General features: G+C 73.8%; 101 protein-coding genes, 3 tRNA genes, 4 pseudogenes and 1 riboswitch. Of the genes and pseudogenes, 74 read left to right on the forward strand and 34 right to left on the reverse strand.

Annotation, left to right across the window (positions count from 1 at the left end; all coding sequences use genetic code 11):
- Window positions 1-363 (forward strand): annotated as a pseudogene (locus tag KCH_RS21670) (hypothetical protein); the annotation flags it as partial.
- Window positions 360-1868 (forward strand): N,N-dimethylformamidase beta subunit family domain-containing protein, encoded by a 1509-nt coding sequence (locus tag KCH_RS21675; RefSeq protein ID WP_341865400.1) that lies wholly within the window; start codon window positions 360-362, stop codon window positions 1866-1868. The pseudogene KCH_RS21670 and the gene KCH_RS21675, both read left to right, overlap by 4 nt.
- A gap of 40 nt (window positions 1869-1908) precedes the next feature.
- Here KCH_RS21675 and KCH_RS21680 read toward each other — a convergent pair whose 3' ends face one another.
- The gene (locus KCH_RS21680; RefSeq protein ID WP_035865321.1) at window positions 1909-3597 is read right to left on the reverse strand and encodes a penicillin-binding transpeptidase domain-containing protein; all 1689 of its coding nucleotides are present in this window, start codon (window positions 3595-3597) and stop codon (window positions 1909-1911) included.
- Window positions 3598-3726: 129 nt separating this feature from the next.
- Entirely contained in the window at window positions 3727-5547 is a 1821-nt protein-coding gene (locus KCH_RS21685; RefSeq protein WP_425268797.1) for a dolichyl-phosphate-mannose--protein mannosyltransferase, read from the reverse strand.
- Between the two features lie 105 nt (window positions 5548-5652).
- Between KCH_RS21685 and rsmI the strand changes: the two genes are divergently transcribed.
- From rsmI to KCH_RS21725, 8 genes are all read left to right on the forward strand, one after another.
- Window positions 5653-6498 (forward strand): 16S rRNA (cytidine(1402)-2'-O)-methyltransferase, encoded by an 846-nt coding sequence (rsmI, locus tag KCH_RS21690; protein WP_035865327.1) that lies wholly within the window; start codon window positions 5653-5655, stop codon window positions 6496-6498.
- A gap of 186 nt (window positions 6499-6684) precedes the next feature.
- Window positions 6685-7101, forward strand: coding sequence for a hypothetical protein (locus tag KCH_RS43430; protein ID WP_051653318.1), 417 nt, complete (start codon window positions 6685-6687; stop codon window positions 7099-7101).
- A 77-nt stretch (window positions 7102-7178) separates the two neighbouring features.
- Entirely contained in the window at window positions 7179-8786 is a 1608-nt protein-coding gene (metG, locus tag KCH_RS21700; protein WP_035865329.1) for a methionine--tRNA ligase, read from the forward strand.
- Window positions 8786-9667, forward strand: coding sequence for a TatD family hydrolase (locus KCH_RS21705; RefSeq protein ID WP_035865331.1), 882 nt, complete (start codon window positions 8786-8788; stop codon window positions 9665-9667). The genes metG and KCH_RS21705 overlap by 1 nt, the downstream gene beginning before the upstream one ends.
- A 20-nt stretch (window positions 9668-9687) precedes the next feature.
- A complete protein-coding gene (gene rsmA, locus KCH_RS21710) occupies window positions 9688-10575 on the forward strand; it encodes a 16S rRNA (adenine(1518)-N(6)/adenine(1519)-N(6))-dimethyltransferase RsmA (protein ID WP_035865333.1) in 888 nt (295 codons plus the stop codon).
- Between the two features lie 2 nt (window positions 10576-10577).
- Window positions 10578-11504 carry a 4-(cytidine 5'-diphospho)-2-C-methyl-D-erythritol kinase gene (locus tag KCH_RS21715; RefSeq protein ID WP_035865335.1) on the forward strand — a complete coding sequence of 309 codons (927 nt, stop codon included), beginning with the start codon at window positions 10578-10580 and terminating at the stop codon, window positions 11502-11504.
- A gap of 77 nt (window positions 11505-11581) precedes the next feature.
- On the forward strand, window positions 11582-12568 hold the full coding sequence (locus KCH_RS21720; protein WP_035865336.1) for an aldo/keto reductase: 987 nt from the start codon (window positions 11582-11584) through the stop codon (window positions 12566-12568).
- A 101-nt stretch (window positions 12569-12669) separates the two neighbouring features.
- On the forward strand, window positions 12670-14481 hold the full coding sequence (locus KCH_RS21725) for an ABC-F family ATP-binding cassette domain-containing protein (RefSeq protein WP_035865339.1): 1812 nt from the start codon (window positions 12670-12672) through the stop codon (window positions 14479-14481).
- A 7-nt stretch (window positions 14482-14488) separates the two neighbouring features.
- On the opposite strand, the gene KCH_RS37665 is transcribed toward KCH_RS21725, so the two are convergent.
- Both KCH_RS37665 and KCH_RS42640 read right to left on the reverse strand, forming a co-directional pair.
- Window positions 14489-15376: an FUSC family protein gene (locus tag KCH_RS37665; RefSeq protein ID WP_051653319.1), complete on the reverse strand. Its 888-nt coding sequence runs from the start codon at window positions 15374-15376 to the stop codon at window positions 14489-14491.
- A complete protein-coding gene (locus KCH_RS42640; protein WP_167574095.1) occupies window positions 15313-16296 on the reverse strand; it encodes a hypothetical protein in 984 nt (327 codons plus the stop codon). Before KCH_RS42640 ends, KCH_RS37665 begins: the two co-directional genes overlap by 64 nt.
- Before the next feature lie 280 nt (window positions 16297-16576).
- On the opposite strand from KCH_RS42640, the gene KCH_RS21735 reads away from it, so the two are divergent.
- The 5 genes and pseudogenes from KCH_RS21735 to KCH_RS21755 all read left to right on the forward strand — a co-directional run bounded on the left by KCH_RS21735 (window position 16577) and on the right by KCH_RS21755 (window position 21449).
- Window positions 16577-16649: transfer RNA gene (locus KCH_RS21735), tRNA-Thr, on the forward strand.
- Window positions 16650-16807: 158 nt separating this feature from the next.
- Window positions 16808-17467, forward strand: a complete 660-nt coding sequence (locus KCH_RS21740; protein ID WP_035865341.1) for a LuxR C-terminal-related transcriptional regulator — start codon at window positions 16808-16810, stop codon at window positions 17465-17467.
- Between the two features lie 388 nt (window positions 17468-17855).
- A complete protein-coding gene (gene galE / locus KCH_RS21745; protein WP_035865343.1) occupies window positions 17856-18815 on the forward strand; it encodes a UDP-glucose 4-epimerase GalE in 960 nt (319 codons plus the stop codon).
- A 142-nt stretch (window positions 18816-18957) separates the two neighbouring features.
- Window positions 18958-19850: pseudogene (locus KCH_RS39930) on the forward strand (LuxR C-terminal-related transcriptional regulator).
- Window positions 19851-19883: 33 nt separating this feature from the next.
- Window positions 19884-21449, forward strand: coding sequence for a polysaccharide biosynthesis protein (locus KCH_RS21755; protein ID WP_084223833.1), 1566 nt, complete (start codon window positions 19884-19886; stop codon window positions 21447-21449).
- Window positions 21450-21562: 113 nt separating this feature from the next.
- Here KCH_RS21755 and KCH_RS21760 read toward each other — a convergent pair whose 3' ends face one another.
- Window positions 21563-22060, reverse strand: coding sequence for a MarR family winged helix-turn-helix transcriptional regulator (locus KCH_RS21760; protein ID WP_035865345.1), 498 nt, complete (start codon window positions 22058-22060; stop codon window positions 21563-21565).
- Window positions 22061-22150: 90 nt separating this feature from the next.
- Between KCH_RS21760 and KCH_RS21765 the strand changes: the two genes are divergently transcribed.
- Window positions 22151-22972, forward strand: coding sequence for a methyltransferase domain-containing protein (locus KCH_RS21765; RefSeq protein ID WP_244305393.1), 822 nt, complete (start codon window positions 22151-22153; stop codon window positions 22970-22972).
- 28 nt (window positions 22973-23000) lie between these two features.
- Here the strand turns inward: KCH_RS21765 and KCH_RS21770 are convergent, their stop codons facing one another.
- Genes KCH_RS21770 through KCH_RS21780 form a run of 3 tightly spaced genes read right to left on the reverse strand, consistent with a single transcriptional unit; the run spans window position 23001 to window position 25581 of the window.
- Complete coding sequence (locus KCH_RS21770) at window positions 23001-23852, reverse strand: DMT family transporter (protein WP_035865350.1); 852 nt, start codon at window positions 23850-23852, stop codon at window positions 23001-23003.
- Window positions 23853-23908: 56 nt separating this feature from the next.
- Complete coding sequence (locus KCH_RS21775; protein ID WP_063750173.1) at window positions 23909-24622, reverse strand: TetR/AcrR family transcriptional regulator; 714 nt, start codon at window positions 24620-24622, stop codon at window positions 23909-23911.
- Window positions 24619-25581, reverse strand: coding sequence for an acyl-CoA desaturase (locus tag KCH_RS21780; RefSeq protein ID WP_035865352.1), 963 nt, complete (start codon window positions 25579-25581; stop codon window positions 24619-24621). The genes KCH_RS21775 and KCH_RS21780 overlap by 4 nt, the downstream gene beginning before the upstream one ends.
- 242 nt (window positions 25582-25823) lie before the next feature.
- Between KCH_RS21780 and KCH_RS21785 the strand changes: the two genes are divergently transcribed.
- From KCH_RS21785 to KCH_RS21810, 6 genes are all read left to right on the forward strand, one after another.
- Window positions 25824-25894: transfer RNA gene (locus KCH_RS21785), tRNA-Gln, on the forward strand.
- Window positions 25895-25985: 91 nt separating this feature from the next.
- On the forward strand, window positions 25986-27431 hold the full coding sequence (glmU, locus tag KCH_RS21790; RefSeq protein WP_035865355.1) for a bifunctional UDP-N-acetylglucosamine diphosphorylase/glucosamine-1-phosphate N-acetyltransferase GlmU: 1446 nt from the start codon (window positions 25986-25988) through the stop codon (window positions 27429-27431).
- Between the two features lie 155 nt (window positions 27432-27586).
- The gene (locus KCH_RS21795) at window positions 27587-28567 is read left to right on the forward strand and encodes a ribose-phosphate diphosphokinase (protein WP_035865357.1); all 981 of its coding nucleotides are present in this window, start codon (window positions 27587-27589) and stop codon (window positions 28565-28567) included.
- Between the two features lie 279 nt (window positions 28568-28846).
- Complete coding sequence (locus KCH_RS21800) at window positions 28847-29446, forward strand: 50S ribosomal protein L25/general stress protein Ctc (protein ID WP_035865360.1); 600 nt, start codon at window positions 28847-28849, stop codon at window positions 29444-29446.
- Between the two features lie 118 nt (window positions 29447-29564).
- Window positions 29565-30140 carry an aminoacyl-tRNA hydrolase gene (pth, locus tag KCH_RS21805; RefSeq protein WP_035865364.1) on the forward strand — a complete coding sequence of 192 codons (576 nt, stop codon included), beginning with the start codon at window positions 29565-29567 and terminating at the stop codon, window positions 30138-30140.
- A 207-nt stretch (window positions 30141-30347) separates the two neighbouring features.
- Window positions 30348-30530, forward strand: coding sequence for an LPXTG cell wall anchor domain-containing protein (locus tag KCH_RS21810; protein WP_035865366.1), 183 nt, complete (start codon window positions 30348-30350; stop codon window positions 30528-30530).
- Between the two features lie 74 nt (window positions 30531-30604).
- On the opposite strand, the gene ppc is transcribed toward KCH_RS21810, so the two are convergent.
- Window positions 30605-33388, reverse strand: a complete 2784-nt coding sequence (gene ppc, locus KCH_RS21815) for a phosphoenolpyruvate carboxylase (RefSeq protein ID WP_051653321.1) — start codon at window positions 33386-33388, stop codon at window positions 30605-30607.
- A 190-nt stretch (window positions 33389-33578) separates the two neighbouring features.
- On the opposite strand from ppc, the gene KCH_RS21820 reads away from it, so the two are divergent.
- Window positions 33579-34856, forward strand: a complete 1278-nt coding sequence (locus tag KCH_RS21820) for a sensor histidine kinase (RefSeq protein WP_244305394.1) — start codon at window positions 33579-33581, stop codon at window positions 34854-34856.
- Between the two features lie 43 nt (window positions 34857-34899).
- On the opposite strand, the gene KCH_RS21825 is transcribed toward KCH_RS21820, so the two are convergent.
- Window positions 34900-35361, reverse strand: coding sequence for an SUKH-3 domain-containing protein (locus tag KCH_RS21825; RefSeq protein WP_341865401.1), 462 nt, complete (start codon window positions 35359-35361; stop codon window positions 34900-34902).
- 85 nt (window positions 35362-35446) lie between these two features.
- A complete protein-coding gene (locus tag KCH_RS21830) occupies window positions 35447-35902 on the reverse strand; it encodes a YwqJ-related putative deaminase (RefSeq protein ID WP_084223837.1) in 456 nt (151 codons plus the stop codon).
- Window positions 35903-36177: 275 nt separating this feature from the next.
- Between KCH_RS21830 and KCH_RS21835 the strand changes: the two genes are divergently transcribed.
- The 9 genes from KCH_RS21835 (at window position 36178) to KCH_RS37685 (ending at window position 45798) form a co-directional block, all read left to right on the forward strand.
- Window positions 36178-37338, forward strand: coding sequence for a Gfo/Idh/MocA family protein (locus tag KCH_RS21835; protein WP_244305395.1), 1161 nt, complete (start codon window positions 36178-36180; stop codon window positions 37336-37338).
- On the forward strand, window positions 37335-37520 hold the full coding sequence (locus KCH_RS44755; protein WP_244305396.1) for a KR domain-containing protein: 186 nt from the start codon (window positions 37335-37337) through the stop codon (window positions 37518-37520). The genes KCH_RS21835 and KCH_RS44755 overlap by 4 nt, the downstream gene beginning before the upstream one ends.
- A gap of 5 nt (window positions 37521-37525) precedes the next feature.
- Window positions 37526-38314: an NAD-dependent epimerase/dehydratase family protein gene (locus KCH_RS21840; protein ID WP_244305397.1), complete on the forward strand. Its 789-nt coding sequence runs from the start codon at window positions 37526-37528 to the stop codon at window positions 38312-38314.
- A 73-nt stretch (window positions 38315-38387) separates the two neighbouring features.
- Complete coding sequence (locus KCH_RS21845) at window positions 38388-39554, forward strand: DegT/DnrJ/EryC1/StrS family aminotransferase (protein ID WP_035865373.1); 1167 nt, start codon at window positions 38388-38390, stop codon at window positions 39552-39554.
- A 40-nt stretch (window positions 39555-39594) separates the two neighbouring features.
- Window positions 39595-40701 (forward strand): DegT/DnrJ/EryC1/StrS family aminotransferase, encoded by a 1107-nt coding sequence (locus KCH_RS21850; RefSeq protein ID WP_035865375.1) that lies wholly within the window; start codon window positions 39595-39597, stop codon window positions 40699-40701.
- 120 nt (window positions 40702-40821) lie between these two features.
- Window positions 40822-41823 (forward strand): SMI1/KNR4 family protein, encoded by a 1002-nt coding sequence (locus KCH_RS21855; protein WP_035865376.1) that lies wholly within the window; start codon window positions 40822-40824, stop codon window positions 41821-41823.
- 28 nt (window positions 41824-41851) lie between these two features.
- Window positions 41852-42712 (forward strand): hypothetical protein, encoded by an 861-nt coding sequence (locus KCH_RS44760; RefSeq protein ID WP_051653323.1) that lies wholly within the window; start codon window positions 41852-41854, stop codon window positions 42710-42712.
- 522 nt (window positions 42713-43234) lie between these two features.
- Complete coding sequence (locus KCH_RS44770) at window positions 43235-44206, forward strand: SUKH-4 family immunity protein (RefSeq protein WP_244305398.1); 972 nt, start codon at window positions 43235-43237, stop codon at window positions 44204-44206.
- A gap of 80 nt (window positions 44207-44286) precedes the next feature.
- Window positions 44287-45798: an SPFH domain-containing protein gene (locus KCH_RS37685; RefSeq protein WP_051653325.1), complete on the forward strand. Its 1512-nt coding sequence runs from the start codon at window positions 44287-44289 to the stop codon at window positions 45796-45798.
- 72 nt (window positions 45799-45870) lie between these two features.
- On the opposite strand, the gene KCH_RS21870 is transcribed toward KCH_RS37685, so the two are convergent.
- Together KCH_RS21870 and KCH_RS21875 are read right to left on the reverse strand one after the other, a co-directional pair.
- On the reverse strand, window positions 45871-47091 hold the full coding sequence (locus tag KCH_RS21870; RefSeq protein ID WP_035865378.1) for a Dyp-type peroxidase: 1221 nt from the start codon (window positions 47089-47091) through the stop codon (window positions 45871-45873).
- A gap of 10 nt (window positions 47092-47101) precedes the next feature.
- On the reverse strand, window positions 47102-47680 hold the full coding sequence (locus tag KCH_RS21875) for a copper chaperone PCu(A)C (protein WP_035873158.1): 579 nt from the start codon (window positions 47678-47680) through the stop codon (window positions 47102-47104).
- Between the two features lie 129 nt (window positions 47681-47809).
- Between KCH_RS21875 and KCH_RS21880 the strand changes: the two genes are divergently transcribed.
- On the forward strand, window positions 47810-48325 hold the full coding sequence (locus KCH_RS21880) for a copper resistance CopC family protein (RefSeq protein WP_051653326.1): 516 nt from the start codon (window positions 47810-47812) through the stop codon (window positions 48323-48325).
- A 172-nt stretch (window positions 48326-48497) separates the two neighbouring features.
- Here KCH_RS21880 and KCH_RS21885 read toward each other — a convergent pair whose 3' ends face one another.
- Entirely contained in the window at window positions 48498-49790 is a 1293-nt protein-coding gene (locus tag KCH_RS21885) for a nucleotide sugar dehydrogenase (protein ID WP_035865380.1), read from the reverse strand.
- A gap of 533 nt (window positions 49791-50323) precedes the next feature.
- Here KCH_RS21885 and mfd point away from each other — a divergent pair.
- Window positions 50324-53932, forward strand: a complete 3609-nt coding sequence (gene mfd, locus KCH_RS21890) for a transcription-repair coupling factor (protein WP_035865382.1) — start codon at window positions 50324-50326, stop codon at window positions 53930-53932.
- Window positions 53933-54169: 237 nt separating this feature from the next.
- On the opposite strand, the gene KCH_RS21895 is transcribed toward mfd, so the two are convergent.
- Entirely contained in the window at window positions 54170-54763 is a 594-nt protein-coding gene (locus KCH_RS21895; RefSeq protein WP_035865384.1) for a DUF4352 domain-containing protein, read from the reverse strand.
- Between the two features lie 181 nt (window positions 54764-54944).
- On the opposite strand from KCH_RS21895, the pseudogene KCH_RS42645 reads away from it, so the two are divergent.
- From KCH_RS42645 to KCH_RS21910, 3 genes and pseudogenes are all read left to right on the forward strand, one after another.
- Window positions 54945-57022, forward strand: a pseudogene (locus KCH_RS42645) (N-6 DNA methylase).
- 105 nt (window positions 57023-57127) lie between these two features.
- Window positions 57128-57718: a hypothetical protein gene (locus KCH_RS21905; RefSeq protein WP_035865388.1), complete on the forward strand. Its 591-nt coding sequence runs from the start codon at window positions 57128-57130 to the stop codon at window positions 57716-57718.
- Window positions 57715-59289 carry a serine/threonine-protein kinase gene (locus KCH_RS21910; RefSeq protein ID WP_035865390.1) on the forward strand — a complete coding sequence of 525 codons (1575 nt, stop codon included), beginning with the start codon at window positions 57715-57717 and terminating at the stop codon, window positions 59287-59289. Before KCH_RS21905 ends, KCH_RS21910 begins: the two co-directional genes overlap by 4 nt.
- Window positions 59290-59305: 16 nt before the next feature.
- On the opposite strand, the gene KCH_RS21915 is transcribed toward KCH_RS21910, so the two are convergent.
- Entirely contained in the window at window positions 59306-61105 is a 1800-nt protein-coding gene (locus KCH_RS21915) for a glycosyl hydrolase family 28-related protein (protein ID WP_051653329.1), read from the reverse strand.
- Between the two features lie 203 nt (window positions 61106-61308).
- Here KCH_RS21915 and KCH_RS21920 point away from each other — a divergent pair, with 203 nt between their 5' ends.
- Entirely contained in the window at window positions 61309-61935 is a 627-nt protein-coding gene (locus tag KCH_RS21920) for a SurA N-terminal domain-containing protein (protein ID WP_051653330.1), read from the forward strand.
- A gap of 36 nt (window positions 61936-61971) precedes the next feature.
- Here KCH_RS21920 and KCH_RS21925 read toward each other — a convergent pair whose 3' ends face one another.
- The gene (locus tag KCH_RS21925; RefSeq protein ID WP_035865395.1) at window positions 61972-62160 is read right to left on the reverse strand and encodes a hypothetical protein; all 189 of its coding nucleotides are present in this window, start codon (window positions 62158-62160) and stop codon (window positions 61972-61974) included.
- 161 nt (window positions 62161-62321) lie between these two features.
- On the opposite strand from KCH_RS21925, the gene KCH_RS21930 reads away from it, so the two are divergent.
- The 8 genes from KCH_RS21930 to KCH_RS21965 all read left to right on the forward strand — a co-directional run bounded on the left by KCH_RS21930 (window position 62322) and on the right by KCH_RS21965 (window position 67759).
- Window positions 62322-63347 carry a helix-turn-helix transcriptional regulator gene (locus KCH_RS21930; protein ID WP_051653331.1) on the forward strand — a complete coding sequence of 342 codons (1026 nt, stop codon included), beginning with the start codon at window positions 62322-62324 and terminating at the stop codon, window positions 63345-63347.
- A gap of 181 nt (window positions 63348-63528) precedes the next feature.
- Complete coding sequence (locus tag KCH_RS21935; protein ID WP_035865396.1) at window positions 63529-63942, forward strand: cupin domain-containing protein; 414 nt, start codon at window positions 63529-63531, stop codon at window positions 63940-63942.
- Between the two features lie 94 nt (window positions 63943-64036).
- Complete coding sequence (locus tag KCH_RS21940; protein WP_035865399.1) at window positions 64037-64237, forward strand: hypothetical protein; 201 nt, start codon at window positions 64037-64039, stop codon at window positions 64235-64237.
- Between the two features lie 54 nt (window positions 64238-64291).
- Complete coding sequence (locus KCH_RS21945) at window positions 64292-64492, forward strand: hypothetical protein (RefSeq protein ID WP_035865399.1); 201 nt, start codon at window positions 64292-64294, stop codon at window positions 64490-64492.
- Window positions 64493-64546: 54 nt separating this feature from the next.
- Entirely contained in the window at window positions 64547-64747 is a 201-nt protein-coding gene (locus KCH_RS21950) for a hypothetical protein (RefSeq protein WP_035865399.1), read from the forward strand.
- Window positions 64748-64863: 116 nt separating this feature from the next.
- The gene (locus KCH_RS21955) at window positions 64864-65733 is read left to right on the forward strand and encodes a JmjC domain-containing protein (protein WP_035865402.1); all 870 of its coding nucleotides are present in this window, start codon (window positions 64864-64866) and stop codon (window positions 65731-65733) included.
- Between the two features lie 71 nt (window positions 65734-65804).
- Entirely contained in the window at window positions 65805-66680 is an 876-nt protein-coding gene (locus KCH_RS21960) for a JmjC domain-containing protein (protein WP_051653332.1), read from the forward strand.
- An 80-nt stretch (window positions 66681-66760) separates the two neighbouring features.
- On the forward strand, window positions 66761-67759 hold the full coding sequence (locus tag KCH_RS21965; protein WP_035865404.1) for a nucleoside triphosphate pyrophosphohydrolase: 999 nt from the start codon (window positions 66761-66763) through the stop codon (window positions 67757-67759).
- 7 nt (window positions 67760-67766) lie between these two features.
- Here the strand turns inward: KCH_RS21965 and KCH_RS21970 are convergent, their stop codons facing one another.
- Entirely contained in the window at window positions 67767-68186 is a 420-nt protein-coding gene (locus KCH_RS21970) for an SDR family NAD(P)-dependent oxidoreductase (RefSeq protein WP_157032156.1), read from the reverse strand.
- 155 nt (window positions 68187-68341) lie between these two features.
- Here KCH_RS21970 and KCH_RS21975 point away from each other — a divergent pair, with 155 nt between their 5' ends.
- From KCH_RS21975 to KCH_RS22005, 7 genes are all read left to right on the forward strand, one after another.
- Window positions 68342-69601, forward strand: coding sequence for a cytochrome P450 family protein (locus KCH_RS21975; protein WP_035865407.1), 1260 nt, complete (start codon window positions 68342-68344; stop codon window positions 69599-69601).
- 251 nt (window positions 69602-69852) lie between these two features.
- Window positions 69853-70032: riboswitch (cyclic di-AMP (ydaO/yuaA leader) on the forward strand.
- A 3-nt stretch (window positions 70033-70035) separates the two neighbouring features.
- The gene (locus tag KCH_RS46130) at window positions 70036-70737 is read left to right on the forward strand and encodes a LysM peptidoglycan-binding domain-containing protein (RefSeq protein ID WP_035865410.1); all 702 of its coding nucleotides are present in this window, start codon (window positions 70036-70038) and stop codon (window positions 70735-70737) included.
- A gap of 225 nt (window positions 70738-70962) precedes the next feature.
- A complete protein-coding gene (gene eno / locus KCH_RS21985) occupies window positions 70963-72252 on the forward strand; it encodes a phosphopyruvate hydratase (RefSeq protein WP_035865411.1) in 1290 nt (429 codons plus the stop codon).
- 156 nt (window positions 72253-72408) lie between these two features.
- Window positions 72409-72846, forward strand: coding sequence for an FtsB family cell division protein (locus KCH_RS21990; RefSeq protein ID WP_244305399.1), 438 nt, complete (start codon window positions 72409-72411; stop codon window positions 72844-72846).
- Between the two features lie 59 nt (window positions 72847-72905).
- On the forward strand, window positions 72906-73571 hold the full coding sequence (locus tag KCH_RS21995) for a DUF501 domain-containing protein (RefSeq protein WP_035865416.1): 666 nt from the start codon (window positions 72906-72908) through the stop codon (window positions 73569-73571).
- Window positions 73568-74503 (forward strand): Ppx/GppA phosphatase family protein, encoded by a 936-nt coding sequence (locus KCH_RS22000; protein WP_035865418.1) that lies wholly within the window; start codon window positions 73568-73570, stop codon window positions 74501-74503. Before KCH_RS21995 ends, KCH_RS22000 begins: the two co-directional genes overlap by 4 nt.
- Before the next feature lie 423 nt (window positions 74504-74926).
- Window positions 74927-76291, forward strand: coding sequence for an NAD(P)/FAD-dependent oxidoreductase (locus tag KCH_RS22005; RefSeq protein ID WP_035865421.1), 1365 nt, complete (start codon window positions 74927-74929; stop codon window positions 76289-76291).
- Window positions 76292-76464: 173 nt separating this feature from the next.
- On the opposite strand, the gene KCH_RS22010 is transcribed toward KCH_RS22005, so the two are convergent.
- Window positions 76465-76908, reverse strand: coding sequence for a hypothetical protein (locus tag KCH_RS22010; protein WP_035865423.1), 444 nt, complete (start codon window positions 76906-76908; stop codon window positions 76465-76467).
- 132 nt (window positions 76909-77040) lie between these two features.
- Window positions 77041-77125: transfer RNA gene (locus tag KCH_RS22015), tRNA-Leu, on the reverse strand.
- A 262-nt stretch (window positions 77126-77387) separates the two neighbouring features.
- Here KCH_RS22015 and KCH_RS22020 point away from each other — a divergent pair.
- Together KCH_RS22020 and KCH_RS22025 are read left to right on the forward strand one after the other, a co-directional pair.
- On the forward strand, window positions 77388-78236 hold the full coding sequence (locus tag KCH_RS22020) for an ABC transporter ATP-binding protein (protein ID WP_425268798.1): 849 nt from the start codon (window positions 77388-77390) through the stop codon (window positions 78234-78236).
- Between the two features lie 57 nt (window positions 78237-78293).
- Window positions 78294-80852, forward strand: coding sequence for an ABC transporter permease (locus KCH_RS22025; RefSeq protein WP_035865425.1), 2559 nt, complete (start codon window positions 78294-78296; stop codon window positions 80850-80852).
- A 74-nt stretch (window positions 80853-80926) separates the two neighbouring features.
- On the opposite strand, the gene KCH_RS22030 is transcribed toward KCH_RS22025, so the two are convergent.
- Window positions 80927-81451 carry a peptidylprolyl isomerase gene (locus tag KCH_RS22030; protein WP_035865427.1) on the reverse strand — a complete coding sequence of 175 codons (525 nt, stop codon included), beginning with the start codon at window positions 81449-81451 and terminating at the stop codon, window positions 80927-80929.
- Between the two features lie 172 nt (window positions 81452-81623).
- Here KCH_RS22030 and KCH_RS22035 point away from each other — a divergent pair, with 172 nt between their 5' ends.
- Complete coding sequence (locus tag KCH_RS22035) at window positions 81624-82511, forward strand: Bax inhibitor-1/YccA family protein (RefSeq protein ID WP_035865429.1); 888 nt, start codon at window positions 81624-81626, stop codon at window positions 82509-82511.
- 92 nt (window positions 82512-82603) lie between these two features.
- Window positions 82604-82942 (forward strand): hypothetical protein, encoded by a 339-nt coding sequence (locus KCH_RS22040; RefSeq protein WP_051654008.1) that lies wholly within the window; start codon window positions 82604-82606, stop codon window positions 82940-82942.
- Between the two features lie 93 nt (window positions 82943-83035).
- Here the strand turns inward: KCH_RS22040 and KCH_RS22045 are convergent, their stop codons facing one another.
- From KCH_RS22045 to KCH_RS22055, 3 genes are all read right to left on the reverse strand, one after another.
- Entirely contained in the window at window positions 83036-83959 is a 924-nt protein-coding gene (locus KCH_RS22045) for a hypothetical protein (protein WP_051653334.1), read from the reverse strand.
- A 289-nt stretch (window positions 83960-84248) separates the two neighbouring features.
- Window positions 84249-85469, reverse strand: coding sequence for an acetyl-CoA C-acetyltransferase (locus KCH_RS22050; RefSeq protein WP_035865431.1), 1221 nt, complete (start codon window positions 85467-85469; stop codon window positions 84249-84251).
- Window positions 85470-85526: 57 nt separating this feature from the next.
- Entirely contained in the window at window positions 85527-86633 is a 1107-nt protein-coding gene (locus tag KCH_RS22055) for an SGNH/GDSL hydrolase family protein (protein WP_035865435.1), read from the reverse strand.
- Window positions 86634-86861: 228 nt separating this feature from the next.
- Between KCH_RS22055 and KCH_RS22060 the strand changes: the two genes are divergently transcribed.
- From KCH_RS22060 to KCH_RS22080, 5 genes are all read left to right on the forward strand, one after another.
- On the forward strand, window positions 86862-88262 hold the full coding sequence (locus tag KCH_RS22060) for a cystathionine beta-synthase (protein ID WP_035865437.1): 1401 nt from the start codon (window positions 86862-86864) through the stop codon (window positions 88260-88262).
- Window positions 88263-88681: 419 nt separating this feature from the next.
- Window positions 88682-89008 carry a hypothetical protein gene (locus KCH_RS22065; RefSeq protein ID WP_035865440.1) on the forward strand — a complete coding sequence of 109 codons (327 nt, stop codon included), beginning with the start codon at window positions 88682-88684 and terminating at the stop codon, window positions 89006-89008.
- Window positions 89009-89164: 156 nt separating this feature from the next.
- Window positions 89165-90442: a L,D-transpeptidase gene (locus tag KCH_RS22070; RefSeq protein WP_035865442.1), complete on the forward strand. Its 1278-nt coding sequence runs from the start codon at window positions 89165-89167 to the stop codon at window positions 90440-90442.
- 83 nt (window positions 90443-90525) lie between these two features.
- Complete coding sequence (locus KCH_RS22075; protein WP_035865443.1) at window positions 90526-91890, forward strand: hypothetical protein; 1365 nt, start codon at window positions 90526-90528, stop codon at window positions 91888-91890.
- A 136-nt stretch (window positions 91891-92026) separates the two neighbouring features.
- On the forward strand, window positions 92027-92515 hold the full coding sequence (locus KCH_RS22080; protein WP_035865444.1) for a DUF1203 domain-containing protein: 489 nt from the start codon (window positions 92027-92029) through the stop codon (window positions 92513-92515).
- Between the two features lies 1 nt (window position 92516).
- On the opposite strand, the gene KCH_RS22085 is transcribed toward KCH_RS22080, so the two are convergent.
- From KCH_RS22085 to KCH_RS22095, 4 genes are all read right to left on the reverse strand, one after another.
- Complete coding sequence (locus tag KCH_RS22085) at window positions 92517-92882, reverse strand: cupin domain-containing protein (protein ID WP_035865446.1); 366 nt, start codon at window positions 92880-92882, stop codon at window positions 92517-92519.
- Window positions 92883-92999: 117 nt separating this feature from the next.
- A complete protein-coding gene (locus tag KCH_RS22090) occupies window positions 93000-93794 on the reverse strand; it encodes a hypothetical protein (RefSeq protein WP_051653335.1) in 795 nt (264 codons plus the stop codon).
- Window positions 93686-94117: a hypothetical protein gene (locus KCH_RS37695; RefSeq protein ID WP_051653336.1), complete on the reverse strand. Its 432-nt coding sequence runs from the start codon at window positions 94115-94117 to the stop codon at window positions 93686-93688. The genes KCH_RS22090 and KCH_RS37695 overlap by 109 nt, the downstream gene beginning before the upstream one ends.
- A 31-nt stretch (window positions 94118-94148) precedes the next feature.
- Window positions 94149-95822: a M48 family metallopeptidase gene (locus tag KCH_RS22095; protein ID WP_051653337.1), complete on the reverse strand. Its 1674-nt coding sequence runs from the start codon at window positions 95820-95822 to the stop codon at window positions 94149-94151.
- A gap of 141 nt (window positions 95823-95963) precedes the next feature.
- Here KCH_RS22095 and KCH_RS22100 point away from each other — a divergent pair, with 141 nt between their 5' ends.
- A complete protein-coding gene (locus KCH_RS22100; RefSeq protein ID WP_035865448.1) occupies window positions 95964-97118 on the forward strand; it encodes a cystathionine gamma-synthase in 1155 nt (384 codons plus the stop codon).
- A gap of 57 nt (window positions 97119-97175) precedes the next feature.
- Here the strand turns inward: KCH_RS22100 and KCH_RS22105 are convergent, their stop codons facing one another.
- Window positions 97176-97604 carry a MarR family winged helix-turn-helix transcriptional regulator gene (locus KCH_RS22105; RefSeq protein WP_051653338.1) on the reverse strand — a complete coding sequence of 143 codons (429 nt, stop codon included), beginning with the start codon at window positions 97602-97604 and terminating at the stop codon, window positions 97176-97178.
- 89 nt (window positions 97605-97693) lie between these two features.
- Here KCH_RS22105 and ilvA point away from each other — a divergent pair, with 89 nt between their 5' ends.
- The 3 genes from ilvA to KCH_RS22120 all read left to right on the forward strand — a co-directional run bounded on the left by ilvA (window position 97694) and on the right by KCH_RS22120 (window position 100973).
- Window positions 97694-98905 carry a threonine ammonia-lyase gene (gene ilvA, locus KCH_RS22110; RefSeq protein WP_035865451.1) on the forward strand — a complete coding sequence of 404 codons (1212 nt, stop codon included), beginning with the start codon at window positions 97694-97696 and terminating at the stop codon, window positions 98903-98905.
- Between the two features lie 195 nt (window positions 98906-99100).
- Complete coding sequence (locus KCH_RS22115; protein WP_035865454.1) at window positions 99101-100111, forward strand: daunorubicin resistance protein DrrA family ABC transporter ATP-binding protein; 1011 nt, start codon at window positions 99101-99103, stop codon at window positions 100109-100111.
- Between the two features lies 1 nt (window position 100112).
- Window positions 100113-100973 carry an ABC transporter permease gene (locus KCH_RS22120; protein ID WP_035865456.1) on the forward strand — a complete coding sequence of 287 codons (861 nt, stop codon included), beginning with the start codon at window positions 100113-100115 and terminating at the stop codon, window positions 100971-100973.
- Window positions 100974-101046: 73 nt separating this feature from the next.
- Here the strand turns inward: KCH_RS22120 and greA are convergent, their stop codons facing one another.
- Both greA and KCH_RS22130 read right to left on the reverse strand, forming a co-directional pair.
- Window positions 101047-101544, reverse strand: a complete 498-nt coding sequence (gene greA, locus KCH_RS22125; RefSeq protein ID WP_035865457.1) for a transcription elongation factor GreA — start codon at window positions 101542-101544, stop codon at window positions 101047-101049.
- 280 nt (window positions 101545-101824) lie between these two features.
- Entirely contained in the window at window positions 101825-102346 is a 522-nt protein-coding gene (locus tag KCH_RS22130) for a DUF4307 domain-containing protein (protein ID WP_341865402.1), read from the reverse strand.
- A gap of 62 nt (window positions 102347-102408) precedes the next feature.
- On the opposite strand from KCH_RS22130, the gene mca reads away from it, so the two are divergent.
- The 4 genes from mca to KCH_RS46135 all read left to right on the forward strand — a co-directional run bounded on the left by mca (window position 102409) and on the right by KCH_RS46135 (window position 106566).
- On the forward strand, window positions 102409-103278 hold the full coding sequence (gene mca / locus KCH_RS22135) for a mycothiol conjugate amidase Mca (protein ID WP_035865460.1): 870 nt from the start codon (window positions 102409-102411) through the stop codon (window positions 103276-103278).
- Between the two features lie 54 nt (window positions 103279-103332).
- The gene (locus tag KCH_RS22140; RefSeq protein ID WP_051653339.1) at window positions 103333-103524 is read left to right on the forward strand and encodes a hypothetical protein; all 192 of its coding nucleotides are present in this window, start codon (window positions 103333-103335) and stop codon (window positions 103522-103524) included.
- Window positions 103525-103616: 92 nt separating this feature from the next.
- Window positions 103617-105650 carry a thioredoxin domain-containing protein gene (locus KCH_RS22145; RefSeq protein ID WP_035865464.1) on the forward strand — a complete coding sequence of 678 codons (2034 nt, stop codon included), beginning with the start codon at window positions 103617-103619 and terminating at the stop codon, window positions 105648-105650.
- 67 nt (window positions 105651-105717) lie between these two features.
- On the forward strand, window positions 105718-106566 hold the full coding sequence (locus KCH_RS46135; protein WP_035865466.1) for a GNAT family N-acetyltransferase: 849 nt from the start codon (window positions 105718-105720) through the stop codon (window positions 106564-106566).
- A gap of 200 nt (window positions 106567-106766) precedes the next feature.
- Here KCH_RS46135 and KCH_RS22155 read toward each other — a convergent pair whose 3' ends face one another.
- Complete coding sequence (locus KCH_RS22155; protein ID WP_035865467.1) at window positions 106767-107303, reverse strand: MarR family winged helix-turn-helix transcriptional regulator; 537 nt, start codon at window positions 107301-107303, stop codon at window positions 106767-106769.
- An 81-nt stretch (window positions 107304-107384) separates the two neighbouring features.
- Between KCH_RS22155 and KCH_RS22160 the strand changes: the two genes are divergently transcribed.
- Window positions 107385-108116: a hypothetical protein gene (locus tag KCH_RS22160; protein WP_051653340.1), complete on the forward strand. Its 732-nt coding sequence runs from the start codon at window positions 107385-107387 to the stop codon at window positions 108114-108116.
- A 5-nt stretch (window positions 108117-108121) separates the two neighbouring features.
- The gene (locus KCH_RS22165; RefSeq protein ID WP_035865470.1) at window positions 108122-108886 is read left to right on the forward strand and encodes an SDR family NAD(P)-dependent oxidoreductase; all 765 of its coding nucleotides are present in this window, start codon (window positions 108122-108124) and stop codon (window positions 108884-108886) included.
- A gap of 9 nt (window positions 108887-108895) precedes the next feature.
- Here the strand turns inward: KCH_RS22165 and KCH_RS22170 are convergent, their stop codons facing one another.
- Window positions 108896-109828: a hypothetical protein gene (locus KCH_RS22170; RefSeq protein ID WP_035865473.1), complete on the reverse strand. Its 933-nt coding sequence runs from the start codon at window positions 109826-109828 to the stop codon at window positions 108896-108898.
- 241 nt (window positions 109829-110069) lie between these two features.
- Between KCH_RS22170 and KCH_RS22175 the strand changes: the two are divergent.
- A pseudogene (locus KCH_RS22175) lies at window positions 110070-110715 on the forward strand (papain-like cysteine protease family protein).
- 11 nt (window positions 110716-110726) lie between these two features.
- The gene (locus KCH_RS22180; protein ID WP_051653341.1) at window positions 110727-111506 is read left to right on the forward strand and encodes a hypothetical protein; all 780 of its coding nucleotides are present in this window, start codon (window positions 110727-110729) and stop codon (window positions 111504-111506) included.
- Window positions 111507-111548: 42 nt separating this feature from the next.
- Here the strand turns inward: KCH_RS22180 and KCH_RS22185 are convergent, their stop codons facing one another.
- Window positions 111549-112565, reverse strand: a complete 1017-nt coding sequence (locus KCH_RS22185) for a GlxA family transcriptional regulator (protein WP_084224241.1) — start codon at window positions 112563-112565, stop codon at window positions 111549-111551.
- Window positions 112566-112605: the final 40 nt, after the last annotated feature.

The raw sequence follows: 112605 nt of genomic DNA on the forward strand, positions 1-112605 counted from the left end.
CGCACGCCGGCCGGCAGCCCGCTGCCGGGCACGGTGCTGGCCGGGTTCGGCCCGCTGGGCCGCACGCTGTCGCTGACCCTGCTGTGCGTCGGCGCGCTGGCCGTCGCGCTGTGGCTGCTCGCGCACCCGCCGGCCACCGCCGTCGCCGCCTGCGACCTGCTGGCGGCGGGCCTGACGGTGGCGTTCGCGCTGGCCCCCGCGGGCCGGTTCGGCTACCTGGCGCTGCCCGCGGTGCTGGTGCTGTGGCCGCGGCTGGCGGCCGCGCCCGGACGGCCGGTTCCGGTGCCGCCGCCGAGGCCGACGCACCGTCGACCCGCGGCAGTGCCTATCGTGTCCGGGGACAGCGTACGAACACGGGAGTGACCTTGGGCGCCACCGGACGACGCCGGTTCCTCGGCCTGGCCGCCGGCGCGGCCGCCTCGCTGACCGCCTGCGGCCCGGGCCGCCCCGGCACCGGCAGCGCCGTCGCACCCGCGCCCGGCACCGGCGGGGCCGCCACGCCGAGCCCCGCGCCGTCGGCCACCGCGGCCGAGAACGCCAAGCCCGGCAACGCCGACTGGGCGATCACCAACGCCGGCCCGGCCGCCGCCATCGAGGGCTGGGCGGACCGGACCAGCGTGCTGCCCGGCGAGCAGGTCGGCCTGCACGTCTCCACCACCGCGCCGGGCTTCACCGTCACCGCCTACCGGATGGGCTGGTACGGCGGCGCGCGCGCCCGGCAGGTGTGGAAGTCGGAGCGGGTGCCCGGCAGCAGGCAGCAGCCGTTCACCGTCGAGCAGCCCACCCGCACCGTGATCACCGTCTGGCCGCGCACCACCGCCGTGGACACCACCGGCTGGCCGGCCGGCTGCTACCTGCTGCGGCTGGACGCGGAGGGCGGCGCCGGGCAGCGGTACGTGCCGCTGACGGTGCGTTCGCGCAGCACCGCCGGCACCGTCGTGGTGGTGAACGCGGTCGCCACCTGGCAGGCCTACAACGAGTGGGGCGGCTACAACCTGTACAACGGCCCGACCGGCGGCCTGCCGACCCGCTCGCTGCAGGTCAGCTTCGACCGGCCGTACCAGTACGACGACGGGGCGGGCCTGTTCCTGGTCTACGAGGCGCCGCTGGTCGCGCTCGCCGAGCGGCTCGGCGTCCCGCTGTCGTACGCCACCTGCATCGACGTCGCCGCCGACCCGGAGCTGCTGCACGGCGCGAAGGCAGTGCTGTCGCTCGGCCACGACGAGTACTGGTCGCCCGAGCAGCGCGCGCACATCACCGCGGCCCGCGACGCCGGCACCCACCTGGCCATCCTGGGCGCCAACTGCTGCTTCCGGCGGGTGCGTTACGAGCCGTCGCCGACCGGCCCCGACCGCACCGTGGTGTGCTGGAAGGGCTCCTGGAAGGACGACCCCGGCTACCGGGCCGGGCACCCGGCGACCACCGACTTCCGCTCCCCGCCCGGCGCCGACCCGGAGTCCTCGCTGCTCGGCGTGATCTACGACGGCTACCCGGTGGACGCCCCGTACGTGGTCACCGATCCCGGCCACTGGCTGTTCGCGGGCACCGGCGCGAAGGCCGGCGACAGCTTCCCGCACCTGGTGGGCGTGGAGTACGACCGGGTCAACCCGTCGTACCCGACCCCGCACGGCATCGAGGTGCTCTCGCACTCCCCGGTGGTCTGCGACGGCCGGCACTCGTTCGCCGACACCGCGCTGTACACGGCAGGCAGCGGCGCGCTGGTGTTCGCCACCGGCACCATGCGGTGGGTGGAGTCCCTGGAGGCGACCGGGCCGGCCGGCGGCAGCGCGATCCACGGCATCGACGGCCGGGCGGGCGCGTTCACCCGGCGGGTGACGGAGAACCTGCTGCGCCGCTTCGCCCAGTAGGACGGAGCGGCGGGCGGGGCCCGCCGCTCCCGAGGGGGCGTCAGTGGTTGCCGACCCGCAGCACCTTGGACGCGGCCGGGCCGGCCGCCGCGGAGCCGTGGCCGGCGCCCTGGAACTCGGCGGCGACCGCCAGGTCGCCCGAGTAGGCGGTGAACCAGGAGTTCGCGTCGGTGGTGTTGTCGACCTCGGCGGTGCCGGTCTTCGCGCCGGACCCGGCGGGCAGGGCCGGCGAGACCGCCGCGGCGGTGCCGGACTTCACCGTCTGCACCATCAGCGACTGCAGGCTGGACAGCACCTGCGGGGAGAGCGAGCGGGCCGCCTTCACCTGCTTCATGCCGGGCACCAGGATCGGCTGCCGGAACGTCCCGGACTGCACGGTCGCGGCGATCGACGCCATGCCCAGCGGGTTGGCCCGGACCTTGCCCTGGCCGATGAACTCGCTGGCCGCGCCCGCCATGTTGCCCTCGACCGGGATGTCGGTGTCGAAGTTCGACAGGCCGGTCTGCCAGACCAGGCCGAGCCCGAACACGTCCTTGGCGAGCGAGGGCAGGCTGTTCGCCTTGAGGACGTCCTTGCCCTTCTCGATGAACGAGGTGTTGCAGGAGTTGATGAACGCGTCGGTGAGCGTGTACTCGGGGTGCGCGCCCTTGAAGTCGTTGCCGATGGACTTGCCGGTGACCATGGTGGTCTCCGGGCAGGGCATCGGGGTGCTCGGCGTGACGCCGGCCTCCAGCAGCGCGGCGGCGGTCAGCACCTTCATGGTGGAGCCGGGCGCGGTCGCCCCGGAGAACGCCCGGTTCTGGCCGGTCGAGGGGGAGAAGGCGTAGGCCAGGATGCCGCCGCTGCTGGGCTCGATCGCCACCAGCGAGCCCGGCTTTCCCTGGGCGGAGACCGCGGCCTCGGCGGCCGCCTGCAGGTCCGCGTCCAGGGTCAGCTTCAGGTTCGCGACCGGCTTGGGCTCCTTCAGCGTGAACAGCTTCTCGGCGGCCCCGTTGCCGGACGCCGGGGAGACCACCACGGCACTGCCCGCGTCCTCCGGGCTGCCGCCCTGCGGGGCGGCGGCCTTCAGCTGGTTGAGCAGGCCGGTCAGCGAGGCGTACCCGGCCAGCGGCCTGCCCTTGCGGTCGGTGACGGCGGCCGGCGCGGCGAACACCGGCTTGACGCCGATGGTCTCGTTGGCGTCCAGCTTCGGGTGGATCACGGTGGGCGCCCAGTGCACGGCGGCGGTGCCGTCGCTCATCTTCACCACCCCGAGCACGCCGTCGTAGTTCCACGGGGTGCCGGTCTCGGCGAACTCCAGCGAGGCCTTGAAGCCCTCCAGCACCCCGGTGGGCGCCGGGGCCGCCGTCGACGACGCGGAGGCCGAGGCGCCGGCGGCGGCCGACTTGGAGGCGGCCGGGCTGGGCGCGGTGGTCGGGCCGCCGACCGTGAGGTGGACGGCCGTGGGCTTCACGTTGTCCTGGAACGCCTGCAGCGCGGCCTGCGCCTTGTCCGGGGCGTCGGTCAGCTTGGCGGCGGCGAACAGGTCGCCCTTGGCCCAGGCGTCCAGGAACGCCTTGGCGCCGGACGCGGCCAGCTCCGGGCTGGGAGGCTCGGCGACCACGGTGCGCGGCTTGGCCGCCTCCTTGCTCCCGGAGTCGCCGGAGACCAGGGCGTAGGCGCCGTAGCCGCCGGCCAGGAGCATTGCAGCGGCGACCGAGGCGATGCCGATCTTCGCGCCCTTGTTCACCTGAAGTCCCCCCGTGGGTGTCGTGTCCGCCAGGAACCAGCGGCCACGACACCATAGGCAGATACCATCCGTGCACTCACGACACGCCGCCCGTTTGTGACAGATCCGGTACACGCTCCCCGGTTCGGATCAGATCCAGGTGCTGAGCCACATCCGGCCGTTCCAGTCCGACATCGGGATCGTCTGGCCGGTGAGGATCGGATAGAAGTACAGGAAGTTCCACATGATCGCCGTGACCAGCAGGCCCGCCGCCGTGGTCCCCGCCAGCCGCCGGTCCGCCGAGGCGTCGGCCGGGCCCAGCATCGCGCCGATCATCATCGTCACCGCCAGCACCATGAACGGCACGAAGCACACCGCGTAGAACAGGAAGATCGTCCGCTCCTGGTACATGAACCAGGGCAGGTAGCCGGCCACCACGCCGCTCAGCAGCGCCCCGGCCCGCCAGTCGCGGCGCATCACCCAGCGGTACAGGCAGTACAGCAGCGCCGCGATGCCCGCCCACCACAGCAGCGGGGTGCCGATCGCCAGCACCTCGCGGGCGCAGTCGGCGGTGGTGCAGCCGGCCTGGCCGTTCTTCGGCGACTCGTAGAAGAACGACACCGGGCGGCCCAGGACCAGCCAGCTCCACGGGTTGGACTGGTAGGTGTGCGGGCTGTGCAGGTGGGTGTGGAAGTCCCACATCGTGTAGTGGTAGTGCCACAGGCTGCGCAGCCAGTCCGGCCCGAAGCCGCCCGGGTTCTGCACCGCCCAGTCGCGGAAGTAGCCGCCCTTGCCGGGCTCCGTCGAGGACAGCAGCCAGCCGGTCCAGGTGACCAGGTAGGTGGCCAGCGCGGTCAGGCCGATGCTGAGCCCGGACCAGACGAAGTCCCAGCAGTACCGCAGCGCCCGCGCGCCCTCGCGCAGCGGCTGCCCGTCGGCGGTCCGCATCCGGCCGGCCAGCCGGCGCGCCGAGGAGTCCCAGAACGCGGTGAGCAGCACGAACGCGGCGATCGCCGGGCCGCCGCTCCACTTGGTGCCCATCATCAGGCCGAGGCTGACGCCCGCCGCCAGCCGGTACGGCCGCCAGCCGAGGTGCCACCAGCCGGCGCCCGGCCCGGCGTCCAGCCGCTTCGCGAGCAGCGCCCGGGTGCGGTCCCGGTCGATCAGCAGCAGGCCGAACGCGGCGAGGAACCAGAACATGACGATCAGGTCGAGGATCGCGGTGCGGCTCAGCACGAAGTGCAGGCCGTCGACCGACAGCAGCAGGCCCGCCACGCAGCCCAGCAGGGTGGAGCGGAACAGCCGCCGCCCGATCCGGGCCAGCATCAGCACCGACAGGGTGCCGAGCACCGCCATCATGAACCGCCAGCCGAACGGGTTCATCCCGTACAGCTGCTCGCCCAGCCCGATGATCCACTTGCCGACCGGCGGGTGCACGATGTACGCCGGATCGGTGCGGAACGGGACGCTCGGATCCGCCCCGGTGATCAGGTTGTTGGCGTCGTCGGACCAGTTGGTCTCGTAGCCGGTCCTCCAGAGCGCGTACGCGTCCTTCGCGTAGTACGTCTCGTCGAAGATCAGCGCGTGCGGCCCGCCCAGGTTGACGAAGCGCAGCACGCCGGCGAAGGCCGCGACCGCGACCGGGCCGAGCCAGCCCGACCAGCGGCACAGCCAGGACCAGAGCGCGTCCGGCAGCCGGAGGCCGAGCCGCGACAGCAGCGGCGACGGCGGGACCAGCTCCGGGGTGACGCCCGGGCCGTCCGGCATCGGGGGCACCAGCTGCTCGTCCAGCGGCGTGCGCCGCGGGGCGCGGTAGCCCGCGCCGGACAGCGCCCGGGCCCACCGGGAGGCCGGTTCGGGCTCCGCGCGCGGCCCCGGAACGGCGGCCGGATCGGCCGATTCCAGCACGGTCACGCCGCCCCGCTCGGGGTGGTCCATACCACTGTCCATGTCGCCGTTCACGGGCCACATCGTAGGGGCAATGGCGGAAGTCACAAGGGGTCCCCGCACCGCCCGCGCCGCCCCGTGTCGCGTCCGTCCCGGTGAGGACCCCCGCCGGTAGGGGAGGATGGTCCCGTGACTGGTGTTCTCGTACTGGCAGGTACCCCCATCGGCGACGTCGAGGACGCGCCGCCCCGACTGCGCGCCGAACTCGCCGAGGCGGACGTGATCGCGGCCGAGGACACCCGGCGGCTGCGCCGGCTGACCCAGGCGCTCGGCGTGACGCCGACCGGCCGGGTGGTGTCCTACTTCGAGGGCAACGAGGTCGCCCGCACCCCCGAACTGGTCGCCGCGCTCCAGGGCGGCGCCCGGGTGCTGCTGGTCACCGACGCCGGCATGCCCTCGGTCTCCGACCCCGGCTACCGGCTGGTGGACGCCGCGGTCGCCGCCGGGCTCAAGGTGACCGCCGTGCCCGGCCCGTCCGCCGTCCTCACCGCGCTGGCGCTGTCCGCGCTGCCGGTCGACCGGTTCACCTTCGAGGGCTTCCTGCCCCGCAAGGCCGGCGACCGCTCCCGGCAGCTCGCCCAGATCGCCGCCGAGCCGCGCACCATGGTCTTCTTCGAGGCCCCGCACCGGATCGCCGAGACCCTCGCCGCGATGGCCGACGCCTTCGGCGCCGACCGGCCCGCCGCGGTCTGCCGCGAACTCACCAAGACCTACGAGGAGGTCAGGCGCGGCCCGCTCGCCGAGCTCGCCGCCTGGGCCGCCGACGGCGTCAAGGGCGAGATCACCGTCGTGGTGGCCGGCGCCCCGCCCGCCGCCCCCGAGGAGGTCGGCCCCGCCGAGCTGGCCCGCCTCGTGGCCGTCCGCGAGGAGGCCGGCGAGCGCCGCAAGGAGGCGATCGCCGCGGTCGCCGCCGAGCTGGGCCTGCGCAAGTCGATCGTCTTCGACGCCGTGGTGGCCGCCAAGCACGCCGGCTGACCGGTTGGGTGCCCGTGGCCGGAAACGGTCGTACGTTGGAATGAGCACCCCAGCGGAGGGCCAATTCGGAACCAAGACTTGGCAAGCCGGGCATCGGACGGACCCTCCCGGGCATTCCCTGGGATGGAAAGACCCGCGCCGGGCCGCCAGGTCCGGCGACGGGCTCCGAGCGAAGCGAGGTGGCGCATGAGCGACACGATCGACAGCCCCCTGAACGGCGGAGCACCCACCGGCCTCGGCCTGACCACCCGGGCGCGCATCCCCGTGGAGACGGTCCGCGAGGCCTACTCCTTCGTCTGCCTCAACTGCGGCTACGGCTGGGAGCAGGCGTACGACATCGAGCACCACACCGGCCGCGACGGCCGCACCGTGATCGAGTACAAGGCGAACGGGGTCCGCGTCCCGTCCCCGCTGCGCGAGCTGGTCTGCCCCGGCTGCGGCGGCGAGCGGGTCCGGATCATGCGGGCCGGGCGGGTGGCCGGCGTGGCCGCCAACATCGCCCCCGGCTACGCGCCCACCGCCGAACCGGCCGACCCCGTCCAGCCCGTCACCGCCGCCGCGCGGCGCGGCCGCTGGCCGTTCCGCCTCCGCCGGGCCGGCTGACCGGCCCCGGCGCCCGGCCGGCCCGGACCGCCGCCGCGGCCCGGGGCGGCCCCGCGCTCCGACTAGGATTCCCCGCTATGGCGGCCCTGGCAGAGCACCCCCGTACCGGCGCGTACTACGTCACCACCCCGATCTACTACGTCAACGACCGGCCCCACCTCGGCCACGCGTACACCACCGTCGCCGGCGACGTGCTGACCCGCTGGCACCGCCAGCGCGGCGAGGACGTCTGGTACCTCACCGGCACCGACGAGCACGGCCAGAAGATCCTGCGCACCGCCGAGGCGCACGGCGTCACCCCGCAGGAGTGGTGCGACAAGCTGGTCGAAGAGGCCTGGAAGCCGCTCTGGGAGCACCTGCGGATCGCCAACGACGACTTCATCCGCACCACCGAGGCCCGGCACACCGCGCGGGTCCAGGAGTTCGTCCAGGACCTGCACGACAAGGGCGAGATCTACCGGGGCAGCTACACCGGCCTCTACTGCGTCGGCTGCGAGGAGTACAAGCTCCCCGGCGAACTGCTCCCCGGCGCCACCGAGGACGAGAAGCTCTGCCCGATCCACAAGCGCCCCGTCGAATGGCTGGAGGAGGAGAACTGGTTCTTCCGCCTCTCCTCCTACCGGCCGAAGCTGCTGGAGTTCTACGCCGCCAACCCGGACTTCATCCAGCCCGCCGCCGCCCGCAACGAGGTGCTCCGCTTCGTCGAGCAGGACCTCAAGGACCTGTCGATCTCCCGCTCCACCTTCGACTGGGGCGTCCCGCTGCCCTGGGACGACAAGCACGTGCTGTACGTGTGGGTGGACGCCCTGCAGAACTACATCACCGCCGCCGGCTACGGCGCCGACCCCGAGCGCTTCGCCCGGCTCTGGCCCGCCTCCGTGCACCTGGTCGGCAAGGACATCCTGCGCTTCCATGCCGTCATCTGGCCCGCCATGCTGATGGCCGCCGGACTGCCGCTGCCCCGCCGGGTCGTCGCCAACGGCTGGCTGATGGTCGGCGGCGAGAAGATGTCCAAGTCCAACCTGACCGGCATCGCGCCCACCGACCTCACCGCCCACTTCGGCGTCGACGCGTACCGGTACTACTTCCTGCGGGCCATCCCGTACGGCACCGACGGCTCGTTCTCCTGGGAGGACTTCACCGCCCGCTACACCTCCGAACTCGCCAACGACTTCGGCAACCTGGCCTCCCGGGTCGCCGCGATGATCGGCAAGTACCACGGCGGGGTGCTGCCCGCCGCCACCGCCCACGGCCCCGCCGAACAGGCCGTCGCCGACGCGCTGGCCCGGGCCGCCGCCGAGGCCGACCGGAGGATCGGCGAGGAACTCGACTTCGCCGGCGGCCTCGCCGCGGTCTTCGAGTTCGTCAAGGCGGTCAACGGCTACCTGACCGAACAGCAGCCCTGGAAGACCGCGAAGACCGACACCGACGAGGCCCGGGCCCGGCTCGCCACCGTCCTGTACACCGCCGCCGAAGCCCTCCGGGCCACCGCCGTCCTGCTCAACCCCGTCATGCCCGGCGCCGCCGCGAAACTCTGGGACTCCCTCGGCGCCGAACCCGCCCTCGGCGCGCTCGCCGACCAGCGCCTCGCCGACGTCGCCGACTGGGGACGCCTGCCCGCCGGCGCCGCCGTCACCAAGGGCGACATCCTGTTCCCCCGCCTGGAAGAGAAGAACGCCTCCTGATGGCCGCCAAGAAGAACGACGACCGCTCCACCCCGCCGCCGCTCCCCGAGCCGCTCGCCGTCCCGGTCGCCGACTCGCACACCCACCTCGACATGCAGTCCGGCACCCCCGCCGAAGGGCTGGCCCGCGCCGCGTCCGTCGGCGTCACCACCGTCGTCCAGGTCGGCTGCGACGTCCCCGGTTCGCAGTGGGCCGCGAACCTCGCCGCCGAGTACGAGCAGGTGCACGCCGCCGTCGCCCTGCACCCCAACGAGGCCCCGCGGATCTTCCTCGGCGACCCCGACGGATGGTCCGGGCAGCGGCGCTCCCCCGGCGGGCGGACCGCCCTCGACGAGGCCCTCGCCGAGATCGACCGGCTCGCCGCGCTCCCGCAGGTCCTCGCCGTCGGCGAGACCGGACTCGACTACTTCCGCACCGGCCCCGAAGGCGTCGACCTGCAGAAGGAGTCCTTCCGCCGGCACATCGAGATCGCCAAGCGCCACGGCAAGGCCCTCGTCATCCACGACCGCGAGGCCCACGAGGACGTCATCGCCGTCCTCCTCGAAGAGGGCGCCCCCGAGCGGACGGTCTTCCACTGCTACTCCGGCGACGCCGCCATGGCCAGGACCTGCGCCGAACACGGCTGGTACCTCTCCTTCGCCGGCCCCGTCACCTACAAGGCCAACCACCCCCTCCGCGAGGCCCTCACCGCCACCCCCCTCGACCGCGTCCTGATCGAGACCGACGCCCCCTTCCTCACCCCCCACCCCTACCGCGGCCGCCCCAACGCCCCCTACCTGATCCCGGTCACCCTCCGCGCGATGGCGGCCCACCTGGACCTCGGCGAGGACGAACTCGCCACGGCGATCGCCGCCAACACGGCACGGGCGTTCGGCTACTGATCGGCCCGTATCCTTGGCGGGTGAGCACCACCGAACCCACCTCCGACGGCCACCTGCTGGGGGCTGCCGACATCCGTGCGCTGGCCGAGGCGTTCGGCGTGAAGCCGACCAAGCAGCGCGGGCAGAACTTCGTCATCGACGGGAACACCGTGCGGCGGATCGTGCGGGCGGCGGAGGTGACGGAGCAGGACGCGGTGGTCGAGGTCGGGCCGGGGCTCGGGTCGCTGACGCTGGCGCTGCTGGAGGTGGCGCGGCACGTCACGGCCGTGGAGATCGACCCGCTGCTGGCCCGGCACCTGCCGGACACCGTCAAGGGCCGGATGCCCGGCAAGGCCGAGAACTTCGACCTGGTGCTCAGCGACGCCATGGACGTCACCGAACTGCCCGGCCCCGAGCCGACCGCGCTGGTGGCGAACCTGCCGTACAACGTCGCCGTGCCGGTGCTGCTGCACATGCTGGAGACCTTCCCCAGCATCGAGCGCACCCTGGTGATGGTGCAGAGCGAGGTCGCCGACCGGCTCGCCGCCAAGCCCGGCAACAAGGTGTACGGCGTGCCGTCCGTGAAGGCCAACTGGTACGCGGACGTGAAGCGGGCCGGCGCGATCGGGCGGAACGTCTTCTGGCCCGCGCCGAACGTCGACTCCGGGCTGGTCTCGCTGATCCGCCGCGACCCGCCGTCCACCACCGCCACCCGCCGCGAGGTGTTCGCCGTCGTCGACGCCGCGTTCGCGCAGCGCCGCAAGACCCTGCGGGCCGCGCTCGCGTCCTGGGCCGGCTCGCCCGCCGCCGCCGAGGAGGCCCTGCGGGGCGCCGGCATCGACCACACGCTGCGCGGCGAGATGCTGACCGTGGAACAGTTCGCCGCGATCGCCGAGCACAAGCCGAAGCCGAAGTCCGAGGAACAGTAGAGATGGTCACCGTCCGCGTACCCGCCAAGGTCAACGTCCAGCTCGGCGTCGGCGGGGTCCGCCCCGACGGCTACCACGACCTGGCGAACGTGTTCTTCGCCGTCGCCCTCGGCGACGAGGTCACCGCCACCCCCGGCGAGGGCGTCACCCTGACCTGCACCGGCCCCGACGCGGACGCCGTCCCGCTCGACGACAGCAACCTGGCCGCCCGCGCCGCCCGCCTGCTCGCCGCCCACCACGGCCTGCCCGACCCCGGCGTCCACCTGCACATCGCCAAGGCCATCCCGGTGGCCGGCGGCATGGCCGGCGGCAGCGCGGACGGGGCCGCCGCCCTGCTCGCCTGCGACACGCTGTGGGGCCTCGGCACCCCGCTGGACACCCTGCTCGACCTGGCCGCCGAGCTCGGCTCCGACGTCCCGTTCGCGCTGCTCGGCGGCGTCGCCCTCGGCCGCGGGCGCGGCGAGATCCTGGAGGCGCTGCCCGTCTCCGGGACCTTCCACTGGGTGTTCGCGGTCGCCGACGGGGGGCTCTCGACGCCGGCCGTCTACCGCGAGTGCGACCGGTTGCGCGAGGAGTCCGGTCTCGGGTCCTCCGCTGCCGATGTGCCGGAACCCGATGCCGACCCCGCGCTGCTCGCCGCGCTCGCCGGCGGCGACCCCGTCGCGCTGGCCGCCGCCCTCGGCAACGACCTGCAGGCCGCCGCCGTCTCGCTGCGCCCCTCCCTGGCCGACACCCTGCACGCCGGCACCGAGGCCGGCGCCCTCGCCGCCCTGGTCTCCGGCTCCGGCCCGACCTGCGCCTTCCTGGCCAAGGACGCCGACGCCGCCGCCCACATCGCCGCCGCCCTCCGCGCCTCCGGCACCTGCCGCACCGCGCACGCCACGCACGGCCCGGTCCCCGGCGCGCAGGTGGTTCAGACCTCTGCTTGACCTGGAGCGCGCTCCGGGTTCCAGACTCCTCTCCGTGGCCCGCACCGGGCGGGCCGCGGAAGACGAGGGGAACCCGGATGCGCAAGCGCACCATTGGAACGGACCCGCGGACGCGCCGTGAGGTCAGCGTGCTGAGCCTCGGCGCGATGCTGTTCGGCACGCTCACCGACGAGGCCACCTCGTTCGCCGTGCTGGACCGCTACGTGGAGGCCGGCGGGACGTTCATCGACACCTCCAACAACTACGCGTACTGGCAGGACGACAGCCAGGGCGGGGCGAGCGAGGAGGTGCTCGGGCGCTGGCGGGCGAGCCGGGGGATCACGGACGAGGTGGTCATCGCCACCAAGCTCGGCGCCCGTCCGAAGGCCCCGGGCACCGGGTTCGTCGAGAACGGCGAGGGGCTGTCCGCCGAGGTGATCCGGACCTCGTCCGAGGCGAGCCGGAAGCGGCTGGGCGTCGAGAAGCTGGACCTGCTGTACGCGCACGTCGAGGACACCGAGGTGCCGCTCGGCGAGACGGTGCGGGCGTTCGGCGAGCTGGTGAACGAGGGGACGGTCGGACTGCTCGGCGTCTCCAACCACTGGTCCTGGCGGGTGGAGCGGGCCCGCAACCTGGCCGCGCAGGCCGGACTGCCCGGCTACGAGGTGCTCCAGTACGGCCACACCTACCTGCGCCGCCGCGGCGACCTGCCCGGCCTGCTGTGCAAGGACGGCGACCAGGCCGCCGTCCAGGGCGACCTGATCACGTACCTGAAGGAGAGCCCCGAGCTCACGCTGGTCGCGTACTCGCCGCTGCTCGGCGGCGGCTACGTCCGGGACGACAAGCCGCTCGGGCCGTCCTTCGACCACGCGGGCACCCCGGCGCGGCTGGCGGCGCTCGACGCGGTGGCGAAGGAGACCGGCGCGACCCGCAACCAGGTCGTGCTGGCGTGGCTGCTGGGCGGGGAGCTGCCGGTGATCCCGCTGGTGGGGGCGTCCTCGGTGGCCCAGCTCGACGAGAGCCTGGCGGCGCTGGACCTGGAGCTGACGGCGGAGCAGCGGGCGGTCCTCGACGCCGCCAAGTGACCACCGGGGGCGCGTGGGGGTACCTCCCGCGCCCCGGGGTGGTCGCCCGGCAGCACTAGGCTGGGACTGTTCCACCCCCTTCCTCACAGGAGTGCAGCTTCGTGGCCGTCAACCTCGCCACCATCGAGTCCGTCACCAAGGTGTACGGCACCAGGGCCCTGCTGGACGGGGTGAGCCTCGGCGTCAGCGAGGGCGACCGGATCGGTGTGGTGGGCCGGAACGGGGACGGCAAGACGACGCTGATCCGGATGCTGGCGAAGCTGGAGGAGCCGGACAGCGGGCGGATCACCTGGTCGGGCGGCCTGCAGTTGGCCGTGCTGACGCAGCACGACTCGCTGGACCCGGAGGCGACCATCCGCCACGAGGTGATCGCGGACCGCGCCGACCACGAGTGGCTGGGCGACGCCCGGATCCGGGACATCGTCCAGGGCCTGTTCGGCGGCCTGGACCTGCCGGGGTTCGCGAACGGCCTGGACACCGTGATCGGACCGCTGTCGGGCGGTGAGCGCCGGCGCATCGCGCTGGCGAAGCTGCTGCTCGGCGAGTGGGACCTGATCGTGCTGGACGAGCCCACCAACCACCTGGACGTGGAGGGCATCGCCTGGCTGGCGAAGCACCTGCAGGGCCGCCGCTCCGGACTGGTCTGCGTCACCCACGACCGGTGGTTCCTGGACCAGGTCTGCACCCGGATGTGGGACGTGCAGCGCGGCGAGGTGCGGGAGTACGAGGGCGGCTACTCGGACTACGTGTTCGCCCGCGCCGAGCGCTCCCGGATCGAGGCCACGGAGGAGCAGAAGCGGCAGAACCTGGCCCGCAAGGAGCTGGCGTGGCTGCGCCGCGGCGCCCCGGCCCGGACCTCGAAGCCGCGGTACCGGATCGAGGCGGCGAACGCGCTGATCGCGGACGTGCCGGAGCCGCGCGACAAGTCCGAGCTGATGAAGTTCGCCAACGCGCGCCTGGGCCGGACCGTCTTCGACCTGGAGGACGTGACCGTCAAGGCCGGCGAGAAGCTCCTGCTGGAGGGGCTGACCTGGCAGCTCGGCCCGGGCGACCGGATCGGCCTGCTGGGCGTCAACGGCGCGGGCAAGACCTCGCTGCTGCGGGCGATGCAGGCCGCGTACGCGACCGACGGGGACGTGCAGCCGGCCGGCGGCGTGATCAAGGTCGGCAAGACGGTGCGGCTGGCGTACCTGTCGCAGGAGGTCGCCGAGCTGGACCCGGAGACCCGGGTGCTGCAGGCGGTCGAGCAGGTCCGTGGCCGGGTCGACCTCGGCAAGGGCCGGGAGATGAGCGCCGGCCAGCTGTGCGAGCAGTTCGGCTTCGGCAAGGACAAGCAGTGGACGCCGGTCGGCGACCTGTCCGGCGGCGAGCGCCGCCGCCTGCAGCTGCTCCGGCTGCTGATGGACGAGCCGAACGTGCTGTTCCTCGACGAGCCGACCAACGACCTTGACATCGAGACCCTCAACCAGCTGGAGGACCTGCTCGACGGCTGGCCCGGCTCGATGGTCGTCATCAGCCACGACCGGTTCTTCATCGAGCGGACCACCGACACCGCGTACGCGCTGCTCGGCGACCGCCGGATGCGGATGCTCCCGAACGGCGTCGACGAGTACCTGGAGCGCCGCACCGCGATGGCCGAGGCCGCCGCCGCGACCGCCGCCGCGCAGGTCCCGGCCGCCGCCGAGCCGTCCGGCCTGTCGGGCGGCGACCTGCGGGCCGCCAAGAAGGAGATGCAGAAGCTGGAGCGCCAGATCGCCAAGCTCGACCAGCAGGAGTCCAAGCTGCACGCCCAACTGGCCGAGCACGCCGCCGACTTCTCCAAGGTCGCCGAACTGGACGCCCAGCTGCGCAAGGTCCGCGAGGACAAGGAGGAGCTGGAGATGTCCTGGCTGGAGCTGGCCGAGCAGGTCTGACCGGACGTCAGTCCGCCAGCAGCTGGTCGAGTTCGTCGGCGGCGCGGGCCAGGGCGCTGCGGGTCGGGTCGTGCGGGCCGGTGGGGCGGGGCGCGCGGCCGGACGGGGGGCGGTGGGCGCGGGCGGCTCCGGTGAGGCGGTCGAGGGAGCGCAGGACGCGGTCGATGACCTCCGGCTCGGGTTCCCGGCCGCCGTACCGGAGTTGGGCGGCGTAGGCGGCGACCGCGCCGGACAGCCGCTCCAGGGCGGCGGTGGCGGGCAGCCACTGCTCGGCGAGCCGGTCGGCGGGCGGCGGCTCGGCGAGGCCGAGTTCGACCTGCCGGCGGGCGTCGGCGAGGGCCCGGTACGCGGTGCGGCGCAGCCACACCTCGGCGACGGGCTCGACGCGGACCACCGCGGCCAGGTAGGCGCGGACGGTGGTGGCGGCGGTGACGATGCCGGGCTCGATCCGGTGCGGCGGGCGCTCCGGCCACAGCAGGTAGCCGAAGACCAGCACGATGGCGCTGGCCAGCGTGGTGTCCAGCATCCGCGGCCAGAACTCGGCGGCGCCGCTCTCCCCGCCGAGCTGCACCAGGATCAGCGCGACCGGCGTCATCACGGCGGTGTTCAGCCCGTAGTGCGCGGCCGTCGAGTACGGCAGCAGCGCCACGCACAGCGAGACCACCACGCTCAGCGCCCGGGCGTCGGTGGTCAGGGCCAGCAGGACGGCGGTGACGGCGATCCCGAGCACGGTGCCCAGGGCCCGGCTGACGGCCCGCTGGAACACCGAGCCGAGATCCGGCTTCAGGACGAACGCGACCGTCATCGGCACCCAGTAACTGCGGCTCAGCGTCAGCCCGTTGACGGCCGCCTCGGCGACCGCCACGCACAGCGCGACCCGCAGGCCGTAGCGCACCGAGCCGCGCGACAGCAGCCGGGCCCGCAGCCGCCACGGGTCGGGCGGCGGCGGGCGGCGGTGTCCAGCGGCGCCCAGCGGCCGGAGACGGTGTCGGCGGCGGCCCGCAGCGCGGTGTCGAAGGCCGTCCGGGACGGGGTGTCCGGCTGCCAGCCCGGGTAGTCGGGGGCGGGGCCGCCGGTGATCTGCCGGGCCAGCGCGGCCGGGAACGCCGCGACCTCGGGCGGCACCGGACGCCACGCCCAGAGCAGCCCGGCGGCGGCCTCGGTGGTGCCGAGCGCGGCCTCGTAGGAGCGGCGCAGCCAGCGCAGCCGCTCGGACTCGGGGCGGCCGGGGCGGGACGGCGGCAGCAGGTCCTGCATCTGGTTGAGGCGGCCGGTCAGCACCCGGCGGGCCGCCGCCCCGTCCGGGGTGCCGAGTGCGGCGAGCATGCCGCCGAGCGCCCGGTAGACGTCGGCGAGGGCGACGGTGCGCGGGTCGGTCCGGACGTCGGTGCGGTAGCGCAGGCCGAGCAGCAGGACCAGGGCCGCGCCGCACGGCATCATCGCGGGCGCCGTCCACCACGGGTGCGGCAGCGCCATGCCGCCGCCCAGCGAGGCCGACACCAGCAGCAGCATTCCGGCCGCCGAGCCGCGCGGGCCGGTCGCGGAGAGCGCGCCGCCGACGAAGCCGACCAGGGTCAGCGCCAGGCCGATCTCCAGGCCGCCGGCGCCCCGGTACTGGAGTTCGGCGCCGATCAGCATGCCGGTGGTGGAGGCGGCGAGCGCCAGCGCGATCCGCGGGGCGCGCAGCCGCAGCGGCTCCACCCGGTCGTTCATGGTGGCGTGCATCGCGCCGAGGGCGGCGAACACCCCCAGGTCGAGCCGGCCGAACAGCAGTCCGGCGAGCAGCGGCACGGCCATCCCGACCGCGGCCCGCACGGTCTGCCGCCACGGCACCGGGGGTCGGGCCGGCCGCAGGGCCAGCGCCCACCAGGCGGAACGGTCACCGGAAGCACGACTGCGGCCGGGGGCTGACACGGAATCACGCGCCTTTGCTGCACGAGAGGTTCGCGGCTGCTGGGCGACATTGCACGGCAGATCGGGTCTTCTCGGGCAGTTTAGCCCCCGGACCTGGGCACGACCGATTTCCCATGGGGTCCGCGGAGCATGTAATGTCTTCCTCGTCGCAAGGGGAACCGCGAGGAACCCGGAGCAACAAGCCCCTATAGCTCAGTCGGTAGAGCGTCTCCATGGTAAGGAGAAGGTCTGCGGTTCGATTCCGCATGGGGGCTCAGCAGACGAAGGCCCCGCCACTCGGCGGGGCCTTCGGCGTTCCCGGGGGCCGCCGACTCTCCGCCAATCCCGCACCGGCCCGGTACGTACCCTGGCGGCCCGCGCACGAATGCGCTGTGATGGTGCGTCTGTCGGCCGGACCGGGGGAGGGGGCGGGATGAGCGCACGGCTCGTGGTGGCGGACGACCACCGACTGATGGCCGAGGCGCTGGGCACCGCCCTGCAGCAGCGCGGGCACCGGGTGCTGGGCGTGGGGTCGCCGTGCGGCGCGGTGCTGGACCTGGTGGCCGGGCGCCGGCCGGAGGTCTGCCTGCTCGGGACGGCCGCCGGGCCGGACGACCCGTTCGACGCGCTGCGCCGGCTGCGCCGGGAGCGGCCGGAGATCGCCGTGGTGGTGCTGGGGCCGCTGGGCGCGCCGGGGCGGGTCGCCGCCGCGTTCGCCGCCGGGGCGGCGGGCTACGTGCGCAGCGACGAGCGGATCGACGTGGTGGACCGGGCGATCGCCCGGGTCCGGGCCGGGGAGGCCGCGGTGGCGGTGGACGTGCTGCGCGCCGCGTTCGAGCACCTGCTGTGGCCGGTGGCGGAGCCCGACGACGAGGCGGTGCGGCTGCTGCGGCTGCTGACCCGCCGGGAGGTGCAGGTGCTGTCGCGGATCGCCGACGGCGAGGACACCGCCGCGATCGCCGCGGCGATGCGGATCGCCCCGTCCACGGCCCGGACGCACGTCCAGCGGGTGCTGACCAAGCTCGGCGCGCGGTCCCGCCTGGAGGCCGCCGCACTGGCCGCCCGGACCGGCCTGCTCGACCAACTGGCGTGAGCGGCGCGGCCGTTCAGTGCGCGGCATAGGCGGACGGCGGGACGCCGACGGTGCGGGTGAAGGCTGGCGATGCCCGCGGCGACGGTCGGTGCGCCGGCCGTGACGGACCTGACGGTGCACGGCCGGGACCTGGCCGGGCCGCCGGCCTGCCGTACGAGCCGGCGCCCGAGGCGGTCGCGGCGGTGGGGCCGCTGACCGCGCGGATGGCGCCCGACGGGCGGGCGAGGGGCATGTTCGCGGAGCCGGTCGCCCACGCCGGGGACGACCCGTTCGAGGCGGCGCCGGCGCTCAGCGCCGCGACCCGCGCTGGTCGGCCCGGCCGGGCGGCCGACCCGGGTGGCCTATGCTCCGGAGCGAGGAACACCCGAGTGTTGCGGAGGTCTAGGGCATGAGCAAGTACCTGGTCACGGGCGGAGCCGGCTACGTGGGCAGCGTGGTGGCGGCGCACCTGCTGGAGGCGGGCCACCGGGTGACGGTGCTGGACGACCTGTCGACGGGCTTCGCGGAGGGCGTGCCGGACGGCGCCGAGTTCGTCCGCGGCCGGATCCAGGACGCCGCCGACGTGCTCGACGCGTCCTTCGACGGGGTGCTGCACTTCGCGGCGTCCTCGCAGGTCGGCGAGTCGGTCGCGGACCCGGAGAAGTACTGGCGCAACAACGTCGCCGGTTCGCTCGAACTGGTGTCGGCGATGCGCAAGGCCGGCGTCCGCAAGCTGGTGTTCTCCTCCACCGCGGCGGTGTACGGCGAGCCGGAGGAGGTGCCGATCAAGGAGACCGCGCGCACCTCGCCGACCAACGCCTACGGCGCCACCAAGCTGGCCGTGGACCACCTGATCACCTCCGAGGCGATCGCCCACGGCCTGGCCGCGGTCAGCCTGCGGTACTTCAACGTGGCCGGGGCGTACGGCCGTTACGGCGAGCGGCACGAGCCGGAGTCGCACCTGATCCCGCTGGTGTTCCAGGCGGCGCTCGGGCAGCGCCCGCACATCGCGGTGTTCGGCGAGGACTACCCGACGCCGGACGGCACCTGCATCCGCGACTACATCCACATCGCCGACCTGGCCGCCGCGCACCTGCTCGCGCTGGACGCCGCCAAGCCCGGCGAGCACCTGATCTGCAACCTCGGCAACGGCACCGGCTTCTCGGTGCGCGAGGTGATCGAGTCGGTCAAGCGGGTCACCGGCCGGGAGATCCCGGTGCAGCTGGCCGGCCGCCGGCCCGGCGACCCGGCGGTGCTGGTGGCCGCCGCCGACCGCGCCCGGGAGGCCCTCGGCTGGACGCCGCAGCACTCCGACCTCGACCGGATCGTCGCCGACGCCTGGGAGTTCACCCTCGCCCACCGCGCCTGACCTGCCCCGCTCGGGGCCCGGCTCCGACCCCCGAAGTCCCTGCGTACAGGAACTTCACCAAATCCCCACGCCGTGCGGGCGGCCGCCCGTACGCTGAGTGAGGCACCGGTGGGGGTCGGGCCACGAGCAGGGGGGCAGGACGATGGGGCGGATACGCGTCCTGGTGGTCGACGGCCACCGCATTTTCGCCGAGGCGCTCGCCACGGCACTCGCCGCCGAGCCCGACGTCGACGTCGGGGCGGCCGGCAGTGCCGCCGCGGCCGAACGCGCACTCGACCGGGCGGCCGCCGAACGCCGCCCGTACGACGTGCTGCTGGTCGACGCCGACCTCCCCGCCGTCCCGCCGACGCCCGCCCGCAGCGGCGTCCCGCAGCCCCGCCACGCCCCCGTCGCGGCCCAACCTCGCCCCGCCGTCGGGCAGTTGACGCCGCCGCAGGCCTTCGGGCCGGCAGTCAGGCCGCCCGCCGACGGGCCCGGCCGCCGGGCGACGGCATCGCCCTGGTCGGCCGGGCCTGCCGCACCCACCCGACGCTGCGCGCCGTGGTGCTGGCCGCCGCCGACGACCCGCAGCGGGCCGTCCGCGCCCTCCAGGCCGGCGCCAACGGCTGGGTGGCCAGGGAGAGTTCGCTCGGCGCGCTGATGGCCGTGGTGCGCGGCGTGCTCCGCGACGAGACCCACCTGCCGCCCGCCCTGCTGACCGGTGTGGTCCGCGAACTCACCTCCGCCCGGCGGGACCGCTCGGAGAGCGAACGCCTGGTCGCCGCGCTCACCCCTCGCGAGGAGGAGGTGCTCCGCTGCATGGTCGCCGGCCTGGGCAGACAGGCGGTGGCCGAGCGGCTGTTCCTCTCCCCGCACACCGTCCGCACCCACATGCAGAACGTCCTCGGCAAGTTGGGGGTGCACTCCACCCTCGCGGCGGTCGCGGTCGCCCGACGGGCCGGGATCACCCCCTCGGAACCACCCGGGCCGCCCGCCGTGCCCGCCCCCGTCCCTCCGCCGACCGTCGCCTCGACCGCAGGCCCCGGCGCGGGCTGAACGAGCCCCGCCCTTCCCGCAGGTGTCCACTCCGTGAGTCAGCGAGACCGGAGGTCTGATGTCGCCGAACCGCACTTCCGCACGCCCGCAGGCGGCCCGCGCCCGCATCCCCGAGCAGCGGCCCGACCCGTCCGGGCTGCGCACCCTGGTCGTCGGGCCGGCGCGGCCGGCACGGCGCTGGTCCGCGACCTGGACCGGACCCCGGAGTTCGGGCTCACCCCCGTCGGGGTGCTCGACGACGACCCCGCCAAGGCCGGCCGGGACGTCTCCGGCAGCCCCGTCCTCGGTCCGCTCGCCGAGCTCACCGCGCTCGCCCTGGCGCACCGCGCCCAGGTGGTCGTCCTCGCCATCCCCGGCCTGCCGCACCAGCGGGTCCGGGAACTCGCCACCGCCGCGGCCGCCGCCGGCGCGGCCGTCCGCTACCTGCCGTCCTTCCTGTCCGCGCTGCGCCGCGAGGTGGTCGGCTCCGACCTGCGCACCCTCGACGTCAACCGGCTGATCGGCCGGCACGAGGTGCACGTCGTGTCGCCCGACGTCCGCACCGTGATCGAGGGCCGCCGGGTCCTGGTGACCGGCGCCGGCGGCTCCATCGGCAGCGAACTCTGCCGCCAGGTCCAGGCGTTCGGGCCGGCCGCGCTCTACATGCTCGACCACGACGAGTCCAACCTGCACCGCCTCCAGCTCGACATCTGGGGCGAGGCGCTGCTCACCGACGAGTCCCTGGTCATCGCCGACATCCGGGACCGCCCCCGGATCCAGCAGATCTTCCGCGACCTGCGCCCCGACGTGGTCTTCCACGCCGCCGCGCACAAGCACCTGCCGCTGCTGGAGCGCCACCCCAGCGAGGCCGTCAAGTCCAACGTCCTCGGCACCGACCACCTGGTCGAGGCCGCACTCGCCACCGGCGTCGAACGCTTCGTCCTGATCTCCACCGACAAGGCCGCGGACCCCACCTCCGTCCTCGGCGCGAGCAAGCGCCTCGCCGAGCTGATCGTCCAGGCGAACGCGCGGGACGCCCGCAACCTCGGCACCGGCGTCTTCGCGGCCGTCCGCTTCGGCAACGTGCTCGGCTCGCGCGGCTCGCTGCTCTCCGTGCTGGAGGAACAACTCCGCAGCGGCGGCCCCGTGACGGTCACCCACCCCGACGTCACCCGCTTCTTCATGACCATCGAGGAGGCCGTCGGCCTCGTCCTGGAGGCCGGACGGATGGCCGAGGGCGGCGAGGTCTTCGTCCTCGACATGGGCGAACCGGTGCGGATCGTGGACCTGGTCCACAACTTCGCCGAACAGGTCCAGCTGGACGCGGACGAGGTCGAGATCAAGTACACCGGGCTGCGGGCCGGGGAGAAGCTCAACGAGGCGCTGTTCTCCGACGCGGAGGAACGACTGGCCACGGCGCACCCGCGGATCTACGCGACGGCCGCGGAGAACGCGACCGGCGTCGAGGACCTGGCCGGGGGGCTCACCTCGCTCTACACGGCGGCGACGACGAACGCGGATCCGGTCGTCCGCGACTGCCTGGCGGCGCTGCTCCCCGGCTACAAGAGCGCCCCGGACCGGCCTCCGGCGCTCGCCACGCCCTACCCGGACGGTTTTTAGCCTCTGGGGGCTCGGGGACGGCGAGGCCGGGTCTGCGGGACGGTCGAACCTTGCGATGCGGTCGTGCTGCTTCGGGCGTCTTGAGGTGCCGGGAGACCGGAAACCACCAGCCCCTATTGTCCGGCGCGGTCGAAGGGGATGACCAACTGGCGGAGGAGGGTGGCGAGTTCGGTGCGCTGGGCGGGGGCCAGTTGGGCGAGGATCTCGCGTTCGTGGGCGAGGAGGCCGGCCAGGGCCTGGTCGGCCTTGTCGCGGCCGGCGTCGGTGAGCCGGACCAGGACGCCGCGGCGGTCGTCGGGGTCGGGGAGGCGGACGACCAGGCCCTTTGTGGTGAGGCGGTCGATCCGGTTGGTCATGGTGCCCGAGGTGACCAGGGTCTGGGTGAGGAGCTGGCCGGGGGAGAGCTGGTAGGGGTCGCCCGCCCGGCGCAGTGCGGTGAGGACGTCGAATTCCCAGGGTTCGAGGCCGTGCTCGGCGAAGGCGATCCGGCGGGCGCGGTCCAGGTGGCGGGCGAGGCGGCTCACCCGACTGAGGACCTCAAGGGGTTCCACGTCGAGGTCGGGGCGCTCTCGGCGCCATGCTGCGACCAGGCGGTCGACCTCGTCCTCCATGACGATCAGTGTATCGGGGGTTGTGTCGATGTGAAGTCTCTTGACATCAAGAGATAACAAAGGAACGCTCGGCGTCCGAAAGATATCTTGATGTCGAGATACCTCTGGAGGTCCGCCATGTCCGCCGACTGGGACGCCAAGCAGTACCTGCGCTACGCCGAGGAGCGCATCCGGCCGCTCAACGAACTGCTCGCCCGGGTGCCCGAACTCCCGCCCCGGCCCACCGTGCTGGACCTCGGCTGCGGCCCCGGCAACTCCACCGCCGTGCTCCGCCGGCGCTGGCCGGAGGCCCGGCTGCTCGGCCTGGACACCTCGCCCGCCCTGCTGGAGACCGCCCGCACCACCGGCGAGCCCCGCGCGGAGTACCGGCTGCAGGACGTCACCGCCTACGACCCGGCGCCCGAGCGGCCCGACCTGATCGCCTCCAACGCCGCCCTGCACTGGATGGACACCCCGACCGCCGACCACCTCGCCCTGCTGCCGCGCTGGGCGGCGGCGCTGCGCCCCGGCGGGGTGATCGCGTTCCAGCTGCCCGGCAACTTCGCGGCGCCCAGCCACACGCTGCTCGCCGAACTGCGGCACGGCGCCCGCTGGCGGGAGCGGCTGGGCACCGTCCGCCCGGACGCGTCCTGCCACGCCCCGGCCCGGTACCTGGAGGCGCTGATGGCCGCAGGCTGCACCGCGGACGTCTGGGAGACCACGTACCTGACGGTCCTCCAGGGCCCGGACCCGGTGCTGGAGTGGGTCAAGGGCAGCGCGCTGCGGCCGGTGCTGGAGCGGCTGCCGGACCCGGCCGAGCAGCGGGAGTTCCTGGCGGACTACGGGGCGCTGCTGCGCGAGGCGTACCCGGCGACGGAGCACGGCACGGTGTTCCCGTTCCGGCGGGTCTTCGCGGTGGCCGTCAGGAACTGAGCCGCCGGACGGAGGAACTGATGCGGCGTCACTTGGCGCCCGGCAGGGCGGGGTGGCGGCCGAGCACCACCACGCCGAAGACGATCGCGGCCAGCCCGGCGGCCTGCCAGGCCAGCGCGCCGGGGGTGATCCGGACCCGGTCGCCGAGGAAGCCGACCGCGCAGGCGATGCCGGCCAGCGGCTGGGCGGCGGTGAGCGCGGGCAGGGACATCCGCAGCGGCGCCGCCTCGAACGCGGACTGCACCAGCAGCAGGCCGACCACGCCGATGCCGATCACCGTGTACGGCTGCCAGGAGACGAACGCGGCGGTGACGCCGTCCTCGTCGATCAGGTCGAAGGTGGCGCGGGTCAGGGCGTCCTGCAGCCCGTAGAGCAGGCCGGCGGCCAGTGCCAGCAGGGTGGCCTCCTCGAACAGCGGGAGGTGGCGGGCCACCGAGACCAGCAGCAGGGCGAGGCCGGAGACGGTGCCGAAGACCAGCCAGTGCCGGAGCGGTCCGGCGCCGGGGCCGCCGCCCTGCGGCTGCCCGGCGGCGATGAACGCGGTGACGCCGAGGGCGATCATGGCGACGCCGATCCAGCCGGAGCGGCCCAGCCGGGTGCCGGTGATCCGGCGGGCCAGCAGCATCGCCCAGACCAGGTTGGTGGCCAGCAGCGGTTCGACCAGGGTGACCTCGCCCTGGCTGAGCGCCAGGGCGGACAGCGCCTGACCCGCGATCATGAAGCCGATGCCGAGCAGCCAGTCGGGCATCCGCATCAGGTCGAGCAGCAGCCGCCAGCGCAGCAGGTCGCCGCTGGGGGCGCGCTGGGCGGCGTGCTGCTGCAGGACGAAGCCGAGTCCGAGGCAGCAGGCCGCGCCGAGGGCCAGCAGGAAGACCGCCAACGGGTTCCCCTGTCGTGCGTGTCGGCCCGGTGGCCCCGGTGGCGGGGCCGGGCCGGTCAGTTCTTGCGGTCGCCGACCAGCGTCGGGTGCCGCTCCAGGCCCTCCAGGCCGTGCCAGGCGAGGTTGACCAGGTGGGCGGCGACCTCCGCCTTGGCGGGCTTGCGCACTTCCAGCCACCACTGGCCGGTCAGCGCCACCATGCCGACCAGCATCTGCGAGTACATCGGCGCCAGCCTGGCGTCGAAGCCCCGGGACTTGAACTCCAGGCCGAGGATGTCCTCGACCTGGGTGGCGATGTCGCTGATCAGCGAGGCGAACGAGCCGGTGGACTGGGCCACCGGGGAGTCCCGGACCAGGATCTTGAAGCCGTCGGTGGAGGTGTCGATGTAGTCCATCAACGCGAACGCGGCCTGCTCCAGCAGCTCCCGGGAGTGCCCGCCGGTGAGCGCGCCGGTGACCATGTCCAGCAGGAGCTGCATCTCGCGGTCGACGACCACCGCGTACAGGCCCTCCTTGCCGCCGAAGTGCTCGTAGACGACGGGCTTGGAGACCCCGGCGCGTTCGGCGATCTCCTCCACCGAGGTGCCGTCGTAGCCGCGTTCGGCGAAGACCGACCGGCCGATCTCCAGCAGCTGCTCGCGCCGCTGCTTGCCGGTCATCCGCACCCGGCCGCTCGTCTTGCCCCCGCCGCGCCGCGAAGGCTGCTGATGGCCGCCGCTGTCTCCGTTGGTCCCGTTCACCCCTCCATCATGCTGTAGGCGCTGCCTCATGCGGCGCGGCGGGCGGCGATCCGCTCCGCACCCGGCCAGCGGACGTCGGTGGCCCAGCCCGCCCGCTCGAACCAGCGGATCACCCGCGCCGAGGAGTCGACCTGGCCGCGCAGCACGCCGTGCCGGGCCGAGGTCGGGTCGGCGTGGTGCAGGTTGTGCCAGGACTCGCCGCAGGACAGCACCGCCAGCCACCACACGTTGCCGGACTTGTCCCGGGACCTGAAGGGGCGTGAACCGACCGCGTGACAGATCGAGTTGATCGACCAGGTGACGTGGTGCAGCAGTGCGACCCGGACCAGCGAGCCCCAGAAGAAGGCGGACAGCGCACCCTGCCAGCTCCAGGTGGCCAGGCCGCCGATCAGCGGCGGCAGGCCCAGCGACAGCGTGGTCCACAGCCAGAACAGCCGGGAGATGCGCCTTATGGCCGGGTCGCGGACCAGGTCCGGCGCGTACTTGAGCTGCGGGGTCTGCTCCTCGTCGAACATCCAGCCCATGTGCGCCCACCACAGGCCCTTGAGCAGGGCGGGCAGGGACTCGCCGTAGCGCCACGGGGAGTGCGGGTCGCCGTCCTTGTCGGAGAACCGGTGGTGCTTGCGGTGGTCGGCGACCCAGCGCACCAGCGGGCCCTCGACGGCGAGCGAGCCGAGCACGGCGAGGCCCAGCCGCAGCGCCCGGTTGGCCTTGAACGCGCCGTGGGTGAAGTAGCGGTGGTAGCCGACGGTGATGCCGTGGCAGGTGAGGAAGTACATGCCGACGGCGAGGCCGGCGTCCAGCCAGGACAGCCCCCGGCCCCAGGCCACCGGGACGGCGGCCAGCAGCGCCAGGAACGGCACCGCGATGAACAGGGCGAGGGTGGCCCGTTCCAGGGCGCCCTGTTTCTCGCCGCCCCTGGTGGCGGACAGTCGGGGGATGAGGTCCTCGGCGGCGCTCGGCGGCGCCTGCCCGGCCTGGATGGTCATGGCGCGTCCCGGGGGAGGAGGGTGGTGCCAGCGGATACCTACGATTCCGTAACCTACGGCATCGTAGGTAGCGGACAGGGGCAAGCGGAAGGCCCGTGCGCGGACGTGTCGCGGAGTTCGCCGGCCCGCTTCCCGGCGGACGGCCGCCGTGGGGCGGGGCGCCGTCCGCGTGCTTCGCCGGAAGGTGGTGGAGCTACGGGCCGTCAACCCGTAGGCTGTGCTGGGCGCGGCCACCGCGCTTTTCCGCCGTGGTGTAATGGCAGCACAGGGCCCTTTGGAGGCCTTTGTCTGGGTTCGAATCCTAGCGGCGGAGCCCCTTCCGACCGTTTCGGTCGTTTTCCGCCCACCCCGCCTCGGTATTCTCGGTGCACCCTCACCCCGCATCGACCGAGGAGTCTCCCCGCGTGAGTGCAAACCAGCCCGCAGCCGTGATCGTGCTCGCCGCCGGGGGCGGAACCCGGATGAAGTCCAAGGCCCTGCCGAAGGTGCTGCACGAGATCTGCGGCCGCTCCCTGGTGGGCCACGCGGTGTCCGCCGCCCAGGAACTGACGCCCGGTCAGCTGCTCGTGGTGATCGGCCACCTGCGCGAACTGGTGCAGGCGCACCTGGCCGAGCACTACCCGGCGGCCCGCCCGGTCGTCCAGGCCGAGCAGAACGGCACCGGCCACGCCGTGCGCACCGCGCTCCAGGCGCTGGCCGCCGACGGCGTGGAGCTGGACGGCACCGTGCTGGTCACCACCGGCGACGCCCCGCTGCTCACCGGCGGCACGCTGTCCGCGCTGGCCGCCGCGCACGCCGAGCAGGGCAACGGCGTCACCGTGCTGACCGCGCTGGTCCCGGACGCCACCGGCTACGGCCGGATCCTGCGCGGCGCGGACGGCGCGGTCGCCGCGATCGTCGAGCACAAGGACGCGAGCGCCGAGCAGCTGGAGATCCGCGAGATCAACTCCGGGGTGTTCGCGTTCGACGCCAAGCTGCTGGCGCACGCGCTGTCGCTGGTCGGCACCGACAACGCGCAGGGCGAGGAGTACCTGACCGACACCCTGGAGATCCTGCGCCGCGAGGGCCACCGGGTGGGCGCGGTGGTGGCCGCCGACCACCGCGAGATCGTCGGCATCAACGACCGGGTGCAGCTGGCCGAGGCCCGCCGGCTGCTCAACGACCGGCTGCTGGAGCGCGCCATGCGGGCCGGCGTGACGGTGGTCGACCCGGCCTCCACCTGGCTGGACGTCCAGGTGACCTACGAGCCGGACGCGCTGGTGCACCCCGGCACCCAGCTGTGCGGCGCGACCCACCTCGGCGAGGGCTGCGAGGTCGGCCCGCACAGCACGCTGACCGACACGAAGGTCGGCGCGGGCGCCCGTGTGAGCAACACCACGGCGGACCGCGCCGAGGTCGGCCCGGAGGCGTCGGTCGGCCCGTACGCGTACCTGCGGCCGGGCACCGTGCTGGCCCGGAAGGCGAAGGTCGGCACCTACGTGGAGATCAAGAACTCGGAGCTCGGCGAGGGCGCGAAGGTCCCGCACCTGTCGTACATCGGGGACGCGACGATCGGCGAGGGCACGAATGTGGGTGCGGCGTCGGTCACAGTGAACTACGACGGCGTGAACAAGCACCGGACGGTCATCGGGGCCCACTGCCGCACGGGTTCCGACAACATGTTCATCGCCCCGGTGACGGTGGGTGACGGCGCCTACACGGCCGCCGGATCCGTGATCACCAACGACGTTCCGGCCGGTTCGCTGGGCGTCGCGCGGGCCCAGCAGCGCAACATCGCAGGCTGGGTTGAGCGGAAGCGGCCCGGTTCGGCGTCCGCCCGCGCGGCTGCCGAGGCGGCCGGGACGGAGTAGCCGGAGGGGGCGGCCGGGGATCTTGAGGAGTGGTCCCCGGCCGTCGGCCGCGGTCCGGGGCGCGTAACCTGAAGTACATACGTGCGCCATCGGGCCTGCTGGGCCGTGCCTCGGCGTACTCACCCTGAGTGGCAAATACACGAGGAGACGGTGCAGTGAGCGGGATCACGACCTCCGGCGAGAAGAAGCTGAAACTCTTCTCCGGTCGAGCCCACCCGGAACTTGCCGAGGAGGTCGCCCGCGCGCTGGGCACCGAACTCGTCCCGACCAAGGCCCTGGACTTCGCCAACGGCGAGATCTACGTCCGCTTCCTGGACTCCGCCCGCGGCGCCGACTGCTTCGTGATCCAGAGCCACACGGCTCCGATCAACCAGTGGATCATGGAGCAGCTGATCATGATCGACGCGCTGAAGCGCGCGTCGGCCCGCAGCATCACCGCGATCCTCCCGTTCTACGGCTACGCCCGGCAGGACAAGAAGCACCTCGGCCGCGAGCCCATCTCGGCCCGCCTGATCGCCGACCTGCTGCGCCAGGCCGGTGCCGACCGCCTGATGGCCGTCGACCTGCACACCGCGCAGATCCAGGGCTTCTTCGACGGCCCGGTGGACCACCTGTTCGCGCTGCCGATGCTGGCCGACTACGTGGGCGACCGGGTCGCCGACCGGTCCAAGCTGACCATCGTCTCGCCGGACGCCGGCCGCGTGAAGGTCGCCGACCAGTGGTGCGACCGCCTGGGCGCCCCGCTGGCGATCATCCACAAGCGCCGCGACATGTCGCAGGCCAACACCATCCTCTCCGCCGAGGTGGTCGGTGACGTCCGCGGCCGCACCTGCGTGCTGGTCGACGACATGATCGACACCGCCGGCACCATCTGCGCCGCCGCCGACGCGCTGTTCGACGCCGGCGCCGCCGACGTCATCGTGGCCGCCACCCACGGCGTGCTCTCCGGCCCGGCCGCGGACCGCCTGAAGAACTCCCGGGTCAGCGAGTTCGTGTTCACCAACACGCTGCCCACCCCGGCCCAGCTCCAGCTCGACAAGATCACCACGCTGTCGATCGCCCCGTCGATCGCCGCCGCCGTGCGCGAGGTCTTCGAGGACGGCTCGGTCACCAGCCTGTTCGAGGGCGTGCACTGATCCCGCGCGTCCGGCGGGGGAACTGATCCCTCGTCAGACCCTTGATCGGCCCTCGGTTCCGCCCCGGAACCGGGGGCCGATTTCACGTCCGCGCCACCGCCCGGTTAGGCTGGGGAGACTGCTCGGCGAGGGATGCCCAATTTCTGGTGCTCCGTGATCGACGCGCGAGAACGATGCGCTTTGATCGAACCGCCGAGTGTCCCCCCAAAACGTACTTGAGGGTGTGGCCCGGCGGTTCTGTCGTTCCTGCACCCCTGCGCATTTCCGAGGAGTGCAGTCGTGTCCGAGATCCGCATCGCCGCTGAGTCCCGCACCGAGTTCGGCAAGGGTGCCGCCCGTCGCGCCCGCCGCGCCGGCTTCGTCCCCGGTGTCGTCTACGGCCACGGCCACACCCCGGTTCACCTGAACCTGCCGAGCCACGACCTGATGATGGCCCTGAAGACCCCGAACGCCCTGCTGGTCGTTCCGATCGAGGGCAAGGACGAGTACGTCCTGCCGAAGGCCGTCCAGCGCGAGGCCATCAAGCGCACCATCGAGCACGTCGACCTGCTGCTGGTCAAGCGCGGCGAGAAGGTCACCGTCGAGATCCCGGTCCACACCGAGGGCGAGCTGGCCCCCGGCGGCAACCTGATCGAGAACGTGCTGAACGCCCTCCCGATCGAGGCCGAGGCCACCCACCTGCCCGAGTCGGTCACCGTCTCCGTCGAGGGCCTGGAGGCCGGCGCCTCCATCACCGCCGGCGACATCGCCCTGCCGGCCGGCGTCTCCCTGGCCGTCGAGGCCGACGCCGTCGTCCTCCAGGTCATCGGCGCCCAGGCCCCCGAGGCCACCGAGGAAGAGGCCGCCGAGGGCGCCGACGAGGCTGCCGTCGAGGCCTGATCCTCGCGATCTTCGCAGTACCGCTGCCCCGGCCGCTCCCGCTCTCTTCTGCGGGCGGCCGGGGCAGCGGCGTGTCCGGGATGATGGACGACGCAACGACACCCGCGTGAGGAGCGGCATGAGCGAGTACGACGGCCCCTGGCTGGTGGTGGGCCTCGGCAACCCCGGCGACGGCTACGCCCGCAACCGGCACAACATCGGCTTCATGGTGGTCGACCTGCTGGCCCAGCGGATGGGCGCCAAGTTCAAGGCCCACAAGAGCCGCGCCCAGGTCGCCGAAGGACGCCTCTCCGGCAAGCGCGCGATCCTGGCCAAGCCGATGAGCTTCATGAACCTCTCGGGCGGGCCGGTCACCGCGCTGCGCGACTTCTACAAGGTGCCGGCCTCGGCGATCGTCGCCGTCCACGACGAACTCGACCTCGACTACTCGGCGCTGCGGCTCAAGCTCGGCGGCGGCGACAACGGCCACAACGGCCTGAAGTCCATCACCAAGTCGCTCGGCCCCGACTACCACCGGGTGCGCTGCGGCATCGGCCGCCCGCCCGGCCGGATGGAGGTCGCCGACTTCGTGCTCAAGGACTTCTCGTCCACCGAGCGCAAGGACCTGGACTGGTTCGTGGACCGCTCCGCCGACGCCGTCGAGGCCCTGCTCGCCGACGGCCTCGAACGCGCGCAGCAGAACTACAACTCCTGACCGGCCACGACCACCCTCCGTGCACAACGTTCATGCAACGCTTGCCCCGTGGAAGCTGACTGGGGGTCAGAACCCGCCCCGGATCGGATACCGTCGGACCCGGTGCACAAGGATTGAAATGCCGTCACTGGGGGTATGGGGCGTGATCCGCTCGAAGCGCGTGGGCAAGGTCGTCGGTGGCACCGTGCTGTGCCTGGCCGCCGGGGGATGGGCCGCCTCGCCCGCGCTGGCCGCCGAGCCCGCCGCCTCCGCCGCCCCGAGCCGGCCGCGGCCCAACTCGCCCCGCCCACCGGCTCCGTCGGCTCGGCCGGCGTGTACGCCGTCGGCGGCGGCCTGGTGGTGGTGGCCGGCGGCGCGGCCGCCTGGCTGCGCAAGCGCAAGAAGGCCTGAGCCGCGGAGCAGCAGGAACGGACGAGGTCCGCCCCGCCGACGGCGGAGCGGACCTCGTCGTGCTTCCGGGGCGGTCAGCCGGTGTTGCGCAGGCCCGCCGCGATGCCGTTGACGGTCAGCAGCAGCGCCCGGGCCCGCAGCGGGTCCTCCGGGCGGCCCAGCGCGACCTCCTCGCGCTGGCGGCGCAGCAGCGCCACCTGGAGGTAGGAGATCGGGTCGAGGTAGGCGTCGCGGACGGTGAAGGTCTGCTTCAGGACCTCGTTGTGCTCCAGCAGCTCCGACTCCCCGGTCAGCCGCAGCACCTCACGCATCGTCAGGTCGTGCTCGGCGACGATCTGGTCGAAGACGTGCCGCAGCTCGCCCGGTACCAGCTGCTCGACGTAGTGGCGGGCGATCCGCAGGTCGGTCTTGGCCAGCGTCATCGCGACGTTGGACAGGAAGTTGCGGAAGAAGTGCCAGCTCCCGTACATCTCGTCGAGCACGTCCGACAGGCCCGCCGCGCGGGCCGCCGCCAGGCCGGAGCCGACGCCGTACCAGCCGGGCACGATCTGCCGGGACTGGGTCCAGCCGAACACCCACGGGATGGCCCGCAGGCCGTCCAGGCCGGCGCCGCTGTCGGGGCGGCGGGACGGGCGGGAGCCCAGGTGCAGCGAGGCCAGCTGGTCGACCGGGGTGGACGCGAAGAAGTACTTCGGCAGGTCCTCCTGCTCCACCAGGGCCCGGTACGAGGTGTGCGCGGCCTCCGACACCCGGTCCATCGCGGCGTCCCAGCGGGCCAGCTCCTCCGGGGCCTGGCGCGGCGCGGTGTGCAGCGCGGACGCGGCCAGCGTGGCGGAGAGGGTCAGCTCCAGGTTCTCCCGGGCCAGCGACGGCAGCAGGTACTTGTCGGAGATCACCTCGCCCTGCTCGGTGACCTTGATCTCGCCCTCCAGGGTGCCCCAGGGCTGGGCGAGGATCGCCTCGTGCGAGGGGCCGCCGCCGCGGCCCACCGTGCCGCCCCGGCCGTGGAACAGCCGCAGCCGGATCCCGTACCGGTGCGCGACGTCGCGCAGCCGGCGCTGGGCGCGGTGGATCTCCCACTGCGAGGTGGTGATGCCGCCGAACTTCGACGAGTCCGAGTAGCCGAGCATGACCTCCTGGACGTCCCCGCGCAGCGACACCAGCAGCCGGTACGACGGGTCGGAGAGCATCTCCTCCAGGATCCGGTCGGCCTGCTGGAGCTCGTCGGTGGTCTCCAGCAGCGGCACGATGCCGATCTTGGCGATCCCGGCGTGCAGGTCGATCAGCCCCGCCTCGCGGGCCAGCACCACGGCCGCGAACACGTCGTCCGCGCCCTGGCACATCGAGATGATGTACGACTCGACGATCTCGTCGCCGAACCGCTCGAAGCCCTGCCGGATGGTGCTGAACACGCCCAGCGTCTTCGCGCCCGCCGCGTCCAGCGGGGCCGGGGTCGGGGCCAGCGGGCGGCGCGAGCGCATCTCCTTCGACAGCAGGCGCTGCCGGTACTCGCGCGGCATGTCGGTGTAGCGCCACGCCTCCTCGCCGAGCCGGTCGAACAGCTGGCCCAGCGCGTGGTGGTGCGCCTCGGCGTGCTCGCGGACGTCCATGGTGGCCAGCTGCAGGCCGAACGCCTCGATGGTGCGGATCGCCCGGGCCAGCCGGCCGTCGGCGATCAGGCCGCCGCGGTGCGCGCGCAGCGAGTCCTGGATCAGCCGCAGGTCGGCGAGCAGGTCCCGGGTGCCGACGTAGTCGCGGCCCAGCACGTGCGGGGTGCCGGCGGCCAGCCGGTCCCGGGTGTTCTCCAGCTTGATCCGGATGCAGGTGGCCTTCAGCCGGTACGGCTCCTCGGCGTTCATGCGCTTGTAGCGCGGGCTCAGCTCCGGAAGGTGCGTCAGGTCCGCGTCCAGCGAGGCGAGCAGCTCCTCCGAGGCGCCCGCCAGCCGCACCGAGGTGGACAGCGAGGCCCGCAGGTCGTCGATGGCCGCCAGCGCGTCCTTGATGCCGTACTCGTGCTGGAGGTTGAGCACGTCCCAGGTGACCTGCGGGGTGACGTTCGGGTTGCCGTCGCGGTCGCCGCCGATCCAGGTGCCGAAGGTCAGCGGACGCACCCCCTCCGGCAGGGTCAGGCCGACCCGGGCGAGCTCCTCGTGCAGCTCCTCCAGCACCGCCGGCACCGCCTCGCGGTACAGCTCGTCCAGGTAGTAGACGGCGTTGCGGGCCTCGTCGGTCGGCTCCGGGCGGGCGATCCGCAGCTCGTCGGTCTGCCAGAGCAGGTCGATCACCTCGGCCAGCCGGCGGTCCGCCTGACGGCGCGCCGAGGTCTGCCGGGCGGTGTCCACCTGGCCGGTCGCCGCCTGCTCGCGGTGGATCCGCTCCAGCAGCTCGCCGACCCGGCGCAGCTTGTTCAGCACGCTGCGGCGGGCCGCCTCGGTCGGGTGCGCGGTGAACACCGGGCGCACCGCGAGGTTCGCCAGCGTGTCGGCCAGGTGCTTCGGGTCCGCCTCCTTCAACTGGTCGGCGGTCTGCGCCAGCACCGAGCCCTCACGGGCCCGGCGGGACGCGAACTCCCGGCCGCGGTGCACCTGTTCGGTGACGTTCGCGAGGTGGAAGTAGGTGGAGAACGCGCGCACCAGCTTCGCGGCGGTGTCCAGGTCGATCTCCGCCAGCAACTGCGCCGTCGCCTCGCCGTCGGTACGGCTCAGCAGGCGCACCTGCTCGACCAGGCCCAGCAGTTCCGGGCCCTCCTGACGCACGAGAGTCTCTCCGAGCAGATCACCGAGGCGGCGGATGTCCGCACGCAGCGCGGCGTTGTCCGCCGGGTCGGCGAGCTGGGTCGGGTTGTCCGGAGCGGTCACGGCTGGCTCCCTGTGGTGGTGGGGTGTTCGGCAACGGCTCTGCAGGTACGGACCGCGCTGTCCGACGGGCAACAGCATAGGTGGCACCCGGTGCCAGAACGGAGAGGTGGCCGGATGGCGGACACCGCGGGCGGGCGTGCTGCCGGTGGCGCCCCCTCCGGCGGAGCCCCTCCTGCGTATGGTGTTCCACATGAGTGAGCGGCCGGCGGGGGACGGCATGTGGTGGTGGGCGCGGAGGCGCGGCGCGGCGCTTGACGTGGTGTTGGCGGTGGCCGCGGCGGCGGAGTGCGCGTTCGGGGCGTACGGGCTGTTCAGGGTCCGGTTCGACCTGGGCACCGCGGCCGTGGCGGTCGCGGTGGTGCTCGGGGCGCTGGCCGGCACCACCCTGGTGGTGCGGCGCCGGTGGCCCGCGTTGCCGGTGCTGGTGGCGCTGGTGTTCGTGCCGGGCTTCTTCGGCGTGATCCTGCTGGTGGTGTCGCTGTACACGCTGGCGGCCACCTGGGAGTGGCCGACCCGGCGGGCCCGGGTGATCGGCCTGTCCTCGGTCGCCACGGTGGAGACCTTCGGGATGGTGCTGTTCGCGATGTTCGCGCCGGCCCCGCAGGCCGCACCGCCGCCGGACACCGTGCCGCCGGGCTGGGTGCTGGTGATCGTCTCCGCGTTCGTCGCGGTCGGCATGGCCGTCGCCCCGGTGGTGACCGGCCTGTACGTGGGGGCGCGGCGCCGGCTGGTGGAGTCGCTGCGGGACCGCGCGGAGGGCCTGGAGACCGAGCTGACGCTGCTCGCCGAGCAGGCGCGGGAGCGCGCCTGGCGGGCCCGGGTCGAGGAGCGCACCCGGATCGCCCGGGAGATGCACGACGTGGTCGCCCACCGGGTCAGCCTGATGGTGGTGCACGCGGCGGCGGTGGAGCGGATCGTCCCGAAGGACCCGGCGAAGGCCCAGCAGTCGGCCGCGCTGATCGGCGAGGTCGGCCGGCAGGCGCTGGACGAGCTGCGGGAGATCCTCGGGGTGCTGCGGATGACCGAGCCGCAGGAGCAGGTCGAGGCGCCGGTCGGCGGCCTCGCCGAACTGCCGGAGCTGGTCGAGCAGTCCAGGGCGGCCGGCATGGCGGTCTCGCTGACCGTCAGCGGCGAGCACCGCGGCTACGTGGCGGAGGCCGAGCAGACCGCGTTCCGGGTCGTCCAGGAGGGCCTGACGAACGCCCACAAGCACGCCGGCGGGGCGCAGGTGGCGGTGCTGCTCGCGTACGTGCCGAACGGGGTGCGGGTGTCGGTGGTGAACGACTGCCCGGGCGGCGCGGCGCTGCGGGTGGCGCTGCCCAGCGGCGGCAACGGGCTGGTCGGGATGCGCGAGCGGGTGATGGCGCTCGGCGGGATGTTCCACGCCGGGCCGGAGGACGACGGCGGCTTCCGGGTCGAGGCGGTGCTGCCGTCCCGGCTGCGGCTGGCCGCCGACCCGCTGGTCTGACGAACCGCCAGTATGCGGCGGGCCGTCGCTTCCCGGCGGCCCGTCAGTCCTCGGCGGCGGTGCGCAGCCGGTGCGGGACGAGGCCCAGGACCAGGGTGGCCAGCGCCTGGTCCACGCTGTGGCCGAGGAACCACTCGCCGGTGTGGTCGAGGCTGTAGACCCGGCCCTGCTCGTCGATGGCCAGCAGGGCCTGCCCGAACATCTCCTCGCCGAGCGGGGCGAGCCGGGTGTCCAGGGCGCGGCCCAGGTCGGCGAGGGTGCGCGGGGCGTGCAGGCCGCGGCGCGGGTCGAGCAGGAACGGCGTGCGGGCCAGCGTCCGCCCCGGGCCCGGCACGTCGAAGGCGAGGCCGCCGAACTCGGCCCAGGCCTCGATCGCGGCGGGGAACACCGAGTGCTGCGGGTCCAGCGGGCCGCCGTACGCGACCATCGCGTCGGCCCACTGCTCGGCCTGGCGGATCTCCCACCGTCCCGGGTGCCAGCCGGCCTGCTTGAGGGCGGCGGCCACGTCGGCCGGGAAGCGGGGCTGGGTGCGGACGGTGCTGGCGTTCAGGACGTGCTCCGTGGTTCGGGGACGGGGAACAGGGGTGGTGTCAGCGGCCGGGCGGCCCGACCGCGACGCTGGCCACGTTCAGATGATCCAGCAGCGGACCGCAGGAACGGCACGGCGGCGCGTGCGTGCCGTGCGCGGGATCCCCCTCCTCGCGGATCCGCACCGTCGTCATCCGGGCGCCCTTCAGCGCCTTGCGCGCCTCCTGCACCGTCATCGGCTTGCGCGCGGCCCGCTTCGAGCGCGACGCGTCGACCTGCCCGAGGAACTGCGAGAGCAGCGCCGGCTCCGGGCAGCGGCCGAGGAACCGCTCGCGCTTGTCGACCGGCAGCGCGGCCAGGAACTCGCCGACCAGCGGGTGCAGCATCGGCGCCAGGTCGGACTTCTCCCCGGCCAGCGTGTGCACCTCGCCGCCGCGCAGCATCAACGCCGCCGCCACCGCGGGCAGCAGGCTGTCGCGCTGGTGGCGCAACACGGGCGGCGGGCCCGACCGGTCCATGACTGCTCCTCGACGTTGTGCGGCACACCGGCAGTTCTCCGCTGCCGGGGGTTTGTTGACGGACGGTGAATCCTCACCCCAGAGCATCCAGCCTGCCAAACCGATTCGGCACGCGCCGCGCCGGGGTGCGACACGGGGCGCACTGAGGTGTACGGAGGGCCGAACTCCCGTACCGCACGCCCCTGGTGGCGTTCACCGGTTTTTCCGATTGTGCCTCGACGGGCCCGGCCGGGCCGGTACCGTTCGAGCGACGCGGCGGCAAGGGGGGTCTTGCGATGGGGTCGAACGTCGTGGCGCACGAGGCGCCTGGGGAACACGTGCCCACACCGGGCAGCACCGACCGGCCACCCGACCGGCGCATCGGACTGGCCGTCGTCGGCGCCGGCTACTGGGGCCCGAACCTGGTCCGCAACGCCCAGCAGACCGCCGCCCTGCACCTGCACTGGCTGTGCGACCTGGACGAACAGCGCTCCCGCAAGGTCCTCGGCGAGTACTCCACGGTCCGCGCCACCACCTCCTTCGAGGAGGTGCTCGCCGACCGGCGGGTCCAGGCCGTGGCCATCGCCACCCCCGCCGCCGCCCACCACCGGCTGGCCCGGGCCGCGCTGGAGGCCGGCAAGCACGTGCTGGTCGAGAAGCCCATCACCACCACCGCCGAGGAGGCCGCCGACCTGGTCGCCCTCGCCGAGGAGCGCGGCCTCGTCCTGATGTGCGACCACACCTTCTGCTACACGCCGGTGGTGCGCCGGATCCGCGAACTCGTGCACGGCGGCGAGATCGGCGACATCCAGTTCTTCGACTCCGTCCGGATCAACCTCGGACTCGTCCAGCCCGACGTCGACGTGCTGTGGGACCTCGCCCCGCACGACCTGTCGATCCTCGACTTCGTCCTGCCGCCCGGCGTCGAACCCGTCGGCGTCAGCGCCCAGGCCGCCGACCCGATCGGCGCCGGCCGCGCCTGCGTCGCCTACCTGACGCTGCGGCTGTCGAACGGCGCGCTCGCCCACTGCCACGTCAACTGGCTCTCCCCGACCAAGGTCCGCACCACCCTGATCGGCGGCTCCCGCCGCACCCTGGTCTGGGACGACCTCAACCCGCAGGCCCGGCTCGCCGTCCACGACCGCGGCGTCGACCTCACCCCGCCCGACGAACTCACCGACGCCATCCGGCACCGCGCCCTGATCTCCTACCGGGTCGGCGACATGGTCGCCCCCGCCCTGGTCGAACAGGAGGCGCTGCGCAACGTGATGGCCGAGTTCGCCGCCGCGATCGGCGAGGGCCGCGCCCCGCTCACCGACGGCCGGGCCGGCCTGCGGGTGCTCCGCCTGCTGCACGCCGCGTCCCGCAGCCTCGAACTCGGCGGCGCGACCGTTCCCGTCGGGGACGAACCGAAGGACCGTCAGCCGTTCGCCGAGGAGAGGGCCACCGTCCGATGAACGCCGTTGCGCTGGAAGGCTCCCGCTGCGTGGTCACCGGTGGCGCCGGAACCATCGGCTCCACCGTCGTCGACCAGCTGATCGAGGCCGGCGCCCGCGAGGTCGTGGTGCTCGACAACTTCGTCCGCGGCCGCGCCGAGAACCTGGCCCGCGCCCGCGAGCTCGCCGCCCCGGCCGACTGACCGTGGTGGACGGCGACATCCGCGACCGCGCCCTGCTGCGCGAACTCCTCGCCCCCGGCACCGACGCGCTGTTCCACCTCGCCGCGATCCGGATCACCCAGTGCGCCGCCGAACCCCGGCTCGCCCTGGAGGTCATGGTCGACGGCACCTTCGACGTGGTCGAGGCCGCCGCCGAGACCGGGGTGCGGAAGGTGATCGCCTCCTCCACCGCCTCCGTGTACGGCCTGGCCGACGCGTTCCCCACCCCGGAGAGCCAGCACCCCTACAACAACGACACCCTGTACGGGGCCGCCAAGGTCTTCAACGAGGGCCTGCTGCGCAGCTTCCACGCCATGTACGGCCTCGACTACGTCGCCCTGCGGTACTTCAACGTGTACGGCCCCCGGATGGACGTGCACGGCCGCTACACCGAGGTCTTCATCCGCTGGATGGAACGCATCGCGGCCGGGCAGCCGCCGCTGATCTTCGGCGACGGCGCGCAGACCATGGACTTCGTCTACACCGAGGACATCGCGCGGGCCAACCTGCTGGCCGCCGCCGCCCCCGTCACCGACCGGGTCTACAACATCGCCTCCGGCACCGAGGTCTCACTGCGCGGCCTCGCCGACGCGCTGCTCGACGCCATGGACTCCGGCCTCGACGTCGAACACGGGCCCGCCCGCGACACCGCCGGCGGCGTGGTCCGGCGGCTCGCCGACATCTCGGCCGCCGAACGCGACCTGGGCTGGAAGCCGGAAATCGGGCTGACGGACGGCCTGCGCAGGCTCGTCGCGTGGTGGCGGGAACAGGCCTAGCAGGCACGGGCCGGCAGGCAAGGGCACGGTACGAGCAGGCACGAGCACGGCGCAGCGGAGGAGTACGAACCCGATGTCCACCATTCCCGTCATGATCCCGTGGCTCGGCGAGGAGGAGGCCGAGGCCGCGGCGGAAGCCGTCCGCTCCGGGTGGGTCGCGCAGGGGCCCCGGGTCGCCGCGTTCGAGCGGGCCTTCGCCGAGCACCTGGGCGTGCCGCACGCCGTCGCCGTCTCCTCGTGCACCACCGCCCTGCACCTCGCCCTGCTCGGCGCCGGCGTCGGCCCCGGCGACGAGGTCGTCGTCCCGTCGCTCTCCTTCATCGCCACCGCCAACGCCGTCACCTACGTCGGCGCGACCCCCGTCTTCGCGGACGTCGACCCGGCCACCGGCAACCTCACCCCCGACACGATCGCGCCGCTGCTCACCGACCGCACCCGGGCGGTGATCGCCGTCGACCAGGGCGGCGTCCCCGTCGACCTGGACGCCGTCCGGGAGCTGGCCGCACCGCGCGGCATCGCCGTGGTCGAGGACGCCGCGTGCGCCGCCGGCTCTGCCTACCGGGGCCGCCCGGCCGGCGCCGGGGCGGACATCGCCGCGTTCTCCTTCCACCCGCGCAAGCTGCTCACCACCGGCGAGGGCGGCATGGTCACCTGCCAGGACGGCGAACTCGCCGCCCGGCTGCGGCGGTTGCGGGAACACGGGATGAGCGTCTCGGCCGCCGACCGGCACGCGGGCGCCGGCGGGGCCGCCGTGCTGGAGACCTACGACGAGATCGGCTTCAACCACCGGATGACCGACGTCCAGGCGGCGATCGGGCTGGTGCAGCTCGGGAAGCTCCCGGCGATGGTCGCCCGGCGGCGCGAACTCGCGGCGCGGTACCGGGAGTTGCTGGGGGAGGAGCTGGCCGGGCGGCTGGTCGCCGAACCGGCGTACGGCACGTCCAACTTCCAGTCGCTGTGGCTGCTGCTGCCGGAGGACGCCCCGGAGCGGGGCGAGGTGCTCGGCTCCCTGGCGGCGGACGGCGTCTCGGCGCGGCGCGGAATCATGGCGGCGCACCTGGAGGCCCCGTACAAGGGGGCGGTGCGGGTGCCGCTGCCGGCGACGGAGCTGATCACCTCGCGGACGGTGATCCTTCCGCTGTTCCACTCGCTGACGGAGGAGCAGCAGGAGCGGGTGGCGGGGGCGTTGAAGAGCGCACTGACGCCCAAGGCGCGCTCCCGTGCACCTCACTCCCTCTGACGCGATCCTTCCGGCCCATTCCTCAGGAGGCGAGACCGACGTGAGCGACATCCCCCTGGTCGACCTGCAAGCCGCGCATGCCGAGGTCGCCGACGAGGTCCGCGCGGGCTTCGAGGCGGTGCTGGCGGGCGGGGCCTACATCAAGGGCCCCGAAGTCGGGGCGTTCGAGCGGGAGTTCGCGGCGTTCTGCGGGGTCGGGCATGCCGTCGGGACGGCGAACGGGACCGATGCGCTGGAACTGGCGCTGCGGGCGCTGGACCTGGCGCCGGGAGGCCGGGTGGTGCTGCCCGCGAACACCTTCGTGGCGACGGCCGAGGCGGTGGTGCGGGCGGGGCTGACGCCCGTCCTGGTGGACGTGGACGAGGAGCACCTGCTGATCGACGTCGAGCGGGCGGCCGAGGAGATCGGCCGCGCCGTCGCGGTGGTGCCGGTGCACCTGAACGGCCAACTCGCGCCGATGGAACGGGTGCTGGAGGCCGCGGGCGGGGTGCCGGTGGTGGAGGACGGGGCGCAGTCGCAGGGCGCGGCGCGGCACGGCCGCCCGTCCGGGAGCTGGGGGCGGATCTCGGCGACCAGCTTCTACCCGGGGAAGAACCTGGGCGCGTACGGCGACGCCGGCGCGGTGGTGACGGACGACGCCGAACTCGCCGCTGCGGTACGGCTGATCGGCGACCACGGCTCGGCCCGGAAGTACCTGCACGAGCGGTTCGGGTTCAACTCGCGGATGGACACCCTGCAGGCGGTGGTGCTGCGCAGCAAGCTGCGGCGGCTGCCGGCCTGGAACGAGTCCCGGCGGGCCGCCGCCGAGCGGTACGACAAGCTGCTGGGCGGGCTGGAGGGAGTGACCCTGCCGCGGACGGCGCCGGGGAACGAGCACGTGTGGCACCTGTACGCGGTGCGGGTGGAGCGCGACCGGGACGGGGTGCTCGCGGAGCTGCAGCAGGCCGGGATCGGGGCGGGCGTGCACTACCCGGTGCCGGTGCACCTGCAGCCGGCGTTCCGTCAGCTCGGCCATGCGGAAGGCGCTTTCCCGGTGACCGAGCGGGCCGCCGGGCAACTGCTCACGCTGCCGCTGTTCCCGCAGCTCACCGAGGGGCAGCAGGTGCGGGTGGCGGAGACCCTGGCCGCCGCGGTGCGCCGCCGCTGACGTGCGGTCGGCACCCGGCCGGGCGGCGTCCGGCCGGGTACCCCCGTGACCCTGAACGCGATCGGTCGTTGCCCTACGCTGGTCCCCGAGGATTTCGGCTTCTGCTGTGGGGGACCCCAGATGACGACAGGTCGGCCCGGCACCGCCGCCGTGCCCAACGCGGCGTACGCGGGCCAGGTGGTGCAGTTCCCGGACCCGGTCCGGGCCGAACGGCACCCCCGGGGCGTGCGCGTCGACGAGCACGGGTACCCGGACTTCTCCCCGTACGCCGTCGCCGCCGCCGAGGTCGCCGACCCGCCGGAGGGCTTCGGCGTGGACGAACTGCGGCTCACCGACTACGTGTCGGCGAACGCCGCGCTCTACACCCAGGGCCACGAACTCTGGGCCGACCTGGACACCGCGGTCGCCACCCCGTCCGGCTGGACCTGGCACCACGTGGTCGGGCGCGCCCCGGCGGGCTGGCGGCGGATGGAGCTGATCCCGGTCGAGGTGAAGGCCCTGCTGCGGCACCACGGCGGCCTGGCGATCTCCACCGCCGACCACGGCCGGCGCGGCACCCGCCCGCTGCAGGAGCGCCGCCCCGTGCACTTCCCGCTGGCGAAGGACGGCGGCGACCCGCTCGCCGTCACCGAGGACCTGGTGCAGCGCGCCGAACAGCGCCTCGCCCACCCGCTGCCGCCCGCCTACCGGGACTTCCTGAAGCTGGCCGGCGGCCGCGCCCCGGCCGGCGCCGCGCTGGACGTCGACCTCGGCCTGCTGGTCGACCAGCCGTTCCTCACCCTCAGCGAGGAGTACGGCACCCAGGACCTGGTGTACGCCAACAAGTGCCTGCGCGACCACCTGACCAAGGACTACCTGGCCGTCGCCTACCTCCAGGGCGGCCTGCTCGCCCTCAAGGTCCGCGGCGAGCAGACCGGTTCGGTCTGGTTCCTGCCCTACGACGACGCCCGCGACCAGGGCGCCGACGAGTCCCCGGAGCAGCGGGTGGCCCGGCTGCTGCTGCCCTGCGGCGACAGCTTCGACGCCTTCCTGCTGCGGCTCGCGGGCAGCCCCCCGGAGCTGGAGACCGTCGCCGAACTCATGGTGGACGGCGGCTTCGCGCGCGCCGTCCCGGTGAACTGACCGAACGACAGGGGTGGGACGAGACGTGGTGACCACGTACGCGCAGGCGCAGGAGACCGCCGAGGACTGGATCAACGCGGGCATGCCGCGCTCGCTCCAACGCGAGGTGCGGGTCCGGGAGTTCGACCTCGGCTACGTCTGCTGGGCGGTGGACGGAAGCGAGCACGAGGGCGGCGCGGGCACCTCGCCGCGGCTGGTGATCGCCCGCGACAGCGGCGCCAGCACGCTCTGGCCGCCGCTGCCGGTCAACGAGGTGGTCCGGCAGTTCGAGGAGCTGTACGGCACGCCCGCCGAACCCAACCCGGCCGGGGCCGCCAAGCCGGTCCGCGGCGCCGTCGAGGCCACCTCCTTCCTGCTCAGCCCCCCGCAGTGGCTGCAGGACGCGGGCGCCGCCGCGATGGCCGCCGAGGCCGCGCAGCTGTCCGCGCCCGCCGCACCGCCCGCGCCGCCGGCCGCCGGGCCGGGCGAGGAGGGCCCCAGCTACTTCACCGGGGGCGGCACGCCCGTCCCCGGCACGCCCGTGCCGCCCCGCCGGCCGGCTCCGAGGCCGCGACGGTGCTCGCGGCCGCCCCGCCGTTCCCGGCCGGCGGCCCGTCCACTCCCGTGCCCGGCACGCCCGTTCCGCCGCCTCCGGGACCGGTGCCCGGGATGCCCGCGCGGCACGAGGTCCCGCCGCCGGCCGGCGCGACCCCGCCGTTCCCGATGGGCGGCCCGACCACCCCGGTGCCCGGCACACCCGTTCCGCCGCCGGTCGGCGGAACCCCGCCGTTCCCGGTCGCCGGGGCGGCAACTCCCGTCCCCGGCACGCCGGTTCCCCCGCCGGGCGGCCCCGCGCCGTCGATCGACTACGCGCCGACCATGCTGGCCGGCGACGGCCCGCCCGGGCTGATGGGCCTGCCCGGCGCGCCCGGCACGCCCGGCCACGGCGTGCAGCTCGGCCGGTCCGGCCCGACCGCCCCGCCGCCGCCTCCGCCGAACGAGCTGCTGCCGCCGACCGGCGGCCCCGCGCAGGGCGGGCTCGGCCGCGGCGGCCCCGGCGCCCCGCCGCCGCCCCGCCCGCGGAGCTGCGCGGCGGCGACACGCCCGCCGCGCCGCCGGCCGCCCCGGCGTCCGAGGCCGCCTCGGTCGCCTACCAGGCGACCCAGCTGGCCCCGGCGATCGAGCTGCCCGGCGGCGGCCCCGTGCCGCCCGGGCCCGGCGCGAACCCGCCGTTCCCGCCCGCGCCCGGCCCGCAGCAGGGCGCGCCGTTCCAGGCCCCGCCGCCGTTCCCCGGCCCGCCGCAGGCGCAGCCGCCGTTCCCGGGCGCCCCCGTGCCCCGCCGCCGGGCCCGGCTTCCCGCCCGGCGGCCCGCACCGGCCCCGGCTTCCCGCCGGGCGGTCCGGCGCCGGGCGCGCCGGTGCCGCCGCCGGGCGTGCCGACCATCGGCCCCGGCACCACCGCCGTGGTCAACTACCGGGCGCCGGACGGCTCCGAGCACAACCTGGTGATGATGTCCGAGCCGGGCACCCCGCACCCGGAGTGGAAGGCGCTGCAGGAGCTGCGCCGGCTCGGCGTGCCGCCGGACCAGGTGCTGGAGGTGCACACCGAGCTGGAGCTGTGCGACCTGCCCGGCGGCTACTGCGCCCGGATGGTGAAGGCGTCCTGGCCGAACGCCCGGATCAGCCACACCGCCCCGTACGGCCGGGACACCGCCGCCCGGCAGGCCGGCATGGCGGTGCTGAGCGAGCACGTCGAGCAGCTGCACCAGCTGGTGTCGGCGCCGCAGCGGGCCCGCACCCACCGGGTGCCGCTGCCGCCGCCCGGCTCGGTGCCGCCGCTGCCGCCGATGGTGCCGCAGCAGCTGGCCGCCGAGCTGGGCCAGCTGTTCGGCCCGGGCCTGTTCCGGTTCGAGCAGCGCGCGGTGGCCCGCCAGGGCGTGCCGGACGCGGTCGCGCAGACCCTGATGTGGGTCGGCCTGCCGCGCGAGTTCCCGCCGTTCTTCTGGGCGCAGGCCCAGGAGGGCCGGCCGATCCCGACGCTGGCCGAGCTGGCCGCCGAGCGCGGCCTGCCGCCCGGCCCGGACTTCGGCGGCTACCTGGTGCTCGGCAACGACTACGGCCGGCAGCTGTGCGTCCAGTACGGCACCGCCGCGGTGGTCGCCGTGGACATCGAGAACCCGGCCGAGCCGCCGCGGTTCGTCAACACCGGCGTCCCGGAGTTCGTCCGCTGCCTGGCGGTGCTGGCCCGGATGTGGCACCTTCGGCACGGCCTCACGCCCGAGCAGGCCGGCCGCTGGACCACGGACTTCCAGGCCCAGCTGCTGGCGGCCGACCCGGCCGCCGTGCACACGCCCGAGAGCTGGTGGTCCGTCCTGGTCGAGCAGCTCTGGGACGGGCTGCTGTAGCCCCTTCCGCGCGGCCGGTTCCCCCGGCCGCGCGGTGGCGGCCTGTTTGGTTTGCGTTCGTATCTGCGCAAAATAGGTCAATGGGACGGACCGTCCGCCCCACCCGAACCACGCACCCGGCGGGGCTGCGCAGCCCGCGAGCACGAGGAGAACAGCCGAATGAGCGACGCCGTGTCCCAGTACGGCTTCACCGTCTCCCGGCGCGGCTACGCGCCCGACCAGGTCGAGGGAGCCGTCACCGCGCTCAGCCGCGAACGGGACGAGGCCTGGGAGCGACTCAGCGTGCTCGGCTCCGGGCTGCGCGAGATGGAGAAGCGCCTGGCCGACATCCGGCAGGCCGCCGAGGACGCCCCGACCCCGACTTCGCCGAACTCAGCGAACAGGCCGCCGGCCTGCTGAAGATCGCGCAGAACGAGGCCGAGGCCGTCCTCGCCAAGGCCAAGCGCTCCGGCGAGGACGCCCGGGACGCCGCCCACGAGGCCGGCGAGGCCGCCGCCAGGGCGGCCAAGGAGTACGCCGCCAAGCAGCGCGAGGACGCCGACCGGTTCGCCCGCAGCACCGACGAGCGCAGCCGCGCCGAGGCCGAGCGGATCCGCGCCCAGGCCGACGCCGAGGCCCGCGCCGTCATCCACGCCGCGACCGGCCACGCCGCCCGGATCCGGGTCGCCGCCGCCGACGCCTCCGAGCAGTCCGAGGTCACCCTCGCCGAGCGCCGCCGCAAGGCCGACGAGGAGTTCGCCACCGCCGAGGCCGAGGCCGACGCCGCCGTCGCCAAGATCACCGCCGCCGCCGAGGCCAAGGTCAAGGAGGCCGAGCAGCACCGCGAGGCGATGCTCGCCGAGGCCCGCCGCCTCGACACCCAGGCCCACGCCAAGGCCGAGGCCGAACTCGCCGCCGCCAAGGAGAAGGCCGCCCGGATCAAGCTCGCCAGCGAGCGCGAGCAGGTCGACTTCGGCAAGCGCCTCGACAAGGTCCAGACCCACCTCGACCACATCAAGGGCACCCTGGCCTCCCTCACCGGCGCCGCCGTCGGCGCGATCGAGGAGCCCGAGGAGGACGAGCCCGCCCCCGCGGCGAAGAAGGCCGACCTCAGCAAGCCCCCGGCGGACCGGCCCGCGGCCGCGCCCGCCACGGAGGAGCCGAAGCCCGCCGCCGGGGCTGAGCCCGTCGCGGAGCCGAAGCCCGCTGCCGAGGCCAAGCCCGCCGTGGAGGCCAAGCCCGCCCCCGACCAGCCGACCGCCGTGCTGCGCCCCGTCAAGGACGAGCCGGCCGCCGGGCGGCCCGTCGTCGACCCGCGCCAGCCCTACACGCCGACGGTGGTCGAGACCCCGCCGCCGCCGGTGAAGCCCGCCAGCTTCGCCAAGGACCCGCTGCCGCCCCGGCCCGCGACCCCGCCCGCCCCGCCGGCGAGCGCGCCGTCCGACAGCAGGCCGGCGGCCGAGCCCAAGGCCGAGCCGGCGGCCGAGCCGAAGGCCGGGACCAGGGCCGAGCCGGAGGCGGAGACCCGGATCGTCCCCAAGATCGTCATCGTCGACGACGGCCTGAACCACGACACCCGGCCCGACCGGGGCCGCATCCAGCGCAAGGGCTGACGGGCCGTCAGTGCCCCGGGTCCGCCCCGTCCGGCAGGCAGCAGCCGTCGGACGGGGCGGACCCGTCTCCGGTCACCCGAGCAGGGGCTCGCCGATCCAGCCGCCCGGCGCGCAGCCCGGCGGGACGGCGAACACGGCCGACCCGATCGGGGTGGTCCACTGGTTGAGGTGGTCGGAGGTGGCCAGCGCGCGCTGGACGGGCAGGAACTGCTCGGCGATGTCCCGCTGGAAGGACGCGAAGAGCAGGCCGGTGTCCGGCGTCCCGTCCGCGGCCGGGGCGTCGTCGTAGTTGTACGGGCGGCGGAAGATGCGCTGCCGCGGGTCGGCGACGTGGGCCCGCCGGATGTGGGCGAACTCGGAGATCACCGGCAGGCCGAACGCGTCCCGGGCGTTGAAGTCGGGCGGGTCGTGCTCGGCGGCGCCGGTGAGCGGGGCGCCGGTGCCCAGGGTCCGGCCGACGGAGAACTCCTTCGCCGCGGTGTCGGCGGCGTCCCAGGTCTCCATCTCCATCCGGATGCGCCGCAGGACGAGGGTGGTGCCGCCGCGCAGCCAGTCCGGGCCGGCGTCGGTCCACACCGCCCCGGCGAACACGTCGTCGCCGGGGATCGGATTGGCCGTGCCGTCGAGCTGGCCCATCAGGTTGCGCTGGGTCGTGCCGTCGTCCTCGACGCCCCGTCCGCGCCGGAAGCCGCGCTGGGTCCAGCGCAGCCGGGCGAAGGAGCGGGCGTCCTTGACCAGCATCCGCTGGGCGTGCGCCACGGCGAGCGGGTCGTCCGCGCAGACCTGGATCAGCAGGTCGCCGCCGCACCAGCCGTCCTGGAGCCGGTCGATCGGGAACGGCGGCAGCGGTTCGAGCGAGGCCGGCCGCCGGTCGTCGAGCCCGGCGGCCCGGAACAGGCCCGGACCGAAGCCGAAGGTGACGGTCAACCGGGCCGGCAGCGCGGCGAGTTCGGCCTCGGTGTCGGCGAGTGCGGGCGCGCCGCGGGTGAGCCGGACGGCGTCGTCGGTGAGCAGCCGCATCATCCGGACCAGGGCCGCCCGGTCGGTGCCCGCGGCCAGGTCGAAGCCGAGGAACACGGCGTGCGCCTGGGCGGGCGTGTCGATCCCGGCCTGGTGCGGCCCGTGGAACGGAACCGTCTGCCGGCCGTACCCGGGCGGCTGCGGCCGGACGTCGTCGGGCCGGCGGACGGCGGCGCCGAGACCGGATCCGGCGAGCACCCCGCCGAGGGTCAGTGCGCCACCCGTCAGCAGTCGGCGGCGGCCGACAGCCGGGGTGGTGGGGGTGGTGTCCATGACGGCGGGGTCAGCCCTTCGCCATGCCGGGGGTGTAGTCCTCCTTGCCGCCCGCGAACGCCTTGGCGACCGCGCTGAACCCCACCGTCCGGCCGTCGTCCAGGGTCAGCGTCACGGCCACCTCGTCACCCGGCTTCACCGGCCGGTTCAGGCCCATCAGCATGATGTGATCGGCACCCGGCTTCAGCTCGTGGCCGGCCTTCGCCGGGACGACGAAGCCGCCCGCCTTCGGCCGCATCGCGGGCTTGCCGTCCACGTCCGCGACCTCGTGCAGCTCGGTCTTCGCCGACACGGTGGACGTGCCCGACACCACGGTGAGCGGGGCGCCCGTGGTGTTGACCAGGGTGCCGAAGACGCCCGTCATGCCGGAGTCGGAGGCCTTCACCCACGGGTCCGCGACCGTCACCGGCGCTGCGGCGGCCGGGACGGCCGCGCTCGGGGAGCCGCCGTCCGAGGCCTTGGACGACTCGCCGCCGCCGCAGGCGACCAGGGCGGAGAGGGATATCGCCCCGGCCGTCGCGGCGACGAGGAGCCTGCGGAGACGGGGGAGACGGCGGCCGGGAACGGCGGGGACGGCGGAGATCGGCATGGCGTGCATCGGCTTTCGGTTCGGTTGCGGGTCGCGTCCCGCAGACACCGCAGTGGTCGGACCGGACGGGCGGGAAGTTCCCGGGAGTCCGCCCGGAACCTCCCGGCCGCCGCGGACGACTACTCCCCCGTGAAGCCCCGATCCCCGTCCCGCCCGGCGGCACTGCTGCTCGCCGCCCTGGTCGCCCTGATACCCGCCGCCCCGGCACGGGCGCACGCCCGCCTGCTGGCCTCCGACCCGGTCGCGGACTCCGCGGTGCCCGCCGCGCCGACCGCGATCACGCTGACCTTCGACGGCCCGGTCCAGCCCGGCTTCACCACCGTCACCGTCGCCGGCACCGACGGGACGCCCTACGGCGACGGCGCCCCCACCGCCACCGGCCACCAGGTGCGGCAGAACCTCGGCCGCCTGCCCCGGGGCCGCGTCCAGGTCACCTGGCGCACCGTCGCCGCCGACGGAGCCCCCCTCCAGGGCCGCTTCGCCTTCACCAACGACGACCCGAACGCGCCCGCCCAGCCCCGCCCCGCCCGTCCGCACCCCCGTCCGCACCGCCGGCGGCCCGCCGGGCGGCGGCCGCCGGTCCGGCGGACCGGGTGTGGTGGGCGGCGGCCGGGCTGCTGTCGGTGGCGGCGGCGACCGTCGTGACGGTGCTGACGCGCCGGGGCGGCCGGGGGAGTGCGGGCGGCGGGCGGTCCGGCCGGTGAGCCGGCGAGCGCCGCGGTGTGCATTCGGCCGGGGTGTACCCCGGCGGCGGCCGCTGCGCCGGTCAGGGGCTCCGGCTGCGCGGGAGGGGCTCCGGTGGCGGGGCCGGGTGGCGTCAGAGGATCTCGACGGCGGCTCCCGCGAGGCGGCGGCGGCAGTCCAGGACGTAGCGGGCGTGGGTGGTGACGGCGGTGTAGTCGAACTCGTCGTGGTCGGCGAGGAGGATGACGGCGTCGGCGGCGGCCAGTTCCTCGGGGGTGGCGTCGACGCGGTGGACGGTGGCGAGCGGGCCGGCGTCGTGGTCGGGGGTGCGCTGTTCGGGGACGTGCACGCCGGCGACCACGTGCGGGTCGGCGGCGCGGACCTCGGCGCCCTGGCGGGTGAGGAGTTCGACGATCCGGGCGGCCGGGGTCTCCCGCGCGTCGCCGGTGTTCTTCTTGTAGGCGAGGCCGAGCAGCAGCACCCGGGAGCCGTTGACCGCGCGGCGGCGCTGGTTGAGGGCTTCGGCGAGGCGGCGGACCACGTAGTCGGGCATGTGGCTGTTGACGTCGTTGGCGAGTTCGACGAACCGGAAGGACTGGCCGAGGGCCCGCTCCACCCGCCAGGACAGGTAGGACGGGTCGATGGGCAGGCAGTGGCCGCCGACGCCCGGGCCGGGGGTGAAGCGCAGGAAGCCGAAGGGCTTGGTGGAGGCCGCGTCGATGGCCTCCCAGACGTCGATGCCGAGGTCGTGGGCGAACATCGCCAGCTCGTTGACCAGCGCGATGTTGACGTGCCGGAAGGTGTTCTCCAGCAGCTTGGTCAGTTCGGCCTCCTTGCAGGAGGAGACCGGGACCGTGCGCTCCACCAGCTGCCCGTAGAAGCCGGCCACCGCGGCCAGGCCCTCGGGCGTGGTGCCGGAGACCACCTTCGGGGTGTTCTCCAGCTTCCACACCGGGTTGCCGGGGTCGATCCGCTCGGGGCTGTAGCCGAGGTGGAAGTCGGTCCCGGCGCGGAGCCCGGAGCCGGCCTCCAGCAGCGGGGCGAGGAGTTCCTCGGTGGTGCCGGGGTAGGTGGTGGACTCCAGCACCACTGTCGCCCCCGCGGTCAGGTGCCGGGCCAGCAGCTTCGCGGACGCCTCGATGTACGACAGGTCCGGTACGCCGTCGCGCAGCGGCGTCGGGACGGTGATCACCGCGACGTCGAAGCCCGCCACGTCGGCGGGGTCGGCGGTCGGCAGGTAGTGGCCGGAGTCCAGCAGCGGGCGCAGCCGCTCGCCCGGGATGTCCTCGACGTAGGACTCGCCGAGGGCCAGCCGCTTGATCCGGCGTTCGTCCACGTCGTACCCGACCACCCGGTGGCCGACCTCCGCGGCGCGGACCGCGAGCGGGAGACCGACATAGCCCTGACCTGCGATGACGACACGCATGACGAATCAACCCCCTGGAACGAACCCGGTGTCCCCACACCTTCTTCACATGAGGGTACGGAGCGCCGGCCGCCGCGCGTGGCGCTTCGCGGGAAGTGGCCGGGGGCGGGTGGGAGCACGCCGACGCCGAGACCTCGCGGCGCCCGCCCCAGGGCGGCCGCCGCGAGTCCCGGCGTGAGTGGCACGGGCGCCCCCACCCAGGGTCGCCCGGCCTTCGCACTCCCGACCCCCATCGAGGTGCGACCGCGCCTCCGCAGCCATCCCCCACGGTTGGATGCGGCCCGCGCTGTGTTCCATCCTGCGCGGCCACCATGGACGGGCAGTGACAGGAGTGTGTCGGCTGCATGATCTCTGGACGAGCCCGTACGGATACCGGAGAGTCGCCGCGCCGCCGCCGGCCCGGTACGCCGCGCCGCGTGACCGGTCCCGGCGCGGCGTAGGCTGGACACCCCCCGGGCGCACCGCGTTCCGGGACTGTCGCGCTGCCCGGCCCCCGGTGCCGGGCCCACTCCCCGCCGTGGAGAACTTGACGTATGAGCCTGTCCGGACTGCTCGATGTCGTCGTACGGGACGCCGCACTCGCCGAAGCGATCGAAGCGGCGGCCACGGGGCACAGGCAGCACCTCGACCTGGTCGGTCCCCCCGCCGCCCGGCCGTTCGCGATCGCGGCGCTGGCCCGTTCGCTGGCCGCCCGGGCCGGCGAGAGCGGCCGCCCGGTCCTCGCGGTGACCGCCACCGGCCGGGAGGCCGAAGACCTCGCCGCCTCGCTGCGCTCCCTGCTGCCGCCCGACGCGGTCGCCGAGTTCCCGGCCTGGGAGACGCTGCCGCACGAGCGGCTCTCCCCGCGCTCGGACACCGTCGGCCGCCGTCTCGCCGTGCTGCGCCGCATCGTCCACCCCCGGGCCGACGACCCGGCGGCCGGACCGGTGCAGGTGGTGGTCGCCCCCGTCCGCAGCGTGCTGCAACCGCAGGTGAAGGGCCTGGCCGAGCTGGAGCCGGTCGCGCTGCAGCGCGGCGAGCAGCACGACCTGGAGGAGGTCGCCCGCCGGCTGTCGGCCGCCGCCTACGCCCGGGTCGAACTGGTCGAGAAGCGCGGCGAGTTCGCGGTGCGCGGCGGCATCCTGGACGTCTTCCCGCCGACCGAGGAGCACCCGCTGCGGGTGGAGTTCTGGGGCGACGACGTCGAGGAGATCCGCTACTTCAAGATCGCCGACCAGCGTTCGCTGGAGATCGCCGAGCACGGGCTGTGGGCGCCGCCCTGCCGGGAACTGCTGCTGACCGCCGAGGTCCGCGCCAAGGCCGCCGAACTGGCCGCGCAGCACCCCGAGTTGGGCGAGATCCTGGACAAGATCGCGCAGGGCATTGCGGTCGAGGGCATGGAGTCGCTGGCCCCGGTCCTGGTCGACGACATGGAGCTGCTGCTCGACGTCCTCCCGGCCGGCTCGGTCGCCGTGGTCTGCGACCCCGAGCGGGTCCGCACCCGGGCCGCCGACCTGGTCGCCACCAGCCAGGAGTTCCTGGCCGCGTCCTGGGTCGCCGCCGCCGCGGGCGCCGACCGGCCGATCGACCTGGAGGCGATCGACGTCTCCGCCGCCTCGCTGTGGTCGCTGGCCGACGTCCGCGAGCACGCCGCCGAGATCGGGCTGCCCTGGTGGTCCGTCAGCCCGTTCGCCACCAGCGACTCGACGGTGTCGGAGATCCTCGAGTTCGATGCCGACACGCTGACCCTCGGCATGCACGCCGTGGAGGCGTACCGGGGCGACACCGCGCGGGCGATCTCCGACGCGCGGGAGCGGCTGGCCGCCGACTGGCGCGTGGTGCTGGTGACCGAGGGCCACGGCCCGGCGTCCCGGCTCGCCGAGGTGCTCGGCAACGAGGGCATCCCGGCCCGGCTGGTCGCCGACCTCGCCGACGCCCCGACCCGGGACGTCGTCCACGTCTCCTGCGGCTCGATCGAGCACGGCTTCGTCGACGAGACCCTCAAGCTCACCGTCATCACCGAGACCGACCTGTCCGGCCAGAAGTCCTCCACCAAGGACATGCGCCGGATGCCGTCCCGCCGCCGCAACGCCATCGACCCGCTGGCGCTGGCCGCCGGCGACTACGTGGTGCACGAGCAGCACGGCGTCGGCCGGTACGTGGAGATGGTGCAGCGCACCGTGCAGGGCGCCACCCGCGAGTACCTGGTGCTGGAGTACGCGCCGGCGAAGCGCGGCCACCCCGGCGACCGGCTGTTCGTGCCCACCGACCAGCTCGACCAGGTCACCAAGTACGTGGGCGGCGAGGCCCCGACCCTGCACCGGCTCGGCGGCGCGGACTGGGCGAAGACCAAGCAGCGGGCCAAGAAGGCGGTCAAGGAGATCGCCGCCGACCTGATCAAGCTGTACTCGGCCCGGATGGCCGCGCCCGGCCACGCCTTCGGCCAGGACACCCCCTGGCAGCGGGAGTTGGAGGACGCCTTCCCGTACGCCGAGACCCCCGACCAGCTGACCACCATCGCCGAGGTCAAGACGGACATGGAGAAGTCCGTCCCGATGGACCGGCTGATCTGCGGCGACGTCGGCTACGGCAAGACCGAGATCGCCGTCCGGGCGGCCTTCAAGGCCGTGCAGGACGGCAAGCAGGTGGCGGTGCTGGTGCCGACCACGCTGCTGGTGCAGCAGCACTTCTCCACCTTCGCGGAGCGGTACGCGAACTTCCCGGTCAACGTGAAGGCGCTTTCCCGCTTCCAGACCGACACCGAGGCGAAGGCCGTCCTGGAGGGCCTGTTCGAGGGCTCGGTGGACGTGGTCATCGGCACCCACCGGCTGTTCTCCTCGGAGACCCGGTTCAAGGACCTCGGCCTGGTCATCGTCGACGAGGAGCAGCGCTTCGGCGTCGAGCACAAGGAGCAGCTGAAGAAGCTGCGCGCCAACGTCGACGTGCTCACCATGTCCGCCACCCCGATCCCGCGCACCCTGGAGATGGCGGTCACCGGCATCCGCGAGATGTCCACCATCACCACCCCGCCCGAGGAGCGGCACCCCGTCCTCACCTTCGTCGGACCGTACGACGAGAAGCAGATCTCCGCCGCGATCCGGCGTGAACTGCTGCGCGAGGGCCAGGTGTTCTACATCCACAACCGGGTCGAGTCGATCGACAAGGCCGCCGCCCGGCTCAAGGACCTGGTGCCCGAGGCCCGGATCGCCACTGCGCACGGGCAGATGGGGGAGACCCAGCTGGAGAAGGTCGTCGTCGACTTCTGGGAGAAGGAGTTCGACGTCCTGGTCTCCACCACCATCGTGGAGTCCGGCATCGACATCTCCAACGCCAACACCCTGATCGTCGAACGCGGCGACACCTTCGGCCTCTCCCAGCTCCACCAGCTCCGCGGCCGCGTCGGCCGCGGCCGCGAACGCGGCTACGCCTACATGCTGTACCCGCCGGAGAAGCCGCTCACCGAGACCGCGCACGAGCGCCTCGCCACCATCGCCCAGCACACCGAGATGGGCGCCGGCATGTACGTCGCCATGAAGGACCTGGAGATCCGCGGCGCGGGCAACCTGCTCGGCGGCGAACAGTCCGGCCACATCGCGGGCGTCGGCTTCGACCTCTACATGCGGATGGTCGGCGAGGCCGTCGCGGACTTCCGCCAGTCGCTGGAGGCCGGCGGCGCCGAGCCGGAGGAGGAGCCGCTCGAAGTCAAGATCGAGCTGCCGGTCGACGCGCACGTCCCGCACGACTACGCGCCCGGCGAGCGGCTGCGCCTCCAGGCGTACCGGTCGATCGCGGCCGTCAACTCGGAGGACGACATCGCGCAGGTCCGCGAGGAGCTGACGGACCGTTACGGCAAGCTCCCCGAGCCGGTGGAGAACCTGCTGCTGGTGGCCGGCCTGCGACTGTTCGCCCGGCGCTGCGGCATCGGGGACATCACCCTGCAGGGCGCGTTCGTCCGCTTCGGGCCGGTCGACCTGCGCGAGTCCCAGCAGCTCCGGCTGAACCGGCTCTACCCCCGCACCCAGATCAAGTCCGCGGCCCAGCAGCTCCTGGTCCCCCGGCCCAGCTCCGGCGGCCGCATCGGCGGAAAGCCGCTGGTGGGGCGGGAGTTGCTGTCCTGGTGCACGGAGTTCCTGAGCACCATGTTCGACGATCTGAAGCGGTAGGAGAGAACCCCCGGGGAGAGAACCCCCGGGGAGAGCACAACCAGGGAGCGCCCAACCAGGGAGCGCACAACCAGGGGCGCGGGGAACTGCGCGAGGCGGGAGGCACCCGCCTGCAAGGTCGCGACGAGGGCAATGACTTGCACTTGATCGCGACCTTGCCGGCGTTCACTCCTTGCCCGCGCAGTTCCCCGCGCCCCTGTTTTCGCGCCCGCCCGCCTTTTGCGACCGCCGGCGTGACTACAGCTTCCACTGGCCGGTCTGCTGGGCGAAGCCGCTGTCCAGGGCGAACTGGATCTTGTCGAGCTTGGCGTCGGCCGGGACCTCGAAGGTGATGAAGCCGAGGGCGGTCTCGCCGGGGGCGATGTTCGCGGGGACGGGGAACTCCGGGCCGGCCTTGGTCTCGGCGACGGTGGAGCCGTAGCCCTGGCCCTGGGCGTCGAGGACCTTCGCGCTGTTGGCGGGGGCGTCGGCGTAGGCCGCGCTGCCGGTGGCCTTGATCCGGAACTGGACCGAGACGAAGCGCTTGCCGTCGGCGGCCTTCGTGTACTCGTCCGCGCCTTCCGCGTTGTCGACGACCTTCACCAGCGTGACGTCCGCGGTGTTGGACTTCTCGGTGCCCTTGAGGCCGATGGTGTCGCCGAGCTTGGCCACCGAGCCGGTCGCCGGCTTGTCCGCGGGTGCGGCGGCGGAGCCGCTCGCGGGGGTGGAGGCGGCGGCCTTCGGGGTGGTGGAGACCGAGTTGTCGGGGCCGCAGGCGGTGGTCGCGGCGGCCAGGAGGCAGGCGCCGAGGAGGACGGCGGCGGTGCGGCGGGTGCGGGTGCGGACGGACATGGCGGGCTCTCCCCCAGGATTTCTGCGGTGTTGCCGGGGTTCCGGCGATGACTCAAGTAAAGCCCGAGCTGTGAACAGTGTCAATGACGATTCACGAAACCTCTCAGTTCACGTGTGAACGCGTCGGGATGGCCGTCTGGCTATGCTGTGTGGCCACACCCGCCGCTGAGGAGGCCCGCGCATGCCGGAGAGTCCCGAGGTCACGGCCGCCGAGATCGCCCGGCTGGCCGGAGTCGGCCGGGCCGCCGTGTCCAACTGGCGCCGCCGTCACACCGACTTCCCGCGGCCCGCGGGCGGCACCGAGACCAGCCCGACGTTCCGGCTCGACCAGGTCGAGCAGTGGCTGCGCGCGCAGGGCAAGCTCGCCGAACTTCCGCTGCTGGAACGGGTCTGGCAGCAGCTGGAGACGCTCCGTGACCCGTCCGGCCCGGCCGTCGCCCCGCTGGTGACGGCCGGTTCGCTGCTGCTCCTGCTGCACCGCGACCCGTCCGTGCGGACCGAGCTCGCCGAGCAACCCGACACCCGGCTGGCCACCGCGCTGCCCAAGGCGCTGCGCCGTACCGTCGGCGCCCTGCTCGGCCCGGACGCGGCGGCGGCCCTCGGGCTGCCGCTGATCGCCGGCGCCACCCACCTGGACCTGGCCCGGCTGCTGGCCCGGCTGACCGCGGAGAGCGCCCCGGCCGCCGCGTACGAGCAGCTGCTGACCAGGTACGCCGAGGCCAACCCCCGGCTGCAGCAGCCGATCCCGGCGGAGACGGCCGCCCTGCTGGCCGCGCTGGCCGGCGCGCCGGGCGAGGACCGGACGGTGCTGGACCCGGCGTGCGGCACCGGCGGGGTGCTGCTGGCCGCCGCCCCCGCCGCGCGCAGCGGGCAGGACGCCGATCCGGGCCTGGCCGGGGTCGCCCTGCTGCGCCTCGCGCTGGCCGCCCCCGCCGACCGTCCCGGCCCGCTGCCGGTGGACGTCCGGGCCGGTGACGCGCTGCGCGCCGACGCGTTCCCCGGCCTGGCCGCGGACGCCGTGCTGTGCCGGCCGCCGTACAACGAACGCGACTGGGGCCACGACCAGTTGCAGTACGACAGCCGGTGGCCGGGGGGCGTGGTGCCGCCGCGCGGCGAGTCCGAACTGGCGTGGGTGCTGCACTGCCTGGCACACACCCGGCCGGGCGGGACGGCCGTGCTGCTGCTGCCGCCGACCGTCGCGTCCCGCCGGGCCGGCCGCCGGGTGCGGGCCGAACTGGTCCGCTCGGGCGCGCTGCGGGCCGTGGTCGCGCTGCCCGCCGGCGTCGCCCCGCCGTACGGGGTGCCGCTGCACGTGTGGGTGCTGCGCGGGCCGGTGCCCGGTGACGACTTCCGGCACGTGCTGCTGCTGGACGCCGCCGCCGACGGCGGCCGGGAGCGGATCGACCGGGCCGCCCTCCGGCAGGACGTCCTGACGGCGTGGCAGGCGTTCGACGAGGCCGCCCGCACCGGCGGACCGCTGCCCGCGGACCGGCCCGGCCGCGGGCGCGCGGTGCCCGCGCTCGACCTGCTCGACGACGAGACCGACCTGACCCCGGCCCGCCACCTGCCCGCGCTGCCCGCCGAGGCCGCCCCCGACGCGCTGACCGGCCTGCGCGACCGGCTGGCCGCCGAACTCGCCAGGCTGGCCGACCTGGACGCCGCCCTGCCCGCCCTCGCCGCCACCGGCGCGGCCGCGCCCCCGCAGGTCGGCATCGGCGAACTCGCCCGCTCCGGCGCGCTGGAGGTGCACTCCTCCGGCCAGGGCGCCCCGCCCGCCCCGGCGGCCGCACCCCGCTGCTCACCGACCAGGACCTGCAGGCCGCCGCCCCGCCGAGCGCCGCCACCGACGCCGCCGACACCTTGACCGTCCGTCACGGGGACGTGCTGGTACCGGCGTTGGGTGGCGAGGGCGCGCAGGCGGTGCACCCCGGCAGCCCGTACGCGGGTGCGGCGCTCGGGGCCCGGCTGCACCTGCTGCGGCCCGATCCGGCGCTGCTCGACCCGGACTTCCTGGCCGGCCAGCTGCGCGCCACCGGCGCGGGCCGGCGGGCCAGCAGCTACGCGTCCACCACCAGCCGGCTGGACATCCGGCGGGTCGAGGTGCCGCGCGTCCCGGTGGAGCAGCAGCGGGAGCTGGGCGCGGCGTTCCGGCGGCTCGCCGAGTACGAGGCGGCGCTGTCGCGGGCCGCCGTCGAGGCCCGCACCCTGACCCGGGCGCTCACCGACGCGCTCGCCGCCGGTACCGCGGGCCCGGCCTGACGTCCCGTCGGGTACCGGCGCCGGGCGGTGCAGCGGCCTCTCGGCGGGAGGGGCGGGGGAGGTAGCGTGTGCGCAGCACTGCCCCGCCGTCGCCGAGGAGCGTCCATGCCCGCCCGCGCCGTGTCCGGCCCGTACCGGATCTGGGTGACGCTGCTGTGCGCCGCGACACCGGTGCTGACCCTGGGGATCCTCGGCATGGTGCCCTCGGTGGTGCTGGCGGTCGGACGGCGCCGCCGGGCCGACATCGTCGGCGCGGTGGTCATCGGGCTGATGCAGCTGGCCGTGTTCGTGGAGGTCGGGCTGACCCCGTCGGGCGGGCAGATCAACAACCTGGTCGGGGTGTTCCTGCTGATCCCGCTGTGGCTCGGCACGCCGGTGCACTTCCTGCTGATGAACCAGCGCCGTTTCTGGCCGCAGCCCGCCACCCCGCCGCCCGGGTACGAGTACCCGGCGTACCCCGCGAGCGCCGCCACCCGGCCCTACGAGCTGCCGTACCCGCAGAACGGCCCTTACCCGCAGGCCGGTTCGTACCCGCCGCCCGGCGCGTACCCGACGCCGCCGGCCCCGTTCCCGGGTGTCGCGACGCCGCCGCCCGCTGTTCCGCCCGCCGCTCCGCAGACCGGGGCGACCGGGGCCGCTGAGCTGCGCGAGCTCGGCGAGCTGCTGCGCCGTCAGGCCGGGGACGGGCAGCCGTGAGCCGCACCGTCGGCGGGCGGTACCTGCTCGACGTGAAGATCGGGCACGGCGGCATGGGGCAGGTGTGGGCGGCCCGGGACCAGCAGTTGGGCCGGGCCGTCGCGGTGAAGCTGCTGCGCACCGACGCGGTGCCGTACCCGGCCGGGCGCGGCGACAGCCAGGGCGACCTGCTGCGGCAGCGGTTCCTGCGCGAGTGCCGGATCGGCGCGTCCCTCGACCACCCCGGGCTGGTCACCGTGTACGACGCGGGCGCGGACGGCGAGGAGCTGTACCTGGTGATGCAGCGGGTCCCCGGGCTGAGCCTGGCCGACCTGATCGCCGAGGAGGGCCCGTTCGGCGTCGAGCAGGCCGTCGCCGTCGCCGGGCAGCTGTGCGCGGCGCTGGCGGCCGTGCACGGGGCGCGGGTGGTCCACCGGGATCTGAAGCCCAGCAATGTGATGGTCCGTCCGGACGGGCGGGTGGTGCTGCTCGACCTGGGCATCGCCTCCGCGCTCGACCCCGGCGCGACCCGGCTCACGCTGACCGGCAGCCCGATCGGCAGCCCCGCCTACATGGCCCCCGAGCAGGCGATGGCCGCCGACACCGACCGGCGCAGCGACCTGTACGCGCTCGGCTGCATGCTGCACGAGATGCTGGCCGGCGGTCCGCCGTTCCCCGCGCCGACCGCGCTCGGCGTGCTGCGCCGCCAGGTCGACGACCCGCCGCAGCCGCTGCGCGCGCTGCGGGCCGAGGTCCCCGCCGCGCTGGAGGCGTTGGTGCTGCGGCTGCTGGCCAAGCAGCCGGACCGGCGGCCCGCCGACGCCGCCGAGGTGCACGCCGAGCTGCTGCCGCTGCTGCCCGGGCCGGCCGGCCGGCCGCGCACCCGGCTGCCCGCCGTCCCCGACCCGGCCGACCCGTACCGGTACCCGCACCAGCCGGTGGCGTTCGAACTGCCGCCGGCCGCTGCGCCCGCGTCCGCGCCGCTCGCGCCGCCGGTCCCGCCGCCGGCCGCGGCGCCCGAGCAGGAGACCCTGGCCGGGGCCTGCGCCCGGCTGTCCGACCTGGTCGCGGCCGGCCGGCACACCGAGGTGCTCGACCTGTCCGCGCGGCTGCTGCCCCGGGCCGTCGCCGAGCAGGGCGAGGGCGCGCCGCTGGTGCACACCGTGCGCGCCATCCGGGCCCGCACCCTGCTCGCCGGGCACCAGTGGGCCGAGGCGCTGCCCGAACTGCGGCTGCTGGCCGCCACCGCCGCCGCCGAGCGCGGCCCGCACGACCCGACCGCGCTCGACCACCGCCGCCACGCCGCCCGCTGCCTGGAGCAGCTGGGCCGGCCGCACGAGGCCCTCGCCGAGTGCCGGGCGGTCCTCGCCGTCCTGCCGCCCGGCTCCCCGCACGCGGCGGAGCTGCGCGAACGCATCGGCGTCCTGCTCGCCGCCACCGGCCACGCCGAGACCGCCTGGCAGACGCTGCTGGAACTGCTCCTGGAGACCGAGCGCCGGCACGGCCCGCACCACCCCGACGTCCGCCGCCTGCGCACCCACCTCGAACAGCTCGGCGCCCAGCGCACCACCACCAACCCGTACGCGACCTGACGGCACATCAGACAGCTCAGCGCAGGCCGACCCAGAACGAGCTGGTGGAGTTGGCGGCCTGGGCGAAGGCCACCTGTGCGGGCAGCGCGCTCAGGCCGGCGCCGTACTGGCCGTAGCGCGGCGGCCGGCCGGGCAGGCCGACGTTGATGGCCGAGGTGCTGAGGAAGGAGCCGCGACCGAAGCCGGGCGCGGTGGTGCCGTTGGCGAGCAGGGCCACCCAGTACGACCCGGCGGGCAGCACGGCGGAGACGCCCGCGGACATGGTCAGCGGGACGGTCTTCAGTCCGGTCGCGGTCCACTCGGTGCTCTGGTCCGCGCCGGTGGCCAGCAGTGTCCCGTCCGCCCCGTACAGGCCGACCAGGTTCCGGCCGGCCGTCAGGCCCGCGCCCGCGCCGGTGACCGCCACCAGCGCCGCCGACACCGGCTGCGGGGTGCGCAGCAGGACCCGGACCAGTTGGAGCGTCCCGGTGGCCGGCACGCCGGTGCTGCCGATCGAGGACGGGTCGAAGGACCAGGTCAGCAGCCCCTGGTCGGCGGGCTGCGGGGTCGGGTCGAGCAGCGGGGTGACGGTGTCCGCGCTGACGAAGGACAGCTGGCCGGGGCCGCTGTGCAGCCCGTCGCCGGCGGCCCAGGTGGTGGCGTTGTTCCGGTAGGCGCCGGTGATCAGGTTCGGGCCGGTGCTCAGCCGGCCCTGCCCGTCCCAGTTGACGGCCTGTCCGCCGGTGACGGTGGACAGCGCCGCGGCCTGGACGCCCACCGAGGACGAACCCGCCACGGTGAGGCCGTAGTACGGGGACTCCACCGTCGTGTTGTCGGCGCGGAACGCCGTGACCACCAGGCCGGTCAGCAGGACCGGCGCGGTGCTGCCGGTGATGCTGACGCCGGAGAACCGGCCGCCGTCGGTGTTGCCGTCGCGGCGGGCGCAGCAGCCGTCGAACTGGATCGCGGAGACGCCGCCGATCCGCTCCAGGTGGAAGCCGTCCTGCGCGTTCAGATCGGTGGTGCAGGCGGTGAGGACGACCGCGCCGATCGGGCTGTCGTCGGTCCACTCGAAGCCGTGCCGGGCACTGTGCTCGGAACGGCACTGCACCAGCTGGTTGTTGCTGGAGCGGACGAAGCGCCAGCCGGAGCCGCCGCTGCCGAAGGCCAGGCAGCCGGTGAACTGGCAGTCCCGGGCGTCCAGTTCGAAGCCGTTGCCGCCCGCGCCGAAGGTGGCGACCTGGCGCAGGCGGATGCCGGTCGGGGCGCTGCCGTTCGCCGCGAGCAGCCGCACCGCGGCACCCTTGGTCTGCGTCACCTGGACGTTCTCCACCAGCAGTTGGGAGACCGCGCCGACCGCGTCCAGGCCGACCGCCGAGCCCGCCGGGGCGTCCGCCGCGCGCAGCGTCAGGTCGCGGATCGACACTGCGGTGTTCCCGCCCGCCACCCGGCCGTCGAGCAGCACCAGGCGGTCGCCCGAGAAGGACGAGGAGGCGTTGAGGACGGTCTCCCGGAAGCCGCCGCCCGAGTACCAGGACGAGCCGCTGCCCTGCACCCGGACGCCGCTCGGCACCGTCAGTGGCGCGGAGATCCGGTAGTTGCCGTTCGGCAGCACCACCACGCCGCCCGGGCCCGCGGCGTTCAGCGCGTTCTGCAGCGCGACGGTGTCGTCGGTGCTGCCGTCGCCCTTCGCGCCGTAGGCCTCCCGCGCGTCGATCCAGCCCAGCGGGCGGGCCGGGTCCGCGGCGGCCTCCGCGCTCCCGGCACCCGCCACCGCGGCCATCCCGACGCCCGCCCCGGCCGCAGCCGCCCGCAGCAGGTTCCGCCGTGTCGTCATCTCCGTGCCCCCCGGTCCGAGTCGAACGAATCGCGCCCGATCCTAGGCGAACAGGTGTTCGTGGCAAGCCTGCTGAGGACGCGACCACGGACGGCCGACCGTGCGCGCGGGGTCTGGCACCCGGAGGCGGGGCTCCCTATTGTTCGTCCCAGCCACGTACGCGAAGCACCACCGGAACGCGCTCCATCGACCAGGAGGCCCCAGTGATCCGCACCAGCTCCGTCCGCCGACTGCGCGCCGCCATCGGCATCGCGGTCGCCGCCGCCGCGCTCACCGCCTGCGGCGGGGCACCGGCGCACCAGGGAGCCGCCGCCGTGGTCGGCGACGAGAGGATCAGCATCGCGCAGGTGGAGGCGCGGGTGTCGGCGGTCCGCGAGGGCGGCGCCGCGCAGACCGGCGCGCAGGCCAACGAACAGCCCGGGCTGGCCCGGCACGCGGTGTCCGAGCTGATCCTCGACAAGGTCATCGACCGGGCACTGACGGACCGCCGGCTCACGGTCAGCGCGAGCGAGATCGGCGCCGCCCGGTCCGCGGACGTCCGCACCGTCGGCGGCGAGACCAAGCTGACCGAGCTGCTGCGCACCAAGCAGGGCGTCCCGGCCGACGGCATCGACGACTTCTACCGGCAGCAGATCGGCCTCACCAAGCTGGCCGGCGGCCAGGACCCGAACGGCCCCGACGGCGACGCCGCCATCCGCAAGGCCCTGGTGGAGGCCGGCAGCGCCCTGCACATCGTGGTCAACCCCCGCTACGGGAGCTGGAACACCACCCGGATCGGCCTCACGGACACCGAGGACAACTGGCTGCCGCGCAGCATCCGCACGCTCTGACCCGGCACCCGGCCCCGCCCGCCGGCGGGGCCGGGATCAGTACAGCTCCGGCTGGCACAGCGGCAGTTCGCAGCTGCCGCCCCACGAGGTGTCGCCGGACGGCGTCGCGTCCGCCCGGACCACCGCAGCCGCCCCGGGCCGCGCCGCCGCGACCACCGCGGGGGCCGCCCCGGCGAAGGCGAGCAGCAGACCGGCGAAGGCGACGGTGCGGGCGAACGGCTTCATGGCGGAGTCCTCCTGAGGGTGGGGAAGAAGAGTGGGATCTTGCTGCCGGGCCCCGCTCGGGGCCCGGCGCCTGCCAACTAGCATGGCCACCCCGAGGTGCCCGAACCATCGGTCGGCCACCTCACCAACTGCTCTGGCAGCAAGATGACCGGGGGACGAAAATGGACCTGTCGGCCCAAACTCCGTGCACCGGAGCCGAGTTCGTACCCGACCCGGCCGACGCCGCGGCCTACGCCTGGGTGCTGGAGCACGGCCGCCTGGACCCAGTCGCGCTGGCCGCCCACCTCGGCCGCCAGGGCCTCGACCCGTCCGCCGCCGCCACCGCCCTGGACCGCCTGACGGCCTGGCAGCTGCTCCAGCCCGACCCCGGCGACCCCGGCCGCTGCCGGGCCCTGCCCCCGCAGACCGCGATCGCCGCGCTGGCCGCCCCCGTCGAGGCCGCGATCCAGCGCAGCCGCGCCGAACTCGCCCACCGCCAGGCCCAGGTGGCCGGCTTCCTGGCCTACCACCGGCAGGCCGCCCGGGAGACCGGTGGCGCCGAGATCGAGGTCATCGCCGACCTCCAGGACGTCCGCGCCGCCCTCGACCGGGCCTCCGCCGAGTGCCGCAGCGAGGTGCTCACCAGCCAGCCCGGCGGCGGCTCCCGCGTCCCCGCCGCGATGGAGGAGGCCCTGCGCCGCGACCGCGCCCTGCTCGGCCGCGGCGTCCGGATGCGCACCCTCTACCACCACACCGCCCGCTTCAACGGCCCCAGCCAGGCCTACGTGGAAGCCGCCACCGCCCTCGGCGCCGAGTACCGCACCGCCCACGAGCTGTTCGGCCGGCTCATCGTCTTCGACCGCGAACTCGCCTTCCTCCCGCTCAGCGACGGCACCTGGGGCGCGGTCGTGGTCCGGCAGGAAGCCCTGCTCGCCTACCTGTGCGGCATCTTCGAACAGGCCTGGACGCTCGCCCGCCCGTTCGCCGCCGCCGCCGAGGACGGCCTCGAACAGGTCTCCCAGGAACTCGACCGCACCATCGTCCGGATGCTCGCCGCCGGCCTCAAGGACGAGGCCATCGCCCGCCGCCTCGGCATGTCGCTGCGCACCGCGCGCCGCCACATCGCCGACATCATGGACGAGTTGGGCGCCGAGAGCCGCTTCCAGGCCGGCGTCGCCGCCGCGAAGGCCGGCCTGCTCGACGACTGACCTGCCCTCCGCCTGTCCCCCGGCCTGCCCCCGCCCGTCACGCGGTCCCGTTACCGGCCCTCCGTTACCGGCCGTCCGGGACCGGCATTCCGTGACTGTCCGTCAATCCCGCCGCCCCGCAGTATTGATGTCAGCGGGGCACACCGGGCCCCACCGGGACAGCGGAGACGGAGGCGACACCATGCAGTGGGGACAGGACGAAGAACGTCCGGCCGACCCGGAGACCGAGGTCGTCGCCTTCCTGAACCGCCGCCTCGGCACCGGCCCGGCACTGCTCTGGACCGACGGCGAACCCCCCGGCGGCAACCCGCCGGGCACCGCCCCGACCCACGGCGCGGCCCGCTGGGCCGACACCCTGCGTCGCCACCTCGGCCGCCCCGTCGAACCCGCCGGCCGGCTGACCGCCCCGGAGGACGGCAGCCTGCTGCTCTTCCAGCACCACGGCGGCAGCCGGGTCAGGCTCACCGGCACCGCGACCCACCAGGACGTCCGACTCCGCCCCGGCCACTGGCTGCTGCTGCCCCCGGGCTGCGGCTGCGACCTCCAGTGCCGCCCCGGCGCCGAACCCCTGGCCCTGCGGATCCCCACCGCCTGACCCACCCGCACCACCGGCCGCACCCCGGGCGAACACGCCCCGAGCGGCCCGATTCCTCCCGTTTCATCCACCTTTCTCTCCAAGGAGTCCTGTCATGGGTGTTCAGAACACCGAGTCCGCGTCGAAGTTCGCCGCGCTGGCCCGTCAGGCCGCGCTGTCGGTGGCCGTCGCCGCCGCCGTGGGTGGTGCGGTCTTCGCGCCGGCCGTCTCCGCCCAGGCCGCGACGGTGCCGAGCGTGAGCGCCGGTCACGCGACGACCGACGGCTGCGGCGCGTGCTACCCCGACGTCATCTGATCCCGCTCCGCCACCGCTCGACCTCCAACCCGAATCGCTAGAAGGAGTCCTGTCATGGGTGTTCAGAACACCGAGTCCGCGTCGAAGTTCGCCGCGCTGGCCCGCCAGGCCGCGCTGTCGGTGGCCGTCGCCGCCGCCGTGGGTGGTGCGGTCTTCGCGCCGGCGGTCTCCGCCCAGGCCGCGACGGTGCCGAGCGTGAGCGCCGGTCACGCGACGACCGACGGCTGCGGCGCGTGCTACCCCGACGTCATCTGATCCCGCTCCGCCACCGCTCGACCTCCAACCCGAATCGCTAGAAGGAGTCCTGTCATGGGTGTTCAGAACACCGAGTCCGCGTCGAAGTTCGCCGCGCTGGCCCGCCAGGCCGCGCTGTCGGTGGCCGTGGCGGCGGCCGTGGGTGGTGCGGTCTTCGCGCCGGCGGTCTCCGCCCAGGCCGCGACGGTGCCGAGCGTGAGCGCCGGTCACGCGACGACCGACGGCTGCGGCGCGTGCTACCCCGACGTCATCTGATCCGAATCACCACGCACATCCCGGGGTCGCCGGCGGCATCGCCGCCGCCGGCGCCCCGCGTCCGTCCCCACCATCAACCCCCTTGATCCGTCCGGACACCGGAGAGGAACACCGCCATGGACTGGCTGGCCCGCTGCGTCGACGACCCCGAGACCTTCCTGCGCAAGCACTGGCGGCAGGGGCCGGTGGTGCTCCGTCCCGCCGACCCGCCGACCGAAGTGCTCACCGTGCAGGGGCTGTTCGACATCATCGACGAGGGGACGCTGCGCAACCCGTACGGCGGCCTGTTTACCGTCGAGGGCACCGTGCCGGAGGAGGAGTACTGCCCGCCGCGGGTGATCGCCGGCCGGGCGCTGGAGGGGTGCCTCGACCCGGAGCGGGTGCGGGCGCTGATCCGGGACCGCAACGCCACGCTCCAGCTGCGCTACCTGAACCACTGGCACCCCGGCGTCCGCGCCCTGACCACCGGCCTGTCGGAGAGCCTGGGCCGGCTCACCGAGGCGTTCATGTTCTACTCGCAGCCGGGCCGGCACGGGCCGGTGCACCGCGACGAGGGCGACATCCTGGTCATCCAGCTGAGCGGCCACAAGCACTGGCAGGTGTACGGCGGTCCGACCGAGCCGACCTGGCAGCCCGTCCGCGAGGACAACCCGGGGCCGTGCCTGCTGGACACCGTCGTCCACCCCGGCGAGGTGCTGTACGTGCCCAACGGCTACGCCCACACCGCCCGCGCCACCGAGGACGGCCCCTCGCTGCACCTGACGATCGCGCTGCGCGAGGCGTGCGCCGTCCACCTGCGGACCCAACTGCGCGCCCTGCTCGCCGAGGGACTCGAACTGCCCGCCCGTCCCCGCGACGAGGACGACCTGCTGGCCGCCGGCTCGCAGCTGCTCGACCATCTGCGCACCCGGATCGCCACCGCCGACCCGGCCGAGCTGGTGAGCGCCGCCCGCCGGGCCGCGTACAGCAGCCGCCCCACCGCCTGAACCCGCCGCCCGAACCCCGCCGCAAGGGCCCACCCGTCCGACGCACCGTCAGCACCCGAGGAGACCCGACCATGACCGAGACCTGGCTGAGCCGCTTCGTCGCGGACGAGGAGCAGTTCCGCACCGCACTCTGGCGCACCACCCCGGCCGTGCTGCGCCCCGAGCGCCCGCCGGTGGACGTGCTGCCCGCCGCCGAACTCGACCGACTGCTGGACCACGGCCTGCTGAAGGTGCCGTACCTGGGCCTGGTGCAGCGTGACGCCCACCTGCCCGCCGAACGGTTCTGCCCGCCCCGGGTGGTGCTCGGCGAGGTGGTCGGCGGATACGCCGACGGCGCGGCCGTCCGGTCGCTGATCCGGGACGAGCGGGCGACGCTGCTGCTGCGCTACGTCGACCAGTGGCACGAGGGCGTGCGTGCGCTGGCCCGCGGCCTGGCCGCCGAGATCGGCCGGAACGTCGAGGCGTTCTACTTCCTGACCCCGCCCGGCACCCAGGGCCGCCCGGTGCACCGCGACGACGCGGACGTGTTCGTGGTGCAGATCTCCGGCGCCAAGCGCTGGTGGGTGCACGGCGGCCCCGCCGACGGCAACTGGGTGCCCGAGCGGGAGGACGGCGACCCGGGCGAGGTGCTGCTGGAGACCGTCCTGCAGCCCGGTGAAGTGCTGTACGTGCCGCGCGGGTTCGCGCACCGGGCCCGGGCCGAGGAGGGCGCGCCGTCCGCGCACCTGTCGCTGACGATCCGCGAGGCCGCCACCGCCAACCTGTACACCGTCGCGCAGAGCCTGCTCGCCGACAGCTGCGAACTGCCGGGCCGCCCGCTGGACGACGCCGCGCTCACCGAGGCCGCCGCCGCCCTGATCGCGCACGCCGGCTCGCTGCTGGCCGAGCTGACGCCCGCCGACCTGGTGGCCGTCACCCGGCAGGTCATGCTGCAGCCCGCGGCGTGACGCCCGCCCGGGGAGACGTGACGCCCGCCCGGCGAAAAGGGTTCTCCGGGCTCGGACACGGTGGTTGTAGGTTCGGTGCCGTGGACACTCCGAAGCTGATCCTGCTGACCACCACCCACCGCGTCGCCCCCGGCCTGCTCAGCTGGCCGGCCTGGGAGGCCCTCCGCTCGGCGCCGCTGGTGCTGGTCGGCGACCCCGCCCACCCGCAACTGCCCGCGCTGCGCGCCGCCGGCGTCGAGCCCCGGCTGGTCGAACGGGGCTCCGCCCCGGCGCTGGCCCGGCAGCTGCTCGCCGAGGCGCCCGCGGTGTGGCTGGAGAGCCCGGACGGCGACCCGGGGCTGACCGACGCGCTGGCCCGGATCGCGGTCGAGGAGGCCGGCGAGCACCCGGAGATCGAACTGCTGCCGGGCTCCTACGACCTGCCGGGCTCCCGGCTGCTGGACCTGGTCTCGGTGATGGACCGCCTGCGCTCGCCCGGCGGCTGCCCCTGGGACGCCGAACAGACCCACCGGAGCCTGGTGAAGTACCTGGTCGAGGAGGCGTTCGAGCTGGTCGAGGCGATCGAGGAGGACGACCGGCCCACCCTCCGCGAGGAACTCGGGGACGTGCTGCTCCAGGTGTTCTTCCACTCCCGGATCGCCGAGGAGCACGAGGAGGACCCGTTCTCCGTCGACGACGTGGCCGGAGACATCGTCGAGAAGCTGATGTACCGTCACCCGCACGTGTTCGGCGACGTCAGCGTCCGGGACTCCGCCGAGACCGAGGCCAACTGGGAGCAGCTGAAGGCCGCCGAGAAGCAGCGCGAATCCGTGCTGGACGGCGTCCCGGCCGGACTGCCCGCGCTGGCGTACGCGGCGAAGCTGGTCTCCCGGGTCCGCCGCGCGCGGTTCACCGCCGTGCCGGACGCGCCCTACGAACTGCCCGCCGAGCTCACCGCCGAGACCGCCGGCGACCTGCTGCTGGCCGTCGCCCAGCGCGGCTACGACCGGGACATCGACGTGGACGCGGCCCTGCGGGCCGCCGCCCGCCGCTACCGGCGCGCGGTGCGGGCCGCGGAGGGCCTGCCCGAGGAGGGCTGACGGGCCGTCAGCCCGCCAGCGGGACGTCCGAGACGGCGCGGCGCTGGGCCGGGACGACCTCGCCGATCGCCTCGCCGACCAGGGCCAGGAGCTCGGCCAGCGGGTCGAGGTGGCGGGGCAGCTCGGCGAGCTGGACGATCCGCTCGCCGTCCGGGCCGGCCACCGCGAACAGGTCGATCGGCCCGAGGTGCTTGACCGCGGTGTCGACCAGCGCGGCGATGTCCGCCGGGTGGTGGACGTCGCCGGACACCCCGACCACCGGGCAGCCGGGACGGTCGAGTTCGGCGGCCAGGTCCTCGGCGACGCCGGGGCGGAGATCGGCGATCAGCAGGCCGGCGGCGCCGGCGGCGGAGAACCGGCGGGCCAGATCGCCCCCCTCGCCCCCGTCGAGAACCGCGATGACCACCACTGCACCGGCTACTCGCATGGCCTGCTCCCCTTCCAGAGCGAAACCGCGGGCGGTCCGCACGCCGCCCACTGTGGTTCATCGGAGGATCGTAGGCTCGCCCCGACGCTCCGCAACAGGGATTACCCGCCAGGTGACCAGACTCACGCGACGGCGGTTCCAGATACGGTCAAGACATGCCAGATCAGCCCCACGAAGCCCACCCGCAACTCTTCACCTGGGAGTTCGCGGCCGACCCGTACCCGGCCTACGCCTGGCTGCGGGAGCACGCCCCTGTTCACCGCACCACGCTGCCGAGCGGGGTGGAGGCCTGGCTGGTCACCCGGTACGCGGACGCCCGGCAGGCACTGGCCGACGCGCGGCTGTCGAAGAACCCGGCGCACCACAGCGAACAGGCGCACCGCACCGGCCGGGTGGGCATCCCGGGCGAGCGGCAGGCCGACCTGATGACCCACCTGCTGAACATCGACCCGCCGGACCACACCCGGCTGCGCCGCCTGGTGTCGAAGGCGTTCACGCCGCGCCGGGTCGCCGAGTTCGAGCCGCGGGTGCAGCAGCTCACCGACCGGCTGATCGACTCGTTCGCGGAGCGCGGCGAGGCCGACCTGATCCACGAGTTCGCCTTCCCGCTGCCGATCTACGCGATCTGCGACCTGCTGGGCGTCCCGTCCGAGGACCAGGACGAGCTGTGCGACTGGGCCGGCATGATGCTGCGACACATGAAGCCGGGCCGCCCCGGCGGCAAGCGCGGGGGAGTGGGCCGCGCGGTCAAGCAGATCCAGGGCTACCTGGCCGACCTGATCCACCGCAAGCGGGCCGACCTCGGCGACGACCTGATCTCCGGTCTGATCCGGGCCGGCGACCACGGCGAGCACCTGACCGAGAACGAGGCCGCGGCGATGGCCTTCATCCTGCTGTTCGCCGGCTTCGAGACCACCATCAACCTGATCGGCAACGGGGTCTACGCGCTGCTCCGGAACCCCGGCCAGCGCACCCTGCTGCAGGACTCGCTGGGGCGCGGCGAGTCCGGGCTGCTGGCGACCGGCATCGAGGAACTGCTGCGCTACGACGGGCCGGTGGAGCTGGCCACCTGGCGGTTCGCGACCCGGCCGTTGACCATCGGCGGGGTGGACATCCCGGTGGGCGACCCGGTGCTGGTGGTGCTGGCCGCGGCGGACCGCGACCCGGAGCGGTTCGCCGCGGAGAACACCCTGGACCTGGCCCGCGCCGACAATCCGCACCTGGGATTCGGTCACGGCATCCACTACTGCATCGGCGCGCCGCTGGCCCGGCTCGAAGGGCAGCGCGCGATCGGCACACTGCTGACACGGCTGCCGGACCTCCAGTTGGCGGCCGATCCCGCCGAACTCCGGTGGCGGGGCGGCCTGATCATGCGCGGGCTGCGCGAACTCCCGGTCTCCTTCACGCCCCGCTGACCCGGTTTCGGAGGCCCCGGACCCGGCCCCAGCACGGCACTGTCCGCACCCCCGCCGGGGGCGCGCGATGCGCCCCGTCCGGGGCGATTCCGGACATACGTGGACGGTTTGTGCACGAGAAGTGAAGGTCCGTAATTTCGACGTGATACCGGTGATATGAGCTTGTGATTGCTCGTCAGCTCTGCTTACTCTCCGATTTGCCCGCAGCTGCGGGCCCCGAACGCGGCACGCCGAATCCTGTCCACCGCGCCCTCGGGACACCGACCAGACCCGGACAGGAGCGGGGGACCCAAGTGTGAACGCCGTAGTCCCCACGGCTTGGGGTGAAGCCGCCGGGGAGCGGACGCAACCGCGTCCGGTCCCGCCGGCGGCCGGGCCAGCCTCCCGGTCCGAACCCGACAGCTCACCTCGCAGGCGTGCGGAGAGGAAGCACCATGCTGTTCACCGGCACCGGCCGTCATCGTCGTAGTACCAAGGCCGAGAAGGTCGTCGCCGCCGCCGGCGTCGCCTCCGTCGGTCTCGCCCTGCCCCTGCTCTCCGCCACCGGAGCGGCAGCCGCGCCCGCCGACACCTGGGACCGCGTCGCCCAGTGCGAGAGCGGCGGCAACTGGGGCATCAACACCGGAAACGGGTACTACGGCGGCCTGCAGTTCTCCTCCTCCACCTGGCGCGCCTACGGCGGCGGCCAGTACGCCCCCAGCGCCGACCAGGCGTCCCGCTCCCAGCAGATCGCGGTCGCCGAGCGGGTGCTCGCCTCCCAGGGCCCCGGCGCCTGGCCGGTCTGCTCCGGCAAGGCCGGACTGACCAAGGGCGGCGGCAGCTCCCAGGACACCGCCTCCCGCTCCCAGCAGCGCGCGGCCGCCCCCAAGGCGGCCCAGCAGCAGGCGCCGAAGACCAACAAGGCCCCGCAGACCGCCAAGACCCCGAAGCAGGCCCCCGCGCAGAGCGCCCCGGCCGCCAAGCAGCAGCCGCAGAACGGCGCCGCCGGCTACACCGTCCAGGACGGCGACACGCTGTCCGGGATCGCCGCCGCCCGGAACGTCACCGGCGGCTGGGAGCAGCTGTACCAGGCCAACCGCGGCGTGATCGGCGCGAACCCGGACCTGATCGTCCCCGGCCAGGTGCTCTCGCTCTGACGCCCCGGGCCGAGCACACCACGGTCTGACGATCCGTCCGCTCCGGGCGCGCGCAGCGCAGTTCGCGCCGCCCGGGGCGGACCGTCGGCGGGCAAACAGGTGAACTACCAGTGAGTAGCGGGGCCACACCGTGAGACGAGGCCCGGCCGGGCGTGGCCGCGAGGCGGTCTGCGGCTAGGCTCAGGTCGTAACGACCACACATCCGCTTCCGCTAGGAGATGCCTCGTGCCGTCCATTGATGTCGTCGTAGCCCGTGAGATCCTCGACTCCCGCGGCAACCCCACGGTCGAGGTCGAGGTCGGTCTCGACGACGGCAGCACCGGCCGCGCGGCTGTCCCGTCGGGTGCCTCCACCGGCGCCTTCGAGGCGCTGGAGCTCCGCGACGGCGACAAGAACCGCTACTTCGGCAAGGGCGTCGAGAAGGCCGTCCTCGCCGTCATCGAGCAGATCGGCCCCGAGCTGGTCGGCTACGACGCCACCGAGCAGCGCCTGATCGACCAGGCCATGCTCGACCTGGACGCGACCCCGGACAAGTCCTCGCTCGGCGCCAACGCGATCCTCGGCGTCTCGCTCGCCGTCGCGCACGCCGCCTCCGAGGCCAGCGACCTGCCGCTGTTCCGCTACCTGGGCGGCCCGAACGCCCACGTGCTGCCGGTCCCGATGATGAACATCCTCAACGGCGGCTCGCACGCGGACTCCAACGTCGACATCCAGGAGTTCATGATCGCCCCGATCGGCGCGGAGTCCTTCTCCGAGGCCGTCCGCTGGGGCGTCGAGGTCTACCACACCCTCAAGGGCGTGCTGAAGGAGCGCGGGCTCTCCACCGGCCTGGGCGACGAGGGCGGCTTCGCCCCGAACCTGGACTCCAACCGCGAGGCCCTCGACCTCATCACCGAGGCCATCAAGAAGGCCGGCTACACCCCGGGCAAGGACATCGCGCTCGCCCTGGACGTCGCCGCGTCCGAGTTCTACAAGGACGGCGCCTACCAGTTCGAGGGCAAGGCCCTGTCGGCCGCCGAGCTGATCGAGTACTACGCCGAGCTGGTCGCCGCCTACCCGCTGGTCTCCATCGAGGACCCGCTGGACGAGTCCGACTGGGACGGCTGGAAGGCCATCACCGACAAGCTCGGCGACAAGGTCCAGCTGGTCGGCGACGACCTGTTCGTCACCAACCCGGAGCGCCTGCGCAAGGGCATCGAGACCGGCACCGCCAACGCGCTGCTGGTCAAGGTCAACCAGATCGGCTCGCTCACCGAGACCCTGGACGCCGTCGAGCTGGCCCAGCGCAACGGCTACCGCTGCATGATGTCGCACCGCTCCGGCGAGACCGAGGACGTCACCATCGCCGACCTCGCCGTCGCCACCAACTGCGGCCAGATCAAGACCGGCGCCCCGGCCCGCTCCGAGCGCGTCGCCAAGTACAACCAGCTGCTGCGCATCGAGGAGATCCTCGACGACGCCGCCGAGTACGCGGGCCGCTCGGCGTTCCCGCGCTTCCGCTCTGCGGAGAAGTAAGCACAGTCGCTCCGCGGCCAAGTGAGCAGAGCCGCTCCGCGGACAAGCAGGCCCCGCGAGGGCCGAACGAGCCGCTGAGCCTGTTGTGACCGGTGCCCCGGCCTCCACCGCGTAGGGTGGGGCCGGGGCACCGGCATGCGCAGGAGGGGCGACCAGATGGCCAAGTGGAGAATTCCCGGACTGGCGGCGCGCCCGCGCTTCACCAGCCGGGCCACCGTGCTGGTGCTCGTGCTGTGCTCGCTGGTGGCGATCCTCGCCTACCCGACCCGGCAGTACATCGCGCAGCGCGCGGAGATCGCCGACCAGCGGGCCAAGGCCGAGCACGCCCGCCAGCAGGTCGACGAGCTGCGCCGGGCCAAGGCCCGCTGGCAGGACCCGGAGTACGTCAAGGCGCAGGCCCGGGACCGGCTGCACTACGCGCTGCCCGGCGAGACCCCGTTCGTCTCGGTCGCCCCGCCGCCCGCGCCGGGCGACAAGCAGTCCCCGGCGGACGCCGCCGGCCGGCCCAAGGCGGTCCGGCCCTGGTACTCCGCCTTCTGGGACTCGGTCGACGCCGCCGACACCGCCCTCGCCGCGCCGCCCGGCCGGCCCTGACGCCCCGTCACCCCAGCCGTTCCCCCCCATCCGTCCCCCACCTGACGAACAGACTCCTGATGAGCAACCAGAACCCTCCCGCGTCCGACGCACCCGCCGTCTCCGACCACGACGTCGCCGCCATCGCCGCCCAGCTCGGCCGGGTGCCGCGCGGGCTGCGCGCCGTCGCCCACCGCTGCCCCTGCGGCAACCCGGACGTGGTGGAGACCGCGCCCCGGCTGCCCGACGGCACCCCGTTCCCGACGCTCTACTACCTGACCTGCCCCAAGGCCGCCTCGCTGATCGGCACCCTGGAGGCGGACGGCGTGATGAAGGAGCAGACGGCCCGGCTCGCCGAGGACCCCGAGCTCGCCGACAAGTACCGCGCCGCGCACGAGGACTACATCGCCCGCCGGGACGCCGTCGAGGTGCTGGAGGGCTTCCCGAGCGCCGGCGGCATGCCGGACCGGGTCAAGTGCCTGCACGTGCTGGTCGGCCACTCGCTGGCGGCCGGCGAGGGCGTCAACCCGCTGGGCGACGAGGCGATCGGCATGCTGGAGGAGTGGTGGGCCAAGGGCCCGTGCGTCAGCCCCGCCGAGGTCGAGGCCGCCGGTGAGCGGGTCGCCCGCAACCGCGCCAAGGCCGAGGACCACGCCGCGGTGATCGCCGCCAAGGAGGCGCTGAGCGCCGAGCGCGCCGCCGCCCGCAAGGCCGCCGAGGAAGCCGGGGAGGGCGACGAGTCGTGACCGCCACCCGGGTCGCCGCCATCGACTGCGGCACCAACTCGATCCGCCTGCTGATCGCCGACCTCGACCCCGAGACCGGCGAGATCACCGACCTCGACCGGCGGATGCTGATCGTCCGGCTCGGCCAGGGCGTGGACCGGACCGGCCGGCTGCACCCCGAGGCGCTGGCCCGCACCTTCGCCGCCTGCCGCGAGTACGCGGAGGTCATCGCCGCGCACGGCGTCGGCCCGGACCGGATCCGGATGGTCGCCACCTCGGCCTCCCGGGACGCCGAGAACGCCGCCGAGTTCACCGCCGGGGTCAAGGAGATCCTCGGCATCACCCCGAGCGTGGTCAGCGGCGACGAGGAGGCCCGGCTCTCCTTCACCGGCGCCACCCGCGAGCTGCTCGGCGGCCCGCACCGCCCGCCGTACCTGGTGTTCGACCTGGGCGGCGGCTCCACCGAGTTCGTGCTCGGCGAGCAGGACGTGCGGGCCGCGCACTCGATGGACATCGGCTGCGTGCGGATGACGGAGCGTCACTTCGCGGGCGGGCAGCCCACCGAGGAGCAGATCGCCGCCGCCCGGGCCGACATCCGGGCCGCGCTGGACACCGTCGCGCAGAGCGTCCCGCTGGCCGAGGGCGCCACCCTGGTCGGCCTGGCCGGCACCGTCACCACCGTCGCCGGGATCGCGCTGGAACTGCCCGGCTACGACTCCGAGCGGATCCACCACGCGGTGCTGAGCGTCGAGCAGGTGCGGGAGACCGCGCAGTGGCTGCTGCACTCCTCGCACGCCGAGCGGGCCGCCGTCCCCGTGATGCACCCCGGCCGGGTCGACGTGATCGCGGCCGGCGCGCTGGTGCTGCTGGAGATCATGGAGCGCACCGGGGCCGCCGAACTGCTGGTCTCGGAGCACGACATCCTGGACGGCATCGCCTGGTCGATCGCCTGACCCGGACGCCGCGGGAGGCCCTCGCCACGGGTGCCGGAAGGCCCGGCGGGGGCCTCCCGGCGTGTCGCCGCAAGAAGCTTCGTGAATTTCTTCACATGCCGATCGGGCCTTTCGGCCCAGCGCGGTGTCCGGTCCGTCCGATATGTGGGACCGAAGGCACCCGGGGCGGGTCGTTCATGGGATCGCAGGCAACCCGGCGTTCACGCCGCAGAAATCGAAACCCCACTCGGGAACCCGTGCGGCGCAAGGATCGTTGCTGCTCAGCGCGGCACTGAGTGCCCCGCCGGTCGCCGCGGGCGTCCGGCCGGGCGGGTGGAACACCTCCGGGCCGGAAATGTGGGCGCGCAGTGTAGCACCCGGTGTCCAGGAGCTTGTGACGGGCCTCACGAATGGTCCGTCAGGCGGGGGTGGATACTTTCGGATATGAGCACCACGGAGCGTCCTCGCATCCTCATTGTCGGCGGTGGTTACGTCGGCCTGTATGCCGCGATGCGCATCCTCAAGAAGATGCGCTACGGCGAAGCGACCGTCACGGTCGTCGACCCGCGGTCGTACATGACGTACCTGCCCTTCCTCCCGGAGGCGGCCGGCGGCAACGTCGCCCCCCGCAACCTCGTCGCGCCGCTGCGCAGCGCCCTGAAGAAGGCGGAGGTGCTCACCGGTCACGTGACCGAGGTGGACCACGCCCGCAAGGTCGCCACCATCCAGCCCGCGGCGGGCGACTCCTACGAACTGCCCTTCGAGTACCTGGTCGTGGCGACCGGCTCGGTCTCCCGCACCTTCCCGATCCCGGGCCTGGCGGAGCACGGCATCGGCATGAAGACGGTGGAAGAGGCGATCAGCCTCCGCAACCACGTCATGGCGCAGCTGGACAAGGCCGAGTCGACCACCGACGAGGACGTCCGCCGCAAGGCGCTGACCTTCGTCGTCATCGGCGGCGGCTTCGCCGGCATCGAGACGGTCGCCGAGATCGAGGACATGGCGCGCGACGCCGCCAAGATCTACAAGACCGTCAGCCGCGACGACATGCGCTTCATCGTGGTGGAGGCGGCCAACCGCATCCTCCCCGAGATGGGCCCGGACCTGGGTCTGTGGACCAAGGGCCGCCTGGAGGAGCGCAACATCGAGGTCTACATCGAGACCTCGATGGACTCCTGCGTCGACCAGCACGTGGTGCTGAAGAACGGCATGGAGTTCGACGCCTCCACCATCGTGTGGACCGCCGGCGTGAAGCCGAACCCGGTCGTCAACCGCTTCGGTCTGCCGCTCGGCCCGCGCGGCCACGTCGACACCAAGCCGACCCTGCAGGTCCAGGGCTTCGACTACGTGTGGGCGGCCGGCGACAACGCCCAGGTCCCCGACCTGGCCGCCGGTGAGGGCGCCTGGTGCCCGCCGAACGCGCAGCACGCCGTCCGTCAGGCCGCCGTCCTCGGCGACAACGTGGTGGCCGGCATGCGCGGCTTCCCGCAGGCCGAGTACAAGCACAAGAACCTCGGTGCGGTGGCCGGCCTCGGCCTGCACAAGGGCGTGGCGATCCTGTTCGGCAAGGTCAAGCTCAAGGGCCGCCTCGCCTGGTACTTCCACCGCCTGTACCACGGCGCGATGGTCCCCACCATGAACCGCAAGATCCGGGTCTTCACCGACTGGACGCTGGCGATGTTCCTCAAGCGCGAGACCGTCGGCCTCTCGGAGATGGAGAAGCCGTTCGACGCCTTCCAGGAGGCGTCCGCTCCGCCGAAGCCCGCCGCCGCGGCCGAGCCCAAGAAGGAACTCGCCGCCAGCAAGTAAGCGGCAGGACCCGACACTTCGGGTACGAGTCGGAGGCCCTCCGCCCGGCAATGCCGCCGGACCACGTCCTCCGTGGTGCTCAGCCGGCCCTGCGCCGGGCGGAGTACAGCAATCGGTTGACGAAGGCCCCCACCCCCGCCGGGTGGGGGCCTTCGGGCGTTCCCGGGCCGCCGTCAGCCCTGATCGGCGGGCGCGGTGCGGTCGTTCAGGCGCTCGTGGCGCTGGCGGGCGGCCTGCGGGGTGCCGAGGCCGAGGCCGAAGGCGATCTCCTGCCAGGTCATCCCGCGGCCGCGGGCCATGGTGAGCAACCCGGCCTCCAGCTCGTCGAGTTCGGCCCGGACCAGGGGGAGCAGGGTGAGCGCGGCCGTCACGTCGGCCCGGTCGACCTCGGGCTCGCCCTCCTCGGCGAGGGCGGCGCCGCTGAGCAGGAAGGCGACCAGCCGGACCGCCTCGTGCGGGCCGAGCATCGCGGGGTTGGTCTGGCGGCGGCGCTGCTCGTCGGTGGCGGCGTGCCGCTCGGCGATCCGGAACAGCGAGGTGTAGACGCGCTGGGTGCGGGCGGCCTCCGCGTCCGGCGGGGAGAACGGGTCGGCGGGCTGCTGCGAGGAGTCGGTCATGGGCCCAGCATGCGCCGGTGAACGGCCGAGCGTCAACGGAATTGGTTGAACAGATCGTTCACTTCGTCCTGCCGGTGCGGCCCGGATCGCTGTAATCGGGCCATCACCGCAGGTCACGGTGGTTGTGCAGACTGGTGCCCAGAGCCGGACTCGAACCGGCACGACCTCTCGGTCAAGCAGTTTTAAGCTGCCCGTGTCTGCGTTCCACCATCTGGGCGTGAGAGCGCGGCAACCTCGAGTACTGAGCCTAGTCGGCCGGGCGAGGGTTTCGCATATTTCTCGCAACGGAAGTTGTCATGCTTCCATGACATCTGACGAAGCGTCTGTCATTTCAGCCAACCGGCCGCCGGTTCTCGGCCATCCCCTCTCTCGGGGTCCGGGTCATACCGCAGGAGGAGGGGCCGACGGCGGCCGTACGCCTCGGGGCGGGGCGGCAACCGTTCGACGGAGCGACGAATTCCAAGATCGTCAACGGGAGGATGGTGGAGCGGTCGCCGGCATGCCCGGGCCGCACCCCAGTGACGAACCGAACCTCCCGGACAGGAGTCCCCTTCGTGAGCACCTCGACCGCGTACGCAGCCCACACCGGTCTGGCGGCGGCCCGCGCCACCGGTCTGAACAAGGTCTACGGCGAAGGCGAGACCCGCGTCGTCGCACTGGACAACGTCTCGGTCTCCTTCGGCCGGGGCGAGTTCACCGCGATCATGGGCCCGTCCGGCTCCGGCAAGTCCACCCTGATGCACTGCATGGCGGGCCTGGACACCGTCTCCTCCGGCTCCGCGACCATCGGCGACACCGAGCTGGTCGGGCTGAAGGACAAGCAGCTGACCAAGCTGCGCCGCGACAAGATCGGCTTCATCTTCCAGGCGTTCAACCTGCTGCCGACGCTGACCGCGCTGGAGAACATCACCCTGCCGATGGACATCGCCGGCCGCAAGGTCGACAAGCCCTGGCTGGACCGCGTGGTGGAGACCGTCGGCCTCTCCGGCCGGCTCTCGCACCGTCCGGCGCAGCTCTCCGGCGGCCAGCAGCAGCGCGTGGCCTGTGCCCGCGCGCTGGCCTCCAAGCCGGAGATCATCTTCGCCGACGAGCCCACCGGCAACCTGGACTCCCGCTCCGGCGCCGAGATCCTCTCCTTTCTGCGCAACTCGGTGCGCGAACTCGGCCAGACCGTCGTGATGGTGACGCACGACCCGGTCGCCGCCTCCTACGCGGACCGCGTGGTCTTCCTCGCCGACGGCCGGATCGTCGACGAGCTGACCCACCCCACCGCCGACTCCGTCCTCGACCGGATGCGTCGCTTCGACGCCAAGGGCCGCACCAGCTGACGCCGCGTCAGCCGACACTCCCGCAGCGCCGGACCCCATCACCCCAGGACTGACCCCATGTATCGCACCGCACTGCGCAACGTGCTGGCCCACAAGGGCCGACTGCTGATGACGGCACTCGCCGTCATGCTGGGCACCGCCTTCGTCGCCGGCACCCTGGTGTTCTCGGACACCATGGGCCAGGCCATGCGCAACAGCTACTCCAACAGCTACTCCGACGTCTCGGTGCTGGTCACCGACCACGAGGCCGGCGGCTTCTCGCGCGGCCCCAAGGCGCCGGACGGGAAGCAGCAGCAGCCGCTGACCGACGCCACCGTCCGCGAACTGACCGCGCTGCCCGGCACCGAGCGGGCCCGCGGCGTGGTCGCCGGCTTCACCGGCGTCGCCGACCCGAAGGGCAACCTGGTCGCCGAGGCCTGGAACTCCCGCGGCGCCAACTTCGTGCCGGACGGCTCCGGCCAGGACCCGCGCTACCCGATGGCGCAGGGCCGCGGCCCGCAGAAGGCCGGCGAGATCGCGCTCAACCGGCAGGCCGCCGACAAGGCCGGCTACCACGTCGGCGACAAGGTCCGGGTGGCCGGCAACGGCGCCGCCGAGGACACCACCCTCACCGGCGTCTTCACCACCGACGACCCGCAGGTCAGCTCCGGCGGCACCCTGGTGCTGATGGACACCGCCACCGCCCAGCAGCGCCTGCTGGAGCCCGGCCGGTACAGCTCGATCGTGCTGACCGCCAAGGCCGGCACCGCCGAGAACACCCTGCTGGACGAGGCCCGGGCCAAGCTGCCCGCCGACTCCATCGACCTGCAGACCGGTCAGCAGCTCAAGGACGAGCAGACCAAGATGGTCGCCGGCATGGTCAGCGGGACCAAGACCATGCTGCTGGTGTTCGCCGGCATCTCGCTGTTCGTCGGCATCTTCATCATCGTCAACACCTTCACCATGCTGATCGCCCAGCGCCTGAAGGAGCTCGCGCTGCTGCGCGCCGTCGGCGCCGGCCGCGCCCAGGTCACCAACTCGGTGCTGGTCGAGGCGCTGCTGATCGGCGTGATCGCCTCCGCGACCGGCCTGCTCACCGGCATCGGCATCGGCGCCGGCATGCAGTCCCTGCTGCACTCGGTGAACGAGGGCCTGCCCACCGGCTCGCTGGTGCTCGCCCCCGTCACGGTGATCGCCACCCTGGTGGTCGGCATCGTGGTCACCGTGCTGTCCGCGCTGATCCCCGCGATCCGCGCCTCCCGGATCCCCCCGGTCGCGGCGATGAGCAGCGGCGACATCCCCACCACCCAGCGCGGCCTGGTGATCCGCAACGTGATCGGCGCGGTGATCGCCGGCGGCGGCATCGCGCTGATCCTGGCCGGCGCGTCCGGCAAGGGCAGCGGTGCGCAGGCGCTGCTGGAGCTCGGCGCCCCGCTCACCATGATCGGCATCTTCGTCCTGCTGCCGCTGCTGTCCCGCCCGGTGATCGCGCTGGTCGGCCCGCTGCTCGGCAAGGTGTTCGGCACCCCCGGCAAGCTGGCCCGCCGCAACGCCGTCCGCAACCCGCGCCGCACCGCCAGCACCGCGGCCGCGCTGACCATCGGCCTGACCCTGGTCACCGCGCTGACCGTGATCGGCAACTCGGTCACCACCGCCGTCACCAAGATGGTCGGCAGCTCCATGAAGGCCGACTACGTGGTCTCCATGGCCAACGGCCACGAGCTGTCGCACGACCTGCCGGCGCTGATCTCCAAGGCGAACGGCGTGACCGCGGTCAGCCCGGTCGGCAACGTGATGTGGACGGTGGCCGGCCAGGACCGGGCCGTCATGGGCATGGACGCCGCCTCCTTCGACCAGCTGGTGGCGCTGGACATGAAGTCCGGCTCGACCGGTTCGCTGAAGCAGGGCCAGATCCTGGTCAACGACGAGTTCGCGGACAAGCACCAGCTCGCCCAGGGCTCCGCCGTGAAGATCGAGGTGGGTGACGGCAAGTCGGTGGACGCCACCGTCGGCGGCGTCTTCGAGCGCAACGACGGGGTGTCGCCGATCATCGCCCCGAACGCGATGATCGACCAGTACGAGCCCGACGCCTACGTCAACGAGATCATGGTCAAGGGCGCCAACGGCCCGTCCGCGGAGCTCAAGCAGTCCATCAAGGACGCCACCGGCCGCAACCCGGTCATCGAGGTGCTGACCGAGAAGGACATGGTCGACCAGTTCAGCCGGATCATCACCAACGCGCTGAACATCATGTACGGCCTGCTCGGCATGGCGGTGATCGTCGCCGTCCTCGGCGTGATCAACACGCTGGCCATGTCGGTGTTCGAGCGCAAGCGCGAGATCGGCATGCTGCGGGCGATCGGCCTGGACCGGCGCGGCATCAAGCGGATGGTGCGCATCGAGTCCGTGGTGATCTCGCTGTTCGGCGCCGTGATCGGCGTCCTGCTCGGCTGCTTCCTGGCCTGGGCCGCCGCCCGGGTGCTCGCCTCCGACCTGAAGGGACTGACCACGGTGATCCCGTACGGCAGTGTGCTGCTCTTCCTCGGCCTGGCCGCGCTGGTCGGCATCGTCGCCGCCCTCTGGCCGGCCCGCCGGGCCTCCCGGATGGACATCCTCGCCAGCATCAAGACCGACTGACGGTCCGTCAATCGCCGCGCCGCCCGCCCCCGCAGTCCGGGGGCGGGCGGCGCGGCCGTTCGCGGCGGGCCCGGTCAGCGGGTCTCGATCACGACCTTCTCGATCACCACGTCCTGCACCGGGCGGTCGTTGCGCCCGGTCTCGGCGCCGGCGATCGCGTCGACCACCTGCTGGCTGGCCGCGTCGGCGACCTCGCCGAAGATGGTGTGCTTGCCGGTCAGCCAGGTGGTCGGGGCGACCGTGACGAAGAACTGCGAACCGTTGGTGCCCGGGCCCGCGTTGGCCATCGCCAGCAGGTACGGCTTGGTGAACGCCAACTCCGGGTGGAACTCGTCGGCGAACTTGTAGCCCGGGCCGCCGGTGCCGTTGCCCAGCGGGTCGCCGCCCTGGATCATGAAGCCTTCGATGACCCGGTGGAACACCGTGCCGTCGTACAGCGGCGCGTTGCTGGGCTGCCCGGTGCTCGGGTCGATCCACTGGCGCTCGCCCGTCGCCAACTCGACGAAGTTCTTCACCGTCTTCGGGGCGTGGTTCGGCAGCAGCCGGATCACGATGTCGCCCTTGTTGGTCTTCAGGGTGGCGTACAGCTCCTCGGCCATCCGGGGGGCCGCCTTTCTGATCGGTTGTCAGTTGCGCCCCCCACCCTGCCCCCTCGGAGGCCCCGCGCGCAGGCGACACGGGATCCTCCTCACGGCTGACGCGGAATACTTTGCCAAACCATTACTGTTGTGGGCTGAGTGGGTGGTGCTGTACCGCCCCGGAGGGAATGTGATGAGAAGCAGAAACCCGGTCTTCTCGCGGGAGGGGTCCTTCACCCGCGACAACCAGTACGCGGGGTTCGGCACGCAGCCGGCCGGGCAGCAGGCCCAGGCGTACGGCAACCCGTACGCCGGCAACCCGTACGCCGACAACGTCCACGGCCGGCAGGCCGGCGGCCGGCCGCTGACCGACCAGCAGCTCGCCGAGATGTACGGCGCCCCCGCCGCGGGCCCGGCCCAGACCGGCCGGATGACGCTGGACGACGTGGTCGCCCGCACCTCGATGACGCTGCTGGCGCTGGTCGCCGCCGCCGCGCTGGCCTGGTTCGTGGTGCCGGTCGAGAACTTCGCGCTGGCCGGCGTCGCCGCGATCGCCGCGATGGTGGTCGGCCTGGTGATCAGCTTCAAGCGGAGCGTCAACCCGGCGCTGATCCTGGCGTACGCGGGCCTGGAGGGCTTCTTCCTCGGCGCGATCAGCAAGGCCTTCAACGCCCTCCTGCCGGGCATCGCCATCCAGGCCGTGCTGGGCACCACCGCAGTGTTCGCCGCCACGCTGATCGCCTACAAGAGCGGCCGGATCCGGGTCACCCCCCGGTACACCCGGATCGGCATCTCGATCGCCATGGGCTTCATGATCCTGATGCTCGTCAACCTGGTGGCGACGGCGTTCGGCGCGGACTTCGGGTTCCGCTCCGGCCCGTTCGGCATCGTGGTCGGCATCGTCGGCATCGCCCTCGGCGCGTTCTTCCTCACGCTGGACTTCAACGAGGTCGAGGAGGGCATCCGGCACGGCGCCCCCGAGCGCGAGGCCTGGCGGGCCGCCTTCGGGCTGACGCTCTCGCTGGTCTGGATCTACCTGGAGATGCTGCGCCTGATCGCCATCCTGCGCGGCGACGACTGAGCACGGCGGCAGTGACGCGGCGGGCCCCGGAGGAGACGACCTCCGGGGCCCGCCGCGTTCCGTCCGGCCCCGGCCCGGCTACCCTCGGGGCCATGTCCGAGCACCACCCCGCCACCGCCGACCGGTTGACCGCCGCCGTGGACCGGCTGGCCGACCGCTTCCGCGCGATGCCGCAGAGCCGCCTGCTGGGCGCCGTCCCCGACCACCCCTCGCGGGCCGCCGCGGCGCTCGCCCTGGCCGGCCGGCTGGCCGACGCCGCCCGCGCCCTGGAGGGCCTGCCGCCGCTGCCCGTCCCCGACTGCGGGGTGTTCGCGGTCGGCGACCAACTCGCCGTCACCGGCCACGACCTGGCCGCCGCGGCCGCCGACCGCCCCGAGGCGCTGGCTGCCGCCCTCGCCGACCTCGAAGCCACCGACCGGCTGACCTCCTGACGCCCCGTCAGCCGCGGAACGGCGAAGGGGCGCCGGTCGCACGGGCAACCCCTCGCCGTGCGGCCGGCGCCCCGAAGTCCGGGCGCGGACGGGTCAGATGGAGGCCACCACCCGGTCCGCCAGCACGTAGACGGCCTCGTCGTCGGTGGAGAAGGTCAGCGAGTACGAGCCGGAGAACCGCGAGCCGCCGAGCAGCCGGACGTCCTCGCCCGCTCGGACGGCGTCGATCAGCCGGTACGCGGCCTCCCGGTCGCCCGGGGCCACGCACAGCGTGGTGCCGTCGGCGAAGGCGTACACGTCCAGCGTGCCGAGCGGGCCGGGGCGGACGTCGGTGAGGGCGATCCGCTCCTCGGCGAGCGCGGCCAGCCGGTCGTCGGTCCACTCCCGGGACGGGGTGGGGCTGGGCACGAAGTCCGGGTGCGAGGGGTGCCGGCGCGGGTCGGGCGCGGCGGCGGGCTCGCTCTCGGCGTCCAGCAGCCCGGCCTCCAGGCCGGTGGCCAGCAGGTCGGCCTCGCGGCGGGCCTTCACGTCGCCGTTGTCCGCCGGGGCCGGGAAGCCGCCGCCCTGCCCGGGGTGCCGGGCCGCGCCGTCCGCCGAACTGCCCTCCGCCGGGCCCTCCTTGACCAGGTCCTCCAGCGCGTGCCGCAGCGCCTCGCCGAACTCCGGGTCCATCACGCCGTTGTTGTCGGCGGCCTCCTGCGGCCCGGTCGGGCGCGGGAAGAAGATCGGCCAGTCCTCGCCGGCGGTGGTGAACGGGGTGTCGAACAGCGGCGCGTCCTCGGCGGCGCGCGCCTCCTGCTCGGCCCAGAACGCCCGCGCCTCGGTGATCTCCCGCTCCCGGTCGGCGGCGAGCGCCTCGGCCACGGCGCGGCGTATCAGCGCCTCGTCGAGCTGCGGGGCGGACTGCGCGGCGCTCTGCGCGGCGTCCAACTTCCGCCCCAGCACGCGGAGGTGGAGCAGGACGGCGGCGGTCAGGGCGATCAGGGCCAGCAGCAGGGAGGTGTGGACGACGCTCACGGAACGTACTCCCAACGAGGGGCGGAACGGGGTTACGCCTCCACACTGCCGTATCGGCGGCCGTTACTGCAGGGGCTGATGTCCGATTTGCTGTTGACTTTCCTACTTGTCCTCAAATTGTTAGGTAATACCGTTCCACGCAGCGGAGTTGATCCATTCCGGTGCGTCGACATTCCGCTCCCGGAAGGCGAAAAAACGGGCCGGATCGCACCTCGGGTGTGATCCGGCCCTCAATTACGCTCGGTGACTCCGGACGGGTGAGACACCCGTCACGGCGCCGCCCCCGCGATCAGCTCAGCCGCTCGACGACCATCGCCATGCCCTGGCCGCCGCCGACGCACATGGTCTCCAGGCCGAACTGCTTGTCGTGCCACTGCAGGGAGTTGATCAGCGTGGTGGTGATCCGGGCGCCGGTCATGCCGAACGGGTGGCCGACCGCGATCGCGCCGCCGTTGACGTTCAGCCGGTCCAGGTCGATGCCCAGGTCCCGGTACGACGGGATGACCTGCGCCGCGAACGCCTCGTTGATCTCGACCAGGTCGATGTCGCCGATCGACAGGCCGGCCCGCTTCAGCGCCTGCTTGGACGCCTCCACCGGGCCGTAGCCCATGATCTCCGGCGACAGCGCCGAGACGCCGGTGGAGACCACCCGGGCCAGCGGGGTGATGCCCAGCTCGCGCGCCTTGGTGTCCGACATGATCACCAGCGCGGCCGCACCGTCGTTCAGCGGGCAGCAGTTACCGGCGGTCACGGTGCCGTCCGGGCGGAACACCGGCTTCAGGCCGGACACGCCCTCCAGCGTCACGCCCGCCCGCGGGCCGTCGTCCGCGCTCACCACGGTGCCGTCCGGCAGCGTCACCGGGGTGATCTCGCGCTGCCAGAAGCCCGCCTTGATCGCGGCCTCCGCCAGGTTCTGCGAGCGCACGCCGAACTCGTCCTGCTCGGCCCGGGTGATGCCCTTCAGCGCGGCCAGGTTCTCCGCGGTCTGGCCCATCGCGATGTACGCGTCCGGCAGCAGGCCGTCCTCGCGCGGGTCGTGCCACTCGCCGCCGCCGTTGGCGGCGCGGTGCGCGGTGCGCGCCTGCGCCTCGTCGAACAGCGGGTTCATGGTGCCCGGCATGCCGTCCGAGGTGCCGTGGACCGACCGCGAGACGGTCTCCACGCCGGCCGAGACGAAGACGTCGCCCTCGCCCGCCTTGATCGCGTGCAGCGCCATCCGGGTGGTCTGCAGCGAGGACGAGCAGTAGCGGGTGATGGTGGCGCCCGGCAGGTAGTCCATGCCCATCTGCACCGCGACGATCCGGGCCAGGTTGTGGCCCTGCTCGCCGCCCGGCAGGCCGCAGCCCAGCATCAGGTCGTCGATCTGCCGCGGGTCCAGCTCCGGGACCTTGGCCAGCGCGGCGCCGATGATCTGCGCGGTCAGGTCGTCCGGGCGGATGTCCTTCAGCGAGCCCTTGAAGGCCCGGCCGATCGGCGAACGGGCGGCGCTGACGATGACGGCTTCGGGCATGGCGGGCTCCTCGCTGAGTGACCTCGGGACGCGATCCGGTGGATCTCCCGGGGAAAGTTACCGCTTGGTAGCTCCGGCGTCATCCGCCCCCGGATGTGAGTTCGCCGACGCGATCGCCCGCAGCTGCCCGCCGTCCTCGACCGCCCCCGGCGCCTTGGCCTCCTCGCCGCCGGGCAGCGCCAGCCGGAACCGCTGCTTCAGCGTCGCCCACCGCCAGGTGCCGTTCGCCGGACCGGCCGCCGAGACCTCGGTGCCCGAACGCCCCGCCGCCGCCGCGGCCGCCACCGCCACCGGCAGCACCGCCTGCGGCTCCACCGGGCCGCCCACCGCCGCCGGGGTGTCCTGCGGCCACAGGTCCAGCGCCGCGCACAGGGACGGCAGCATCGCCATCGACGCCGTCGCGTAGCCCTGCGCGGACGGGTGGTAGCGGTCCGCCGAGAACAGCTCCGGCCGGGTCGCGAACTCCGGGCCCAGCAGCGAGCCCAGCGAGACCGTCCGGCCGCCCGCCTCCACCACCGCGATGGTCTGCGCCGCCGCGAGCTGCCGGCTCAGCCGGCGCGCCACCCAGCGCAGCGGCGGCCGCACCGGCTTGATCGTCCCCAGGTCCGGACACGTCCCGACCACCACCTCGCAGCCCGACGCGACCAGCCGGCCCACCGTCTCGCCCAGCTCCCGCACGCTCCGCGCGGCCGGGGCGTGCCGCGTCACGTCGTTGGCGCCGATCATCAGCACCGCGACGTCCGGCCGGTGCGGCAGCGCCAGCTCCAGCTGGCGCGCCAGATCGCCCGAGCGGGCGCCCGACTTCGCCACGTTCACCAGCCGCACCCGGCGCTCGGCGACCGAGGCCAGCCCGGAGGAGAGCAGCGCCCCGGGGGTCTCCTGCACCCGCTGGACCCCCAGCCCCGCGGCCGTCGAATCGCCCAGGAACGCCAGCACCAGCGGCGGCCGGAGGTCCGCCGGATCGGCGAACGCCTCGCCGTACAGCCCGTCCGCGTGCGGCGGGTCGCCGTCCAGGATCCCGATCGCCCGGACCGCCATCCGGCTCTCGGTCAGCAGCACCCCCGCCAGCCCCACCCCGAGCAGCCCCAGCCCTCCGCCCCCGTACGCGGCCGCCGTGGCGATCCGCCGCGCAACCCGCGCCCTCGACGCCTGCGAGCCGGCCATTGCGGCCACCCCCTCTCCCGTCTCCGTCCCACCGCACCGCGCGTACCCGGACTCGTACCCGCTCTCCCGGCCCCCGTACCCGCCCGGTCCGGGCAACCACCCGCCCGAGGGAGCGTCCGGGCGCCGCGGTTCGGCCGGGACATGCGGCGGATGGGTACGGTGGGGCGGAAGGGGGCCCTAGGCTGGGGGTTTCGGCAATCAGGGCTGCCATGGACCGGGAGGACCCCCGTGCGGTACCACAATTCGATCATCGAGCTGGTCGGCGACACCCCGTTGGTGAAGCTCAACAAGGTCACCGAGGGCATCAGCGCCACCGTGCTGGCGAAGGTCGAGTACTTCAATCCGGGCGGTTCGGTGAAGGACCGGATCGCGATGCGGATGATCGAGGCCGCGGAGGCGTCCGGCGCACTCAAGCCGGGCGGCACCATCGTCGAGCCCACCAGCGGCAACACCGGTGTGGGGCTGGCGATCGTGGCCCAGCAGAAGGGCTACAAGTGCATCTTCGTCTGCCCGGACAAGGTGTCGACGGACAAGATCAACACGCTCCGGGCGTACGGCGCCGAGGTCGTGGTCTGCCCGACCGCGGTCGCCCCGGAGCACCCGGACTCGTACTACAACGTCTCGGACCGGCTGGTCCGTGAGACCCCGAACGCCTGGAAGCCGGACCAGTACTCCAACCCGGACAACCCGGCGTCGCACTACCACTCCACCGGCCCGGAGCTGTGGGAGCAGACCGACGGCCGGATCACCCACTTCGTGGCGGGCGTCGGCACCGGCGGCACCATCTCGGGCACCGGCCGCTACCTGAAGGAGGCGTCCGGCGGCAAGGTCCAGGTGGTCGGCGCGGACCCGGAGGGCTCGGTGTACTCGGGCGGCACCGGCCGTCCGTACCTGGTGGAGGGCGTCGGCGAGGACTTCTGGCCGACCGCGTACGACCGCGACGTCGCGGACCGGATCGTCGCGGTCTCCGACAAGGACTCCTTCCAGATGACCCGCCGCCTGGCCAAGGAGGAGGGCCTGCTGGTCGGCGGCTCCTGCGGCATGGCCGTGGTGGCCGCGCTGGAGGTGGCCCGCGAGCTGGGGCCGGACGACGTCGTGGTGGTGCTGCTGCCGGACGGCGGCCGCGGCTACCTGTCGAAGATCTTCAACGACGACTGGATGGCCGACTACGGCTTCCTGCCGACCGCCACCGACGAGGCGCACATCGGCGAGGTGCTGGCCCGCAAGGACGCGGTGGAGCACGAGGGCATCCCGCAGTTCGTGCACATGCACCCGGGCGAGACGGTCGCCGAGGCGGTGCGGGTGCTGCGCGACTTCGGCGTCTCGCAGATGCCGGTGGTCTCGCCGGGCGCCGGCCACCCGGACATCATGGCCGGCGAGGTGGTCGGCTCGGTGGTCGAGCGCGAGCTGCTGGACGGCCTGTTCAACGGCCGGATCCAGCTGACCGACACGCTGGACAACGTGATGTCGAAGCCGCTGCCGGTGGTCGGCTCGGGCGAGTCGGTGACCAACCTGATGACGGTGCTGGAGAAGGCCGACGCGGTGGTGGTGCTGGTGGAGGGCAAGCCGCAGGGCATCGTCACCCGCCAGGACCTGCTGTCCTTCCTGACCGCCCGGGCCGGTCACTGACGGTCCCTCAGGATCCGTCGCCCGCCCGGCAGCCGGTACGTGGACGTCACAATCACGCATCACCGGGTTAACACGGCTCGGGCATTGTGGTGGGCACGGCAAGAAAGCCGAAGAAGGCGACAGCGGGGTCGGTAGCGGCTCTCCGACTCCCGCGGTCGCCGGGGGCACGACGGTGGGCCTGACCGTTCCGTCGTGTCCGGCCCGCGGGCGCCGCCGTCGTCCCGCCCCTGCCACCGTGCAGGGGGCGACGGCACCCGCGGCGGATCACGCGTCGCGAGGCGCGGCTTCCGCGCACTCCCGGGTGGGGGAGTGTGCAGGAGACGGCAGGGCCGGCTCGGGGACTCCCGGGCCGGCCCTCGCCGCGTTCCGGCCCGGGACCTCGTTTCCGGATGGCTGTGCGACCCCCTACGCTCGCTGTCATGACCAGCACTGACCTGCCCGAGCAGGACGCCCCGCGTTACGTTCGCCTCACCATCGAGCTGATCGCCGAGATCACCGACGAGCAGGCCCTGAAGGCCGCCGCCCTGACCCAGGTCGCGGACGACGAGTACCTGGACGACGAGGAGCGCGCCCAGGCCGTCGAGGCGATCGAGGTGGACCCGACGGGTTCGCTCGCCCACTTCGTCGACCCGGTGGCGCTGCTCGGCGAGGTGCCCGGCGTGGAGCTCGCCTCCGCCACCTGGGAGTCCGCCACCACCGACTACGACCCGGACGACGAGAGCTGGGACGAGTACGAGGTGAAGTGACACCTCGCGCCCGCTGCGCGAAGGCCCGGTCCGGTAGTCCCGGACCGGGCCTTTTTGTCCGTTCTGCCGCCCTCTTGAGTACTCTCGTATGATCTGCACATTTTTGAGTGATCTTGTACGGGTGAGCTCGTGCGAGGGATCCCGGTACCGAGGAGCGTGGACGTGACCGCAGCGGAGAAGCAGGAGCGGCCGCGCGGCGGCGAGTGGAGCCGGCGCGGCGTGCTCTCCGGGCTGCTCGGCGCCCCCGTCCTGCTGCTGGCGGCCTGCCAGGGCGGCGGCGGCAAGGCCACGCCGGGCGGCAACGGCACCGGCTCGGCCCCGGCCGTCGGCGGCGAGACCCGGTCGGTCAGCCCCAAGGCGTCCGTCGCGCAGATCACCATCACCCCCGCCGACGGCGCCACCGCCGCGCCGTTCACCGCGCCGGTCACCGTCACCGTGCAGAACGGCACGCTCACCTCGGTCACCGTCACCGACGGCACCGGCAAGCAGATAGCGGGCGAACTCGCCGCCGACGGCGCGAGCTGGACCTCCACCTCGAAGCTGGCCAGCGGCAGCTCGTACACCGTCGCGGCCGCCGCCGAGGACAAGGACAAGCGCCCGGCGGACGCCAACGCGAGCTTCTCCACCGCCTCCCCGGCCAACACCTTCGTCGGCTACTTCACGCCCGAGGACGGCTCCACGGTCGGCGTCGGCATGCCGGTGTCGATCAACTTCAACAAGGCGATCACCGACCGCCGGGCCGTCGAGCAGGCGATCACCGTGGTCGCCGACCCGCCGGTGGAGATCGTCGGCCACTGGGTGGACGCCACCCGGCTGGACTTCCGCCCGCAGCAGTACTGGGCCAAGGGCACCACCGTCACCCTGAAGCTGCGGCTGAAGGACGTGGCCGGCGCCAAGGGCGTCTACGGCACCCAGTCGAAGAACGTCACCTTCACCGTCGGCCGCAGCCAGGTCTCGGTCGCGGACCTGAAGGCCGGCACCCTCACCGTCAGCACCGACGGACAGGTGACCGCCACCTACCCGGTGATCGGCGGGTCGCCCGACCACCGCACCTGGGCCGGGAAGATGGTGATCTCCGAGCGCTTCCAGCAGACCCGGATGAACTCCGCCACGGTCGGCCTCGGCAGCGAGTACGACATCCCGGACGTGCCGCACGCCCAGCGGCTGACCACCTCCGGCACCTTCATCCACGGCAACTACTGGTCGCCGGCCTCGCAGTTCGGCAACGCCAACACCAGCCACGGCTGCATCGCGCTGCAGGACGTGCAGGGCGGCGGGAACCCGAACACCGCCGGGGCCAGGTTCTTCGCGAGCTCGATGGTCGGAGACGTCGTCGAGGTGGTCAACTCCGGTGACCGCACGGTGAACCCGTCGAACGGCCTGAACGGCTGGAACATGTCCTGGGCGGACTGGAAGGCCGGCAGCGCGCTCTGAGCGCGGCGCACTCTCGCACGGGGCGGTGGGGGCCCCGTGAGAGTGTCCTCAACGAATGGTAAAAATTATTCGCATGCGGGGGGATGCGTCGATGTGTTGAGCTTGCCTCCGCGGCAGGGCCGATCGGGCCCGAGTCCGCCTTCAGGCACAGGAGTTCAGCCATCAACACCGCCATTCGCCGGTCCGTCCGCGCCGGCATAGCCGTCACCACCGGCGCCCTCCTCCTCGCCGCCGGCGCCACCGCCTGCGGCACCGTCAAGGAACTGAGCGCCGGCGAGAAGCTCTCCGGGGCCTTCGAGAAGCTCGGCGACGCCAAGTCGCTGAGCTTCCAGCTGTCCGTCGACGCCACGCCGGACCAGATCGTCGCCTTCGGCAAGGCCGTCGACGACCCGATCGAGCAGAAGGACGCGGACCTGTTCGCCGACCTGACGCTGAACGTGTCGATGAGCGCCGACAAGCCGCTCAAGGACACCGAGGCGTTCAAGTCCCGCAACATCGGCGCGCTGAACGACCCGTACGACCTGAAGGGCGTGGCCGTCGGCTACGCGCTGGCCGCCAAGAAGTCCGGCCAGACGTACGCGGACGTCCGCATCGTCGGCGACAAGCTGTACCTGAAGGCGGACGTCCGCGGCCTCGCCCGGATGGGCGGTCAGGACACCGGCGAGATCGACCAGCTGATGGCCCAGCTGCCGCCCGAGGCCGCCCCGGTCAAGGACGTCGTGGACGGCAAGTGGGTCTCGATGGACCTGAAGAAGCTCCGCGAGGCGAGCGAGAAGGAGAAGGGCTCCGGCTCCCCGCTGGGCGGCAACCCGCTCACCGGCTCGCCGCTCGGCGCGATGCCGAGCTTCGACCCGGCGGAGATGCAGCGCTTCGGCGACACGGTCAAGGCCGTGGTGTCGAAGAACATCACCGTCGAGGAGAAGGGCAAGTCCGGCGACGCCGACGTCATCCAGGTCTCGGCGCCCGCCCGCCCGCTGGTCGAGGGCCTGATGAAGGCCGTCGAGAAGCTGGCGTCCGGCTCCTCCGCCTTCCCGCCGATCCCGTCCGACGACATGCCCGAGGTGCCGGACCGCAAGTTCGCCGCCGACGTGCTGATCAAGGGCGGCAAGGCGCAGGCCGTCACCTTCGACCTGATGCAGTTCGCGGACAAGCCCGACGCGGCGGCGCACTTCCCGCTGCGGCTCGGCTTCGTCTCCGACGCCCCGGCCGTCACCGCCCCCGCCGGCGCCACCGAGTTCGACCTCTCCAAGCTCCAGGAGGCCGCCGCGAAGCTGGCCGCCGCCGGCGGCTCCGAGGGTGGCGCGGACGGCCCGGCCGCCCCGCTGACCGAGGCCCAGTACGCCGAGCTGGCCGCCGTCGGCGTCACCCGGGAAGAGGCCAGGACGCTGAACTCCGCCGGCCTGTCCTTCCAGGACATCAAGGAGTTCGGCACGTCCGTCAAGGGCTGACCCGCCGTCGGCACCGCCGCGCCCCACGGCCCGTCGCAGCCCCGCTGCGGCGGGCCGCCGCACGTCCGGCCCCGCCGCGAACGCGATGTCCGGATCCCGCCGGACCGGCCCGCCCCGACAGCGCAGGCTTGGGCCCATGAACAGCCACGACACCGCTCTCGACGTCCGGGCCGTACCCGCCGGGACGCTCGCCGAACTGCGCCGGCTCGACGACAGCGGGCGCTGCCACCCCGTCACCGTCACCGAGGACGGCGGCGCGCCGCTGCGCTGCTGCCTCACCCGGGCGAAGCCCGGCGACCGGATCACCCTGCTCTCCTACGCGCCGCTGCGCCGCTGGGCCGAGGAGACGGCCTGCGACCCGGGCGCGTACGTGGAGACCGGGCCGGTGTTCGTGCACGCCGAGCCCTGCGAGGGCTTCGCCGGCGGCTGGCCGGAGGGCTTCCACAGCGGGCAGCGGGTGGTGCGCGCCTACTCGGCGGACGGCCGGATCCTCGGCGGCCGGGTCGGCGAACCCGCCGAACTGCCGAAGCTGGCAGCCGAGTTGCTGGCCGACCCGGAGACCGCCGTGGTGCACGTGCGGGCCGTCGAGTTCGGCTGCTTCATGCACGAGGTGCGGCGGGCCTGACTCAGCTCCGCTTCGCGTAGTCCGCGTAGCCCTGCCAGTCGAGCATCACGCAGGGCACGTCGCCGAGCACCCAGGCGTCGTGGCCGGGCGGGCAGAGCATGAAGTCGCCGGCGCCGAACTCCTCGGCCTGGCCGTCGTCCATCTCCACCCGGATCCGGCCCGAGATCACGTAACCGGCGTGCGAGGCCTGGCAGCTGTCCGTGCCGGCGATCGGCTTCACGTGCTCGGACCAGCGCCAGCCCGGTTCGAACACGGCCCGGCCGACGCCGCCGGCCGCCAGGTTCACCAGTGCCAACTGCCCCTTGCCGCCCTCGAACGGGCGGACCTCCTCGGGGGAGTCCAGACTCATCCGCACCAAGCCGGCCATCACCGCTCACCTCCGGCGGAGAACGACTCCGCGCCCCCTGCGCCGGGCTCGGCGGAGGGGGCGCGGCTGATGTCTTCCATCCTCGGCACCCGGCGCGGAGCGCGCCAGGCACGGCGGTCAGTCCGCGGTGGCCGCCAGCACGATGTCGACCCGCTCGTCGACGAACTTCCCGACCGGGTCGTTCCAGTACGACCACGGGATCGGGACGTACCGGCCGAGCGCCCGCAGGTGCGGCATCGCGTCGGCGGGGCGGCCGCCGCGGTCCAGCACCCAGACCAGCCAGCCGTGCGCGAAGCGGCGGTGGCGCTCGTCGGCGCCGTCCGCCGCCGCCAGGTCGGCGATCACCGCGTCCGCGGCGGCCTGCACCTCGGGCGCGGCGTACGCCTCCCGCGGCGCCTTGTCCCGCTGGAACTGCTCGTAGTACGCCTGCAGCTTGTACGCGGACAGCAGGCTGCCCTCCGGGGCGGCGGCGATCGCCGCGTCCACGAAGGCGTGCATCTTCTCGTTGCTGCCCTTCCACTTGGCGCACCAGTACTGCAGGGCGTTGGCGTGCGCCGAGAAGTTGTGCGGGTCGCGGGAGACGATCTCCTGCCACAGCGCCAGGAAGCGCTCGTTGTCCCAGCTCTGACCCATCGCCAGCGGGATCTGCGCGACGAACGGCAGCGGGTCACCCGGGTCGGCGAGCCGCACCGCGTCGGCGGCGGCCGCCTCGGCGTCGCCCAGCACCTTGCGGAAGGCGGCCCAGCGCTCCGCGGTGACCTGGCTGGCGCTGTAACTGGTGCGCACCTCCCAGGCCAGGTCGATCAGCGCGTCCAGGGCGAGCAGCGCGGCGTCCGCGCTGTCCGGCTGCTCGGCGCGCCAGGCCAGCAGCCAGGCGTCGTCCTCGGCGGCGGGCTCGGAGAACCGGCCCACCAGGCCCCAGCGCCGGTCGTGGTCGCCCGCGGCGGCGGCCAGCAGCTCGGCGGCCGGCCCCGGTCGCCCTCCTTCAGCGCGGCCAGCGCGGCGTCCACGTCCGGGCCGGTCAGGCCCGGGTCGCGGACCAGTTCGGCCCGGCCGACCAGGCCGTGCTCGGACGGGTAGATGGTCGGGCGGGTCGCCTCCTCCACCCGGGCGATGGTGGCCTTCGCCGCCTCGGTGGCGGTCCTCAGCTTGGCGGTGCGGCGTTCCATCAGCCAGGTGGCCAGCTTGAAGCCGACCAGCAGGACCAGCGGGACGATGACGATCAGACGGGCCATCGGGTGGTTCAGCTCCAGGGGTGACGGGGCGTCAGGGCCGCGCGGCGGCCGGGGCGGCGGCCTCGGCCAGCAGGGCGCGCAGCGGGGCGGTGTCGGGGGTGTCGGCGACCGCGGCGTCCAGCGCGGCGGGCAGCCGGTCGGCGAGGTTGCCGGGCAGCACCAGGGCGGCCGGGCGGCTCCAGGACAGCTCCCAGCGGGCCAGCTGCTGCGAGGCCAGGCCGAACACCGTCAGCGCCAGCAGGGCCTTGCGCAGCAGCGGGCGCCGGAACTCGCGGGCGGCCCGGCCGGTGGCCTTCGCGGACTCCTCGGTCTGCGGCAGCCGCTCGGCGAGTTCCGCGCCCCGGCCGGCGTCCAGCGCGTCCAGCATGGCCTCGACGGTGCCGTGCAGGCCGCTGTCGGTGAGGGCGCGCAGCACCGGCTGGGCGTTCTCGCGGGCGTGCACCAGCAGCGTCTGGTGGACCAGCTCCGGCCAGTCGACGCGGCGCTTCTGCGCGGCCTCCGCCACCAGCGAGGCGGACTCCAGCTCGGCCAGCAGCCGCTGCGGGTCGCGCAGCAGGCCGATGGCCGGCCGGTCCTCGCCGAGGCCGGGCAGGCCCGGGGTGTCGGGCAGCGCCTCCACGGCGGCCACCCGCTGCCGGATCGGCGGGTGCGAGTCGTACGGGTCGGCCTGCTCGTCGGGCAGGTCGAGGCCCATGCCGGCGAGCTCCTCGCGGCGCTCCGGGTCGGCCAGCAGGTGCGCGAGGCCGCCGAAGAACTGGCCGGGCAGCGGCAGCAGGCCGGCCTTCCAGCCCATGGTGGCGTAGCGGTCGAGGTAGAAGTCCTGCGCGGCGTCCAGCGCGGGGATGCGGCGCAGCGCGGAGGCGGTGGCGTCGCGGCCGGCGATCCGGGCGGCGTGCCGGTCGGCGGCGTACTCCTGGCTGCGGCTGACCGACTCGGAGACCCGGAAGTACAGCTTGGCGTACTGGGTGAACAGCTTGGCCAGGAAGCGCTCGACGCCGCCGTTGCCGGGGTCCTCGTCGCGGGCCTTGCGGCCGCGGGCCACCCGGTAGGCGTTGTCGTCGGCGATCTCGGCGGCCCGGCCGGCCAGGTGCTGGTCGGCGCGGTGGTGCAGGGTGTCGATGGTGTGGGCGATCGCGGTGCGGCCGGCCACGGTGACGCCGGACAGCCGGACGTCGTTGTTGGCGTAGTGGCCGAACTCGTGGGCGAGCACCGAGTCCAGCTCGGCCTCGGTCAGGCCGATCAGCAGCGGCGCGCCGATCACCAGGTGGCGGCGGCCGGGCACCATGCCGAGCAGCTTGGTGTCCTCGGAGACGCCGGCGTTGACCGCCGGCACCAGCCGCATCTCGGCCGGGCCGCGCACTCCGGTGGCCTCGGCGATCCGGTCGACCCGGGCCCACAGCTCGGGCTGGTCCTCGCGGGTCAGCAGCAGGCCGCCCTGCTCGTCCCGGCGCGGACGGCGGGTCAGGAACACCACCCGCAGCACCGGGTAGGCGATGGCGGCGCTGAGCAGCCAGAGCTTGACCATGCCGGAGTGGAAGCGGTCCGAGTTGACGACCAGTTCGACGTTCAGCCAGACCAGGCCGACCACGATGGCCGCCGCGAGCAGGTAGAACCCGGCGAGCAGCGTGACCGCCAGCAGGGCCCGGGTGGAAGTGCGCATGCCGGTGCGCTCGGTGGACATTCCGCGCCCCCAGGTGTCGATCATGTGTGCGGCTGGCAGATCGTAGCGGTACGACCTGGCCCATTGCGAGGCCAATTCGGTGACGGAACGGCAACCTGACGCGCCGCCACCGGCGAGACGCCCATGCGCCACCCGCGACCGTCCCGTCGCACTAGGCTCGACGGCATGACCGAGCACCAGCTTTCCCACGGCTTCGAGACCCTCGCCATCCACGCGGGCCAGGAAGCGGACCCCCGGACCGGGGCAGTCGTGACGCCGATCTACCAGGTGTCCACCTACAAGCAGGACGGCGTCGGCGGGCTTCGCGAGGGCTACGAATACAGCCGCTCCGCGAACCCCACCCGCACCGCCCTGGAGGAGTGCCTCGCCGCGATCGAGGGCGGCTCCCGCGGCCTCGCCTTCGCCTCCGGCCTGGCCGCCGAGGACACCCTGCTGCGCACCGTCCTCAAGCCCGGCGACCACATCGTCATCCCCAACGACGCCTACGGCGGCACCTTCCGGCTGTTCGCCAAGGTGCTGACCCGCTGGGGCGTCGAGTTCTCCGTCGCCGACACCCACCGCCCGGAGAAGGTCCGCGAGGCGATCCGCCCGAACACCCGCGCCGTCTGGGTGGAGACCCCCTCCAACCCGCTGCTCGGCATCACCGACCTGACCGCCGTCGCCGAGATCGCGCACGCCGCCGACGCCCTGCTGATCGTCGACAACACCTTCGCCAGCCCCTACCTCCAGCAGCCGCTGTCGTTCGGCGCGGACGTCGTCGTGCACTCCACCACCAAGTACATGGGCGGCCACTCCGACGTGGTCGGCGGCGCCCTGGTGGTCGCCGACGCCGGCCTCGCCGAGGAGGTCGCCTACCACCAGAACGCGATGGGCGCCGTCGCCGGGCCGTTCGACGCCTGGCTGGTGCTGCGCGGCATCAAGACCCTCGGCGTGCGCATGGACCGGCACTCCGACAACGCCGCCCGGATCGCCGAACTGCTCTCCGCCCACCCGAAGGTGACGCAGGTGCTGTACCCCGGCCTGCCCACCCACCCCGGGCACGACGTCGCCGCCAAGCAGATGAAGGCCTTCGGCGGCATGGTGTCCTTCCGCGTCGCCGGCGGCGAGCAGGCCGCCGTCGAGGTGTGCAACCGCGCCCAGCTGTTCACCCTCGGCGAGTCCCTCGGCGGCGTCGAGTCGCTGATCGAGCACCCCGGCCGGATGACCCACGCCTCCGCGGCCGGCTCCCCGCTGGAGGTGCCCGCCGACCTGGTGCGCATCTCGGTCGGCATCGAGTCCGCCGCCGACCTGCTCGCCGACCTGGAGCAGGCCCTCGGCTGACCCGGCCCCCGGAGGCCCGACGGCGGCGGTGCGGACCGCCGTCGGGCCGACGGGCCGTCAACGGCGGTTGCGCAGACCGTCGTTGAACCGCTCCAGCAGCGCGCAGAACACCGTCCGCTCCTCCGGCGTCCAGTCCGCGGTCAGCTCGGCGATCAGCCGGCGCCGCCGATCGCGCTCGCGCGCCAGCCGCCCCGCCCCGGCCGGGGTCAGCGCGAGCCGCACCGAGCGCCGGTCCGCCGGGTACGGCACCCGGGACAGCAGCCGCTCCCGCAGCAGCGGCGCGGCCTGCCGGGTCACCGTGGACGAATCCACGCCCAGCGCGGCCGCCAGCGTCTTCACATTGGCCGGCCCGTCGGCGGCCAGCTGATCCAGCAGCAGGAAAGCGGCCCGGTCGAGCTCCCCGGCGGCACCGATGCGCCGGGCGAACACCGCGACCTGGTAAGGGAGTTGACAGTCGAAGTCGGGAACGTCGGACGGCATGCTCATCGCGGCTCACGGGGGTGCGGGCGACTCGTGCCCAGCAGCGTACGCGCGCCGGGCGGGCACCGGAACCATCCCGCCCTAGGCTGATCTTCATGCAGAACTGGCCGATCACCCTCGACGACGTCCGGGGCGCGCAGAAGATGCTCGCCGGGGTGGCCCGGGTCACCCCGATGCAGAGCAGCCGCCACCTGTCCGGAGTGGCCGGCACGCCCGTCCACCTGAAGTGCGAGAACCTCCAGCGCACCGGCTCGTTCAAGCTGCGCGGCGCGTACCTGCGGATCGCCGGCCTGCTGCCGGTCGAGCGCGCCGCCGGCGTGGTCGCCGCCAGCGCCGGCAACCACGCCCAGGGCGTGGCCCTCGCCGCCGCGCTGCTCGGTGTGCGCTCCACCGTGTTCATGCCGGTCGCCGCGCCGCTGCCGAAGGTCGCCGCCACCCGCGAGTACGGCGCCGAGGTGCGGCTGCACGGCGCCAACGTCGACCAGGCGCTGCAGGCGGCCCGCGAGTACGCCGACGCCACCGGCGCGGTGTTCATCCACCCCTTCGACCACTGGGACGTGATCACCGGCCAGGCCACCGTCGGCCTGGAGATCCTCGACCAGTGCCCGGAGGTGCGCACCGTGCTGGTCGGCACCGGCGGCGGCGGACTGCTGGCCGGCGTGGCGATCGCAATCAAGGCGCTGCGCCCGGACGTCCGGGTGATCGGCGTGCAGGCGGCCGCCGCCGCGGCGTACCCGCTGTCACTGGCCGCGGGCCGGCCGGTCACGCTGGAACGGTTCGCCACCATGGCGGACGGCATCATGGTCGGCCGCCCGGGCGACATCCCGTTCGAGGTGGTCAACTCCCTCGCGGACGGCGTGCGGACGGTCTCCGAGGACGCGCTGTCCCGGGCCCTGCTGGTCGGCCTGGAGCGGCTCAAGCTGGTGGTCGAGCCCGCCGGGGCGGCGCCGATCGCCGCGCTGCTGTCCGAGCCGGGCGCCTTCGACGGCCCGGTGGTCGGGGTGCTGTCCGGCGGCAACATCGACCCGCAGTTGATGCAGCGGGTGCTGCGGCACGGCCTGGCCGCGGCCGGCCGCTACCTGTCGCTGCGGGTCCGGCTGGCCGACCGGCCGGGCGCGCTGGCGAACCTGCTGGGCGTGCTGACCCGGGTGGACGCCAACGTGCTGGACGTGGCGCACGTGCGGATCGACCCGCAGCTGGGCCTGACCGAGGTCGAGGTCGACCTCCACCTGGAGACCAAGGGGCCGGAGCACTGCGCGGCGGTGATCGGCGAGCTGCGCGAGGACGGCTACGTGGTCTCGCACTGAGCCCCGCACCCCGTCCCGGCGGTGCGACCGGGATCGCCTGCACGGGTTGACGCGATATATCGCGAGTGGCAGCATCTTGCGATGTATCGCGAGCTTTTGCCGTCGGCGGGCTCCGGTACCAAAATGGTTGAACTCTGCCCGAAAGCGACACCGAACTCGTACTCCGACCTCGCATCAGGGAGATGAGGCAGGACCATGGCGTCAGCCATCGAAGCCGAGAACCTGGTCAAGACCTTCGGCGACGTGCGCGCCCTCGACGGCGTCAGCCTGGACGTCCCCGAAGGCACCGTGCTCGGACTGCTCGGCCCCAACGGAGCCGGCAAGACCACCGCCGTCCGCGTGCTGACCACCCTGCTCCAACCGGACTCCGGCCGGGCCGCGGTGGCCGGCGTCGACGTCCTCAAGCACCCCAACGAGGTGCGCAGCCTGATCGGCCTGTCCGGTCAGTACGCCGCCGTCGACGAGTACCTCACCGGCCGCGAGAACCTCCAGATGGTCGGCGAGCTCTACCAGATGAGCGCCCGGGACGCGAAGAAGCGGGCCCTGGAGCTGCTGGAGTGGTTCAACCTCTCCGACGCGATGGACCGCACCGCCAAGACCTACTCCGGCGGCATGCGCCGCCGCCTCGACCTGGCCGCCGCCCTGGTCGTCCGGCCCCCGGTGATGTTCCTCGACGAGCCCACCACCGGCCTCGACCCGCGCAACCGGCTCGCCCTCTGGGAGGTCATCGAGACCCTGGTCGAACAGGGCACCACGCTGCTGCTCACCACCCAGTACCTGGACGAGGCCGACCGCCTCGCCCACGACATCGTGGTGGTCGACCACGGCAAGGTGATCGCCCGCGGCAGCGCCGACGAACTCAAGGCCGAGATCGGCGGCGAACGCATCGAGGTCGTCGTCCACCACCCCGACCTGGTGCCCGAGGCGGTCGCCGCGCTCACCCCGTTCGCCAAGGGCGACCCGGCGGTGGAGAAGAACACCCGCCGGATCACCGTCCCGGTCAGCGGCGGCGCCAGGGTCCTCGCCGACGCCATCCGCGAGCTGGACGCGCGCTCCATCGAGATCGACGACATCGGCCTGCGCCGCCCCACCCTCGACGACGTCTTCCTCTCCCTCACCGGCCACGCCACCGAGGACGAGGACGCGGCCGACGAGGGCGGGGCGGCGGCGAAGAAGGGCCGCCGCGGCCACGGGAAGGACGCCTGAGATGACCACCGCACTCCCCGACGCGGCCATCGGCCCCGTCCCCGTCGTCCGGCGGCGCGGCGCCGCCGCCACCCTGCACGACTCCTGGGTGGTCGCCAAGCGCAATCTGCGCCGCATGACCCGGATTCCCGAAATCGTCGTGTTCGGGCTCATGCAGCCGGTGATGTTCGTGCTGCTGTTCTCGTACGTGATGGGCGGCGCGATCGTCATCCCCGGCGCCCCGCCCGGGCACGACGTGTACATCCAGTACCTGATGGCCGGCATCTTCGCCCAGACCGTCACCTTCGCGGTGGCCGGCGCCTCCGCCGGCATCGCGGAGGACATGACCAAGGGCCTGGTCGACCGGTTCCGCTCGCTGCCGATGTCCCGCGCCGCGGTGCTCACCGGCCGCACCCTCGCCGACCTGGTGCAGACCGCGTTCACCGTGGTCGTGCTCGCGCTGGTCGCGCTGCTGGTCGGCTGGCGGATCCACGACGGCGTCCTGAACGCGCTCGCCGCGTTCGGCCTGCTGCTGATGGTCGGCTACGCGTTCTCCTGGATCGGCGCGCTGATCGGCCTCTCCGTGCGCAGCCCCGAGGCCGCCACCTCGGCCGGCCTGATCTGGCTGTTCCCGCTGACCTTCATCTCCAATGCCTTCGTGCCGGTCAGCTCGATGCCGGGCTGGCTCCAGCCGATCGCCTACTGGAACCCGTTCTCCTCCACCGTGCAGGCCTGCCGCAGCCTGTTCGGCAACCAGATCGGCCCCGTCCCCGACGCCTGGCCGATGCAGCACGCCGTGCTGGTGTCGATCGGCTGGTCGGTGCTGATCACGGTGGTGTTCTCCTGGCTGTCGGTGCGCAAGTACCGGCGCGCCGCGGGCTGACACCGCCCCGGAAACGGCCGGACGGCCGCTCCCCCCACCCGGGGGAGCGGCCGTCCGTCGTCGTGCCGCAGGCTCAGCCGGAGAACGGCTTGGCGTCGACGATCTTCACGCCCGCCTTCTTGCCGTTCGGCAGCTCGTACTGGGCGTCCTCGCCCACCGACTTGCCGATGATGGCCTTGCCCAGCGGGGACTGCGGCGAGTACACGTCGATGTCGCCGTCGGTGACCTCGCGGGAGGCCAGCAGGAACTCCATGGTGTCGTCCAGGTCGCCGTCGAAGGCCACCTTCACCAGCATGCCGGGGGCCACCACGCCGGAGTCGGCCGGGGCCTCGCCGACCTTCGCGCGCTCCAGCAGCTGGGACAGCTGGCGGATCCGCGCCTCGGTCTTGCCCTGCTCGTCCTTGGCCGCGTGGTAGCCGGCGTTCTCCTTGAGATCGCCCTCCTCGCGCGCGGCCTCGATCTTCTGGGCGATCTCGATCCGCCAGGGCCCGGTCAGGTGGTCAAGCTCGGCCTTGAGCTTGTTGTAGTGGTCCTGAGTGAGCCAGGTCACGTCATCGTTGGTCTGGGTCACAGGGTGCTCCTCGTCGGTGCTGGCGCTGCTGCGAGGGTGGTTCGGCAGCAGTGGGCGATTTTCTGGGCAGATGCAAAGCAACGCCCGCTTCCGTGCCGAACGGCATGGGAAGGGGCGAAATCACGAGCCTAACAAGTTCCCGGCGCGAGCGGGAAGGGCTGAGGGCGGCGAGGCCGTCCCGTCCCTTCGACTATGCGCTCGAAAGGGTGAGCGGAGCAAAGACCGCCGGCCCGCCCCCCCGCGTGAGCGCGGGGTCCGCGCGCCGCCGTCCGTCCGGGTGTTACTTCTTGTCGGGGGTGCAGCCGAGCAGCTCGGCGGTGGTGCCGCGGGCGGTGGTCCGCAGGGTGACCACCTTGTCGTAGCTGGAGCCCTCGGCCGGGACCTGGAAGTCCGACTGGCCGACCACCGAGCCGTCCGTGCCCTGCGAGCGCACCGTGCACACCCCCGAGGTGCCGTCGCTCTTGCGCACCGACAGCTGGAGCTGCAGCTCGGTGTCGGACACCGGCTGGAAGGTCGGCACCGCGCCGTTCAGCTTGGTCTCGCGCATCAGGTACGAGCCGCCCAGCCAGGCGATCAGCCCCACCAGCAGCACGCCGCACACCGCGCCGGCGATCCGCAGCCGGCGGTCGGCCGCCCGGTCGTCGGCCCGGCTGTAGCGGCCGGCCGGGGCGCGAGGGGGGTCTGGGGCGTAGGGCTCTGGTCCATGGTGCGGCTCGGTCCTTTCGCGGAGGAGCGTTCGGCCGTCCGCGGGAATGGACGCGCCCTCCAGTCCGTCACTATAGGAGGGGCACGTCCGCGCCACAGGCGGCGGGGGAGCCGGCCCGACGAAGCGGACATACCTGTACCTGGAAGGGAACCCAGGCGTTGAGCGAGCAGTTGCGGTTGATGGCGGTCCACGCGCACCCGGACGACGAGTCCAGCAAGGGTGCCGCCACCATGGCGATGTACGTGGCCCAGGGGGTGGAGGTCCTGGTCGCCACCTGCACCGGGGGCGAGCGGGGGTCGATCCTCAACCCCAAGCTCCAGGGCGACCCCTGGGTCGAGGAGAACATTCACGAGGTGCGCCGCAAGGAGATGGACGCGGCCCGGGAGATCCTCGGCGTCGAACAGGCGTGGCTCGGCTACGTCGACTCCGGCCTGCCCGAGGGCGACCCGCTGCCCCCGCTCCCCGAGGGCTGTTTCGCCCTGGAGGACGTGAACGAGGCGGCCGGTGCCCTGGTCAAGCTGATCCGTGAGTTCCGCCCGCACGTGATCACCACGTACGACGAGAACGGCGGCTACCCGCACCCCGACCACATCATGACCCACAAGATCACCATGGTGGCCTTCGACGCCGCCGGCGACCCCGAGGCGTACCCCGAGGCCGGCGAGCCCTGGCAGCCGTCCAAGCTGTACTACAACCACGGTTTCCCGATGGGGCGCATCCGCGCCCTGCACGCCTACCTCACCGAGAACGGCCACGACTCGCCGTACGGCGAGTGGATCGAGGGCTGGGAGAAGTCCGGCCGCGCCGAGCGCGAGATCACCACCCGGGTCGAGTGCGGCGAGTACTTCGAGATCCGCGACAAGGCGCTGATCGCGCACGCCACCCAGATCGACCCCGACGGGCCGTGGTTCCGCGTCCCGATCGACATCCAGCGCGACGTGTGGCCCACCGAGGACTACGAGCTCGCCAAGTCCCTGGTCGCCACCGACCTGCCCGAGTCCGACCTGTTCGCCGGCCTCCGCAAGTAACCCGTACCACCCCCCGGTGACCCGGCCCGCGTAGGGCCGGGTCACCATGGACGAATGAGCACCCCCGTGAACGTCACCCAGCTCGCCGCCGACCTCGCCCTCGACGAAACCAAGGTCACCCCCGGCCTCCTCGGCTTCGTCGTCTTCGCCGCCCTCGGCATCGCCACCTGGTTCCTCCTGAAGTCCATGAACGCCCGCTTCAAGAAGATCGACTTCACCGAGCAGCCCGACCCCAAGGACGACTGAGCCCGGCCCCGTCCCGCGGCAGCGATCGGGCCGCCCGAACGGCAGCGCGCGAGTCACGCCGTCCGAGCGGGGCGCTGTGAGAGGGTGGCGCCGTGAATCGTCTCGCGGGCGCGACGTCGCCGTATCTGCTGCAGCACGCTGACAACCCGGTGGAGTGGTGGCCGTGGGGGGAGGAGGCGTTCGCGGAGGCGGAGCGGCGCAACGTCCCGGTGCTGCTGTCGGTGGGGTACGCCGCGTGCCACTGGTGCCACGTGATGGCGCACGAGTCGTTCGAGGACGAGGCGACGGCCGGGTTCCTGAACGAGCGGTTCGTGGCGGTGAAGGTCGACCGGGAGGAGCGGCCGGACGTCGACGCGGTGTACATGGAGGCGGTGCAGGCGGCCACCGGGCAGGGCGGGTGGCCGATGACGGTGTTCCTGACGCCCGGGAAGGAGCCGTTCTACTTCGGGACGTACTTCCCGCCCGAGCCGCGGCACGGGATGCCCTCGTTCCGGCAGGTGCTGGAGGGCGTGGACAAGGCGTGGACGGGGCGGCGGTCCGAGGTCGCCGAGGTCGCGGCGCGGATCGGCAAGGACCTCGCCGAACGGGCCTCCGTGTACGCGGTGGGCAGCGGAATCGCGCAGCCCCCCGGTGAGGCCGAACTACACGCCGCGGTCGTGGAGTTGACGCGCTCGTACGACGAGCGGCGGGGCGGTTTCGGCGGGGCGCCGAAGTTCCCGCCGTCGATGGTGCTGGAGTTCCTGCTGCGCCACCACGCCCGGACCGGCTCCGAGGCGGCGCTGGAGATGGCCCGGCGGACCTGCGAGGCGATGGCCCGCGGCGGAATGTACGACCAGCTCGGCGGCGGGTTCGCGCGCTACGCGGTCGACGCCACCTGGACGGTCCCGCACTTCGAGAAGATGCTCTACGACAACGCGCTGCTGATGCGGGTCTACCTGCACCTGTGGCGCGCCACCGGCGACGAGCAGGCCCGCCGGACCGTGCTGGAGACCGCCGACTTCCTGCTGCGCGAACTGCGCACCCCCGAGGGCGGGTTCGCGTCCGCGCTGGACGCCGACTCGACGGACCCGGCGACCGGCAAGCACGCCGAGGGCGCGTACTACGCGTGGACGCCCGAGCAGCTGACCGAGGTGCTCGGCGCGGAGGACGCCGCCCTCGCGGTCGAACTCTTCGACGTCACCGGCACGTTCGAGCACGGCACCTCGGTGCTCCAGCTGCCGCGCGACCCCGCCGACCCGGCGAAGTACCGGGAGATCCGGGCGAAGCTGTTCGAGGCCCGCACCTCGCGCCCCGCCCCGGCCCGCGACGACAAGGTGGTCGCGGCCTGGAACGGCCTGGCGATCGCCGCCCTCGCCGAGGCCGGCGCACTGCTGGACCGCCCCGACCTGGTCGAGGCCGCCGAGCGCGCCGCCGACCTGCTGATCACCGTCCACCTCACCCCCGAGGGCCGGCTGCTGCGCACCTCCCGGGACGGCGCGGCCGGGACCAACGCGGGCGTGCTGGAGGACTACGCGGACACCGCCGAGGGCTTCCTCGCGCTGTACGCGGTCGGCGGCGACTCGTCCTGGCTGCAACTCGCCGGGGAACTGCTGGACCTGGTGCTGCTGCACTTCACCGACGAGAAGTCCGGCGCGCTGTACGACACCGCCGACGACGCCGAGCAGCTGATCCGCCGCCCCCAGGACCCCACCGACAACGCCGTCCCGTCCGGCTGGACGGCCGCCGCCGGGGCGCTGCTCACGTACGCCGCGTACACCGGCTCGGCACGCCACCGCACCGCCGCGGAACGGGCGTTGGGCATCGTCTCGACGCTCGGCACCCGCGCGCCGCGGTTCACCGGCTGGGGGCTGGCCGTCGCCGAGGCGCTGCTCGACGGGCCGCGCGAGGTCGCGGTGGTCGGCCCGGCCGGCGACGCCGGGCGCGCCGCGCTGCACCTGGCCGCGCTGCGCTCCACCGCCCCCGGCGCGGTGGTCGCGGTCAGCGAGGTCGGCGACACCGAGGTGCCGCTGCTCGCGGACCGCCCGCTGCTCGACGGGAAGGCCGCCGCGTACGTGTGCCGGCACTTCGTCTGCGAGCGCCCCACGGCGGACGTCGCCGAACTCGAGGACCGCCTGCGCGGCCGGTGACGGACCCGGGCGCCGCCGGCCGGAAAACCCGCTGGTCGACGGCGCCCTCCTCGGGGGAGGATGCGGCATGGGCTGGACTCTCACCACGTCACTGGACGAATTCCGCACCGCAGCCGGGGAGTTCCTCGCGGCCGACCCCGCCGAGAACACCGTGCTGCTCACCATCGTCGAACGCCTCGGCCGGGACGGCCTGAACGTGTACGGCGAACTGCCGCCGCGCTTCGGCTGGTGGCGCGGCCCGGACGGCGCCGTCGCCGGCGCCTGCCTGCGCACCCCGCCGTGGGGCCAGCGGCTCGGCCGGATGCCGGTGGCCGCCGCCGAGGACCTCGCCCGCCGGCTCGCCGAGGACGGCGACCGCCCCGACGCGGTGGCCGGCGAACACCGCACCACGCTGGCCTTCGCCACCGAGTGGCAGCGGATCACCGGACGCGACTGGCAGGTCGACCACAACGAACGGCTGTTCCGGCTCGGCGAGTTGACGCCCCCGCCGAGCCCGCCCGCCGGGCACGCCAGGGCCGCCGGGCCCGCCGACCGGGAGACCGTCGCCCGCTGGCTGGTCGAGTTCTGCGTCGAGGCCGGGCTCCAGCCGCCCGCCGACCCGGCCGCCGACGCCGACCAGCGGATCGCCGGCGGCACCCTGCTGCTCTGGGAGGCCGACGGCCGCCCCGTCTCCCTCGCCGGCGCCAGCCCGGCCGCCGCCGGGATGTCCCGGATCGGCCCCGTCTACACCCCGCCCGCCGACCGCGGCCGCGGCTACGCGAGCGTGCTGACCGCCGCCGTCACCCGGCACGCGCAGGCCGGCGGCGCGGACGAGGTGCTGCTGTACACCGACCTGGCCAACCCGGTCAGCAACGCGATCTACCAGCGCCTCGGCTACCGGCCCGTCTCGGACGCGGTCGAGATCGCCTTCACGTAGCAGGAAGCAGGAGCAGGTAGCAGGTAGCAGGTAGCAGGTAGCAGGAGCGAGGGCCCCGGGTGGATCCGCCCCGGGGCCCTTTCGCATGCCCGGGACCGCGCCGGCAGTGCCCGGGACCGCGCCGGCAGTGCCCGGGACCGCGCCGGCAGCGCCCGGGACCGCGCCGTCAGCGCCCGCAGGCCGCGCCGCCCGACGCCCCGTCAGCGGCCGCGCAGGGTGCGGTAGCCCGGGTGGACGCCCGGGGTGAGCTGCTGCTGGGCGGCGATCCGGGTGAGCAGGGCGGTGAGCTGGGCGTGCTCCTCGGGGGTGAGGGACTGGGTGACGTCCTGCTCGTGGGCGAGGGCGGTGTCGCGCAGGCGGCCGAGCAGGGCCAGGCCCTGATCGGTGAGGTGCAGGGCGTACAGCCGGCGGTCCTCCGCGTTGCGGCGGCGCTCGATCAGGCCGCGCTGCTCCAGGCCGTCGGCGAACGGGACGAACCGGCTGGGCGGCATGCCGAGCGCGTCGGCGAGTTCGCGCTGGCTGCGGCCCGGGTTCTGCACCAGCAGGCGGAGCAGGCCGGCCTGGGCGGGGGTGAGGTCGAGTTCGGCGATCCGCTGGGCGAAGCGCTCGGCGGCGTGCGCGCCGAGCTGGGCCAGCAGGAACGCGGCTCCGCCGCCGGGTCCGGGCCGTCCGGCCGGGGGCGGGGTGTCCGGGCGCTTGTCGCCGCCGGGCCGGGTCGCCTCTCGATCCATGCTCATGCCGACATCGTACCCGTTTGACAATCGTTCCACGGTGTAATCATTATTCCGAGTGTATCGATGGATGCCACGGGAGGAACCATGAGCACCACCGCACTGCCCCGCCCGGCCCCGGCCGGACGCCCGAAGAGCCGCCCGCAGACCGGTCCGCCGCTGCTCGCGCCGACCGTCTCGGTGACGGCGCTGACGATCGCGTACACCGTGGTCAACCGCGCCACCCCACGCCCGGACGCCACCGGCGCCGAAGTGGTGCGGTACGCGCAGGAGCACGGCGGGGCGGCCCGGCTCGGGGCGCTGCTGCTGCTCGCCGCGTCGGTGCCGCTGGCGCTGTGCGCGGCGCTGCTCTACCGGCGGCTGCGGGCGCTCGGGATCACCGCGCCCGGCTCGGCGATCACGCTGGTCGGCGGCGTGCTGGCGGCGTCCGCGCTGGTGCTGGGCGCGGCGGCGGCCTGGGCGGGCGGCCGGCTGCCGGCGGACGCGCCGCCGGCGCTCGGCCGGGCGCTGGCGGACGTGTCCTTCCTGGCGGGCGGGCCCGCGTTCGCGGCGGGCTTCGGGCTGCTGGCGGCCGGGGTCTCGGTGTCGGCGATGATCGCCGGTCTGCTGCCGCGCGCGGTCACCTGGGCGGGCCTGGTGGTGGCCGCCGCGGGGATGCTGGCGCTGCTCTCCCTGGTGGCGGGCGGGTTCATGTACCTGCTGCCGGTGGTCCGCTTCGGCGGGCTGGTGTGGCTGCTGTTCGTGGCCGCCCTGCTGCCGGTGACCCGCCGCCGCTCCACCGAACACCGACCGAACGAAGCACCGACACAGGGGAGTTGAGCAAGATGACCGGAACGTATGCGGAGCTGGCAGGCCGGACGGTGGTGGTCACCGGCGGTTCGCGCGGGATCGGGGCGCACACCGCGCGGGCGTTCGCCGCGCAGGGCGCGTCGGTGTGCGTGGTCGGCCGGGACGGGGCGGCGCTGGCGTCGGTGGTCGGGGAGATCACCGCCGCGGGCGGGGAGGCGATGGCCGCCACTGCCGATGTGACGGACGCCCGGGCGCTGGACGGCGTCCGGGCGGCGGTCGCCGAGCGGTTCGGCGCGGTGGACGTGCTGGCGGTGTTCGCGGGCGGCCAGGGGTTCCCGGTGCCGACGGCGGAGCTGTCCGAGCAGCGCTGGCGCGAGGTGCTGGACTCCGACCTGACCTCGGTGTTCCTGACGGTGCAGGCGTTCCTGCCCGGCATGCTGGAGCGCGGCTCGGGCGCGATCCTGACGATGTCCTCGGCGGCGGGCCGTCAGCCCAGCGGCGCCAACCTGGCGTACGGGGTGGCCAATTCGGGCGTGGTGATGCTGACCAGGCACCTGGCGACCGAGCTCGGGCCGCACGGCATCCGGGTCAACTGCCTTGCGCCGTCGGCGATCCTGACCGAGCGGGTGCGGGCCCGGATGCCCGCCGAGGTGCAGGCGAAGGTCGCGGCGACGCACCCGCTGGGCCGGCTCGGCACCCCGGCCGACGTCGCGGACGCCGCGCTGTTCCTGGCCTCCGACGGCGCGGGCTGGCTGACCGGCCTGACGGTCGACGTGGCCGGCGGGCGGATCACCGGCTGATCCCCGGCGTCACTCCCAGTCCCAGCGCAGGCCGAGCAGGCAGGGCGGCAGGTCCGCGGCCACCAGGTGCGCGCAGTGGTGCCCGTCGAGGGTCAACTCCTCGGTCTCCAGCGGGGACTGGTCGGGGGTGCGGCGGGTGAAGCGGTCGCAGCGGACGGGCAGGGCGGCCGGGTCGAAGGTCACCTGGAGCACGTACTGCCCGGCGCCCGCGTTGAAGCCGCGCACGTACTCGCGGCTGGGCTGCGGCGACGGCGACTCGTCGAAGCCGTAGCCCAGCAGGTGGGTGTCGCCGGTGCGCAGCCGGCGGTCCAGCAGCAGTTCGGCGACCAGCAGGTGCGAGGCCGGGTCGCGGCGGATCCGCCCGGGCCGGCAGTTCTCCTCGGCGCGGACCCGGACCCGGTCGATGTCGCAGCCCGGGTCGCCCTGGTAGATCGCCAGGTAGCGGTCGATGCCGTCGCGGTGGGCGCGCAGCACGTGCTGGGAGTCGCGGCGCTGGAGCCGGCGGTCGGCGCCGACCCGGATCCGTTCGATGTGGGTGACGGTGTGCAGGCCGGTGTCGGGCGGCCCGGAGAGCACGGCGAGCAGGCCGTCCACCGCCTCGGCGGGGGTGATCAGGTCGCGGTAGGGGCGGACCGGCCGGGCGGCCGGGTCGGGGGCGCCGCGGCGGGGGCCGAGCAGCCGGGTCAGCGAGTGCTCGGGCAGGTCCAGCACCTCTTCGAGCGCGGCGACGGCGCGCAGCGACTCGGCCCGTTCGGGGCGGCGCAGGCCCTGCTGCCAGTAGCTGAGGCTGGTCACGCCGACGTGCACGCCGCGCTGCGCGAGCCGCTCGCGCAGCCGGTGCAGGGCGAGGCCGCGGGCGGCGATGGCGGCCCGCAGGGCGAGGTGGAACGGCCCGGTGCGCAGGACCGGGGCCAACTCGGGCGGTGCGGTGGGCTGCTGCATGGCCACCTCCTCGACTGAGCGTGAATATTCACACCTTGTGGACGGCTTGTCACCGGCCCGGGCGATATCCGCGCTGCCCAGCGCGCCGCCGTTCACACCCGACGGGCCCCGTTCACACCTCGACTCCGCTGCGCGGCAAGGCCGTTGACCCCCCGACGGCAACGGCCGGATGCTCGTCGGCAGCGCGTCCGGACGCCGCCCCCACATCCACTCCTCGCCCCTGCCAGGAGGCCGTACCCCCATGACACTCACCCCGATGCGGCTGCGTCGGACGGTCGCCGCACTCGCCCTGGGCGTCCTCGCTCCGGCGCTGAGCGCGGTCGCCACCACCCCCGCCCAGGCCGCCCCGCCCCGCCGCGGCCCGGACCGCGACCGCCGCGACACCGCAGGCCCCGCTCGCGGCCGGCACCTCGCGCACCCTCAACCTGACCATGCAGGCCCAGCAGCAGAGCAACTGGTGCTGGGCGGCCGGCGGCAACACCATCGCCGCCTACTACGGCTACAGCTACAGCCAGAACCAGTTCTGCAACGCCGCGTTCGGACGCTCCGTCAACTCCACCTGCCCGAACAGCCAGGCCAGCCTGGCCGAGGTGCAGAACGCGCTGTACTGGATCGGCATCAACCCGGGCTCGTACGTCAGCGGCTACCTGCGGTACGCCACCGTGCAGGGCGAGATCGACGCCGGCCGGCCGGTGGAGACCCGGATCCAGTGGAGCTCCGGCGGCGGCCACATGAACGTGCTGTACGGCTACGACAGCGGCAACAACTGGCTGTACTGGGGCGACCCGTGGCCGTCCAACTACCGCTACAACTGGGGCGACTACAACTACTACGTGAGCAACGGGTCGTTCTCCTGGACCCACTCCCTGTACCGGATCGGCGCGTGAGGAGACCCGACATGAGCAGCCACCGCGTCCGACTCGCCGCCGCCCTCGCCGCGGCCACCGCCCTCGGCCTCGCCGTCGCCCCGTCGGCGCAGGCCACCGACCTCCAGCCCGGCGCGGGTGATCTCGCCGCCGCCCGGGCCGCCGCCCAGAACCCGTCCGTGCTGGACCAGTTGGGGCACTTCTTCGCCCGGAAGGGAGTGCCGCCGACCCAGCCGCTGGCGATCGACCCGAGCCAGGAGGCGAAGGCGGCGGCCGACGCCGCGCCGCGGCTCACCGGCGACACCGTGCCGGTCCGCACCCTGGACGCCGGGTTCGTGGCCGGCCGGCCCGGCGCACCCGTCGCCACCGTCGAGTTCACCGCCACCAAGGCCGTCGCCGCCGACGGGCAGACCGCCTCGGTCTGGACGGCCCGGCAGAACGGCAGCTGGCGGGTCGTCAACATCGCCTCCGGCAGCGACGAGAGCGACTACGCGGCCCGGGCCGCCGCCGACGGCGGCACCGCCTTCCGCGAACCGCAGCTCGGCGCCTGGTACGAGCTCAAGGACGGCCGGGTGCTGCCGCTCGACGACACCGCCCGCCGCTCGGTCGGCGCGCACGGCACCACCGTCGCCGCCTACCAGCAGCTGGTCCACCAGCGGTACGGCGACAAGCTGCCGGGCTCCGCGTACGACACCGCGGGCAGGGCGGGCGGCTTCCGGGCCGACCCGGAGGCCGCGCCCGGGCCGACCGCACCGGCCCGCTGCTCACCGCGGGCACCGCACTGGGCGCGACCGCGCTGGCCGGGGCCGTGATCGGCGTGCGCCGCCGCCGGGCCCGCCTGCGGTGACGTCCCGTCAGGCCGTGCCGGCGAAGGCCTTGCCCGTGAAGGTCCGCCGGTAGGCGAGCGGCGAGACGCCGATCGCGGCGTGCAGGTGCTGGCGCAGCGACACCGCGTTGGCGAAACCGACCCGGCCGGCGATCTGGTCGACGGTCAGGTCGGTGGCCTCCAGCAACTGGCGGGCCAGGGCGACGCGCTGCTGGGTGAGCCAGCGGCCGGGGCTCTGGCCCGTCTCGTCGTGGAAGCGGCGGGCGAAGGTGCGGGTGCTCATCGCGGCGTGCCCGGCCAGTTCGGCGAGGGTCAGCGGCAGGTGCAGCCGGGCCAGCGCCCAGTCGCGGGTCGCCGCGGTGCCGCTCGCGCCGGCCGCCGGGACGGGGTGCTCGATGTACTGGGCCTGGCCGCCGTCGCGCCACGGCGGGACGACGCACAGCCGGGCCGCGTGGTTGGCGACGGCCGTGCCGTGGTCGCGGCGCAGCACGTGCAGGCACAGGTCGACGCCGGAGGCCGCGCCGGCCGAGGTGAGGATGTCGCCGTCGTCGACGAACAGCACGTCCGGGTCGAGCAGCACCCGCGGGAAGAGCCGGCGGAAGTGGTCGGCGAGCGCCCAGTGGGTGGTGGCGGGCCGGCCGTCCAGCAGGCCGGCGGCGGCGAGCACGAAGGCGCCGGTGCAGATCGAGATCAGCCGGGTGCCGGGCCGGATCAGCGCCAGCGCCTCGGCGACGCCGGGGGCGGGCCGGTCGGTGGCCAGCGCGAGGTCGAACGGCGGGACGACCACGGTGTCGGCGGTGCGGAGCAGCTCCGGGCCGTGCTCGACGGCGATCGTGAAATCCGCGTCGGAGCGCACCGGCCGCCCGTCCACGGTGCAGGTGGCCAGCTCGTAGCGGTCCCCGGCGGAGGCGAACACCCGGCGGGGGATGCCGAGTTCGAAGGGGTACACGCCGTCCAGGGCGAGCACGGCGATGCGGTGCGGCGGCGACTGCGGGGTGTTCGGCACGACAGCCCTCCTGGCAGGATCCCATCGGACGGTGACCATCATGCCACTGCCGCGGGCGTCCGGCGCGGGCCAGGCTGGA

The sequence above is a fragment of the Kitasatospora cheerisanensis KCTC 2395 genome, assembly GCF_000696185.1.
Classification (GTDB): domain Bacteria; phylum Actinomycetota; class Actinomycetes; order Streptomycetales; family Streptomycetaceae; genus Kitasatospora; species Kitasatospora cheerisanensis.

What these genes read in the sequence shown, in the direction of transcription:
- KCH_RS21685 (WP_425268797.1), bottom strand. Translation starts at nt 5,547, where the DNA reads ATGTGGCCCGTGAACGGCGACATGGACAGTGGTATGGACCACCCCGAG.
- KCH_RS43430 (WP_051653318.1), top strand. Translation starts at nt 6,685, where the DNA reads ATGAGCGACACGATCGACAGCCCCCTGAACGGCGGAGCACCCACCGGC.
- metG (WP_035865329.1), top strand. Translation starts at nt 7,179, where the DNA reads ATGGCGGCCCTGGCAGAGCACCCCCGTACCGGCGCGTACTACGTCACC.
- KCH_RS21705 (WP_035865331.1), top strand. Translation starts at nt 8,786, where the DNA reads ATGGCCGCCAAGAAGAACGACGACCGCTCCACCCCGCCGCCGCTCCCC.
- KCH_RS21715 (WP_035865335.1), top strand. Translation starts at nt 10,578, where the DNA reads ATGGTCACCGTCCGCGTACCCGCCAAGGTCAACGTCCAGCTCGGCGTC.
- KCH_RS21720 (WP_035865336.1), top strand. Translation starts at nt 11,582, where the DNA reads ATGCGCAAGCGCACCATTGGAACGGACCCGCGGACGCGCCGTGAGGTC.
- KCH_RS21740 (WP_035865341.1), top strand. Translation starts at nt 16,808, where the DNA reads ATGAGCGCACGGCTCGTGGTGGCGGACGACCACCGACTGATGGCCGAG.
- galE (WP_035865343.1), top strand. Translation starts at nt 17,856, where the DNA reads ATGAGCAAGTACCTGGTCACGGGCGGAGCCGGCTACGTGGGCAGCGTG.
- KCH_RS21760 (WP_035865345.1), bottom strand. Translation starts at nt 22,060, where the DNA reads ATGGAGGACGAGGTCGACCGCCTGGTCGCAGCATGGCGCCGAGAGCGC.
- KCH_RS21765 (WP_244305393.1), top strand. Translation starts at nt 22,151, where the DNA reads ATGTCGAGATACCTCTGGAGGTCCGCCATGTCCGCCGACTGGGACGCC.
- KCH_RS21775 (WP_063750173.1), bottom strand. Translation starts at nt 24,622, where the DNA reads ATGAGGCAGCGCCTACAGCATGATGGAGGGGTGAACGGGACCAACGGA.
- KCH_RS21780 (WP_035865352.1), bottom strand. Translation starts at nt 25,581, where the DNA reads ATGACCATCCAGGCCGGGCAGGCGCCGCCGAGCGCCGCCGAGGACCTC.
- pth (WP_035865364.1), top strand. Translation starts at nt 29,565, where the DNA reads ATGAGCGAGTACGACGGCCCCTGGCTGGTGGTGGGCCTCGGCAACCCC.
- KCH_RS21810 (WP_035865366.1), top strand. Translation starts at nt 30,348, where the DNA reads ATGGGCCGCCTCGCCCGCGCTGGCCGCCGAGCCCGCCGCCTCCGCCGC.
- KCH_RS21820 (WP_244305394.1), top strand. Translation starts at nt 33,579, where the DNA reads ATGAGTGAGCGGCCGGCGGGGGACGGCATGTGGTGGTGGGCGCGGAGG.
- KCH_RS21830 (WP_084223837.1), bottom strand. Translation starts at nt 35,902, where the DNA reads ATGGACCGGTCGGGCCCGCCGCCCGTGTTGCGCCACCAGCGCGACAGC.
- KCH_RS21835 (WP_244305395.1), top strand. Translation starts at nt 36,178, where the DNA reads ATGGGGTCGAACGTCGTGGCGCACGAGGCGCCTGGGGAACACGTGCCC.
- KCH_RS44755 (WP_244305396.1), top strand. Translation starts at nt 37,335, where the DNA reads ATGAACGCCGTTGCGCTGGAAGGCTCCCGCTGCGTGGTCACCGGTGGC.
- KCH_RS21845 (WP_035865373.1), top strand. Translation starts at nt 38,388, where the DNA reads ATGTCCACCATTCCCGTCATGATCCCGTGGCTCGGCGAGGAGGAGGCC.
- KCH_RS21855 (WP_035865376.1), top strand. Translation starts at nt 40,822, where the DNA reads ATGACGACAGGTCGGCCCGGCACCGCCGCCGTGCCCAACGCGGCGTAC.
- KCH_RS37685 (WP_051653325.1), top strand. Translation starts at nt 44,287, where the DNA reads ATGGGACGGACCGTCCGCCCCACCCGAACCACGCACCCGGCGGGGCTG.
- KCH_RS21870 (WP_035865378.1), bottom strand. Translation starts at nt 47,091, where the DNA reads ATGGACACCACCCCCACCACCCCGGCTGTCGGCCGCCGCCGACTGCTG.
- KCH_RS21875 (WP_035873158.1), bottom strand. Translation starts at nt 47,680, where the DNA reads ATGCCGATCTCCGCCGTCCCCGCCGTTCCCGGCCGCCGTCTCCCCCGT.
- KCH_RS21885 (WP_035865380.1), bottom strand. Translation starts at nt 49,790, where the DNA reads ATGCGTGTCGTCATCGCAGGTCAGGGCTATGTCGGTCTCCCGCTCGCG.
- mfd (WP_035865382.1), top strand. Translation starts at nt 50,324, where the DNA reads ATGAGCCTGTCCGGACTGCTCGATGTCGTCGTACGGGACGCCGCACTC.
- KCH_RS21895 (WP_035865384.1), bottom strand. Translation starts at nt 54,763, where the DNA reads ATGTCCGTCCGCACCCGCACCCGCCGCACCGCCGCCGTCCTCCTCGGC.
- KCH_RS21905 (WP_035865388.1), top strand. Translation starts at nt 57,128, where the DNA reads ATGCCCGCCCGCGCCGTGTCCGGCCCGTACCGGATCTGGGTGACGCTG.
- KCH_RS21915 (WP_051653329.1), bottom strand. Translation starts at nt 61,105, where the DNA reads ATGACGACACGGCGGAACCTGCTGCGGGCGGCTGCGGCCGGGGCGGGC.
- KCH_RS21925 (WP_035865395.1), bottom strand. Translation starts at nt 62,160, where the DNA reads ATGAAGCCGTTCGCCCGCACCGTCGCCTTCGCCGGTCTGCTGCTCGCC.
- KCH_RS21930 (WP_051653331.1), top strand. Translation starts at nt 62,322, where the DNA reads ATGGACCTGTCGGCCCAAACTCCGTGCACCGGAGCCGAGTTCGTACCC.
- KCH_RS21935 (WP_035865396.1), top strand. Translation starts at nt 63,529, where the DNA reads ATGCAGTGGGGACAGGACGAAGAACGTCCGGCCGACCCGGAGACCGAG.
- KCH_RS21940 (WP_035865399.1), top strand. Translation starts at nt 64,037, where the DNA reads ATGGGTGTTCAGAACACCGAGTCCGCGTCGAAGTTCGCCGCGCTGGCC.
- KCH_RS21945 (WP_035865399.1), top strand. Translation starts at nt 64,292, where the DNA reads ATGGGTGTTCAGAACACCGAGTCCGCGTCGAAGTTCGCCGCGCTGGCC.
- KCH_RS21950 (WP_035865399.1), top strand. Translation starts at nt 64,547, where the DNA reads ATGGGTGTTCAGAACACCGAGTCCGCGTCGAAGTTCGCCGCGCTGGCC.
- KCH_RS21955 (WP_035865402.1), top strand. Translation starts at nt 64,864, where the DNA reads ATGGACTGGCTGGCCCGCTGCGTCGACGACCCCGAGACCTTCCTGCGC.
- KCH_RS21960 (WP_051653332.1), top strand. Translation starts at nt 65,805, where the DNA reads ATGACCGAGACCTGGCTGAGCCGCTTCGTCGCGGACGAGGAGCAGTTC.
- KCH_RS21970 (WP_157032156.1), bottom strand. Translation starts at nt 68,186, where the DNA reads ATGCGAGTAGCCGGTGCAGTGGTGGTCATCGCGGTTCTCGACGGGGGC.
- KCH_RS21975 (WP_035865407.1), top strand. Translation starts at nt 68,342, where the DNA reads ATGCCAGATCAGCCCCACGAAGCCCACCCGCAACTCTTCACCTGGGAG.
- KCH_RS46130 (WP_035865410.1), top strand. Translation starts at nt 70,036, where the DNA reads ATGCTGTTCACCGGCACCGGCCGTCATCGTCGTAGTACCAAGGCCGAG.
- KCH_RS21990 (WP_244305399.1), top strand. Translation starts at nt 72,409, where the DNA reads ATGGCCAAGTGGAGAATTCCCGGACTGGCGGCGCGCCCGCGCTTCACC.
- KCH_RS21995 (WP_035865416.1), top strand. Translation starts at nt 72,906, where the DNA reads ATGAGCAACCAGAACCCTCCCGCGTCCGACGCACCCGCCGTCTCCGAC.
- KCH_RS22005 (WP_035865421.1), top strand. Translation starts at nt 74,927, where the DNA reads ATGAGCACCACGGAGCGTCCTCGCATCCTCATTGTCGGCGGTGGTTAC.
- KCH_RS22010 (WP_035865423.1), bottom strand. Translation starts at nt 76,908, where the DNA reads ATGACCGACTCCTCGCAGCAGCCCGCCGACCCGTTCTCCCCGCCGGAC.
- KCH_RS22020 (WP_425268798.1), top strand. Translation starts at nt 77,388, where the DNA reads ATGGTGGAGCGGTCGCCGGCATGCCCGGGCCGCACCCCAGTGACGAAC.
- KCH_RS22025 (WP_035865425.1), top strand. Translation starts at nt 78,294, where the DNA reads ATGTATCGCACCGCACTGCGCAACGTGCTGGCCCACAAGGGCCGACTG.
- KCH_RS22030 (WP_035865427.1), bottom strand. Translation starts at nt 81,451, where the DNA reads ATGGCCGAGGAGCTGTACGCCACCCTGAAGACCAACAAGGGCGACATC.
- KCH_RS22035 (WP_035865429.1), top strand. Translation starts at nt 81,624, where the DNA reads ATGAGAAGCAGAAACCCGGTCTTCTCGCGGGAGGGGTCCTTCACCCGC.
- KCH_RS22040 (WP_051654008.1), top strand. Translation starts at nt 82,604, where the DNA reads ATGTCCGAGCACCACCCCGCCACCGCCGACCGGTTGACCGCCGCCGTG.
- KCH_RS22050 (WP_035865431.1), bottom strand. Translation starts at nt 85,469, where the DNA reads ATGCCCGAAGCCGTCATCGTCAGCGCCGCCCGTTCGCCGATCGGCCGG.
- KCH_RS22055 (WP_035865435.1), bottom strand. Translation starts at nt 86,633, where the DNA reads ATGGCCGGCTCGCAGGCGTCGAGGGCGCGGGTTGCGCGGCGGATCGCC.
- KCH_RS22065 (WP_035865440.1), top strand. Translation starts at nt 88,682, where the DNA reads ATGACCAGCACTGACCTGCCCGAGCAGGACGCCCCGCGTTACGTTCGC.
- KCH_RS22075 (WP_035865443.1), top strand. Translation starts at nt 90,526, where the DNA reads ATGCGTCGATGTGTTGAGCTTGCCTCCGCGGCAGGGCCGATCGGGCCC.
- KCH_RS22080 (WP_035865444.1), top strand. Translation starts at nt 92,027, where the DNA reads ATGAACAGCCACGACACCGCTCTCGACGTCCGGGCCGTACCCGCCGGG.
- KCH_RS22085 (WP_035865446.1), bottom strand. Translation starts at nt 92,882, where the DNA reads ATGGCCGGCTTGGTGCGGATGAGTCTGGACTCCCCCGAGGAGGTCCGC.
- KCH_RS37695 (WP_051653336.1), bottom strand. Translation starts at nt 94,117, where the DNA reads ATGGCCCGTCTGATCGTCATCGTCCCGCTGGTCCTGCTGGTCGGCTTC.
- KCH_RS22095 (WP_051653337.1), bottom strand. Translation starts at nt 95,822, where the DNA reads ATGATCGACACCTGGGGGCGCGGAATGTCCACCGAGCGCACCGGCATG.
- KCH_RS22100 (WP_035865448.1), top strand. Translation starts at nt 95,964, where the DNA reads ATGACCGAGCACCAGCTTTCCCACGGCTTCGAGACCCTCGCCATCCAC.
- KCH_RS22105 (WP_051653338.1), bottom strand. Translation starts at nt 97,604, where the DNA reads ATGAGCATGCCGTCCGACGTTCCCGACTTCGACTGTCAACTCCCTTAC.
- ilvA (WP_035865451.1), top strand. Translation starts at nt 97,694, where the DNA reads ATGCAGAACTGGCCGATCACCCTCGACGACGTCCGGGGCGCGCAGAAG.
- KCH_RS22115 (WP_035865454.1), top strand. Translation starts at nt 99,101, where the DNA reads ATGGCGTCAGCCATCGAAGCCGAGAACCTGGTCAAGACCTTCGGCGAC.
- KCH_RS22120 (WP_035865456.1), top strand. Translation starts at nt 100,113, where the DNA reads ATGACCACCGCACTCCCCGACGCGGCCATCGGCCCCGTCCCCGTCGTC.
- KCH_RS22140 (WP_051653339.1), top strand. Translation starts at nt 103,333, where the DNA reads ATGAGCACCCCCGTGAACGTCACCCAGCTCGCCGCCGACCTCGCCCTC.
- KCH_RS46135 (WP_035865466.1), top strand. Translation starts at nt 105,718, where the DNA reads ATGGGCTGGACTCTCACCACGTCACTGGACGAATTCCGCACCGCAGCC.
- KCH_RS22155 (WP_035865467.1), bottom strand. Translation starts at nt 107,303, where the DNA reads ATGAGCATGGATCGAGAGGCGACCCGGCCCGGCGGCGACAAGCGCCCG.
- KCH_RS22160 (WP_051653340.1), top strand. Translation starts at nt 107,385, where the DNA reads ATGAGCACCACCGCACTGCCCCGCCCGGCCCCGGCCGGACGCCCGAAG.
- KCH_RS22165 (WP_035865470.1), top strand. Translation starts at nt 108,122, where the DNA reads ATGACCGGAACGTATGCGGAGCTGGCAGGCCGGACGGTGGTGGTCACC.
- KCH_RS22170 (WP_035865473.1), bottom strand. Translation starts at nt 109,828, where the DNA reads ATGCAGCAGCCCACCGCACCGCCCGAGTTGGCCCCGGTCCTGCGCACC.
- KCH_RS22180 (WP_051653341.1), top strand. Translation starts at nt 110,727, where the DNA reads ATGAGCAGCCACCGCGTCCGACTCGCCGCCGCCCTCGCCGCGGCCACC.
- KCH_RS22185 (WP_084224241.1), bottom strand. Translation starts at nt 112,565, where the DNA reads ATGGTCACCGTCCGATGGGATCCTGCCAGGAGGGCTGTCGTGCCGAAC.